At 62.0% G+C, this 105,405-nt stretch carries 101 protein-coding genes, 1 tRNA gene and 1 pseudogene; 55 read left to right on the plus strand and 48 right to left on the minus strand.

The genetic code is table 11. The annotated features are described in order from the left end of the window. From K6M89_RS31225 to tsaD, 5 genes and pseudogenes are all read right to left on the minus strand, one after another. Positions 1 to 168: pseudogene (locus K6M89_RS31225) on the minus strand (methyltransferase); the annotation flags it as partial. Between the two features lie 6 nt (positions 169 to 174). Beyond that, positions 175 to 606: an EVE domain-containing protein gene (locus K6M89_RS26670; RefSeq protein WP_064683804.1), complete on the minus strand. Its 432-nt coding sequence runs from the start codon at positions 604 to 606 to the stop codon at positions 175 to 177. A 3-nt stretch (positions 607 to 609) separates the two neighbouring features. Further along, positions 610 to 903: a YciI-like protein gene (locus K6M89_RS26675; RefSeq protein ID WP_064683805.1), complete on the minus strand. Its 294-nt coding sequence runs from the start codon at positions 901 to 903 to the stop codon at positions 610 to 612. A gap of 10 nt (positions 904 to 913) precedes the next feature. Continuing rightward, positions 914 to 1,897, minus strand: coding sequence for an NAD(P)H-dependent glycerol-3-phosphate dehydrogenase (locus K6M89_RS26680; RefSeq protein WP_222141604.1), 984 nt, complete (start codon positions 1,895 to 1,897; stop codon positions 914 to 916). After that, entirely contained in the window at positions 1,894 to 2,991 is a 1,098-nt protein-coding gene (gene tsaD / locus K6M89_RS26685; protein ID WP_222141605.1) for a tRNA (adenosine(37)-N6)-threonylcarbamoyltransferase complex transferase subunit TsaD, read from the minus strand. The genes K6M89_RS26680 and tsaD overlap by 4 nt, the downstream gene beginning before the upstream one ends. Before the next feature lie 72 nt (positions 2,992 to 3,063). Here tsaD and hemC point away from each other — a divergent pair, with 72 nt between their 5' ends. From hemC to K6M89_RS26715, 6 genes are all read left to right on the plus strand, one after another. Beyond that, a complete protein-coding gene (gene hemC / locus K6M89_RS26690) occupies positions 3,064 to 3,993 on the plus strand; it encodes a hydroxymethylbilane synthase (protein WP_097580591.1) in 930 nt (309 codons plus the stop codon). 7 nt (positions 3,994 to 4,000) lie between these two features. Further along, positions 4,001 to 4,708, plus strand: a complete 708-nt coding sequence (locus tag K6M89_RS26695) for a uroporphyrinogen-III synthase (protein WP_222141606.1) — start codon at positions 4,001 to 4,003, stop codon at positions 4,706 to 4,708. A 68-nt stretch (positions 4,709 to 4,776) separates the two neighbouring features. Further along, complete coding sequence (locus K6M89_RS26700; protein ID WP_222141607.1) at positions 4,777 to 6,075, plus strand: COG4223 family protein; 1,299 nt, start codon at positions 4,777 to 4,779, stop codon at positions 6,073 to 6,075. Between the two features lie 4 nt (positions 6,076 to 6,079). Beyond that, positions 6,080 to 7,687 carry a heme biosynthesis protein HemY gene (locus K6M89_RS26705; RefSeq protein ID WP_222141608.1) on the plus strand — a complete coding sequence of 536 codons (1,608 nt, stop codon included), beginning with the start codon at positions 6,080 to 6,082 and terminating at the stop codon, positions 7,685 to 7,687. Between the two features lie 17 nt (positions 7,688 to 7,704). Beyond that, positions 7,705 to 8,190, plus strand: a complete 486-nt coding sequence (locus K6M89_RS26710; RefSeq protein ID WP_097580587.1) for a tellurite resistance TerB family protein — start codon at positions 7,705 to 7,707, stop codon at positions 8,188 to 8,190. Further along, complete coding sequence (locus K6M89_RS26715; protein ID WP_097580586.1) at positions 8,159 to 8,932, plus strand: glutamine amidotransferase; 774 nt, start codon at positions 8,159 to 8,161, stop codon at positions 8,930 to 8,932. The genes K6M89_RS26710 and K6M89_RS26715 overlap by 32 nt, the downstream gene beginning before the upstream one ends. Positions 8,933 to 8,965: 33 nt before the next feature. Here K6M89_RS26715 and K6M89_RS26720 read toward each other — a convergent pair whose 3' ends face one another. Beyond that, positions 8,966 to 10,198, minus strand: coding sequence for an MFS transporter (locus K6M89_RS26720; RefSeq protein ID WP_097580585.1), 1,233 nt, complete (start codon positions 10,196 to 10,198; stop codon positions 8,966 to 8,968). 139 nt (positions 10,199 to 10,337) lie between these two features. Between K6M89_RS26720 and K6M89_RS26725 the strand changes: the two genes are divergently transcribed. After that, positions 10,338 to 10,628 carry a YggT family protein gene (locus tag K6M89_RS26725; RefSeq protein ID WP_097580584.1) on the plus strand — a complete coding sequence of 97 codons (291 nt, stop codon included), beginning with the start codon at positions 10,338 to 10,340 and terminating at the stop codon, positions 10,626 to 10,628. Then, positions 10,625 to 10,936, plus strand: coding sequence for a DUF167 domain-containing protein (locus K6M89_RS26730; protein WP_097580583.1), 312 nt, complete (start codon positions 10,625 to 10,627; stop codon positions 10,934 to 10,936). The genes K6M89_RS26725 and K6M89_RS26730 overlap by 4 nt, the downstream gene beginning before the upstream one ends. 4 nt (positions 10,937 to 10,940) lie before the next feature. Here the strand turns inward: K6M89_RS26730 and ppa are convergent, their stop codons facing one another. The 4 genes from ppa to K6M89_RS26750 form a co-directional block, all read right to left on the minus strand. Then, positions 10,941 to 11,477 (minus strand): inorganic diphosphatase, encoded by a 537-nt coding sequence (gene ppa, locus K6M89_RS26735; RefSeq protein WP_064683816.1) that lies wholly within the window; start codon positions 11,475 to 11,477, stop codon positions 10,941 to 10,943. A 150-nt stretch (positions 11,478 to 11,627) separates the two neighbouring features. After that, a complete protein-coding gene (locus tag K6M89_RS26740; RefSeq protein WP_010027368.1) occupies positions 11,628 to 12,134 on the minus strand; it encodes a GNAT family N-acetyltransferase in 507 nt (168 codons plus the stop codon). 256 nt (positions 12,135 to 12,390) lie between these two features. Next, complete coding sequence (gene typA / locus K6M89_RS26745) at positions 12,391 to 14,211, minus strand: translational GTPase TypA (RefSeq protein WP_012485506.1); 1,821 nt, start codon at positions 14,209 to 14,211, stop codon at positions 12,391 to 12,393. Positions 14,212 to 14,368: 157 nt separating this feature from the next. Then, entirely contained in the window at positions 14,369 to 16,456 is a 2,088-nt protein-coding gene (locus K6M89_RS26750; RefSeq protein ID WP_222141609.1) for a M3 family metallopeptidase, read from the minus strand. A 225-nt stretch (positions 16,457 to 16,681) separates the two neighbouring features. Here K6M89_RS26750 and K6M89_RS26755 point away from each other — a divergent pair, with 225 nt between their 5' ends. Next, entirely contained in the window at positions 16,682 to 17,113 is a 432-nt protein-coding gene (locus tag K6M89_RS26755) for a hypothetical protein (RefSeq protein WP_097580581.1), read from the plus strand. A 1-nt stretch (position 17,114) separates the two neighbouring features. Here the strand turns inward: K6M89_RS26755 and K6M89_RS26760 are convergent, their stop codons facing one another. Then, positions 17,115 to 17,756, minus strand: coding sequence for a LysE family translocator (locus K6M89_RS26760; RefSeq protein ID WP_222141610.1), 642 nt, complete (start codon positions 17,754 to 17,756; stop codon positions 17,115 to 17,117). A gap of 128 nt (positions 17,757 to 17,884) precedes the next feature. Beyond that, positions 17,885 to 18,553 (minus strand): NUDIX hydrolase, encoded by a 669-nt coding sequence (locus K6M89_RS26765; RefSeq protein WP_097580579.1) that lies wholly within the window; start codon positions 18,551 to 18,553, stop codon positions 17,885 to 17,887. Between the two features lie 169 nt (positions 18,554 to 18,722). Between K6M89_RS26765 and K6M89_RS26770 the strand changes: the two genes are divergently transcribed. Beyond that, positions 18,723 to 19,625 (plus strand): hypothetical protein, encoded by a 903-nt coding sequence (locus tag K6M89_RS26770; protein ID WP_222141611.1) that lies wholly within the window; start codon positions 18,723 to 18,725, stop codon positions 19,623 to 19,625. A gap of 58 nt (positions 19,626 to 19,683) precedes the next feature. Next, positions 19,684 to 20,895 carry an adenylosuccinate synthetase gene (locus K6M89_RS26775; RefSeq protein WP_222141612.1) on the plus strand — a complete coding sequence of 404 codons (1,212 nt, stop codon included), beginning with the start codon at positions 19,684 to 19,686 and terminating at the stop codon, positions 20,893 to 20,895. A gap of 56 nt (positions 20,896 to 20,951) precedes the next feature. Here K6M89_RS26775 and K6M89_RS26780 read toward each other — a convergent pair whose 3' ends face one another. Beyond that, positions 20,952 to 22,250, minus strand: a complete 1,299-nt coding sequence (locus K6M89_RS26780; protein ID WP_222141613.1) for a mechanosensitive ion channel family protein — start codon at positions 22,248 to 22,250, stop codon at positions 20,952 to 20,954. Between the two features lie 335 nt (positions 22,251 to 22,585). Here K6M89_RS26780 and K6M89_RS31230 point away from each other — a divergent pair, with 335 nt between their 5' ends. Next, positions 22,586 to 23,656 carry a hypothetical protein gene (locus K6M89_RS31230; protein ID WP_246642705.1) on the plus strand — a complete coding sequence of 357 codons (1,071 nt, stop codon included), beginning with the start codon at positions 22,586 to 22,588 and terminating at the stop codon, positions 23,654 to 23,656. Between the two features lie 14 nt (positions 23,657 to 23,670). After that, positions 23,671 to 24,081: a hypothetical protein gene (locus K6M89_RS26790; RefSeq protein WP_222141662.1), complete on the plus strand. Its 411-nt coding sequence runs from the start codon at positions 23,671 to 23,673 to the stop codon at positions 24,079 to 24,081. A gap of 142 nt (positions 24,082 to 24,223) precedes the next feature. Here the strand turns inward: K6M89_RS26790 and K6M89_RS26795 are convergent, their stop codons facing one another. Continuing rightward, a complete protein-coding gene (locus K6M89_RS26795; protein ID WP_097580576.1) occupies positions 24,224 to 25,447 on the minus strand; it encodes an argininosuccinate synthase in 1,224 nt (407 codons plus the stop codon). Positions 25,448 to 25,623: 176 nt separating this feature from the next. On the opposite strand from K6M89_RS26795, the gene K6M89_RS26800 reads away from it, so the two are divergent. After that, complete coding sequence (locus K6M89_RS26800) at positions 25,624 to 26,475, plus strand: SDR family NAD(P)-dependent oxidoreductase (protein WP_222141614.1); 852 nt, start codon at positions 25,624 to 25,626, stop codon at positions 26,473 to 26,475. Between the two features lie 84 nt (positions 26,476 to 26,559). After that, entirely contained in the window at positions 26,560 to 27,201 is a 642-nt protein-coding gene (locus K6M89_RS26805) for a LysE family translocator (protein ID WP_222141615.1), read from the plus strand. Between the two features lie 8 nt (positions 27,202 to 27,209). On the opposite strand, the gene K6M89_RS26810 is transcribed toward K6M89_RS26805, so the two are convergent. The 5 genes from K6M89_RS26810 to K6M89_RS26830 all read right to left on the minus strand — a co-directional run bounded on the left by K6M89_RS26810 (position 27,210) and on the right by K6M89_RS26830 (position 32,310). Then, positions 27,210 to 28,004 (minus strand): ABC transporter ATP-binding protein, encoded by a 795-nt coding sequence (locus K6M89_RS26810; RefSeq protein ID WP_222141616.1) that lies wholly within the window; start codon positions 28,002 to 28,004, stop codon positions 27,210 to 27,212. Beyond that, positions 28,001 to 28,879, minus strand: coding sequence for an ABC transporter permease (locus K6M89_RS26815; RefSeq protein ID WP_222141617.1), 879 nt, complete (start codon positions 28,877 to 28,879; stop codon positions 28,001 to 28,003). The genes K6M89_RS26810 and K6M89_RS26815 overlap by 4 nt, the downstream gene beginning before the upstream one ends. 121 nt (positions 28,880 to 29,000) lie before the next feature. Continuing rightward, positions 29,001 to 29,954 carry an ABC transporter substrate-binding protein gene (locus K6M89_RS26820; protein WP_222141618.1) on the minus strand — a complete coding sequence of 318 codons (954 nt, stop codon included), beginning with the start codon at positions 29,952 to 29,954 and terminating at the stop codon, positions 29,001 to 29,003. Positions 29,955 to 30,047: 93 nt separating this feature from the next. Then, the gene (gene rlmN, locus K6M89_RS26825; protein ID WP_183917379.1) at positions 30,048 to 31,277 is read right to left on the minus strand and encodes a dual-specificity RNA methyltransferase RlmN; all 1,230 of its coding nucleotides are present in this window, start codon (positions 31,275 to 31,277) and stop codon (positions 30,048 to 30,050) included. A gap of 523 nt (positions 31,278 to 31,800) precedes the next feature. Then, entirely contained in the window at positions 31,801 to 32,310 is a 510-nt protein-coding gene (locus K6M89_RS26830; protein ID WP_222141619.1) for an invasion associated locus B family protein, read from the minus strand. A gap of 335 nt (positions 32,311 to 32,645) precedes the next feature. Here K6M89_RS26830 and K6M89_RS26835 point away from each other — a divergent pair, with 335 nt between their 5' ends. Then, positions 32,646 to 33,206 carry a sigma-70 family RNA polymerase sigma factor gene (locus tag K6M89_RS26835; protein WP_222141620.1) on the plus strand — a complete coding sequence of 187 codons (561 nt, stop codon included), beginning with the start codon at positions 32,646 to 32,648 and terminating at the stop codon, positions 33,204 to 33,206. A gap of 13 nt (positions 33,207 to 33,219) precedes the next feature. On the opposite strand, the gene K6M89_RS26840 is transcribed toward K6M89_RS26835, so the two are convergent. Further along, positions 33,220 to 33,612, minus strand: a complete 393-nt coding sequence (locus K6M89_RS26840; protein WP_064683829.1) for a YkvA family protein — start codon at positions 33,610 to 33,612, stop codon at positions 33,220 to 33,222. 94 nt (positions 33,613 to 33,706) lie between these two features. Next, positions 33,707 to 34,012 carry a 4a-hydroxytetrahydrobiopterin dehydratase gene (locus K6M89_RS26845; protein WP_222141621.1) on the minus strand — a complete coding sequence of 102 codons (306 nt, stop codon included), beginning with the start codon at positions 34,010 to 34,012 and terminating at the stop codon, positions 33,707 to 33,709. A gap of 35 nt (positions 34,013 to 34,047) precedes the next feature. Here K6M89_RS26845 and K6M89_RS26850 point away from each other — a divergent pair, with 35 nt between their 5' ends. Then, positions 34,048 to 34,548 carry a low molecular weight protein-tyrosine-phosphatase gene (locus K6M89_RS26850; protein WP_222141622.1) on the plus strand — a complete coding sequence of 167 codons (501 nt, stop codon included), beginning with the start codon at positions 34,048 to 34,050 and terminating at the stop codon, positions 34,546 to 34,548. On the opposite strand, the gene thpR is transcribed toward K6M89_RS26850, so the two are convergent. Continuing rightward, on the minus strand, positions 34,455 to 35,048 hold the full coding sequence (gene thpR / locus K6M89_RS26855) for an RNA 2',3'-cyclic phosphodiesterase (protein ID WP_222141623.1): 594 nt from the start codon (positions 35,046 to 35,048) through the stop codon (positions 34,455 to 34,457). The two genes, K6M89_RS26850 and thpR, sit on opposite strands and share 94 nt — an antisense overlap. 68 nt (positions 35,049 to 35,116) lie before the next feature. After that, on the minus strand, positions 35,117 to 35,761 hold the full coding sequence (locus K6M89_RS26860) for an arylesterase (protein ID WP_097605921.1): 645 nt from the start codon (positions 35,759 to 35,761) through the stop codon (positions 35,117 to 35,119). Between the two features lie 72 nt (positions 35,762 to 35,833). On the opposite strand from K6M89_RS26860, the gene K6M89_RS26865 reads away from it, so the two are divergent. From K6M89_RS26865 to K6M89_RS26880, 4 genes are all read left to right on the plus strand, one after another. Next, the gene (locus K6M89_RS26865; protein WP_064683834.1) at positions 35,834 to 36,541 is read left to right on the plus strand and encodes an ABC transporter ATP-binding protein; all 708 of its coding nucleotides are present in this window, start codon (positions 35,834 to 35,836) and stop codon (positions 36,539 to 36,541) included. Then, positions 36,538 to 39,081: an ABC transporter permease gene (locus K6M89_RS26870; protein WP_222141624.1), complete on the plus strand. Its 2,544-nt coding sequence runs from the start codon at positions 36,538 to 36,540 to the stop codon at positions 39,079 to 39,081. Before K6M89_RS26865 ends, K6M89_RS26870 begins: the two co-directional genes overlap by 4 nt. Positions 39,082 to 39,261: 180 nt before the next feature. Beyond that, positions 39,262 to 39,990: a Bax inhibitor-1/YccA family protein gene (locus tag K6M89_RS26875; RefSeq protein ID WP_097580562.1), complete on the plus strand. Its 729-nt coding sequence runs from the start codon at positions 39,262 to 39,264 to the stop codon at positions 39,988 to 39,990. A 106-nt stretch (positions 39,991 to 40,096) separates the two neighbouring features. After that, the gene (locus tag K6M89_RS26880; protein WP_222141625.1) at positions 40,097 to 40,654 is read left to right on the plus strand and encodes a GNAT family N-acetyltransferase; all 558 of its coding nucleotides are present in this window, start codon (positions 40,097 to 40,099) and stop codon (positions 40,652 to 40,654) included. Between the two features lie 6 nt (positions 40,655 to 40,660). Here the strand turns inward: K6M89_RS26880 and K6M89_RS26885 are convergent, their stop codons facing one another. The 3 genes from K6M89_RS26885 to acnA form a co-directional block, all read right to left on the minus strand. After that, the gene (locus K6M89_RS26885; protein ID WP_010026852.1) at positions 40,661 to 41,062 is read right to left on the minus strand and encodes a DUF2794 domain-containing protein; all 402 of its coding nucleotides are present in this window, start codon (positions 41,060 to 41,062) and stop codon (positions 40,661 to 40,663) included. 280 nt (positions 41,063 to 41,342) lie between these two features. Then, a complete protein-coding gene (locus tag K6M89_RS26890; protein ID WP_222141626.1) occupies positions 41,343 to 42,083 on the minus strand; it encodes a DUF1223 domain-containing protein in 741 nt (246 codons plus the stop codon). Between the two features lie 231 nt (positions 42,084 to 42,314). After that, positions 42,315 to 45,005, minus strand: a complete 2,691-nt coding sequence (gene acnA / locus K6M89_RS26895) for an aconitate hydratase AcnA (RefSeq protein ID WP_222141627.1) — start codon at positions 45,003 to 45,005, stop codon at positions 42,315 to 42,317. A gap of 262 nt (positions 45,006 to 45,267) precedes the next feature. Here acnA and ccmA point away from each other — a divergent pair, with 262 nt between their 5' ends. The 5 genes from ccmA to K6M89_RS26920 are packed head-to-tail and all read left to right on the plus strand — an operon-like array spanning position 45,268 to position 48,157. Beyond that, on the plus strand, positions 45,268 to 45,915 hold the full coding sequence (ccmA, locus tag K6M89_RS26900; protein WP_222141628.1) for a heme ABC exporter ATP-binding protein CcmA: 648 nt from the start codon (positions 45,268 to 45,270) through the stop codon (positions 45,913 to 45,915). Next, a complete protein-coding gene (gene ccmB, locus K6M89_RS26905) occupies positions 45,912 to 46,571 on the plus strand; it encodes a heme exporter protein CcmB (RefSeq protein WP_183597785.1) in 660 nt (219 codons plus the stop codon). Before ccmA ends, ccmB begins: the two co-directional genes overlap by 4 nt. A 47-nt stretch (positions 46,572 to 46,618) precedes the next feature. After that, a complete protein-coding gene (locus K6M89_RS26910; RefSeq protein ID WP_096762051.1) occupies positions 46,619 to 47,380 on the plus strand; it encodes a heme ABC transporter permease in 762 nt (253 codons plus the stop codon). Between the two features lie 4 nt (positions 47,381 to 47,384). Then, a complete protein-coding gene (ccmD, locus tag K6M89_RS26915; protein WP_222141629.1) occupies positions 47,385 to 47,552 on the plus strand; it encodes a heme exporter protein CcmD in 168 nt (55 codons plus the stop codon). Next, on the plus strand, positions 47,549 to 48,157 hold the full coding sequence (locus K6M89_RS26920; protein ID WP_222141630.1) for a DsbE family thiol:disulfide interchange protein: 609 nt from the start codon (positions 47,549 to 47,551) through the stop codon (positions 48,155 to 48,157). Before ccmD ends, K6M89_RS26920 begins: the two co-directional genes overlap by 4 nt. Positions 48,158 to 48,199: 42 nt before the next feature. Here the strand turns inward: K6M89_RS26920 and K6M89_RS26925 are convergent, their stop codons facing one another. The 6 genes from K6M89_RS26925 to K6M89_RS26950 all read right to left on the minus strand — a co-directional run bounded on the left by K6M89_RS26925 (position 48,200) and on the right by K6M89_RS26950 (position 53,608). Beyond that, positions 48,200 to 48,787, minus strand: a complete 588-nt coding sequence (locus K6M89_RS26925; protein WP_222141631.1) for a DUF2585 domain-containing protein — start codon at positions 48,785 to 48,787, stop codon at positions 48,200 to 48,202. After that, positions 48,784 to 49,428, minus strand: a complete 645-nt coding sequence (locus K6M89_RS26930) for a septation protein A (protein WP_222141632.1) — start codon at positions 49,426 to 49,428, stop codon at positions 48,784 to 48,786. The genes K6M89_RS26925 and K6M89_RS26930 overlap by 4 nt, the downstream gene beginning before the upstream one ends. 78 nt (positions 49,429 to 49,506) lie before the next feature. Beyond that, positions 49,507 to 51,081: a signal recognition particle-docking protein FtsY gene (gene ftsY, locus K6M89_RS26935; protein ID WP_222141633.1), complete on the minus strand. Its 1,575-nt coding sequence runs from the start codon at positions 51,079 to 51,081 to the stop codon at positions 49,507 to 49,509. Between the two features lie 16 nt (positions 51,082 to 51,097). After that, positions 51,098 to 52,369, minus strand: coding sequence for a tRNA (N(6)-L-threonylcarbamoyladenosine(37)-C(2))-methylthiotransferase MtaB (gene mtaB, locus K6M89_RS26940; protein ID WP_097580551.1), 1,272 nt, complete (start codon positions 52,367 to 52,369; stop codon positions 51,098 to 51,100). Beyond that, positions 52,366 to 53,271, minus strand: coding sequence for a diaminopimelate epimerase (dapF, locus tag K6M89_RS26945; RefSeq protein ID WP_222141634.1), 906 nt, complete (start codon positions 53,269 to 53,271; stop codon positions 52,366 to 52,368). The genes mtaB and dapF overlap by 4 nt, the downstream gene beginning before the upstream one ends. A gap of 112 nt (positions 53,272 to 53,383) precedes the next feature. Beyond that, positions 53,384 to 53,608 (minus strand): hypothetical protein, encoded by a 225-nt coding sequence (locus K6M89_RS26950; RefSeq protein WP_097580549.1) that lies wholly within the window; start codon positions 53,606 to 53,608, stop codon positions 53,384 to 53,386. 400 nt (positions 53,609 to 54,008) lie between these two features. On the opposite strand from K6M89_RS26950, the gene ffh reads away from it, so the two are divergent. From ffh to leuC, 9 genes are all read left to right on the plus strand, one after another. Then, positions 54,009 to 55,592, plus strand: coding sequence for a signal recognition particle protein (ffh, locus tag K6M89_RS26955; RefSeq protein ID WP_222141635.1), 1,584 nt, complete (start codon positions 54,009 to 54,011; stop codon positions 55,590 to 55,592). Between the two features lie 16 nt (positions 55,593 to 55,608). Beyond that, positions 55,609 to 55,929 (plus strand): chorismate mutase, encoded by a 321-nt coding sequence (locus K6M89_RS26960; protein ID WP_011427149.1) that lies wholly within the window; start codon positions 55,609 to 55,611, stop codon positions 55,927 to 55,929. Between the two features lie 48 nt (positions 55,930 to 55,977). Then, positions 55,978 to 56,349, plus strand: coding sequence for a 30S ribosomal protein S16 (rpsP, locus tag K6M89_RS26965; protein WP_037116834.1), 372 nt, complete (start codon positions 55,978 to 55,980; stop codon positions 56,347 to 56,349). A 116-nt stretch (positions 56,350 to 56,465) separates the two neighbouring features. Further along, entirely contained in the window at positions 56,466 to 57,035 is a 570-nt protein-coding gene (gene rimM / locus K6M89_RS26970) for a ribosome maturation factor RimM (RefSeq protein WP_097580690.1), read from the plus strand. Continuing rightward, on the plus strand, positions 57,035 to 57,736 hold the full coding sequence (gene trmD, locus K6M89_RS26975) for a tRNA (guanosine(37)-N1)-methyltransferase TrmD (RefSeq protein WP_222141636.1): 702 nt from the start codon (positions 57,035 to 57,037) through the stop codon (positions 57,734 to 57,736). The genes rimM and trmD overlap by 1 nt, the downstream gene beginning before the upstream one ends. A gap of 212 nt (positions 57,737 to 57,948) precedes the next feature. Continuing rightward, on the plus strand, positions 57,949 to 58,491 hold the full coding sequence (gene rplS / locus K6M89_RS26980; RefSeq protein WP_064683853.1) for a 50S ribosomal protein L19: 543 nt from the start codon (positions 57,949 to 57,951) through the stop codon (positions 58,489 to 58,491). A 179-nt stretch (positions 58,492 to 58,670) separates the two neighbouring features. Then, positions 58,671 to 59,468, plus strand: a complete 798-nt coding sequence (locus tag K6M89_RS26985) for a transporter substrate-binding domain-containing protein (protein WP_222141637.1) — start codon at positions 58,671 to 58,673, stop codon at positions 59,466 to 59,468. 16 nt (positions 59,469 to 59,484) lie between these two features. Continuing rightward, positions 59,485 to 60,300, plus strand: a complete 816-nt coding sequence (locus K6M89_RS26990; RefSeq protein WP_222141638.1) for an amino acid ABC transporter permease — start codon at positions 59,485 to 59,487, stop codon at positions 60,298 to 60,300. 243 nt (positions 60,301 to 60,543) lie between these two features. Continuing rightward, positions 60,544 to 61,953, plus strand: coding sequence for a 3-isopropylmalate dehydratase large subunit (leuC, locus tag K6M89_RS26995; protein ID WP_097580544.1), 1,410 nt, complete (start codon positions 60,544 to 60,546; stop codon positions 61,951 to 61,953). 264 nt (positions 61,954 to 62,217) lie between these two features. Here the strand turns inward: leuC and K6M89_RS27000 are convergent, their stop codons facing one another. Further along, positions 62,218 to 63,048: an aldo/keto reductase gene (locus tag K6M89_RS27000; RefSeq protein WP_222141639.1), complete on the minus strand. Its 831-nt coding sequence runs from the start codon at positions 63,046 to 63,048 to the stop codon at positions 62,218 to 62,220. 129 nt (positions 63,049 to 63,177) lie between these two features. After that, positions 63,178 to 63,699: a L,D-transpeptidase family protein gene (locus K6M89_RS27005; RefSeq protein WP_222141640.1), complete on the minus strand. Its 522-nt coding sequence runs from the start codon at positions 63,697 to 63,699 to the stop codon at positions 63,178 to 63,180. A 167-nt stretch (positions 63,700 to 63,866) separates the two neighbouring features. On the opposite strand from K6M89_RS27005, the gene K6M89_RS27010 reads away from it, so the two are divergent. Next, positions 63,867 to 64,550 (plus strand): response regulator transcription factor, encoded by a 684-nt coding sequence (locus K6M89_RS27010; RefSeq protein WP_011427159.1) that lies wholly within the window; start codon positions 63,867 to 63,869, stop codon positions 64,548 to 64,550. Between the two features lie 112 nt (positions 64,551 to 64,662). Further along, a complete protein-coding gene (locus K6M89_RS27015) occupies positions 64,663 to 65,118 on the plus strand; it encodes a cyclic nucleotide-binding domain-containing protein (RefSeq protein ID WP_064683858.1) in 456 nt (151 codons plus the stop codon). A 6-nt stretch (positions 65,119 to 65,124) separates the two neighbouring features. Here the strand turns inward: K6M89_RS27015 and K6M89_RS27020 are convergent, their stop codons facing one another. The 6 genes from K6M89_RS27020 to tesB form a co-directional block, all read right to left on the minus strand. Continuing rightward, positions 65,125 to 65,928: an exodeoxyribonuclease III gene (locus K6M89_RS27020; RefSeq protein ID WP_077992233.1), complete on the minus strand. Its 804-nt coding sequence runs from the start codon at positions 65,926 to 65,928 to the stop codon at positions 65,125 to 65,127. A 102-nt stretch (positions 65,929 to 66,030) separates the two neighbouring features. Then, complete coding sequence (locus K6M89_RS27025) at positions 66,031 to 66,699, minus strand: outer membrane lipoprotein carrier protein LolA (RefSeq protein WP_097580541.1); 669 nt, start codon at positions 66,697 to 66,699, stop codon at positions 66,031 to 66,033. 139 nt (positions 66,700 to 66,838) lie between these two features. Beyond that, on the minus strand, positions 66,839 to 69,526 hold the full coding sequence (locus K6M89_RS27030) for an FtsK/SpoIIIE family DNA translocase (RefSeq protein WP_222141641.1): 2,688 nt from the start codon (positions 69,524 to 69,526) through the stop codon (positions 66,839 to 66,841). A 250-nt stretch (positions 69,527 to 69,776) separates the two neighbouring features. Next, on the minus strand, positions 69,777 to 71,204 hold the full coding sequence (locus K6M89_RS27035; protein ID WP_097580539.1) for an ammonium transporter: 1,428 nt from the start codon (positions 71,202 to 71,204) through the stop codon (positions 69,777 to 69,779). Between the two features lie 28 nt (positions 71,205 to 71,232). Continuing rightward, entirely contained in the window at positions 71,233 to 71,583 is a 351-nt protein-coding gene (locus K6M89_RS27040) for a P-II family nitrogen regulator (protein ID WP_003543684.1), read from the minus strand. 210 nt (positions 71,584 to 71,793) lie between these two features. After that, positions 71,794 to 72,678 (minus strand): acyl-CoA thioesterase II, encoded by an 885-nt coding sequence (gene tesB, locus K6M89_RS27045; RefSeq protein ID WP_097580538.1) that lies wholly within the window; start codon positions 72,676 to 72,678, stop codon positions 71,794 to 71,796. 85 nt (positions 72,679 to 72,763) lie between these two features. On the opposite strand from tesB, the gene K6M89_RS27050 reads away from it, so the two are divergent. Continuing rightward, on the plus strand, positions 72,764 to 73,978 hold the full coding sequence (locus tag K6M89_RS27050; RefSeq protein ID WP_222141642.1) for a ubiquinone biosynthesis hydroxylase: 1,215 nt from the start codon (positions 72,764 to 72,766) through the stop codon (positions 73,976 to 73,978). An 18-nt stretch (positions 73,979 to 73,996) separates the two neighbouring features. On the opposite strand, the gene K6M89_RS27055 is transcribed toward K6M89_RS27050, so the two are convergent. From K6M89_RS27055 to K6M89_RS27070, 4 genes are all read right to left on the minus strand, one after another. Beyond that, positions 73,997 to 74,185, minus strand: coding sequence for a Trm112 family protein (locus tag K6M89_RS27055; protein ID WP_010034724.1), 189 nt, complete (start codon positions 74,183 to 74,185; stop codon positions 73,997 to 73,999). Between the two features lie 9 nt (positions 74,186 to 74,194). Continuing rightward, positions 74,195 to 74,881 (minus strand): LON peptidase substrate-binding domain-containing protein, encoded by a 687-nt coding sequence (locus tag K6M89_RS27060; protein WP_222141643.1) that lies wholly within the window; start codon positions 74,879 to 74,881, stop codon positions 74,195 to 74,197. A gap of 76 nt (positions 74,882 to 74,957) precedes the next feature. Further along, positions 74,958 to 75,929 carry a thioredoxin gene (trxA, locus tag K6M89_RS27065; RefSeq protein WP_097605890.1) on the minus strand — a complete coding sequence of 324 codons (972 nt, stop codon included), beginning with the start codon at positions 75,927 to 75,929 and terminating at the stop codon, positions 74,958 to 74,960. 56 nt (positions 75,930 to 75,985) lie between these two features. Continuing rightward, positions 75,986 to 76,495, minus strand: a complete 510-nt coding sequence (locus tag K6M89_RS27070; protein WP_222141644.1) for a prolyl-tRNA synthetase associated domain-containing protein — start codon at positions 76,493 to 76,495, stop codon at positions 75,986 to 75,988. Between the two features lie 253 nt (positions 76,496 to 76,748). Here K6M89_RS27070 and K6M89_RS27075 point away from each other — a divergent pair. Beyond that, positions 76,749 to 76,823, plus strand: a tRNA-Gly gene (locus K6M89_RS27075). Positions 76,824 to 76,995: 172 nt separating this feature from the next. Here K6M89_RS27075 and K6M89_RS27080 read toward each other — a convergent pair. Continuing rightward, positions 76,996 to 78,426, minus strand: coding sequence for a DUF6880 family protein (locus K6M89_RS27080; protein WP_097580534.1), 1,431 nt, complete (start codon positions 78,424 to 78,426; stop codon positions 76,996 to 76,998). 239 nt (positions 78,427 to 78,665) lie between these two features. Between K6M89_RS27080 and K6M89_RS27085 the strand changes: the two genes are divergently transcribed. Beyond that, positions 78,666 to 78,908 carry a DUF2934 domain-containing protein gene (locus K6M89_RS27085; protein WP_222141645.1) on the plus strand — a complete coding sequence of 81 codons (243 nt, stop codon included), beginning with the start codon at positions 78,666 to 78,668 and terminating at the stop codon, positions 78,906 to 78,908. 103 nt (positions 78,909 to 79,011) lie between these two features. Here the strand turns inward: K6M89_RS27085 and K6M89_RS27090 are convergent, their stop codons facing one another. After that, positions 79,012 to 79,656 (minus strand): ThuA domain-containing protein, encoded by a 645-nt coding sequence (locus K6M89_RS27090; RefSeq protein WP_222141646.1) that lies wholly within the window; start codon positions 79,654 to 79,656, stop codon positions 79,012 to 79,014. A 234-nt stretch (positions 79,657 to 79,890) separates the two neighbouring features. On the opposite strand from K6M89_RS27090, the gene galE reads away from it, so the two are divergent. Continuing rightward, positions 79,891 to 80,874: a UDP-glucose 4-epimerase GalE gene (gene galE, locus K6M89_RS27095; RefSeq protein ID WP_222141647.1), complete on the plus strand. Its 984-nt coding sequence runs from the start codon at positions 79,891 to 79,893 to the stop codon at positions 80,872 to 80,874. Beyond that, a complete protein-coding gene (locus K6M89_RS27100) occupies positions 80,852 to 82,426 on the plus strand; it encodes an alkaline phosphatase family protein (protein WP_222141648.1) in 1,575 nt (524 codons plus the stop codon). The genes galE and K6M89_RS27100 overlap by 23 nt, the downstream gene beginning before the upstream one ends. Positions 82,427 to 82,432: 6 nt before the next feature. Here the strand turns inward: K6M89_RS27100 and K6M89_RS27105 are convergent, their stop codons facing one another. Then, positions 82,433 to 82,930: a DUF1993 domain-containing protein gene (locus K6M89_RS27105; protein WP_222141649.1), complete on the minus strand. Its 498-nt coding sequence runs from the start codon at positions 82,928 to 82,930 to the stop codon at positions 82,433 to 82,435. Positions 82,931 to 83,299: 369 nt separating this feature from the next. Here K6M89_RS27105 and K6M89_RS27110 point away from each other — a divergent pair, with 369 nt between their 5' ends. The 13 genes from K6M89_RS27110 to K6M89_RS27170 all read left to right on the plus strand — a co-directional run bounded on the left by K6M89_RS27110 (position 83,300) and on the right by K6M89_RS27170 (position 104,634). Next, complete coding sequence (locus tag K6M89_RS27110; protein ID WP_222141650.1) at positions 83,300 to 84,229, plus strand: sugar ABC transporter substrate-binding protein; 930 nt, start codon at positions 83,300 to 83,302, stop codon at positions 84,227 to 84,229. A 68-nt stretch (positions 84,230 to 84,297) separates the two neighbouring features. Next, entirely contained in the window at positions 84,298 to 85,839 is a 1,542-nt protein-coding gene (locus K6M89_RS27115; protein ID WP_222141651.1) for a sugar ABC transporter ATP-binding protein, read from the plus strand. Positions 85,840 to 85,873: 34 nt separating this feature from the next. Then, positions 85,874 to 86,899 (plus strand): ABC transporter permease, encoded by a 1,026-nt coding sequence (locus K6M89_RS27120; RefSeq protein WP_222141652.1) that lies wholly within the window; start codon positions 85,874 to 85,876, stop codon positions 86,897 to 86,899. A 156-nt stretch (positions 86,900 to 87,055) separates the two neighbouring features. Next, positions 87,056 to 88,114 (plus strand): dipeptidase, encoded by a 1,059-nt coding sequence (locus tag K6M89_RS27125; protein WP_222141653.1) that lies wholly within the window; start codon positions 87,056 to 87,058, stop codon positions 88,112 to 88,114. Between the two features lie 100 nt (positions 88,115 to 88,214). After that, on the plus strand, positions 88,215 to 89,855 hold the full coding sequence (locus K6M89_RS27130) for an ABC transporter substrate-binding protein (protein ID WP_222141654.1): 1,641 nt from the start codon (positions 88,215 to 88,217) through the stop codon (positions 89,853 to 89,855). 18 nt (positions 89,856 to 89,873) lie between these two features. Further along, positions 89,874 to 90,944, plus strand: a complete 1,071-nt coding sequence (locus K6M89_RS27135) for an ABC transporter permease (protein WP_222141655.1) — start codon at positions 89,874 to 89,876, stop codon at positions 90,942 to 90,944. Next, on the plus strand, positions 90,941 to 91,876 hold the full coding sequence (locus K6M89_RS27140) for an ABC transporter permease (RefSeq protein ID WP_222141656.1): 936 nt from the start codon (positions 90,941 to 90,943) through the stop codon (positions 91,874 to 91,876). The genes K6M89_RS27135 and K6M89_RS27140 overlap by 4 nt, the downstream gene beginning before the upstream one ends. Next, positions 91,873 to 92,706 (plus strand): ABC transporter ATP-binding protein, encoded by an 834-nt coding sequence (locus K6M89_RS27145; RefSeq protein WP_222141657.1) that lies wholly within the window; start codon positions 91,873 to 91,875, stop codon positions 92,704 to 92,706. Before K6M89_RS27140 ends, K6M89_RS27145 begins: the two co-directional genes overlap by 4 nt. Continuing rightward, positions 92,703 to 93,452 (plus strand): ABC transporter ATP-binding protein, encoded by a 750-nt coding sequence (locus K6M89_RS27150; RefSeq protein ID WP_097580522.1) that lies wholly within the window; start codon positions 92,703 to 92,705, stop codon positions 93,450 to 93,452. The genes K6M89_RS27145 and K6M89_RS27150 overlap by 4 nt, the downstream gene beginning before the upstream one ends. A gap of 162 nt (positions 93,453 to 93,614) precedes the next feature. Continuing rightward, positions 93,615 to 93,800, plus strand: coding sequence for a hypothetical protein (locus tag K6M89_RS27155; RefSeq protein WP_097580521.1), 186 nt, complete (start codon positions 93,615 to 93,617; stop codon positions 93,798 to 93,800). A gap of 124 nt (positions 93,801 to 93,924) precedes the next feature. After that, positions 93,925 to 94,089, plus strand: a complete 165-nt coding sequence (locus tag K6M89_RS27160) for a hypothetical protein (RefSeq protein WP_012485575.1) — start codon at positions 93,925 to 93,927, stop codon at positions 94,087 to 94,089. Positions 94,090 to 94,774: 685 nt separating this feature from the next. Next, positions 94,775 to 103,294, plus strand: a complete 8,520-nt coding sequence (locus tag K6M89_RS27165) for a glycoside hydrolase family 94 protein (protein WP_222141658.1) — start codon at positions 94,775 to 94,777, stop codon at positions 103,292 to 103,294. Positions 103,295 to 103,395: 101 nt separating this feature from the next. Beyond that, positions 103,396 to 104,634 (plus strand): OpgC family protein, encoded by a 1,239-nt coding sequence (locus K6M89_RS27170; protein WP_222141659.1) that lies wholly within the window; start codon positions 103,396 to 103,398, stop codon positions 104,632 to 104,634. A 50-nt stretch (positions 104,635 to 104,684) separates the two neighbouring features. Here K6M89_RS27170 and K6M89_RS27175 read toward each other — a convergent pair whose 3' ends face one another. Next, a complete protein-coding gene (locus tag K6M89_RS27175) occupies positions 104,685 to 105,038 on the minus strand; it encodes a VOC family protein (RefSeq protein WP_222141660.1) in 354 nt (117 codons plus the stop codon). Positions 105,039 to 105,405: the final 367 nt, after the last annotated feature.

Raw genomic sequence — 105,405 nt, forward strand, 5'->3', positions numbered from 1 at the left:
AGCAAAAGCCCAGAAGGGCGGCGGCAGGCCGATGGCTTCCAGCTCCTCCTCGGTCTTCAGCCAGAGTTCATGCGCCTCGCTGGCCAGGTGGAGCGAAATCTCCGGCACATGCGGTGGCGCCATCAGACTGGTATTGGCGCGGATGAAGGCTTCCGGATCGGTTTTCAAAGGTCGTCAGCGCGGCGGATTGTCGAGCCCGCCCATGCGGCAGACTTCGGCCCACTCGTCGTCGGTTACCGGCTGCACGGAAAGGCGCATGGAGGTGACGAGCGACATCTTGGCAAGCTTCTCGCTCGCTTTGACGTCCTTCAGCGTCACCGGCTTCGGCATGTCCATGACGGCGCGGATGTCGACGCAATCCCACTTCGGATCTCCCTTGGCGGTAGAATCGGGATGCGACAGGGCACAGACTTCGACGATGCCGACGATCTCCAGCCCGTCATTGGAGTGATAGAAGAACCCCTTGTCGCCGATCTGCATCGCTCGCATATTGTTGCGCGCCAGATAATTGCGCACGCCCGTCCATTCCGTGCCTTTTTCACCGGCGGCCTTCTGCTGCTCCCAGGACCAGGAGGCAGGTTCGGACTTATACAGCCAATGCGCCATGCTTTAAGCCTCCGGCTTGTTGAAGACCCAGTTGAAGGGCTTGATCTCAACGCTTTCGAACAGCCCGGCCTGGGCGTAGGGGTCGGCATCGGCGAGCGCCTTTGCCTCCTGCGCCGTCTCCGCCTTGACAAGCACCAGACTGCCGCAGGCCTTGCCTTCGTCGTCGAGGAAGGGACCGGCCATCGAGAGCTTGCCTTCGGCATTGAGCTTGTCGAGATAAGCAAGATGCGTCGGCCGCGTCTCCATGCGGACGTTCAGATGTCCCGGCTTGTCCTTGCAGAGCAGGGCGAAAAGCATGTCTGTTCTCCTATTCGGTGGTGATGGGACGCGTCATCAACTGCTCTATGGCGTCCGATATATCGAGCCTGCCGTCGATGATGGCGGAAACGGCGTCGGTGATCGGCATGCTGATCGAAAGCTCCGCGGCAAGCCGCGAGGCGACCGAGGCGGCGAGCGCCCCTTCCACCAACGCGCCCTGCAGCGGGTCGGCCTTTTCGCCGCGCCCGAGCGCGATGCCGAAGCGCAGGTTGCGCGATTGATGGCTGGTCGCCGTCAGCACCAGGTCGCCGAGGCCGGAGAGCCCGCGCACCGTATCCGCCTGGCCGCCTTTGGCGACGACGAAGCGCGACATTTCCGCGAGGCCACGGGCAATCAACGCCGCACGGGCGGATTCGCCGATGCCACGGCCCTCGACGATGCCGCAGGCGATCGCCAGCACATTCTTCAGCGCACCGCCGAGCTGCACGCCGATGCGGTCGCTGGAAGCGTAGAGCCGGAAGGTGCGGCCCGATATCGCCTGGGCGAGCCGCTCGGCGGTCTCCATATCCGCCGCCGCGATCGCCATCGCCGTCGGCAGGCCTTTGGCGATGTCGGCGGCAAAACCGGGGCCGGAGAGCACCGCCACCGGATGGTCCGGCAGCTCCCGCTCCAGCATGTCGGTCAACAGATTGCCCGTCGCCCGCTCGATGCCCTTGGCGCAGGTGACGACGACGGCATCTTTCGACAGATAGGGGCCATATTGCCGCGCCGCATCGGCCTGCGTCTGCGACGGCATCGCAAAAAGCACGATGGAGGCGCCGGCGATCGCCTCCGCCTCGGCGGAAAATTCGAGCGATTCCGGCAGGGCAATGCCCGGCAGCACGGCATCATGCAGACGCTCGGCCTTGAGATCGGCTATCAGTGACGGATTGCGTCCGACAAGTATCACCGCGCTGCGGCCGGCAAGGGCGATGACGGCGGCAAGCGCCGTTCCGAAAGCGCCAGATCCGATGACGGCGATTTTTTCGCTCATGCCTTGGCTCCTCTCTTTCCAAAGCCGATCAGCCTTTCGGCATTGGCATCGAGCGGCCAGCGCGAACGCGGCTGCACGTCGAGCGGATCGGGCGCAATACCTATGGCCATCCGCTCCAGGCCCGCCCAGGCGATCATCACCGCATTGTCGGTGCAGAGGCTCAGCGGCGGCGCGATGAAGCGGAAGCCGTTCTTGTCGCAAAGCCCCTGCAGCGTCGCCCGCAGTTCGAGATTGGCGGCGACACCGCCGGCAACGACGAGCGCCGGCGTCCCTCCGGTCGCCGGCAACTCCGCCTTGAAACGCTGCAGACCGCGGCCGATGCGGTCCTTCAGCGTGCGCGAAATCGCCCGCTGGAACGAAGCGCAGATATCCGCCACGTCCTGATCGCTGAGCGGCGCGATCTCCTGCGCCGCCTGCCGCACGGCCGTCTTCAGGCCGGAGAAGGAGAAGTCGAGCCTTGTCTCGCCGACCAACGGCCGCGGAAAATCGAAGCGGCCGGCATTGCCGTCCCGCGCCATGCGTTCCACCGCCGGGCCGCCGGGATAGGGCAGGCCGAGCAGTTTCGCCGTCTTGTCGAAGGCTTCACCGAGCGCATCGTCGATCGTCGTGCCCCAGCGCTCGTAATCTCCGACGCCGCGCACCAGGATGAGCTGGGTATGACCGCCGGAGACGAGCAGCATCAGATAGGGAAAGGAAAGCCCGTCGGTCAGCCGCGCCGTCAGCGCATGGCCTTCGAGATGGTTGACCGCATAGAGCGGCTTGCCGGCGGCCTTGGCAATCGCCTTGCCGGTCATCAATCCCACCAGCAGCCCGCCGATCAGCCCCGGCCCCGACGTCGCGGCGATGGCGTCGACATCGGCCAGCGACACATTGGCGCGCTTCAGCGCCGCCTCGATCAGCTCGTCCAGCGCCTCGACATGGGCGCGCGCGGCGATCTCCGGCACCACGCCGCCATAGGCGCTGTGCTCATCGAGCTGGGAAAGCACCACGTCGGAGAGTATTCTGGAATGCCCCTCCGCATCGCGCTCGACGACCGCCGCGGCGGTCTCGTCGCAACTCGTCTCGATGCCAAGGATGCGCAGAAAGGGAACCATAAGGCCTGTTCGTTCATTGCGATGGGGCCGAAACCCGGTTACGAGAACTCCGGTAACAACGGAACAGAGCGGATGCAAATAAAACCTTTCCGGATCGGCACGCGGGGCAGCCCGCTGGCGCTCGCCCAGGCGCATGAGGCCCGCGACAGGCTGATGGCAGCGCATGGCCTGCCCGAAGAGATGTTCGAGATCGTCGTGCTGTCGACCAAGGGCGATCGCATCACCGACCGGCCGCTGGCCGAGATCGGCGGCAAAGGCCTCTTCACCGAGGAGCTCGAACAGAAGCTTGTCTCGGGCGAGCTGGATTTCGCCGTGCACTCCACCAAGGACATGTCGACGCACCTGCCGGACGGTCTTCATCTCTCCGCCTATCTGCCGCGCGAGGATATCCGCGACGCCGTCGTCGGCCGCACCGCGCCCAAGCTGATCGACCTGCCGCATGGCGCCACCGTCGGCTCCTCGTCGCTGCGCCGCCAGGCGCTGATCCGCCGCATGCGGCCCGACATCAACGTTATAACCTTCCGCGGGTCGGTCGAAACCCGGCTGCGCAAACTCGAAGAGGGTCAGGTAGATGCAACCCTGCTGGCGCTTGCAGGCCTCAAACGTCTCGGCAAGGTCGAGCTGCTGACCGATATCCTCGATCCCGACACCTTCCCGCCGGCGCCGGCCCAGGGAGCGATCTGCATCGAAAGCCGCGTCGGCGATACGAGGATCGACGACCTGGTGGCGGCGGTCAATGACGCCGCCACCTTCGACACCGTCTCCTGCGAACGCGCTTTCCTCGCCGCCCTCGACGGTTCCTGCCGCACGCCGATCGGCGGCTATGCTGTCTGTGAGGGCGACCTCATCCGCTTCTCCGGCCTGATCATCACACCCGACGGCCGCAGCCAGCATGCCGTGACGACCGACGGACATCGCCGCGATGCGGCCGCCCTCGGCACCCGCGCCGGCCAGGACGTGCGCGCAAGGGCCGGCAGCGCCTTCTTCGACGACTGGCACTGAAGCGGCCATGCGCGTGCTCGTCACCCGCCCCGCGCATTCGGCCGAGACAACCGCACAACGTCTGCGCGACATGGGCCACGAGCCGCTGCTGCTGCCCCTGCGTCGACCACAACATGACAGTGCCGCAGCCGCCGGCGCGCTTGCCGCCACCAGCGGCGCGATCGCGGTGACGAGCGCCGAAGCCATGAGGGTGCTGTCGGCTCTCGGCGAGACACTTGGTCCGCACCTTGACCGTCCGATTTTTGCGGTCGGCCAGATGACGGCGCAAGCGGCGCGGCGCCTTGGCTTCCGGTCCGTCACCGCCTCTTCGGGCAACGGCCGCGATCTCGCCGATCTCGTCGCCGCGCAAAAAACGGGGACGTTGCTCTATCTCGCCGGCATGCCGCGCGCCGAAACCTTCGAAGGCAGACTGCGTGAACTCGGCATCCGCTTTTCCGTCGCCGAATGTTATCGCATGCAGCCGGTCGCTCCCGGCCCGGCCGACATCGGGGCGATTTTTTCGGGCCATCGCCCGGATGCCGTTCTGTTCTATTCCCGGCAGACAGCCGAAGATTTCTTTCAGGTGGCAGAGCTGCGATCAGTTCTCTCCGAACAGGGCGGAATCCGCCTCCTCTGCCTCAGCGAGGCGGTGGCGCAGGCCATTCCGACTTTCCTGAAGGGAAGCGTGACGATTTCGCCGATGCCGGATGAGATAAGCCTTTTGTCGCTGCTTTGAATGCCCTGGCCGCCCAAATTTGATCTAACCTCTTCCCTTAATTGGCATCACTGTCTAGTTTCGTTGCAATGCAGGATAAAGAGGACCTCATGGTATCGGGAAACCCGCCACGCCATTCGAAGAGCGCCGACGAGCCGGTCACGATCGACCTAGAAGCACAGGATTTCGCCTCTGCAGCCGATACCGAAAAGCCGGTAGAAAATGATGTCGGCGATACCGACAACAGCCCCGCCGAGGCCGGCGTGACGCCCGAAACCGAAGCGGCGTCGCAGCCCGAGCATGAACGCGCCGAACAGGAACAGCCGGAATTCGAAGGCCAGCCCGGAACGGATGCGCGAGAAGAGGAGCCGGCAGCTCCGGAACCTTCCTTCACGCCCGCTCCAGAACAGCAGGCGCCGCGGGGCGCCGGCACTTCCGGTCTGATAGCCGCCGGCATCTTCGGCGGTCTCGTGGCGCTGCTTGGCGCAGGCGCCATTGAATATGCCGGATACCTTCCGGGTACCTCGGCGCCGCAGACGGCATCGCCTGACATCGCCGATCTTTCCGGTGAGATCGACGGCCTGAAACAGACCGTCGCCAATCTGGCCGCCAATCCCGTAGGCACCGGCGACGGCGCGCTTGAGACACGCCTCGCGGCGCTGGAAGCGGCTGCGAAAAACCCCGCAGTGGCGACGCCGGCCGATTCGGCAAATGTCGAGGCGCTCAACCAGAAGATTGCCGAGCTCAGCGGCCAGGTCGATCAGTTGCGCGCCACACTTGCCCAGTCCTCCGAGCAGCAGACGAGCAATGGCGCCGATATCGCCAAGCGCCTCGAGGAAGCCGAAAAGAAGCTGAACGAACCGCGCCAGGATGTCGCCGTCGCCCGAGCGATCGCGGCAGCCGCCCTCAAGGCGGCGATCGATCGCGGCGGCCCGTTCCTCGCTGAACTCGAGACCTTCGCCGGCGTCGCGCCCGACGATCCTGCCGTCGCCGACCTGCGTAGCTTTGCCGAGACCGGCATTCCCTCGCGCACCGAGCTCGTGCGTCAGGTTCCCGACGTTGCGACCGCGATCATCGAAGCCGTTAACCAGCCGGATCCGAACCAGAGCTGGTCGGACCGGCTGATGGCGAGCGCAAAATCGCTGGTGACCGTCCGTCCCGTTGGCAATATCGAGGGCGAAAGCGTCGAAGCGATCGCCGCCCGCATGGAGGATAAGGTGAAGAACGGCGACCTGCCCGGTGCTTCCGCCGAATGGAATGCTCTGCCGGCTCCCGGAAAGCAGGCGTCCGCCGCCTTCAAGCAGTCGCTGGAGGCGCGCATTCGGGTCGAGGAACTGGTCGGCGGGGCGCTGTCGAAAGCGGTCAGCGGCGCCGGCAAGGAGGGCTGAGAACATGATCAGACTCGTTGTCTTCGCCCTGCTCGTATTGCTTCTCGCCTATGGCTTCTCCTGGTTCGCCGATCGTCCCGGCGATCTCTCGCTGATCTGGGAAGGCCAGCTCTACCAGACGAAGCTGATCGTCGCAGTGAGCGCGATCATCGCTCTGATCGCCGCCGTGATGATCGTCTGGTGGTTCGTTCGCCTGATCTGGACCTCGCCGCATTCGGTGACGCGTTATTTCCGCGCCCGCAAGCGCGACCGCGGCTACCAGGCGCTGTCGACCGGCCTGATCGCGGCCGGCGCCGGCAATGCGCTCCTTGCCCGCAAGATGGCGGCCCGCTCGCGCGGTCTCATCCGCGCCGATCAGGAGCCGCTGATCAACCTGCTCGAAGCCCAGGCCGCCCTGATCGAAGGCCGCCACGACGAGGCGCGCGCCAAGTTCGAGGCCATGGCCAACGACCCGGAAACGCGCGAGCTCGGCCTGCGCGGCCTCTATCTCGAAGCCCGCCGTCTCGGCGCCAACGATGCCGCCCGCCAATATGCCGAGAAGGCTGCCGACAACGCGCCTTATCTGCCCTGGGCCGCCCAGGCGACGCTCGAATATCGCAGCCAGGCCGGCCGCTGGGACGATGCGATCCGGCTGCTCGAACAGCAGAAGGCCGCCCGGGTCGTCGAAAAGACCGAAGCCAACCGCCTACACGCGGTGCTGTTGACGGCGCGCGCCACCGAGAAGCTGGAAGGCAACCCGGCCGGCGCACGCGACGACGCGCTGCAGGCGCTGAAGCTCGCCGCTGACTTTGTCCCGGCCGCCCTCATCGCCGCCAAGGCCTTGTTCCGCGAAGGCGGCCTGCGCAAGGCCGCTTCGATCCTCGAACAGGCATGGAAATCGGCGCCGCATCCCGAGATCGGCCAGACCTATGTCAGAGCCCGCAGCGGTGATTCCACGCTCGACCGGCTGAAGCGCGCCGAGCGGCTGGAGGCGCTGCGCCCGAACAATGTCGAATCCCTCCTCGTCGTCGCCCAGGCCGCGCTCGACGCGCAGGAATTCGCCAAGGCCCGCGCCAAGGCGGAAGCGGCGGCGCGCATCGAGCCGCGTGAAGCCGCCTTCCTGCTGCTTGCCGACATCGAGGAGGCCGAGACCGGCGACCAGGGCCGCGTGCGCCACTGGCTGGCCCAGGCGCTGAAGGCTCCGCGTGATCCGGCCTGGGTGGCGGACGGCTTCGTCTCCGACAAATGGCTGCCGGTGTCGCCCGTCACCGGCCGTCTCGATGCCTTCGAATGGAAGGCGCCTTTCGGCCAGATCGAGGGTCCGCTCGAAGACGGTTCGGCGCCCGCCGCGATCGAAACTGCCCTGAAGACCCTGCCGCCGCTGCGCGACGTCAGGCCGGAAAGCCCGGTCAACGATCACCGCATCATCGAGCTGGAACGCGCCGCGACGATCGCCGAGGCCGTGCGCCCCGCGCCAGCGCCGGCAAAGCCGAAACCCGTCGAACCGGTCGCCGGCGATAAAGCGCCGGTGCCGAACGAAGCAAAGCCCTTCTTTGGCGGGCTGCCGGATGATCCCGGCGTTCGCGATTCCAGGGCGGAACCGGAACCCAAGACACGGCTTCGCCTTTTCTGAAATGGAACGAAAACCGCATGTTCGAACGCTTTCAGGCATTCTTTCAGAAGCTGACCGCCGACCACCCCAGGAAGGGTTTCGCCCCGGATGATCCGCGCATCGCGGTGGCGGCGCTGTGCATGCAGGTCATGGAGGCCGACGGGCAGATCAAGGCCAGCGAGAAGAAGCGACTGCGCAAGCTCCTGAAGGAACAATATGCGCTCGACGGCAAACAGCTCGACGCCCTGATGGCCGCCGGTCTCGAGGCCGAAAGCACCGCGGTCGACTATTATCGCTTCACTTCCGACCTGAAGCGCCACCTGAACACCGAGCAACGGCTGGAGCTGATCGGCATCCTCTGGGACATCGTCTATGCCGATGGCGAACGTAGCGAGATGGAAGATCATGTGATCTGGCGTATCGCCGATCTGCTGGGCGTTTCCGCGCGCGAGCGGATCCAGAAACGGCAGGAGGCCGCCGCCAGGGTGACGGATGTCCGGGTTTTGCAAGATGATTCCGACTGAGCGAATTCAGCACCGCGACGAGCGTCCGATCCTCATCGTCCTGCATCAGGAGCGATCGAGCCCCGGCCGTGTCGGTCAGCTGCTCGTCGAAAAGGGCTACCGCCTCGACATCCGCCGACCGGTGCTCGGCGAGCCGCTTCCGGCAACGCTCGAAGATCATGCCGGCGCCGTCGTCTTCGGCGGGCCGATGAGCGCCAATGATCCTGACGACTTCATCAAGAAGGAGATCGACTGGATCAAAATTCCGCTGCGGGAAAAACGTCCCTTTCTCGGCATCTGCCTCGGTGCGCAGATGCTGGTGCATCATCTCGGCGGCAAGGTGCAGGCGAATACCGACGGCTCGACCGAGATCGGCTGGTATCCGCTGCGCCCGACCGAGAGAGGCCGGCTGCTGATGCACTGGCCGAAGATGGTATATCATTTCCACCGCGAGGGTTTCGAGCTGCCGCACGGCGCCGATCTCCTGGCCGAAGGCGATGCCTATCCGAACCAGGCCTTCCGCTACGACGGCAACGCCTGGGGCCTGCAATTCCATGCCGAACTCACCCGGGTGATGATGCATCGCTGGGTCGTGCACGGCGCCCATCGCTTCATCCTGCCGAACGCCCAGCAGGGCCGCGAACATCTCGAAGGCCGCATGCTGTTCGACGCGCCGCTGAGAGCCTGGCTGACCGAATTCCTCGATCTCGTCTTCGAGGGAAAGACCGCAAAAGCGGCGCACCCGATCACGCTTCCTGCATAGGAGCGCACCTCCGCAGGATGCGACCTTCTTACGCTATGCAGGCGCGTCGAGCGTGTCGATCCTGCGCAGTTTCGGGAAGCTCGACGCCCAGATCGCTGCCACGACCAGGGTTCCGATGCCGCCGATGACGACCGCCGGCACCGCGCCGAAGATCGAGGCCATCGTGCCCGCCCTGAATTCCCCGAGCTCGTTCGAGGCGCCGACGAAGACCATGTTGACCGCATTGACGCGGCCGCGCAGCTGATCCGGGGTCCACAGTGCAATCAGGCTCTCGCGCACATAGACCGACACCATGTCCGCCGCCCCCATCAGCGCCAGTGCGGCGATCGAGACTTCGGTGTTGGTCGAGACCCCGAAGACGATGGTTCCGAGGCCGAACAGGGCGACGCCGATGAACATGTAGATGCCGGCACGGTGCTTCAGCGGGTAGGCGGCCAGAAAAATCGCCATGACGATGGCGCCAAGCCCCGGTGCTGCGCGCAACAGTCCGAGGCCCCAGGGGCCAAGCGTCAGGATATCCCGGGCGAAGATCGGCATCAGCGCGGTGGCGCCGCCGAGCAGTACGGCAAAGAGATCGAGCGAAATCGCGCCGAGCACGACCTTTTCGGCGCGGATGAAACTGAAGCCGCCGAGGATCATCGCCCAGTTCTTGGCCTCACCCACCGTCTTCTGCACCGGCTTCGGGATCATGAAGAGAAGGCCCGCGCCGAGAATGGAAAAGATCACCGCCACCGTATAGGCGGTCGTCGCGCTGACACCATAAAGCAGGCCGCCCATCACCGGTCCGGTGATCGCCGCAAGCTGCCAGGACGATGAATTCCAGGCGATCGCGTTCGAAAGTGCATGCTCCGGCACGAGATTGGGCGCGAGGGACTGCACCGCCGGCAACATGAAGGCGCGTTCGATGCCGAAGATCAGCAGCACCGCAAAGACCGGCCAGGGCGCGAAGGTTTCGGTCGCCGTCATGATGAGCAGCGCCAGCGTGCAGAGCGCGCTCACCAGCGAGCACAACGCTGCGATGGCTCGGCGGTTGTGCCGGTCGGCCACCGAACCGGTGACGAGGATGAGCAGCAGCGACGGCAGGAACTGCACGAGGCCGATCAGGCCGAGATAGATCGCCTTGCCCGTCTGGTCGTACATCTGCCAGCCGACGGCGACACTGACGATCTGCTGCGAGAAGGAGAGCAGAAAGCGGGCGAAGAAGAAGCGGGTGTAAGACGAATGCCGGAACGCGGCAAAACGGTCTCCGGTGGGCGAAAACGACATGAGCCTTGTCCGAGGAAGCGGGCGCCGGAATGGTTGCGAGGCCGCCCGTTAAACATGATTTGCCCTGCGTTCCCACACGGCACTTGCTCGTTTAGTTGCCAATGTCTACATGTCTGTCAACAACCAATTGGAGACGACGATGTTTGCCTTGTTTCAAACCATTGATTTGGTTTTGAATATTTATACGTGGATCCTGATCGCCAGCGCCGTTTTCTCCTGGCTCTATGCGTTCAACGTCATCAATTCCAGCAACCAGTTCGTCAACTCGGTCGGCATGTTCCTCTATAATGTCACCGAGCCGGTGCTGAAGCCGATCCGTCGTCGGCTGCCGAACCTCGGCGGCATCGACATTTCGCCGATCATCCTGTTGGTGATCATCTTCTTCCTGCGCACCTTCCTTTGGACGACAGTCTATCCGCTGGTCGCTTGAGCCCTCCCTGGAGGCTCTTCGCTGATCATCTGCGCTTGACTGTTCGGCTGACGCCGAATGGCGGGCGCAACGCGTTCGACGGCATTGAGACGGACAGCGAAGGCGAGGCTTATCTGAAGGCGCGCGTCACCGCCGTTCCGGAAAAGGGAAAGGCCAATAAGGCCCTGATCGCGCTCGTTTCCAAATCGGTCGGCGTTGCCAAATCCAGCGTCAGCGTCGTTTCCGGCGAAACTGCGCGCAAAAAAATCCTCCGGATCGAGGGTGACCCGGAGGATTTGGCAAAAAAGCTCGAAACACTTTCAGGCTGAACGATCAGCCTTTCGTCTTCTTGGCACGCTCGATGGCCTCGAGGATAAGGGCGCCGGCTTCGCCGGAATCGCCCCAGCCGAAGATCTTCACCCACTTGCCCGGCTCCAGATCCTTGTAATGCTCGAAGAAGTGCTCGATCTGCTTCAGCGTGATCTCGGGAAGATCGGTATAATCCTTCACCTTCTCATAGCGCAGCGTCAGCTTCGGCGACGGCACGGCAATGATCTTCTCGTCCTTGCCCGAGTTGTCTTCCATCTTCAGGACGCCGATCGGGCGCACGTTGATGACGCAGCCGGGAACGAGCGGGCGGGTGCTGGCGATCAGCACGTCGATCGGGTCGCCGTCCTCAGACAGCGTGTGCGGCACGAAACCGTAATTGCCCGGATAGGTCATCGGCGTATAGAGGAAGCGATCGACGACCAGCGTGCCGGCGTCCTTGTCCATTTCATACTTGATCGGATGACCGCCGACCGGAACCTCGACAATAACGTTGACGTCTTCAGGGGGATTATTACCGATGGAAACGGCGTCGATGCGCATACGAAACTCCTGCGAGGTTGAATTGCTCGCAGCCAGATAATCAGTTTCATGCGGCAACGCAACATTGGAGATCACCAATGCGTGATGGCGGCGGCAACCCAACCACATCAAAATTCTAGCAGGAGATGAGCGAACTGCAGGCTGGATGGCTCAGTTCCAGATGAAGCCGATTTTCTTCAACTGCTTGTGGTCGAAATTTTCCATGCCTTCGCAGAAATCAATCCCGCCGTGATGGCGGTAGAAGCGGCTGGCGGTCTCGTTTTCCTCGAGGCACCAGACGACCAGCCCATTGCAGCCGAGTGACTTCAACAGCCGGCGCGCCTCGCCGAACAGCATACGGCCGAGACCGATGCCCTGATATTCGGGACGAAGGTAGAGCTCGTAGATCTCGCCTTCCTGCGGCAGAGCGCGGGCGCGGTTGAGCCCGAGCGTCGCATAACCGGCGACCGTTCCGGCGACATCGAGAACCAGCAATGTCGCAGGTCCGCGCGTTGCCTTGCGCCACCAGTTTTCGCCGCGTCGCTCGATCATCTGTGTCAGGGCGCGATGCGGAATGATGCCTGCGTAAGTGTGCTGCCAGGCGAGCCTATGGGTTTCCGATATGGCTCGGGCATCGTGCGGTTCGGCCCGCCGGACATCGATCGACAACGTCTTCATAACGTTTACTCTGGTCCTGCCGGGGGCAATTAACCATACGCGATGACGCATTCGGCTCGATTGCCCACAGACTTGATATGTGGACGACGAATAAATTTTAACGCTTTTTTAACGATTGTCACAAGTCGGAATCAGCGCAGCGCACAATAAAAAACCCCGGCTCGAAGGCCGGGGTTTTCAGAGAGTGTCTCTCTTTGTTTATGCATGTCGTTATCCCGGAACCGCTGCACACTTCCGGGCGACATGCATTGCGCTCTCAGAGAGCCGCTTTCGACTTTTCGAAACGCTTGCGATCGTTTGCGTCGAGATACATCTTGCGCAGACGAATATTCTTCGGCGTCACTTCCATCAGCTCGTCGTCCTGGATCCAGGAGAGCGCGCGATCAAGCGTCATGCGGATCGGCGGCGTCAGCTTCACCGCTTCATCCTTGCCGGCCGCGCGGATGTTGGTGAGCTGCTTGCCCTTCAGGACGTTGACTTCAAGGTCGTTGTCGCGCGAATGGATGCCGATGATCATGCCGGCATAGACCTTTTCGCCCGGCTCGATGATCATTGGGCCGCGATCTTCCAGGTTGAACATCGCATAGGCGACGGCTTCGCCGGCTGCGTTGGCGAGCAGCACGCCATTGACGCGACCGCCGATCGCACCCTTATAGGGCTGGTAGTCGTGGAACAGCCGGTTCATGATCGCCGTGCCGCGCGTATCCGTCAGCAGCTCCGACTGGTAGCCGATCAGGCCGCGGGTCGGTGCGTAGAAACGCAGGCGAAGACGATTGCCGCCCGACGGACGCAGCTCGACCATTTCGGCCTTGCGCTCCGACATCTTCTGCACGACGACACCGGAATGTTCTTCGTCGACGTCGACGACGACTTCCTCGATCGGCTCCAGCAGCTGGCCGCTTTCATCCTTGTGCATGACAACGCGCGGACGCGACACGGCAAGCTCGAAGCCTTCGCGACGCATGGTTTCGATGAGAACGGCGAGCTGAAGTTCGCCGCGGCCGGAGACGTAGAACGAATCCTTGCCTTCGGCTTCTTCGATCTTCAGGGCGACGTTGCCTTCCGCTTCCTTGAAGAGACGGTCGCGGATGACGCGTGAAGTCACCTTGTCGCCCTCGGTGCCCGCCAGCGGGCTGTCGTTGACGATGAAGGACATGGTCACCGTCGGCGGGTCGATCGGCTGCGCCTTCATGGCTTCCGAGACGGCCGGATCGCAGAAGGTGTCTGCGACCGTACCCTTGGAGAGGCCGGCGATCGCGACGATGTCGCCCGCATGAGCTTCATCGATTGCCGTGCGCTCGATGCCGCGGAAGGCGAGAATTTTGGAGATTCGGCCGGTTTCGATCAGCTTGCCGTCCTGGCCGAGAACCTTGACGGCCTGGTTCGGCTTGATCGAGCCCGATGCGATGCGGCCGGTGATGATGCGGCCGAGGAAGGGGTTGGCTTCGAGGATCGTGCCGATCATCCGGAACGGGCCTTCTTCGACGGTCGGCTCCGGAACATGCTTGAGCACCAGGTCGAGAAGCGGCGCAAGACCCTGATCCTTCGGTCCCTCAGGATTGACGTTCATCCAGCCGTCGCGGCCCGAACCGTAGAGGATCGGGAAGTCGAGCTGCTCGTCGGTCGCGTCGAGATTGGCGAAGAGGTCGAAGACTTCGTTGATGACTTCTTCGTGGCGGCCGTCCGGGCGGTCGATCTTGTTGATTGCGACGATCGGACGAAGGCCGACCTTCAGCGCCTTGCCGACGACGAACTTCGTCTGCGGCATCGGGCCTTCGGAGGCATCGACGAGAACGATCGCACCGTCCACCATCGAGAGAATGCGCTCGACTTCACCGCCGAAGTCGGCGTGGCCGGGAGTATCGACGATGTTGATGCGGACACCCTTCCACTCGACCGAGGTCGCCTTGGCGAGAATGGTGATGCCGCGTTCTTTTTCGAGATCGTTCGAGTCCATCACGCGTTCGGCTACGCGCTGATTTTCGCGGAACGAGCCGGACTGCTTGAGAAGCTCATCCACCAGGGTCGTCTTGCCATGGTCAACGTGCGCGATGATCGCGATATTGCGAAGTGCCATATGTGAAATCTCTGAGGCTGGGGCGCACGCTCATGAGGACGCGCCTATTAGTTTGGGGCGTCCATACAGTTTTTTTTGCGCTTGCGAAAGGGGGAAACGCGCAAAAGCTGCGGCAAGGCCGTCGCCCCGCCGCATCACAGATTGTCATCAAATTGTCTTAGGCATCGCTGCCTGTCAATTCCTCGAAGGTCGAAAGTCCCTTTTTGACCAGCATCGCATCCGGGCTCGGCAGCTTGCCGCGGAAGGCCTTGTAGGCATCTTCCGGATCGACCGAGCCGCCGACGGAATAGATGTTTTCCTTGAGCTTGCGCGCCATCTCGCCGTTGAAGGCGTCGCCCGTCTCCTCGAAGGCGGCAAAGGCGTCGGCATCGAGCACCTCGGACCACATGTAGGAGTAATAGCCGGCTGAATAACCGCCGGAAAAGATGTGCTGGAAGTGCGGTGTGGCGTGGCGCATGACAATCGATTTCGGCATGCCGATCTCGGCCAGCACCTCCGCCTGCACCGCCATCGGGTCGTCGACCGCCTCGCGCGTATGGAAGGCCATATCGACCAGCGCCGACGAGGTGAACTCGACGGTGTTGAAGCCGGCATTGAAGGTGCGGGCCGCCAGCACCTTGTCGAGCAGCGCCTGCGGCATCGGTTCGCCGGTTTCGAAATGCACGGCATAGCGCTTCAGGATATCGGGCACGGTCAGCCAGTGCTCGTAGAGCTGCGACGGCAGTTCGACGAAATCGCGCGAGACGCCGGTGCCGGAAACCGAGGGATAGGTGACATTCGAAAGCATGCCATGCAGCGCATGGCCGAATTCGTGGAACAGCGTGCGCGCATCGTCGAGCGACAGCAGCGCCGGCTTGCCTTCGGCCGGCTTGGCGAAATTGCAGACATTGTAGATGATCGGCAATTCGCCATGGCGGCCGTTCTTTAGTTCGAGCTTGTGCTGCGACTGCAGCGAGCTCATCCAGGCGCCGGATCGTTTCGAACCACGGGCGAAATAGTCGCCGAGGAACAGGGCGACCAGCCTGTCGTCGCGGTCCCTGATTTCGAACACTCTGACGTCAGGGTGATAGGCGGCAACGCCCTTCTTCTCGACCGCACGGATGCCGAACAGCCGGCCGGCGACGTCGAAGCAGGCCTCGATGATCTTCTCGAGTTGCAGATAGGGCTTGAGCTCGGCCTCGGAGAAATCGAACTTCCGGGCCCGGATCTTTTCGGAATAGTGGCGCCAGTCCCAGGGCATCACCTCGTGGTTCCGGCCCTCTTCGGCGATCAGCGCCGCGATGTCGATCTCCTCCTCGCCGGCGCGCTTCACCGCCCGCGCCCAGACCGCTTTCAGCAGGCCGTTCACCGCTTCCGCCGTCTTCGCCATGGTGTTGTCGAGCTTCAGCTCCGCGAAATTGCCGTAGCCGAGCAAGCTCGCTACCTGATGGCGCAGCGCCAGCATTTCCCGAATGACGGTGCGATTGTCCGTCTCTCCGCCGTTTTCGCCGCGCGTCACCCAGGCCTTGAAGGCCTGCTCGCGCAAATCCCGGCTCTCCGAGAAGGTGAGGAACGGCTCGATGATCGAACGTGACAGTGTCACCGCAAATCTGCCCTCCTCGCCGCGCTCGCGCGCCGCCGCAGCCATCGCGTCGCGCAGGAATTCCGGCAACCCGTCGAGCTCGGGCCCATCGGAAAGCACCAAGGCCCAGGCCTTTTCGTCGGCCAGCACGTTCTGGCCGAATTGCGTCCCGAGGCCGGCAAGCCTTTCGTTGATTTCGGCAAGCCTCTCCTGCTCGGCCTTCTCGAGCTTGGCGCCCGATTTGACGAAGCCCTTCCAATGGCGTTCCAGCACCCGCGTCTGTTCCAGCGTCAGGCCGAGGCTCTCGCGCTTCTCCCAGAGCGTGTCGATGCGGGCAAAAAGCGCGGCATTCATGCCGATCTTCGAATAGTGGCGCGACATCTTCGGCGAGATTTCCCGCTCCAGCGCCTGGATCACATCATTGGTATGCGCACCCGCCTTGTTCCAGAAGAGCGCCGAAACGCGCGACAGCGCATCGCCGGCAATCTCCAGCGCCGTGACCGTGTTGTCGAAGGTCGGCGCATCGCTGTTCCCGGCGATCTCGTCGATTTCTTGTTCATGCGCGGCCAGCGCCGCATCGAAGGCGGCAGCAAAATCGCCGTCATCGATGGCGTCGAAACGCGGCAGGCCGTGCAGGCCGTCCCAGTGGGTGAGCGCCGGATTGAAATCATGGGGAGAGGGCATGGGAGAATTCCTTTTGTATGCGAATGGAGGATCAATATAGGAGGGCCGCCATGGATTGGTATGTTTCGGCAGCCAGGCTTTTGTCTCGCGCTAGCGAACTGATGCACGTCAGCCAAATTGGTGGACAAGCTTTGTCACGTGCGAATTAACCATTTGTTAACGATTGACGCGAATCACGCGCAAGCGCTAGTTTCCGGGTGATCTTCCTGCCAGGGGACATGCGCCATGGAAATTTTTTCCCTGCGGTCTTCTCAGAGTTTGCTATTTAAAAACAACCCTAATAACGCAAAAAATTCGAAGACTGCCGATATTCACATCGAGATCAAGGCTCCGGCCCCCGTCTCGTTCCAGATCGAAGATAATCCCGGCGAGGGGCCTGATTTTACTGCCGTCAGCCCCGGAGAGCTGCGCACTTACGCGCGCCAAAGCTTCGACAGCGGCGTGATCGATCAGAACACCTACGCCGCGATCTCCGAGCCTCTGCCGATGCACGCAATCGATCCGCTCGGCAACATCATCGACCTCTCCGGCGTCACCGACGGCACGAGCTTCAATTTCCTCGATTATTACAAGAACCAGCTCCAAGTCGCCATGTCGATCGGCGATCCCAACGACGTTCAGACGCTGAAATCGGTGGTCAATTTCCTGGACGGCTGAATCAGGTCTTGCGCCAGCCGATGAGGCCGGGCGTCGCGTGCCATAGCGCCTGGGCGGCAAAGCCCATGAAGAGGACGCCGGAGCAGCGCACGATCAGCCGTTCATGGGCGCGATAGAAGCGCCGCACCGCGCCTGCGCCGATAATGCCGATCAGGATGATGTCGGCCGTCACGAATCCCAGGAAGGACACGCCGAGAAGCACCGGAAGCGCCTCGAAATCGAGCGCGCCGGCAGAGCCGGCGACCAGGGCGGTGAAGGTGGCGAGCGCCACCGGATAACCCTTCGGATTGGTGACGCCGAAGATCAGGCCGCGGCGAAACGGCCGCTCGACCATGACAAGCGGCTGCCCTTCCGCTTTCGGCTTGGCATTGACGGCGCTCCAGCCGATCCAGGCAAGGTAGAAACCGCAGGCGAGGCCGAGCAGATCGAAGACGAAGGTCCCGATCGTCTTCGCACCGACGATCGCGATCAGCGCCAGCGACGACCAGATCAGATCCCCCACCAGGTGCCCCATCATGAAGAAGGCACCCGCCTTGCGCCCCTGCCCGGCGCCGATGCCGAGCAGCTGCAGGAAAGCGGGTCCGGGGATGAGCACGTAGAAGAGCGCCGCCAGGAAGGCGCCGAACAGCAGGGACTGCGTCATGGAAATGCTCCGAGGGTGTTTGGGGCAGACTATGCGATCGTGGCAACCCGTCAAGGGAAGCGTCTCGCCCGCGCTCGACATTTTCATCATGCTCGTTCCCACGATCCGATGGGTGGCGACTGATGCACTCAAATTCTTCGGTCGAACACGGCGACCGGCGTCTTCAGCCGATAGAGCGTCGTCGGTCGTCGGGCCCGCTCGGTCTGGCGTTTTTCGCCCTCGACCACCTCGAGCAGATCCAGATCGTTGATCTTGCGGCGAAAGGCACTTTGATCCAGCCGTTCGCCCATCACCGTTTCATAGATTGCTTGCAGTTCCGACATCGTAAAGACGGCAGGAAGCAGCCTCGCCGGAATGGTCGAATAGGCGCCTTTGCCGCGCAGCCGCTCCAACGCGGCATCCACGATTTCATTATGGTCGAAGGGCAGCTTGCCTGCGGCCTCGACTGGCCGCAACTCCAGCAGACTGGCGCCACCTGCTAAAGCTCCCCGTGGGACCAGCGCAAAATACGCGATCGACACCGACCAGTCGCGAGGATCTCGTCGTGCCGATGCGAAGGTCCGGAGCTGCTCGAAGAATATGCCCTCGACCCCTGCCTTGGAACGAAGGATGCGCCGGACCGCCGCCTCCGCGTCGGCGTCCTCATCCGTGTGCACATAGCCGCCGATCAGCGCCGGATCGCCGACAAACGGCTCGGCGGGACGCTCAAGCAACGCCACGCAGAGCCGTCCTTCGTGTAGCGTCAGTAAGACGATGTCGACCGTCACGATCGGTCGTGCGAATTCAGCCTCTGCCATCAGAATGTTCCTGCCGCCCTTCGTAGCCTCATAGCGGCCAGTCCGGGAAAAGACAATTTGCAAATAGCAACTTGCAAAGTGCAATTTGCAAGTCTATATATTTGTCTGTGACGACGGCGGCGGGGTGCCCGAGCCGGATCTCCAAGACAGCCACCAAAGGAGTTATGCCATGGGTATGGGACGTTTCAGCACCGCAGAATGGGCGGCCTACAATGCACGCCATGTGGACGGCCGCAGCCGGTCGGAAATATTCGGCGCCACCGGCATCGATCCGCGGTTCGATCCGGCGCGCTTTTCCACTCGCGAGAGCCGCGACAGCGCCTACAATCCGCAATCGACTCCGATCATTCTAGCTTCGGATGTGACTGGTTCGATGGGCATGATCGCCCACGAGCTTATGCGCGGGGGGCTCATCACCCTGACATCGGAGATCTACGACCGCCGTCCGGTATCCGATCCGCACATCATGGTGGCGGCGGTCGGAGACGCGTTCACCGATGCCGCACCCCTGCAGGCCACCCAATTCGAGGCCGATATCTCGCTTGCCAGCCAGATCCGCGCCTTGTGGCTGGAAGGCAATGGCGGTGGCAATAACGGCGAGAGCTACAGCGCCGCCCACCTTCTGGCAGCCCTCAAAACCTCGACCGATGCCTTCGAAAGACGCGGCCGCAAGGGGTATCTCTTCACCATCGGTGACGAGCCGGTTCACAACGGCCTGTCCGCCGACCAGATCGCCCGCATCTTCGGCATCGAACCGCCGCGCGGTCTGAGCGCCCGGGAATGCCTCGCGATGGCGCAGAGATCCTACGAGGTCTTCCACATCGTCATCCGCGAGGGCTATGCGGCCAAGGGACTTGACCGGGTGCTGCGGAGCTGGCAGCCGCTGCTGCCCGGCCGCACCTTCGTGCTCGATGACTACAGGCGCATTGCCGAATTGGTGGTTTCGATCATCGAAATCACCGAGGGCCGGGATGCCGGCGAGGTGGCTGCCAGCTGGCCGGATGCGGCGGCGGCAGTCGTGGCCAAGGCAATTGGTGAACGCCAGAACCGGCGCCTGCTCCCGCTCTTCTAAGTGAGATATTTGAAAGGCCCCGGCGCGATCGCTCCGGGCGCCGTCGAGGAGCAGAATGATGAGTATCCAAGCAAAGGCCGTGATCGGTGCGCTTTACGGCGACGAAGGCAAGGGACTGATGGTCGATCGCCTTGCCGCAGTCACGCCGGGAGCGGTGGTGGTTCGCAGCAATGGCGGCGCTCAAGCCGGCCATACCGTGGTCGATCCCGCCGGCATCCGCCACGTCTTCCACCATGTCGGCTCGGGCAGCTTTGCCGGAGCTGCCACCCACTTCAGTCGCTTCTTCGTCGCTCACCCGATGCTGTTTCTCGACGAGTTGGCCGCCCTCAATGAGCGGGGTGCGAAGCCTCAGACCAGCAGCGACCCGCGCGCCCTGATCACCACACCTTTCGACGTCCTGATCAACCAGGCCGTGGAATTGGCCCGGGGCACTGCCCGCCACGGAAGCTGCGGCCTCGGCTTCGGCGAGACTATCGAGCGCAACCTGCACCCCGAACTCGCCCTTTCGACAAAGGACCTGTTTCGCCCTGATCTGCACGCCCTCCTTGTTTCGATCCGAGACGGCTGGGTGCCTGGACGGCTCGCCGCGCTCGGCATCACCGCCTTACCCGAAGAACTGGCTGCCGTACTGGCTGACGACATCACCATCGCCGGCTTCGAGGCGGATTGCGCCGCATATCTCGACCACGTCACGCTCTGGCCCGACCGACGGCTGTGCGAACGCGGCACTGTCATCTTCGAGGCGGCACAAGGCCTATGCCTCGATCAGAACCGTGGCGCATTTCCTCACGTCACCCGTTCGAATACCGGGCTAGCAAATATACGCGCCATCGCCGCCGAGGCCGGTGTCACAGAGTTGGACGCGGTATATGCGACGCGCTGCTACACCACCCGCCACGGCGCGGGACCCCTCAAGGGGGAGGTTCCCACGCTCCGTGGCGTCAATGTCGTCGACCCCACCAACGCACCGAACGAATGGCAAGGTAGCCTAAGGCTCGCCCCGCTCGATCTCTTTATGCTCCGCAAGGCCATCGCAGATGATCTGACCTCGGATCGCGGCGGCATTGCGGTCAAAGCCGGGCTGGCGGTAACCTGTCTCGATCAGACGGAAGACGGCTTTGCCGTCACCGATCAAGAGGAAGTAATCCGGCTTGATCCTGTCAAGGCCGCGCCTGATATAGCCGATTTCGTCGGCCTGCCGCTCTGGGCCGAGAGCTGGGGACCGCGTCGTCGTGACGTCAGGCTCTATGTCGAAGCAGCCGTCGCCTAATTCAACGCAGCAATAAAAGCCCGCTCAGCATTTGCCGGCGGGTCCAATATCGTCGCTTAGTCCTTGCGCGACTGCTTGATCTCGACGGGCGTCCTCATGATGATTTCCCGGTGCGGGAACGGGATCGACACGCCGGCCTCCTTGAACGCGTCCCAAAGCGCCATCAACACCTGGCCCCTGACATTCGTCAGACCATTTGCGGGATCGGAGATCCAGAAGCGGAGCCGGAAATCAAGCGATGAAGCGCCAAAGCAGGTAAGCCAGCATACCGGCGCCCTGTAATTGTTGGCAACGCGATCCACCGTAGAGGCAGTCGCGATTGCGATTCTGGCGACTTCATGTGGATCGCTGTCATAAGCCGTACCGAAGTCGACATCGATCCTGACATAGTCACTGGAGAACGACCAGTTGACGACCTGTTGGGAAATGAAGTCCTCGTTGGGGATCAGGTATTCTTTGCCGTCACGCGTGATGACCGAGACGAACCGCGAGCGCAAATCGCGGATCGAACCGAAGGTATCTCCGAGCGTGATCGTGTCGCCTGGCTTGATGGATTTATCGAGCAGGATGATGATGCCCGAGATGAAGTTCGATACGACTTTCTGAAGGCCGAAGCCTATTCCGACGCCAACTGCGCCGGAAAAAACGGTCAATGCCGTAAGGTCGATGCCGGTCGCTGACAAGGCAATTGCGCCGGCGATCATGATCAAGCCGATTTTTATGAACTTGCTGATCAGGACCTTGATCGATGGCGAAAGATCGCTCGACCTCTGCACCCAACGGGACAGGACATTGCCGACGAGAACCGCCATCCAGATGAGCGCGACAGCCAAGACGACCGCTTTCAGCACAAGAAGGAGTGAAAGCCGCACGGCCCCCAGATTGACAGCCAGGCCATCGAGCGCGGAAAGCACCGGACCGTCAAGCCGGAGCGCGTACAACGCGACGTAGCTCCAACTGACGATTGCGACCGTACGCGACAGGGTGGGATTATGGATAATCTTGGTCAGTACGGAGATGATGAACCAAGCCGCCGTCAGCGTCAGGGCAGTCGAGACAAGCCACCGTTGCGACGGCCAGGTGTTTTGGGTGAGGGCGACGTTTGCAAGCCACAGCCATACCGCAAGAAAGAGCCACTTCAAGCGCCGCATGAAGGCGATTATCACGCGCAAGAGGTCCGGATTACCTTTGATGCGCCTGGCTTTCGCTTCCAACGCGGCTTCAGTGCGTGATGCCAGGAACGATGCTGCGACATAACCGACGGCGATAATTCCGAATTGATAGAGCGTCCATTCGCTGAAGACAAACGTTCGGAACCACTGCTCGAACGCGTCGATTGTCTGCCTGACATCCATGGTTCCGGCCTTTGTAGCCCTTCAAGGCAGATAAAGGCGTCGACACCATTTTTGTTCAATTCACCGCACGATCACCGGTGATCCCATTCACGCTTTTTGACATCGTTGCCGCCAATTTCGTGGAGCGCGACCACGACAGGCGTCGACGTGCCGGACCGACCCTTTCCTTTTTGCACCGCCTTCATATCTAAGTCGGCGGAAACGGCGCGCAGGAGAGAAATTCTTGAACATCATCGGGGCGACAAGTGGAGTGATCGATAGAAAGACTGTCGTTCCTCTGAGAGCCTGCCTCCGCCGACGTGCCGCGCTGTCCCCGGCTCGATGAGGATAATATCATGTCGCGTCCGTCATTTGCCGGTGTCGCAGCGCTATCGCTTGTGATGGCTGGCTCGTTGCCCTCTTCCGTGCGGGCGCAATCTCACTCCGCCCCAGCGGGTATCGAAAACCCGTCACCGGCATCCTTGCCGAAGATCGCCGCCAGCCGTGCCGGTTTTGACGTGAAGATGCTCGAACCGGTCAACGGCATCGACTACCGGACCTACGGCCACATCACTTATGCGATGTTCCTCGATCCGGACGGTGATCACGAGGCGATCTTTAAGAAGTTCGGGACGGACAGGGCTGGTTATGAGGCCGCTGGCGCCACCTTTAGCGAGCGCATGAAACAGGATCAGACCTTCGCGATGGTCGAGATGTTCGGCGCTTATTTTGCCGAGGAGGCGCAAGGCACCTATGCGGCGCTCGGCCGCGATGTCGCCCAGTCGGTGCTGAACCAGGCGCCGCTTCGGGAGACCGAGCCGATGCCGGAGGAAAAATTCCGGGAGATACAGGTCTATTACGGCCGCAAGGTTTCGGTCGCCGGCACGACACTCGCGCAGCAGGATGAGATCCTCAAGCCGTATCACATCACCTTCAACGACTTTAACATCGTCGGCGCCTGGTTCTCGCGCCGGCTGGCGTTGCAGACGGCTGATCTCTCGACCCAGGAAAGCCCGCCGGCGCGCGCCGAAGGCACGCCGACGAAGCGACCGGAATGGGGAGGCCTCTGGCGCTTCACCTGGAAGACCCTTCAGCATACCGATACGGAAATGAAAGTGGTGGACGCCAGCCGTGACATCTGCGTCAAGAACGACATGACTGCGGATAACCTGCCGCTGATGCCCAAACCCTCGGGCGTCAAATGCGTGCTGATCGACAGGATCCACTTCTACGACAGCGGCGTCCAGATGAGCGCGCAATGCGACCACGGCGGCATCGGGACGTCATGGGGGCTCTATCTCCAACCGGAAAATGGCGGCGAAAGCTTTAGCGGCCAGATCTCCTATAACGAGGTCTACGAGGGCGATTCCGACATGCCGCAGCCGGTCACGGATGTTCAGGTCAAGCGGATTGGCGAGTGCCAATGAGGAGAGCGAAAACCATGCTGCGCTGTGTTCTTGCCGCCGCATTCGTGCTGAGCCCGGCCGCCGCCTTCGCTGAGGAGAGCGGCCTTCCCACGGGACTCTGGCAGGTGAGGGTCTTTACCCCGGTTCCCACGCCAGAGCTGAAGAACGATGAGCAGGTCTTCCAGATTTGCTACGACAAGACGGCCGTAAAAAGCCACATGAACCCGGTTTTGCCGAAAGCGCAGGCCGCCAAATGCAAGCTGGATTTCACCGACATGGGTGACTTGGCCTATGACGCGAGTTGCAAGGACGGCGATCACCGGCTGCGCATTTCGGAGGCTGCAGACGGCTTGTGGCGCGGGACCTACCGTTTCGTCGGAAAGAAGAACGACGTCACTCTGGAGCCTGCAGTCGAACTGAAGAAGATCGCTGATACCTGCGGCTAGATTTTGCGACTACCCCTCACGCGGAATGTCGGGCATCCGATCATTTTAAACGTTCTGAGATTAGGGACGCTTGCTACCGCTTCCACGAAAACGCCCGCGCGGCAAAGCCGGCGGGCGCACATCCTTCGAAAGCGAAGCGTGATTACTTCGCGAGGTTGCGCTTGCCGAGCGTGCGCAGGCGCAGCGCGTTGAGCTTGATGAAGCCGGCTGCGTCCTTCTGGTCGTAGGCGCCCTGGTCGTCCTCGAAAGTGACGAGCTTGTCGGAATAGAGCGACTTTTCGCTTTCACGACCGATGACCATGACGTTGCCCTTGTAGAGCTTCAGCGTCACTTCGCCTTCGACATGCTCCTGGCTCTTGTCGATCAGCGCCTGCAGCATCTCACGCTCCGGCGAGAACCAGAAGCCGTAATAGATCAGCTCGGCGTAACGCGGCATGATCTCGTCCTTGAGATGAGCTGCCCCGCGGTCGAGCGTGATCGATTCGATGGCGCGGTGCGCCGTAAGCAGGATCGTGCCGCCGGGCGTTTCGTAGACGCCGCGCGACTTCATGCCGACGAAGCGGTTCTCGACGAGGTCGAGCCGGCCGATGCCGTTGTCGCGGCCATAAGTGTTGAGCGTTGCGAGCAGTGTCGCCGGCGACATCTCGACGCCGTTGATCGAGACGGCGTCGCCCTTGCGGAAGCCGACCTTGATCACCGTCGCCTTGTCGGGCGCGGCCTCGGGCGAAATCGTGCGCATATGCACATATTCCGGCGCCTCCTGGGCGGGGTCCTCGAGAACCTTGCCCTCGGAGGAGGAGTGCAGCAGGTTGGCGTCGACGGAGAACGGCGCTTCGCCCTTCTTGTCCTTGGCGACCGGGATCTGATGCTGTTCGGCGAAGGCCAGCAGATCCGTGCGGCTCTTGAACGCCCAGTCGCGCCACGGCGCGATGATCTTGATGTCGGGATTCAAAGCATAGGCGGAGAGCTCGAAACGAACCTGGTCGTTGCCCTTGCCGGTCGCGCCGTGGGCGATCGCATCAGCGCCGGTCTTGCGGGCGATATCGATCAGGTGCTTGGAAATCAGCGGACGGGCGATCGAGGTGCCTAGCAGATAGACGCCTTCGTAAACGGCATTGGCACGGAACATCGGGAAGACGAAATCGCGCACGAATTCCTCGCGCACATCCTCGATGTAAATCTCCTTGATGCCGAGCATCTCGGCCTTCTTGCGCGCCGGCTCCAGTTCTTCGCCCTGGCCGAGATCGGCGGTGAAGGTGACGACTTCGGCGCCGAGCTCGGTCTGCAGCCACTTCAGGATGATCGAGGTGTCGAGGCCGCCGGAATAGGCGAGAACGACTTTCTTCACGTCTTTGTATGATGCCATGATGATGAGGTCCGTTGCATAAAAGGCCGGCGAAAACCCGGTGTCGCGGCACTTTTAGCGAGATTGGCGCGTGAAGCAAGGGCAAGTGCGGCGCCACCGGCGCGATAGCGTTTGACAGCGCGAAAGCGGAGCCCATATTCGCCATCGTCCGAACAATGCTCGAGGAGAGGCTGCCCGTGACGAATATTCAAGACATTTTCAAGAAATCCAATGTTGCGGTCGTCACCGGCGGCGCGTCCGGCATCGGCCTGGCGGCGGCGAAATATTTCGCCGGCCAAGGCATGAGCGTCGTCATCGCCGATCTCGGCGGCGACCGCCTGGCAACAGCCGCCGACGAACTCAAGGCCATTGCCGGCGAAGAGGATGTCATGGCGGTCGAGACCGACGTCGCCAGCCGGGACTCCCTGGAGGCGCTCGAACGCGCCGTGCTCCAGCGTTTCGGTCGCGTGCACGTGCTGATGAACAATGCCGGAATCGGCCCGGAGACCTCGATCTTCAGCGCGCAGCCGAACTGGGATCATATCTTCGCCGTCAATCTGATGGGCGTCGTCAACGGCACGCGCGTCTTCGGCCCGAAGATGCTGTCGCACGGCGAGCCCGGCCTGATCATCAACACCGGCTCCAAGCAGGGCATCACCACGCCGCCCGGCAACCCGGCCTACAACATCTCCAAGGCTGGCGTGAAAGTCTTTACCGAAGCGCTTGAGCACGAGCTTCGCAACACCGCGGCAGCGAAGATCTCCGCGCACCTGCTGATCCCCGGCTTCGTCTTTACCGGCCTCACCAAGGGCGACCGCGCGGAAAAGCCCGCCGGCGCCTGGACGCCGGAGCAGACGGTCGATTTCATGGTCGAAAGCCTCGCACGCGGCGATTTCTATATCCTCTGCCCCGACAACGACGTGAGCCGCGCGGTCGACGAGCGACGCATGGCCTGGGCGATGGGCGACATCATCGAGAACCGGCCGCCGCTGTCGCGCTGGCACAAGGACCATGCCGACAAGTTCAAGGCCTTCTTGGAACAGAAGTAATGAAGGCCATCAGAAGGTTTGATTGGTAATTTTCCGAAAGCCGGTTAAGAGATCGTCAGGTCTTTCCGGCTTTCGGAGTGTGCCATGGATCTCCTGCCCAGCCTGCCGACGCTGCTCGGCTTTGCCGCCGCCACGTTGCTGCTCGCGGCAACCCCCGGTCCCGACATGACGCTGTCGATCAGCCGCGCGCTGGCCCAGGGCAAGAACTCCGCTCTCTTCGTCGTCGTCGGCACCAGCCTCGGGATCGTCGTTCACACCATGCTGGTCGCCTTCGGCATTTCGGCGCTGATCACCGCCTCGCCGACCGCCTTCCTGATCCTGAAGACCGGCGGCGCCGCTTATCTGCTCTGGCTGGCGGTGCAGGCGATCCGCTTCGGCTCGAAGCTCACCGTCGCCAAGGTCGAGGCGCAGAAGGGCACCACCCTTTCGAACATCTCGTCGGGCTTCTGGGTCAATCTTCTGAACCCGAAGGTCATCATCTTCTTCATGACCTTCCTGCCGCAATTCGTCAGCGCCGGCGATCCCGCCGTGACGCAGAAGCTGCTGTTCCTTGGGTTTTGCTTTATCCTGATCGGCATGCCCGTCAATGCCGGCGTCATCCTTGCCGCCGACTGGCTGGCTTCCTGGCTGCAGAACAACAGGAAGGTGCTGCGCGGCATCGACTATACCTTCGCCGGCGTCTTCTCGATCTTCGCCGCAAAGATCCTGCTCACCCCGGCGAAATAGCGGCCGGTTCAGCCAATCAGCAAAGCATCGTCGTCGAGCGTCTGGCCGCGCATCTTGCGGAACATTGCGATCAGGTCCTCGACCTGCAGGTTCTTCCGGTTGTCGCCCGCAACGTCGAGAACGATCTCGCCGCCATGCAGCATGATCGTGCGGTGGCCGTAGTCCAACGCCTGGCGCATGGAATGGGTCACCATCATCGTCGTCAGCTTGCGCTCGGCCACGATCTTCTGCGTGAGGTTCATCACGAACTCGGCCATCCCAGGATCGAGCGCTGCCGTATGTTCGTCGAGCAGCAGTACCTCGGACCCGGCAAGTGTCGCCATGACGAGCGAAACGGCCTGCCGCTGCCCGCCGGAAAGCAGATCCATGCGGTCCTTCAGCCGGTTTTCCAGCCCAAGATTGAGCTCGGCGATCCGCTCCTTGAAATAATCGCGCCTCTTGCCGGCGAGCGCCGGCGCAAGCCCGCGCCTTTCGCCGCGGCGGGCGGCGAGAGCGAGATTCTCCTCGATCGACAAAGAGCCGCAGCTTCCTGTCAGCGGATCCTGGAAGACGCGCGCCACCAGGCCGGCGCGCGCCGCCGTCGACTTGCGCGTCACCTCATTCTTGCCGATCAGCACCTGTCCCTCGCTCGGCAGGACATCGCCGGCGAGCACGCCGAGCAGTGTCGATTTGCCGGCGCCGTTGGAGCCGATGACGGTGACGAAGGAGCCCTGCTCGATGGTCAGGCTGACGCCGTTCAGCGCCTGCTTCTGCAGCGGCGTGCCACGCCCGAAAACGACCTTGATATCCTTGACGCTGATCACGATGCGGCACCTCTGCGAAGGCGGGGAAGAATGAGTGCCACGGTCACCAGCACCGCCGTCACGAAATTGAGGTCGGAGGCCTGCAGACCGATGACGTCGCTCGACAGCGCCAGCTGGATGGCGATGCGATAGAGGATCGAACCGAGCACGCAGCCGACGAGCGCGATCAATAGGCCGCGCCGCCCGAGCAAGGTCTCGCCGATGATGACGGCGGCAAGGCCGACGACGATGGTGCCGACGCCGGAGGTGACGTCGGCAAAACCGTTGGTCTGGGCAAACAGCGCGCCGCCGAAAGCGACCAACGCATTCGAGATCGCCATGCCGAGATAGATCTGCCGGCTGGTGTCGACGCCCTGGGCCCGCGCCATCCTGCCATTGGCGCCGGTCGCGCGCATGGCAAGCCCGGCGTCGCTTTCCAGGAAGCGCCAGACCAGGATGAGCGCGACGATGACGAGAACGCCGACGAAGAGCGGCCGCACATAGAAATCGCGCAGGCCATGACCGAAGAACGGGCTGATCATCGTATCGGCATTGATGAGGGCGACATTGGGTTTCCCCATCACCCTCAAATTGACGGAAAACAGCGCGATCATCGTCAGAATCGAGGCGAGTAGGTTGAGAATCTTGAAACGCACGTTGAGCAGCGCCGTCACCATGCCCGCGCCCGCGCCCGCCGCCATGGCGATCAGCGCCGCAAGCCAGGCATTGACGCCGGCAATGATCAAGACCGCCGTCACCGCCGCGCCGAGCGGAAAGGAACCGTCGACCGTCAGGTCGGGAAAATCGAGGACGCGGAAGGCGAGATAGACGCCGAGAGCGACGAAGGAATAGACCAGGCCGAGCTCGACGGCCCCCCAGAATGCGATTTGGCTCAAGGCATTCAGCCCCTTTTTGTTTCCGTTCCGCCCGTCGCGAAACCGCAGCCTTGTAATACTTCAGCCGCCCCCGTGCAAACGGGAGCGGCTGAATGTTAATGGTCGATGGACCTACGGCCGATTAGTCGATGACTTTGTTGGCCCGCGAAAGCACGCTCTCGGGCAGGGTGACACCCATCTTGGCCGCCGCCGACTTGTTGACGACGAGATCGCTGCCGGCGGCGGTCTTGACCGCGATATCACCGGGGTTTTCGCCTTTCAGCACACGCACGACGATTTCGCCCGTCTGCTTGCCGACGTCGTAATAATTGAAGCCGAGAGCGGCGATCGATCCGCGCGATACCGAATCCGTATCGGCGGTGAAGAGCGGCAGCTTGCTTTCTTCGGCAACCGCGACGCCGCCTTCGAGCGCCGAGATGATCGTGTTGTCGGTCGGAATGTAGATCGCATCGGCGCGGCCGACGAGGGCGCGGGCAGCGCCCTGAACCTCGGCCGACTTGGTGGCGGCCGATTCGACCACCTTCAGCCCGGCCTTTTCGGCTTCTGCCTTCAGCACGGCGAGCAGCGAAACCGAATTCGCCTCACCTGAGTTGTAGAGATAGCCGATGGTTTTCACATCAGGCAGGATTTCCTTGATCAACGCCAGGTGCTCGCCGACCGGGGACATGTCGGAAAGGCCGGTGACATTGCCGCCCGGCTTGTCCATATTCTTGACCAGCTGGGCGCCGAGCGGATCGGAGACGGCCGTGAAAACGACAGGAATGTCACGCGTCGAGGAAACCACGGCCTGGGCTGACGGCGTCGAGATCGGCACGATGACATTGGGTTCGTCGCCGGCGAACTGGCGGGCGATCTGGGCTGCCGTCGCCGGATTGCCCTGCGCCGATTCGAACACGAATTTCAGGTTCTCGCCTTCCTTGTAGCCGGCCGCCGTCAGCACGTCGAGAACACCCTTGCGGGCCGCATCCAGCGCCGGATGCTCGACGATCGCCGTCACAGCGACGGTCACGTCATCGGCCTTGGCGGGAAGGGAAAGGACCAAACTGGCGGCAAGAGCGAGCAAAATCGGGCGCATGGGTATCCTCCTATATGATTTTGGCGGCACTTTTAAGAAAAGCGCCCCCTGAAATCAATCGCGGAGAATTGTTGCGAGGTTCAAACTTGCTGATCAGTCGTCGGCGCCGTGATTGGCGATCATCATCGCCTCGAAGGCCAGGCGCTCGGTCTTGCGCATGCGTTCGGATTCCGATTTCAGCTGGCCGCAGGCGGCAAGAATGTCGCGGCCGCGCGGCGTGCGGATCGGCGAAGCGTAACCCGCCGAATTGATGAAATCGGCGAACTTCTCGATCTGCTCCCAGTCCGAACACTGGTAGTTGGTGCCGGGCCAGGGATTGAACGGAATGAGGTTGATCTTCGCCGGCACGCCTTTCAGGAGCTTGATCAGCCCCTTGGCGTCTTCCAGGCTGTCATTGACGTCCTTCAGCATTACATATTCGAAGGTGATGCGCCGCGCATTGGAAAGGCCGGGATAGGCCTTGCAGGCGTCGATCAGTTCCTTCAGCGGATACTTCTTGTTGATCGGCACCAGAATATCGCGCAGGTCGTCGCGCACCGCATGCAGCGAGATCGCCAGCATGACGCCGATCTCCTCGCCGGTGCGGAAGATTTCCGGCACGACACCGGAGGTGGAAAGCGTCACGCGACGTTTGGACAGCGACAGGCCGTCGCCATCCGTAGCGATCAGCAGCGCTTGTTTGACGGCATCGAAATTATAGAGCGGCTCGCCCATGCCCATCATAACGATATTGCTGACCTTGCGGCCTTCGGCCGGCATGATCGTGCCCTGCGGCGCTTCGCGATCCGGGAAGTCGCCGAGCCGGTCGCGGGCGAGCAGCAGCTGCGACAGGATTTCCTCCGCGGTCAGGTTGCGCACCAGCCGCTGCGTGCCGGTGTGACAGAAGGAACAGGTCAGCGTGCAGCCGACCTGGCTGGAAATGCACAGCGTGCCGCGCCCCTCTTCCGGAATGTAGACGGCTTCGATCTCGACCGGGCGGCCTGCGCCCCGCGCGGGAAAGCGCAGCAGCCATTTGCGGGTGCCGTCGTTGGAGACCTGCTCCTCGACGATTTCGGGACGCGCGATGGTGAAATGCTGCTTCAGCATTTCACGCATGTCCTTGGCGACATTCGTCATATGGTCGAAATCGGAGACGCCGCGCACATAGATCCAGTTCCAGAGCTGCGCGACGCGCATCTTGATCTGCTTCTCGGCCACGCCTTTTTCCCTGAGCACCGCCGCCATTTCCTCGCGCGACAGCCCGATCAGGGAAGGCTTTTCGGCGCCGGAAGAGGCGTTCGGCGCCCGTGGCTTGGTGACATCAATCGCATCCATGACGGACATGGTCTTTAGATCCCGAATTCGAACACGTAACCGCCCCCGCAAGCCCCGCAGACTTCAGGAGCAAGCCGGAAGAGGTGAGGCGCATGACGGCACATTGGCAGAAATTGAATGGCGGAACGGCGACTGATATCGCGATCTGTCCGCTGTTGGCCTGGCCTTTAGCATCATTTTGTCGGCGCGTCACTATAGAGCCTTTCCTGGTTAGATTGAAGCATTCTGCCGGAGCAGGTTTTCGTCAGGGCAGAGGCGATTGGCGACGGGCATACCCCCAGGTACGTCCGAGCCGATCGCCTCTGATCCTGGCGGAAAGATGCCCGGCCCTTCGGGTTGGCTAAAACGGGCCGGCTGATCGACCGGCCGGCTTGGCCGTAGAGCTGGGCTACGACGCGCGCCGGCCGGTCGACCATCCGACTCCGTTTGAGCCAACAGAATGCTTCAATCTAACCAGGAAAGGCTCTAGAGATGGAAAACAGCAAGGGCCGGCGCAAGGCCGGCCCTTGAGATTCCGTTGGCCAAAAGGCGCCTACTTGCAGCTTTCGATCTGCTTCAGCGCTGCCGAGATGCCCGAAAGCGAATAGCTGTAGGACGTGCCCGTGCCCTTGCGCGAGACCGCATTGACCGTCATCGAATGACCGGTCTTCATCGCCGCGACGAGGGCCGGCTCCTGAGCCGCGTTCTCGACCCAGCCGGCCTTGTCCTTGGTGAACATCACGAAGGTCTTGTTGTCGATGACGACGTTGATCTTCGAATTTTCCTTCACCGTGTAGCCCATCATTGCCTGCGGCTCGTAGGAGATGTTCTGGCCGGGGCGCTGCGAGACGATGAAGAAATTGTCGCCGTGGTCGACGCTTGCCGGCTGCTTTGCCGTCGGCACGGACAGCACGTAGCAGACGGTGCTGGCGCCCGACTTGTAGGAATAGGCGCCCCATGCCTGGAACTGCTGAATGCGGGTCGGCGCGGCCTGCTGCGCTGTCGCAACTCCGGCCATACCAAGGATGAGTGCGAGGGCGGATACGATACTTTTTACAAACATGGATTCCTGCCGGTTCTTGCGATTCAAGGCCCGAAGCGATCATAGCGGGCGCGCATAATCACGATCTGCTTTATTTTGACTTAATTCAGGTTACCAAATGGTCAACAATAGCTGCGATTTGTATGTGCCTGTGTCATTTCAGCTCGACCATGACTTTTGCCCCTTGCTGAAATCGGCTGCGATGCCGGTGCGCCGATGGCACCGGCCGGCCGTTCGGGTGAATCTAAGACACAAAGATTCAGGCAAGAGTTTGACCTTTCAAAAATCCGTTGTACCTCATTAAGACTTTGGAAATCCGGGACGAAATTTTCGCCGCAGGGGGCTCGTGAGACGACATGGATGCCGAGGAAAGACGGCGTTTCGCTGCCCTCGCAAAGGCTGTCGCAGACGATCGCGACCAGCAGGCTTTCTCCATCCTGTTCGACTATTTCGCCCCGCGTCTGAAGACCTGGCTGATGCGCCGGAAAATGACCTCCGGCGAGGCCGAGGAGCTGGTTCAGGAGATCATGATCGTGCTCTGGCACAAGGCCTATCTCTACGATGCCACGCGGTCTTCACTCTCGACCTGGCTCTTTCGCATTGCCCGCAACCGCCGCATCGACCTGCAGCGCCGCGCCGACGCCCGCACCTTTGACGAGACGGACCCGACCCTGCAGCCGCCGGCCGACATCGGTGCCGAAGAAATCATTGTTAATGACGATCGCGACGCCAAAATCCGTGCCGCAGTCGGCCAACTGCCGCAGGAACAGCGCGAGATGCTGCGTGCCGCCTTTTTTCTCGGCCAATCGCACGCCGAGATCGCTGAAGCGACCGGGCTGCCGCTCGGCACGGTGAAATCACGGATCCGGCTTGCCTTCGGCAAACTCCGCAAGGTGCTGGATCAGGAGCTCGGCTGAACCGGCGCGGCCTTCAAATCGTTTTCATCGTATCCGCTGGCGGGTCGGCAAGGACGCGGTCCGCCGCGTCGTAATGGCCCGGCCGGATATGGCTGCGTACCATGGCGAAGGCGGCCGAAAGCACGGCGACATCGTCAGAAAAGCCGACGACGGCGAAAATATCCGGGATCATGTCGACCGGCATGACGAAATAGGCGAGTGCTGCGAGCAGCACACCGCGCACCTTGGTCGGTGTTTGCGGATCGAGCGCGCAGTAGAAGCCGGCGACGACGTCGCGTGAGAACGGGATCTGCCGCACGGCGCGGCGAAAAGTCGGCCAGAACTTCTGCCGCACCGTCTTCTCCCGCCGGCTCTGGGTGTCCTCGTCGCCCGGCAGCAGGATTTCCCCGAATTTGACCTCGTCCATCCCTGACATCCTTTCGTCCCTGCGCACATATGGTGATGGCGCCCAGGCTTTCAATCGGCCCCTTTCAATCGGCCCCGTTCGATCGGCAAGACCTTCAGCCGAGACGTCGTGCCGCCGCCTTCTCCATCGCCTTGGCGAGCTTGAAATCCAGCTCCGTCAGTCCGCCGGCATCATGCGTGTTCAGCGTCACATCCACGCGGGAATAGACGTTGAACCATTCGGGATGATGGTTGAGCTTTTCGGCGGTGATCGCTGCCTCCGTCATGAAGCCGAAAGCCTCGATGAAATTCGAAAACTTGAATGTCTTCGAGATCGAGGAAGCCGCGTCATTGAGCGCCCAGCCGGCAAGCCCCGCCAGTTGCGCCTCGACTGCCGCCCGTTCCAGTTTTTCCCATTTCATGCCATGTTCCTCTTGTTCTTCCGACAGGTCTACCGATGACGCCTATCAGTATCCTCTTCGTTTGCATGGGCAATATATGCCGTTCTCCGCTTGCCGAGGGAATTTTTCGTCATCTCGTCAGCGAGGCTGGTCTCACCGGCCGTTTCACCGTCGATTCAGCCGGCACCGGCGGCTGGCATGAGGGCGAGCCACCCGACCGGCGTTCGATCGCCACCGCGCAACGCCATGGCATCGACATAGCGGCGCAGCGCGCCCGCCGCATCCGGCCAACTGATTTCAGCAATTTCGAGCTGATCCTTGCCATGGACCGCGACAATCTGGCGACGCTTGGCAAGATCGCGCCGCCCAAGGTGAATATCCGCCTGTTTGGCGATGCGGCTCTAGGAACGGGAGAGGACATTCCCGATCCCTATTATGGCGGCCCCGATGGCTTTGAGCTGGTCTATATCAGGCTCTTGACCGGCTGCAGCACGCTGCTCGAAACGCTGGGCGTCGAGCGGGCCTCGTGCAGCGGAAACACTTCCTCGGTGAGGTAAGGCCCGCCGCCCACCGATTCGCGCGATGAAAGCAGCACGAAGCGCGGCGCCGTGAACGTTGCGGTGTGGAAGTTGCCGCGCCCGGCCAGATATTGCACGACATCGTCGAGCCGCGACGATTTGAGCCGTGCCAGCGTCACATGCGGCATGAATTTGCGGGGATCCGGCGGCAGGCCGATGCGCTGGCAGATGCGCTCGATCTCACCCTGCAGGGCGTACATCTCAGGCGATTGCGAGACGCCGGCCCAGACCGAATGCGGTTTCTTCGAGCCGAAGGAACCGATGCCTTCGAGGCGGAACTGGAATTCCGGCCGGTCGATCCGGTCGAGGCGTTCGACGATTTCATCGGCGGTGCGGCCGTCGACATCACCGATGAAGCGCAGGGTGATGTGATAATTCTCCACATCGATCCATCGTGCTCCGGGGAGGCCGCCGCGCAGCAATGAAAGGCTCATCGCCGCATTGCGCGGAATTTCGAGGGCGGTAAACAGTCTCGGCATAACGAGCACTCCCCGAATCTTTTGCAGGTGCTTACACGGAATCACGCAATCAATGAGCGCGCAAGCCCCTATTTCTTCACAGTAGAAATCGTCCCGACGAAATTTGTGACATCGGCTTCCATCTTCTGAACCATGACATCCACGCCCTTCGCATTCGGATGCATGCCGTCGCTGAGTTTGAGCCCTGCATCGAGCACCACGCCGTCAAGGAAGAAGGCATAAAGCCGAACTCCGTGTTTCTCCGAAAGTTTCCGATAAATCGGATTGAAGCGTTCGGCATAATCCGCGCCCATATTGGGTGGCGCCATCATGCCGACGAGGAGCACGGCAATGCCGCGTTCCTTCAGCCGCGTTATCATCTGGTCGAGATTCTTTTCGCTCTCTTCGGGCGGAATGCCGCGCAGCGCATCGTTGGCGCCGAGCTCCAGGATGACGCCATCGGTGCCGTCAGGCACTGACCAGTCGATGCGGGCCAGCCCCCCTGTCGTCGTATCGCCCGAAACGCCGGCATTGGCGATGGCGACGTCGAGTCCCTTCGCCTTCAAGGCCGCCTGCAGCTTTTCGGGAAAGCCGTCGCCGGGCGGCAGCTGATAGCCTGCCATCAGGCTGTCCCCGAATCCGACGAGATTGATTGTCCGCGCATTTGCGCCGGCGGCAAAGATCAGTGAGAGGGCAATGACGGTGAATTGAAGGACGGCAACTTTAAATCTCATCCTGCTTTCCCTAGATTGGCGGGGTGCCGTTATGCGGCAATTTGATTACGGGCTTATATAGGGCGATTTCCGTTGGCAAAAACCATCATCGAGTTGAAGAGCGCCGATCTGACCCTTGGCAGCGCCGCGGCCTCCGTCCATGTGCTGAAGGGTATCGATCTCGATATATCAGCCGGCGAATCCGTCGGCATCGTCGGCCCTTCCGGTTCCGGCAAGTCCACCCTGCTGATGGTGCTTGCCGGATTGGAGAAGCTCGACAGCGGCGAAATCAACATCAACGACACGCCGCTCCACGCGCTGAGCGAGGATGAGGTCGCCGATTTCCGCGGCCGTAACATCGGCATCGTCTTCCAATCCTTCCACCTGATCGCCAACATGACGGCGCTGGAAAACGTCGCCGTGCCGCTGGAGCTCGCCAATGTCCGCAACGCCTTCGAGATCGCCCACCGCGAGCTTAATTCGGTCGGTCTCGGCGAAAGGTTGAACCACTATCCCGGCCAGCTTTCCGGCGGCGAACAGCAGCGCGTGGCGATCGCCAGAGCGCTCGCCCCCTCGCCCGCTTTGCTGATCGCCGACGAGCCCACGGGCAATCTCGATACCGAGACTGGCCGCCAGATCGCCGACCTATTGTTTTCCAAACAGGCCGAACGCGGCATGACCCTGCTTCTCGTCACCCACGACGTCTCGCTTGCGAGCCGCTGCTCGCGCCAGATCCGCGTCCGCTCCGGCCGGATCGAAGACGACAGCGCTGCGCGCCGCAGCGAGGCGGCATTCGCATGAGAATGATCACGCCGCGCACCGCACTTGCTTTTCGCCTGGCACTGCGTGAGCTGCGCGGCGGCATTCGCGGCTTCTACATCTTTCTTGCCTGTATCGCGCTCGGCACAGGCGCGATTGCCGCCGTCAACTCGGTTTCGCAGTCGATCACCGACACGATCGCCTCGCAGGGACAGGAACTTTTGGCCGGCGACGTCCGCTTCGAGCTCAACAACCGCGAGGCCACACCTGAGGAAATGGCTTTCCTCGAAAGTCTCGGCACCGTCTCGGTGTCGACCGGTCTGCGCTCGATGGCCCGCAAGCCTGATGGTTCCGACCAGGCGCTGGTCGAGGTCAAGGCGGTCGACGACGCCTACCCGCTCTACGGCAGCTTCGCAGCCGAGCCGGATTATCCGCTTGCAGCCCTGCTTTCGGCCCAAAGCGGCACCTATGGCGCGGTCGCAGCTCCGCTGCTGCTCGACCGGCTTGGCCTTGCGGTCGGCGACGAATTGCTGCTCGGCAATGTCAAACTCAGCATCACCGGCACCGTCAAGACCGAGCCGGACGCCCTCTCCGAAGGTTTCGGCTTTGCGCCGCGCCTGCTCGTCAGCCGCCGGGCGCTCGAATCGTCGGGGCTGATCCAGACCGGAAGCCTGGTTGAACATGCCTACAAGATCCGGCTGGAGGACAAGCGCGCGATATCGGGCATCCAGGCGCGCGCCTCCGGGGAATTCCCGTCCGCCGGCTGGGCGATCCGCACCAGCGACCGAGCCGCACCCTCGCTTACTGAAAACATCACCCGCTTCTCGCAGTTCCTGACACTGGTCGGCTTGACCGCGCTGATCGTCGGCGGCGTCGGCGTCGCCAATGCGGTGCGTGCCTTCCTCGATTCCAAGCGCACCACCATCGCCAGCTTCAAATGCCTCGGTGCGCCGGCCGTCGTCGTCGTGCTGATCTATCTCTTCCAGATTACCATCATTGCGTTTGGCGGCATCATGATCGGCCTCGTCATCGGCGCCCTGTCGCCGATCTTCGCCGCGCAGTTCCTGGCGCAGTTCCTGCCGGTGTCCACAACCCCGACCCTCTATCCCGGCGCCCTGCTGCTTGCGGCGTTCTTCGGCATCCTGACGACACTCGCCTTCGCAATCCTGCCGCTCGGCCATGCCCGCGAAGTGCCGGCGACGGCGCTCTTCCGCGAGCAGGGTTTCGAGGCCCGCCGCCTGCCCTCTTGGCCCTATATCCTGCTTGCGACGCTATTCATGGCGGCCTTGGCCGGTCTTGCCATTCTCACCGCCTATGACCGCTACATCGCCGTCGTCTTCGTCGGCGCCATCATCTTCGCCTTCGCCGTCCTGCGGCTCGTCGCCGCGCTGATCGCCTGGCTCGCCCGCCGCAGCCCGCGCGTTCACTCGCCGGCGCTCAGGCTCGCGATCGGCAATATCCACCGACCCGGCGCCCTGACGCCCTCGGTGGTGCTGTCGCTCGGCCTCGGCCTGGCGTTGCTAGTGACGCTGACCTTGATCGACGGAAACCTGCGCCAGCAGCTGACCGGCCGCATGAACGAGGGCGCGCCGAACTTCTTCTTCGTCGATATCCAGAGCGCCGAGGTCGACGCATTCCGCAACCTCGTCCAGGCGCAGGCGCCGAAGGGCAAGCTCATGGAGGTGCCGATGCTGCGCGGCCGCATCGTCGCCTTCAACGGCGAGGACGTCGCCAAGATGAACGTGCCGGCCGCCGGCCGCTGGGTGCTGAACGGCGATCGCGGCATCACCTACTCCGACACCGTGCCGGAAAACGCTGCGCTGACCGAAGGCAGCTGGTGGGACAAGGATTACAGCGGCGAGCCGCTGGTCTCCTTCTCCTCGGAAGAGGCGCATGAACTCGGCCTGAAGATCGGCAACACCGTGACCGTCAACGTACTCGGCCGCAACATCACCGCCAAGATCGCCAATCTGCGCCGCGTCCAGTGGGAATCGCTGTCGATCAATTTCGTCATGGTCTTCTCGCCGAACACCTTCCGCGGCGCCCCGCACGCCTGGCTGGCGACACTGACCGATCCCGCCTCGACGCCGGCCGAAGATGCGGCGATCCTGAAATCCGTCACCAACACCTATCCGACGATCACCAGCGTGCGCGTCAAGGACGCGATCGATATCGTCAACCAGCTGGTGGCCCAGCTGGCGACTGCGATCCGCGCCGCAGCCTCGGTGGCCCTCATCGCCTCGATCCTCGTCCTTGCCGGGGCGCTTGCCGCCGGCAACCGGGCGCGCACCCACGATGCGGTGGTGCTGAAGACGCTCGGCGCCACCCGGGCCATGCTGATCCGCGCCTTCAGTTACGAATATCTGATCCTGGGGCTTGCGACCGCGATCTTCGCGCTAATCGCCGGCGCCGCCGCCGCCTGGTTCATCGTCGCCCGCATCATGCGGCTGCCCTCGGCCTTTCTGCCCGATGTGGCGGGGCTGACGCTGGTGACGGCGCTCGTCCTGACCGTCGGCATCGGCCTCATGGGCACCTGGCGCATCCTCGGACAGAAGGCGGCGCCCGTCCTGCGCGAGCTTTGACCGGCGAACGACGCCCAAACCCTTCACCTTACTGCGATTTAACCGGCCAGGCCCTTGCAAGCCTCTTGTTTGCGAGGGGCGAAGGCCTCATATTGTCTGCAGGCATGCTGGAGCTCCGCAGCGGCGCCCGGGTCGAAAACCCCGACACCGTAACTCCATCGGAGCTTGTAAGAGGAAACTATGGCTGATCTTCGTAACTATCAAAGCCGCGCTCAAACCGGCGAGATGATTGATCAGGGCCTGCGCACTTATATGCTCAAGGTCTACAACCTGATGGCGCTGGGTCTGGCGATCACCGGTGTGGCCGCATATCTGTCGTTCCAATTCGCTTTCGCCAATGGCGAGATTACCGCTTTCGGTCAGGCGATCTATCTGAGCCCGCTGAAGTGGGTGGTCATTCTGGCGCCGCTGGCTCTGGTGTTCTTCCTGAGCTTCCGGATCCATAGCATGACGGTGAGCGCCGCCCAGACGACCTTCGCGATCTATGCCGCGCTGGTCGGCCTGTCACTCTCGTCGATCTTCCTGATCTATACCGGCCAGAGTGTCGTTCAGACGTTCTTCGTCACCGCCGCCTCCTTCGGCGCGCTGTCGCTTTACGGCTACACGACGAAGCGTGACCTGTCGGCAATTGGCTCGTTCCTGATCATGGGTCTCTTCGGCCTGATCATCGCCTCGCTCGTCAACGTCTTCCTGGCCTCGTCCGCGATGCAGTTCGCCATCTCGGTGATCGGCGTGCTGATCTTCGCAGGCCTGACCGCCTACGACACGCAGCGGATCAAGGAGCTCTACTACGAAGCTGATGACGTTGCTGTTGCCGGCCGCAAGGCGATCATGGGCGCGCTGACGCTCTATCTCGACTTCATCAACCTCTTCATGTTCCTGCTGCAGTTCATGGGCAACCGTAAATAAGCAGGTCCATCGAGATCGAAAAGGCGGCTTCGGCCGCCTTTTTTGTTGCGCCGTTTTCGGAGGGATGGTTTTAGAGGAGCTCCATCCGCCGCTGGACCACTGCCCGATGTCCTTCCTTCTGCGCGACGCCTCTGAGGCCGATATTCCCGCCATCACCGATATCTACCGCGACTCCGTCCTGAACGGCGTTGCAAGCTACGAGATTGCGCCGCCCTCCGAGGCCGAGATGGCGCAGCGTTTTGCGGCGATCATCGGCCAGCAATATCCCTATATCGCCGCAGCCGATGACGACGGAAACTTCCTCGGCTACGCCTATGCCTCGGCCTTCCGCACCCGCCCGGCCTATCGCTGGATGGTGGAGGATTCGATCTACCTGCCGCCCGAAGCGCGCGGCCGCGGCATCGGTAAGGCACTGATGACCGAGTTGATCGACCGCTGTACCGTCCTCGGTTTTCGTCAGATGGTGGCCGTCATCGGCGGCGCAAGCCCCGCCTCGATCGCGCTTCATCTCAAGGCGGGCTTCGTGGAGGTCGGCCTGATGCAGGGCACGGGCTACAAGCATGGCCGCTGGCTCGACACGATACTCATGCAGCGCAGCCTCGGCGAGGGCATGACGACCGATCCGGATCCATCCGCCTATCCCGGCACGCTGTTCGCCGGCTGATCAGGCTTACTTATCGACCAGCTTCAAAGCCTTGTCGAACACCTTGAGGACGTGGTTCAGCTCGTGTCCGCGCTTCAGGATCATGCCGTTGACGTTGATGACGGAGTAGGCGCCTTGTTTGGCGGCGAGCTTCGGGTTCTTTTCGATTCGGAAGAACGGCATTTCGCCGGAGCGCTTGAAGACGGAAAACACCGCCCTGTCTTTCAGGTGATCGATGGCGTAATCGCGCCATTCACCCTCGCCGACCATGCGGCCGTAGATCCACAGGATCGCGTCGAGTTCGCGCCTATGGAAGGTCACCGGGAGCGGGTCTTTGCTTTGTTTGTATTCCCTGAGATCGACGACGACTGAAGAACTATTGTCGACGGAGCGGCTTTCGCCGTGTCGCAAATCCGGCTGATCTGTCATCAGTCTCCCGAGGCCTCCGCTTGTGACAGGAGAATGACAGTTTGCCCGAGCCGCTACAAATTGCAAGAGTGCGGCCCGTCACATTCGGCCGCAGTGGAAGAGTCGACGCTTTCTCGGCAGCGCCGCATTTCAGTCAAAACAGCGCCTCATTTGCAGGAGAATTATGCATCCCGGTTTGGCGCCAGCGCGCCAAAGGGCCCGGCGGAGCGTATCGACCTTAACCCCAGCCCCGAATACGCTCGGCCGGGCCGCCCGGATCTTCATCCGTATCAGGATGAAATCAGATATTTTTGCCCGCCATCACCACCGTCGCGCCAAGGATCGCGGCCGGATCGCCGTCCGCGGTCGCCGACTGCAGCAGGATAGCGCAACCCTCGAGCTGCGGCCGCTGCAGGACGCTTGCCGGCAGCGTCAGATTGGTCGCCTTGCCATCCCACATGCCGACGGTTTCGACATTGGTAACGCTGTGCAGATAGGAGAGCTTCTTGCCGCTGTTCTCACCCTTTTCGACGGCGATCGTCTTTTCCTTGTCGAAATAGACCATGACGACATTGGCTTTACCCTGCCCTGCGCCGATCCTGATCTCCAACTCGTCGCCGCGCATCGATGCGCTGATGGGAACGGTCAATCCGTTGCCTTCGCTGCTGTAGCTGTCGATCCGGCTATTGATGCCCGTGAGATCAGAACCGGCGAGATGGCCGCGCCCGTTGACGATGGCTTGCGGCGTGTAGACGTTGCTGCGGCCCATCGTCCTGGCATAGCCGTATTGCCGCTCGGTGTTTTCCTTCGAGCTCAGCGTATCGGCCCAGCCGAGATAATTCCAGTAATCGACGTGATAGGCGAGCGCGATGACATCGCCCTGGTTCACCAGCTTGCGGAAAGCCGCATCAGCGGGGGGACAGGAGGAGCAGCCCTGCGCCGTGAAGAGCTCGACGACGCCTTTCGGCGTGCCGTCTTCGGCATGCAGCGGGCCTGCGAGAACAACACCGGCCAATAGCGGAATCAAGAAACGGGGGGACATTCATGCACCTCTTTTTCAGCGCCGACGGCGTATTGGAACCGGAGGCGCTGAGATATGAACGTACGAATAATCCTTCCGGGTCCAAACGAAAAGTCACGAACGGGTGAGACGCAGCACGACCGGAAGCCGCGGAAAACAAATCATCGTGAGTTCGCTCGATGACTGTCGCAGCATAAGAAGGCCGCCGGAAATTGCTTTCCGGCGGCCGTGATCATGTCAGGCTCTTAACGATCAGGCAGCGAGATCGCGCAGGACCGTCTGCAGGATGCCGCCATTGTTGAGGTAGATCACCTCGTCGAGCGTATCGACACGCGACAGCAGCGGAACGTCCTTCACGGTGCCGTCGCTATAGGTGATTTTGGCGATCTTCCGCTCGCGCGGGTTGATCTTGTCCAGGCCCTCGATGGTGACGAGTTCGTCGCCCTTGAGGCCGAGGCTCTGCCAGGTCGTGCCCTCTTCGAAGACGAAGGGGATGACGCCCATGCCGACGAGGTTCGAGCGATGGATACGCTCGAAAGACTGGGCGACCACCGCCTTGACGCCGAGCAGGTTGGTGCCCTTGGCCGCCCAGTCGCGCGAGGAGCCGTTGCCGTATTCGACACCGGCGAAGATGACGAGCGGCACACCTTCGGCCTTGTACTGCATCGCCGCGTCGTAGATCGACGTCTCTTCCTTCGACGGGTAGTGGATGGTGTAGCCACCTTCCTTGCCGTTCGGGCCGAGCATGTGGTTGCGGATGCGGATATTGGCAAACGTGCCGCGCATCATCACTTCATGGTTGCCGCGCCGCGTGCCGTACTGGTTGAAGTCGGCAACGGAAACGTCATGACCGATCAGATAGGCGCCGGCCGGCGATGCTGCCTTGATCGAACCGGCCGGAGAGATGTGGTCGGTGGTGATCTTGTCACCGAACAGACCGAGGACGCGCGCGCTCTTGATGTCGGCGACGCCGGTGCCCTTCTTGCCCATGCCGACGAAGTAAGGCGGGTTCTGGACATAGGTCGAATCGTCGTCCCAGGCATAGGTCTGGCCCGGCGGGACCTGGACGGCCTGCCAGTTGACGTCGCCCTTGAAGACGTCGGCATACTTGCTTTCGTAGAGCTCGCGGGTCACGTATTTCAGGATGAATTCCTGGACTTCCTTCGAAGTCGGCCAGATGTCCTTGAGGTAGACGGGGTTGCCATTCTGGTCTTCGCCGATCGGCTCCTTCGTCAGGTCCTTCTGAACCGTGCCGGCAAGCGCGTAGGCGACGACGAGCGGCGGCGAAGCGAGGTAGTTCGCCTGGACGTCAGGCGAGATACGGCCTTCGAAGTTACGGTTGCCGGAAAGCACGCCGGATACGATCAGGCCCTTGTCGTTGATCGTCTTCGAGATCGGCGCCGGCAGCGGGCCGGAATTGCCAATGCAGGTAGTGCAGCCGAAGCCGACGAGGTTGAAGCCGAGCTTGTCGAGGTCGGCCTGCAGGCCCGACTTGGCGAGATATTCGCCGACGACCTGCGATCCCGGAGCGAGCGAGGTCTTGACCCACGGCTTGGTCTTCAGGCCCTTGGCAACGGCGTTGCGGGCAAGAAGGCCGGCAGCGATCAGCACCGACGGGTTGGAGGTGTTGGTGCAGGAGGTGATGGCGGCAATCGCCACGTCGCCATGGCCGAGATCGAAATCCGTGCCTTCGACCGCATAGCGGTTGGCAAGCTGGCCGGGCTTCTTGTAGTCGGCTTCCATCGAGCCTGCGAAACCGGAAGCGATGTTTTCGAGCGCGATGCGGCCTTCCGGACGCTTCGGGCCGGCCATCGACGGGACGACGTCGCCGAGGTCGAGTTCCAGCGTGTCGGTGAAGACGAGATCGGAACCATCGCCTTCGCGCCACATGCCCTGAGCCTTCGAATAGGCTTCGACCAGCGCGATCCGGTCATGCGTGCGGCCGGACATGGTGAGGTAGTTGATGGTTTCGCCGTCAACAGGGAAGAAGCCGCAGGTGGCACCATATTCCGGGCCCATATTGCCGATCGTCGCACGGTCGGCGAGCGGCATGTTGTCCATGCCGGGGCCGAAAAATTCGACAAACTTCGAAACGACGCCCTTCTTGCGCAGCATCTGCACGACGGTGAGAACGAGGTCGGTCGCGGTGACGCCTTCCTTGAGCTTGCCGGTCAGCTTGAAGCCGATGACTTCGGGCAGCAGCATCGAAACCGGCTGGCCGAGCATCGCGGCTTCCGCTTCGATACCGCCCACGCCCCAGCCGAGAACGCCGAGACCGTTGATCATCGTCGTGTGGCTGTCTGTGCCGACGCAGGTATCGGGATAGGCGATCGTCTCGCCGTCCTCTTCCTTGGTCCAGACGGTCTGGCCGAGATATTCGAGATTGACCTGATGACAGATGCCGGTGCCGGGAGGCACGACGCGGAAATTCTTGAAGGCCTGCTGGCCCCACTTCAGGAAGCGGTAGCGCTCGCCGTTGCGCTGGTATTCCAGCTCGACGTTACGGGCGAAAGCCTGCGGCGTGCCGAATTCGTCGACGATGACGGAGTGATCGATGACGAGATCGACCGGAACGAGCGGGTTGATCTTCTCGGGATCGCCGCCGAGCGACACCATCGCGTCGCGCATCGCGGCAAGGTCGACGACGGCGGGAACGCCGGTGAAGTCCTGCATCAGCACGCGCGCCGGGCGATAGGCGATTTCGTTTTCGACCGCACCCTTGTTGTTGAGCCACTCGGCAACGGCCAGGATGTGCTCCTTGGTGACCGATTGGCCGTCTTCGAAGCGCAGCAGGTTTTCGAGCAGCACCTTCATCGAATAGGGAAGCTTCGACACGCCGGCCAGACCGTTTGCCTCAGCCTTGGGCAGGCTGTAATAGACATAGTCCTTCCCGTTCACCGAAAGCGTGGAACGACAATTGAAACTGTCAAGAGATTTAGACACGAGAGACCCCGTTTCTGATAGCCAACACAGTCGTGCGAACGCCTATGCACTTAATGCACATCAGGATGCGGGTACGGCCATTTCCGCTGTCCGCACGTGGAACAGATGCTCCAAGTTCGGCGCAAGGATGAAATTCACGCCGACCGCTGGCGTGGTTGCAGGTCTTATAGATAATTTCCTAAAAACTTGCCATACCCGGAAACGGTCAAAATCGGACATTTTTTGACCCCTCCGAAAGCCGAAACGAAGAAAGAGCCAATGCATGCATCTCACCGCCGAAAATCTGGCCGCAAGGCGCGGTGACGATCTCATTTTCGTTAACATTTCCTTTTACTTGGCAGCCGGCGAGGCACTCGTTCTCACTGGCAGAAATGGATCGGGAAAGTCCACTTTGCTACGCGTTGTCGCCGGCCTCCTGAGGCCGGAAAAGGGCACTGTCATCTTTCATGGCGACGGCAGCCGGGGAGGCCGGCATCCCGGCGAGGTCTGCCACTACCTCGGCCATCGAAATGCGATGAAGAATGAACTTACGGTTGCAGAGAACCTTGATTTCTGGAGCGCCTTCCTCGGCGAAACGGATGCACCCGCCGGCCTACCCCTCGAAGCGGCAGCCGAAGCCGTCGGCCTTTCGGGAATAACCCATCTTCCCTTCGGCTATCTCTCCGCCGGCCAGCAGCGCCGATTCGCCTTCGCCAAGCTGCTCGTTTCCCACCGGCCCGTCTGGATCCTCGACGAGCCCACAGCGGCCCTCGATGCCAGCGCCGATCGGCTGTTTGCCGGATTGATCGAAGCGCATCTGGCGAAAGGCGGCATCGTGCTGGCGGCGACACATCAGCCGCTGGGGCTGAAGAATGTGCAGGAATTGAAGATGACGGGCTTTGCCGGCGTGGATCAGGGGGTGTGGGGATGACCGCCCTCTTCCTCCGCGACCTCAAGCTCTCTATCCGCGCCGGGGGCGGTGCGTTGATCGGAGTACTATTCTTCCTGACCGTCGTCGCCGTCATTCCCTTCGGCGTCGGCCCGGATCTCAAGCTTCTTTCCCGTATCGGCCCCGCCATCGTCTGGATCGGCGCCCTGCTTGCAGCCCTTCTTGGCCTCGACCGCCTGTTCCAGGCCGAGCGCGACGATGGATCGCTCGACCTGATGCTGACGCGGGAAACACCGCTTGTCCTCACCGTACTGGTCAAATGCTGTGCCCACTGGACGGCCACCAGCCTGCCTTTGGTCATCGCCTCGCCGCTGCTCGGCCTCTTCATGAATATGGACGAGACGGCGATCGGCGCGACCGCGCTGACGCTGCTCGTCGGTTCGCCGGCCATCACCTTCATCGGCGCCGTCGGCGCCGCCGTTGCCGTCGCCCTGCCCCGTGGTGGCCTGCTGGTCTCGATCCTGGTCCTGCCGCTGACCATCCCGGTTCTGATCTTCGGCGTCAGCGCCACCTATGCCGCCGTCGAGGATCCCGTCCCGTTCCTGCCACCCTTCCTCATCCTGACCGCACTGACGCTGTTCTTCGCGGTGATCGGCCCGGCCGCCGCTGCGCTTGCGCTGCGAAACGCGTCGGATTGAATGCCATTCGATTGCGGGAAAAGCCGGATCAAGGTAAGGAAGCAGCCATGAACGACACAAGCCTTGCCATCCGCAAATTCAGCGATCTCGCCAACCCGACGCTGTTTCTGGCGCTGGCGGCCCGCGTCATCCCCTGGTTGGCCGGCATCACCGCGCTCTGTTTCGCGGCCGGCCTCTATCTCAGCTTCTCCACCGAAGGCGATTACCAGCAGGGCGAGACCGTCCGTATCATGTATATCCACGTCCCGGCCGCCTGGCTCTCGATGATGTGCTACACGATCATGAGTGTCTCGGCGATCGGCACACTGGTCTGGCGCCATCCGCTGGCCGACGTCTCCGCCAAGGCCGCAGCCCCGCTCGGCGCCGCCTTCACTCTGCTGGCGCTCGTCACCGGCTCGCTCTGGGGCAAACCGATGTGGGGCACCTGGTGGGTCTGGGACGCCCGCCTGACCTCCGTTTTCGTCCTCTTTCTGATGTATCTCGGCCTGATTGCGCTGAGCCGCGCCATCGACGATCCGTCGAGGGCCGCGCGGGTCTGCGCCGTGCTTATTCTCGTCGGCTTCGTCAACATTCCGATCATCAAGTTCTCCGTCGAATGGTGGAACACGCTGCACCAGTCGGCGAGCGTGCTCAGGATCGGCGGTCCGGCGATCGACCCGGAATTCCTGCGCCCGCTCCTCGTCATGGCGATCGCCTTCACGCTCCTCTTCTTCACCTTGCACATCATGGCGATGAGGAACGAAATCTGGCGCCGCCGCATCGCCGCACAGCGCCGTCTCGCCGCCCGGATGGCGAGCCGGGAGGAATAGACCCATGACGCATGCTTTCTACGTCTACGCCTCTTACGGCTTTGCAGCCCTCGTGACGGTCGCGGTCGCCGTCTGGACCTGGGCCGACGGGCGGGCGCGCCGCCGTGAACTCGCAGCCCTCGAAGCCGCAGGCATTCGCCGCCGCTCGGCGCGCGCGGGGGACGGCGAATGAACGAGGCGCCCGAAACCAAAACCATAAGGCCGCGCGGACTTGGTCGCTACGCTCTGGCGCTTCTGCCGCTGATGGTCTTCGGCGCCATTGCCGCGACGGCCGCCAAGATGCTCTACGACCAGGATTTCCATGGCAAGAACATCGCCGAAATCCCATCGGCCCTGATCGGCACCAAGGCGCCGGCGCTGAACCTTCCGCCGCTCGACGGGGCAAACCTGCCGGCGCTCACCGATGCGGCGATCAAGGGCAAGCTGACCCTCGTCAACGTTTTCGCCTCCTGGTGCATCCCCTGCAGGGACGAACATCCGATCTTGAAGGAACTGGCGAAAGACGGTCGGCTCAACATCGTCGCCATCAATTACAAGGACAAGAACGACAACGCCCTGCGTTTCCTCGGCGAACTCGGAAATCCCTATCGGGCGATCGGCATCGATCCAAACGGCAAGGCGGCGATCGACTGGGGTGTCTACGGTATCCCGGAAAGCTATCTGGTCGGCGCCGACGGCACGATCCTCTACAAGCGCGTCGGCCCCTTCGACGATATCAGCCTGAAGGAAGGGCTGTTTCCAGCGATGGAAAAGGCGCTGGCGAAGCCGGCTTCGTAAGTCAAGAAAGACCCCTCCCCACAAGGGGGTTGCCGAGGCAGGTTAAGCTCCACCCTGCCAGACCTTGATCGCCTCCACCGGCCAGACCAGCATCAGCACGTTCAGCGTCAGATTATCGCGGATGACATAGCCGGTGAAAATCTCGAAGAAGATGGCGATCGCCACCGTGACCGCCACCGGCGCCCGTGAGGCGAAAAAGAAACCGACGCACATGAAGGCGGTGTCCATTGCCGAATTCAGGATGCTGTCGCCGTAATAATCGAGCGCGATCGTCGCCGTGCGGTAGCGGTCGATGATTAGCGGCGAATTTTCGAGCAGTTCCCAGCCGGATTCGATCACCAGTGCCAGGAGCAGCCGCGCCGCCAGCGGCTTGCGGCGCAGGACCAGGTGGCCGAGCCCGTAGAACAGGAAGCCGTGGATGATGTGCGACGGCGTGTACCAGTCGGACAGATGCTGCGAATTGCCGCTGGTATTGACCCCGTCTTCCCACAGCTTGACATAACCGCAGGCGCAGATCGGCACCCGGCCCATCAGATATTCGGCGACGACCTGGGAGGCCAGCACCGCAAGACAGGCGACCAGCCAGAAGCTCTGGTGTCTGACTCGATATTCGGCGTCCGCTGTGCTCACGTCTCACCGTCCGTTTCCAGGTTGACGCTATGTTTCAGCACCAGCGGCATTTGCGCTAGCGTGAAGATGATGGTGATCGGCATCGTGCCCCAGACTTTGAAGGCGACCCAGGCATCGTCCGAAAAATTGCGCCAGACGACTTCGTTCAGCACGGCTAGGAATAGGAAGAAGACGCCCCAGCGGATGGTAAGCTTGCGCCAACCCTCTGCATCGAGCTGGAAGGCAGCGTTGAAGACATAACCGAGCAGCGAGCGGCCGAAGGCAAGCCCGCCGAGCAGCGCGACTCCGAAGAGCGCATTGACGATGGTCGGCTTCATTTTGATGAAGGTCTCGTTCTGCAGCCAGATCGACAGAGAGCCGAAGATAACGACGACGATGCCGGAGACAAAGGGCATGATCGGCAAATGGCCGAGCACGATCTTCGACACGATCAGCGAAGTGACTGTCGCTGCCATAAAAAGCGCGGTCGCGACAAACAGAGGACCGCCCAGTTCCGAAAGGGCAGGAAATATTTCCACCAGCCATTGACCGCGCAGATTGGCAAAAAAGAAGACCATCAGCGGCCCGAGTTCCAGCGCCAGTTTCAGCATCGGATGATGGCGGTCGGCGGCGCTCGGGGTGATATCGCTTTCGGTGGTCATGCGTTCTTCGAACCTGCTACTTCTAAAAATTCGTTTCCCGACCGTCCCTTGCAGGCCTTCGGCGGCTTATCTGTGGCATCATTGGGGAAGCCCGGCAATGGCGTGGGCGAAATCCTCGGCCTCGAACGGCTCCAGATCGTCGACACCCTCGCCGACGCCGATGAAATAGACCGGCAGCTTGTGCTTGGCGGAGATCGCGACGAGAATGCCGCCGCGCGCCGTGCCGTCGAGCTTGGTCATGATTAGCCCGTTGACGCCGGCGACATTGCGGAAGATCTCGACCTGGCTCAGCGCATTCTGCCCCGTCGTGGCGTCGAGTGTCTGCAGCACCGTATGCGGCGCATCGGGATCGAGCTTGCCGAGCACCCGCACGATCTTCTCGAGCTCGGCCATCAGCTCGGCCTTGTTCTGCAGGCGGCCGGCGGTATCGACGATCAGCACGTCGCATTTCTTCGCTTTCGCCTGTTCGAAGGCGTCATAGGCAAGGCCGGCGGCATCGGCGCCGAGCTTGGTGCCGACGAATTCGGATTTGGTCCGCTCGGCCCAGATCTTCAACTGCTCGATCGCCGCCGCGCGGAACGTATCGCCGGCCGCCAGCATCACCTTCAGCCCGGCGCCCGAAAGCTTTGCCGCCAGCTTGCCGATCGTCGTGGTCTTGCCTGTGCCGTTGACGCCGACGACAAGGATGACGTGCGGCTTGTGCGAGAGATCGAGCTGCAGCGGCTTGGCGACCGGCTTCAGGACCTTGGCGATTTCGGACGCCATGATGCGGCTGACATCCTCGCCGGTGACGTCCTTGCCGTAACGTTCGGACGCAAGCGTATCGGTGACGCGCAGCGCCGTCTCGACACCGAGATCGGCCTGGATCAGCAGGTCTTCGAGATCCTGCAGCGTCTCGTCGTCGAGCTTGCGCTTGGTGAAGAGCGCGGTGATCTGATTGGTGAGCTGCGAGGAGGTGCGCGCAAGCCCGTTGCGCAGCCGCTGGAACCAGCTGAGTTTCGCCTGTGGAGCGACAGGCTGCGGTTCGACGATCGCGGGGCCGGTGGCGAAGCCTTTGGGGAGGATGGGCTCAACCGCTGGCGCTAGCTCCATCTCCAATGGCGGCAAGGGCGTTTCGGTGGAAAGCTCGCGATCGACGGCTTCCCCCCCTACCCTGCCGGGCATCCCCCCCACAGGTGGGGGGAAACTCGCGGCGATGTGTTCCGCCACATTGACGGCATCAGCCGAAGCAGCCGGCTCACTCTCCGCATGTGCAGACTCGCTTTCCACATCCATGGACTGGCGAGCGGCATCCGACTGCTCAGTCCCCCCACCTGTGGGGGGGACGCCCGGCAGGGTAGGGGGGGTATCTTGCTCGGCTTCCGCCTCGGCCTCCAGTAGCGACAACGGCACGACGCCCATGTCGCCCAGATGATCGGCCGGCGGCAGCACTTCCGTTTCAGCCGCGACAGGTTCCGGCTCTCCTGACGCTTCATCGACATCCGCCGCCGGTCCACCACCCGCATCCATCTCCTCGGGAAGAACGGGATCGTCGGCGACCGGCAGATCTTCGTCGCGCGAGCGCGGCTCGAGTTCCCTTTCCACGGCATCGGGCACGGGCTCTTCAGCCGGCTTGCCGAAGGTGAAGACCTTTTTGATGAAACTGAGAGCCATGAGAATTCCGTGAAAGTCAGGCCGCGACGGCCGTCAATTGCATGTCGAGATGCTTGCCATTGTGGCCGGTGATCGTGGCCGGCACAAGTTCGCCGGGGCGAAGGCCGGCGGCTGCGACCAGGGTGAAGTTCTCCGTATGCGCCAGGCCGTTGTTTTCGACAAGCAGCCACTGCCGGGTTCCGACCATGCCATCGAGATGGGATTGATGGAGCTTATGTCCAGTGGCGCGCAGCCGTGCGGCGCGTTCCTTGACCAGCGTCCGGTCGAGTTGCGGCATGCGGGCGGCCGGCGTGCCGGGACGTGGGCTGTAGGGGAAGACATGCAGATGCGCGATGCCGGCCTCTTCGGCCAGCCGCACGGCATTGCCGAACATTTCCTCGGTTTCCGTCGGGAAGCCGGCGATCATATCGGCGCCGAAGCTCATCTCGGGGCGCAGACGGCGCGCATCCTCGATGAAGCGCAGCGCATCGGCGCGCGAATGCCGGCGCTTCATCCGCTTCAGGATCATGTCGTCGCCATGCTGCAGCGACAGATGCAGATGCGGCATGAAACGAGGCTCGTCGGCGATGAGGTCCATCAGATGGGCATCGGCCTCGATGCTGTCGATCGAGGAAAGTCTGAGACGGCGGATATCCGGGAGCTGCTTCAAGAGCGCCTTCGCCAGAAGCCCGAGCGTCGGGGCGCCCGGCAGGTCGCCGCCATAGCTGGTGGCATCGACGCCGGTCAGGACGATCTCGCGATAGCCGCTGTCGGCGAGCTTACGGGCCTGATCGACCACGGCGCCCATCGGCACCGAGCGGGAATTGCCGCGGCCATAGGGGATGATGCAGAAGGTGCAGCGATGGTCGCAGCCGTTCTGCACCTGGATGAAGGCGCGCACATGGCCGTCGATGTGCCTGACCATCTGCGGCGCCGTTGCCTTGACGCTCATGATATCGTTGACGCGCAGCTTCTCTTCGGCCGAAACGCCGAAATCCGGCAGGCTGCTATAGGAAGCGCTCGAAAGCTTCTCCTCATTGCCGAGCACGGCATCGACCTCCGGCATGGCGGCGAAGGTCTCTTTTTCCGTCTGCGCGGCGCAGCCGGTGACGATGATGCGGGCATGCGGATTGTCGCGGCGCGCCCGGCGGATCGCCTGGCGGGCCTGGCGCACGGCCTCGCCGGTCACCGCACAGGTATTGACCAGGACGGCATTGTTGAGCCCGGCCTTCTCGGCCTGCGCCTTCATCACTTCGGATTCATATGTGTTGAGGCGGCAGCCGAAGGTAATGACCTCGATGCCGCTCACTGCGCCTCCGCCCCTCGGGTATCATCGCGCGACCAGAGGCCGGTCGAAGGATCGAGCCTGCCCGACCACTCCCATTCGGCCGGGCCGGTCATGATCACATGATCGTCGCGCTCGCGCCATTCGATCGAAAGTGTCGCCGGCGGCTTGGCGCTTGCGACATTGATCGTCACCGTGCGGCCGGTGCGGCCGGTGCGCGCGGCGCTGACGGCGGCAGAACAGGCGGCCGAACCGCAGGCAAGCGTCAGTCCCGCGCCGCGCTCCCAGGTGCGCGTCGTCATCGATGTCGGCGAGGTCACCTGCGCGAGCGTGATATTGGCGCGCTCGGGAAACATCGGATGGTTTTCCAGCAGCGGCCCGAAGCGGGCGAGATCATAGGACATCACGTCCCTGTCCACCCAGAAGATCGCATGTGGGTTGCCCATCGACATGGCCGACGGCGAATGCAGCACCGGATTGTCGATCGGGCCGATCTGTAGTTCGATGCGGCTGGTATCGTGGAATTCTTCCGCCAGCGGGATCCTGTCCCAATCGAAGACGGGCTTGCCCATATCGACGGAGATCGTCCCGTCCTCGTGCTCGACGGCGTTGAGAATGCCGGCGACCGTCTGGAAGGTGAAGGCCTTCCGACCAGTCTCGGCGGCAAGCGCCTGCACGACGCAGCGTGTGCCGTTACCGCAGGCCTGCGCCTTCGAACCATCGGAATTCAGGATATCGATGAAGGCATCGGTGCCGTCGGCCTTCGGATCATGGATCGCCATGATCTGATCGAACTCGGTCTCAGGATCGACATTGAGCGCGACAGCCGCCGCTGCCGTTACCTTATCCGGCCGGCCACGCATGTCGACGACCAGGATCTTGTTACCAAGCCCGTTCATCCTCGCGAATTCGACCGTTGCGCTCATAGTATCATTCCGTCCGTGTTTCCGCTGTATATGGCGGAAATACGAAGGAATTACCAGTGGGTGAGTGCCGGGCAGCCATGGCCGCCGGCCGTTCTTGCGAGGCAGTCCGGTTTTAACGATCAGCACCGTTGGAATTGAAAGACGCCGCATGCGCTTCGACGATGGCGGCGGTGATGACCTTTCTCAGCTCGTAAACCAGGGAGCGGGAGCGCTTGCGATCCAGATCCTGTGCCGCCTTTGCAAGACTGAGGCCTTCGTTCAGAACAATATGATGAGCCCGCGCCAGTGCCCAGCTCTCAATATCAGCATTGATCATTCGATATCTCCGCCGGATCATCCGGCATCAAGGATATTCACGAATCATTTTACAGGATGCACTTAAGGAGAAAGTAGAATCACAAGTGGAATATTTTGCAACTGGGCTCTATCGCGAATTGGGGCCGCCAGCCGGAATTTTTACTGTGACATATACCCGAAAGAGCATCCGAAACCTCCGCCAGGCGGTCATCCCTCGCATTCGCCTTGACTTTCGCGCGGCTTTCCTGTTTATCGCGCCCAATCCGCGACGAGCCGCATGACTCCGAGCCGCCGACCGGGACCTGAGATCCCGGAGGTCAACACCCGACAGCGCGATGCGCCCTCGGGTGCTTTTTGGCTTTGCGTCTTGTTTTCGTCACGGAAAAGCACGACGTTTCCGGGCAGATCGAACCCGCCCGAAACGTATCAAGGAAGAGCCGATGTTTGAAAACCTCCAGGACCGTCTTGGATCCATTCTGAATGGACTGACAGGCCGTGGCGCGCTTTCGGAAGCCGATGTTTCCGCAGCGCTGCGCGAGGTTCGCCGTGCGCTGCTGGAGGCCGACGTCGCGCTCGACGTCGTGCGTTCCTTCACCGACCGCGTGCGTGAAAAGGCCGTCGGTGCCGAGATCCTGAAGTCGATCAAGCCCGGCCAGATGGTGGTCAAGATCGTCCATGACGAACTGATCGAGATGCTGGGCGGCGAAGGCGTCGGCATCGACCTGCATGCGCCCGCCCCCGTCGTCGTCATGATGGTCGGCCTGCAGGGCTCGGGCAAGACGACGACGTCAGCCAAGATCGCCCATCGCCTGTCGACGCGCGAGAAGAAGAAAGTGCTGATGGCGTCGCTCGACACGCGCCGTCCGGCAGCCCAGGAGCAGCTTCGCCAGCTCGGCGCCCAGGCCAATATCGACACGCTGCCTGTTATATCAGGCCAGTCGCCGACGGATATCGCTGCCCGTGCGGTGCAGGCGGCCAAGCTCGGCGGCCACGACGTCGTCATCCTCGACACCGCCGGCCGCACCCATATCGACGAACCCTTGATGGTCGAGATGGCCGACATCAAGAAGCGTTCGAACCCGCATGAAATCCTGCTGGTCGCCGACAGCTTGACCGGTCAGGACGCCGTCAACCTCGCCCGCAATTTCGACGAACGCGTCGGCATCACCGGCCTCGTGCTGACCCGCATGGACGGCGACGGCCGCGGCGGCGCCGCGCTGTCGATGCGCGCCGTCACCGGCAAGCCGATCAAGCTGATCGGCGTCGGCGAGAAGATGAACGAGCTCGAGGAATTCCATCCCCGCCGCATCGCCGACCGCATTCTCGGCATGGGCGACATCGTCTCGCTCGTCGAGCGCGCGGCGGAAAATATCGACGCCGAGAAGGCGGCCGCCATGGCCGCCAAGATGGCCAAGGGCAAGTTCGATCTCGACGATCTCGCCGACCAGCTGCGCCAGATGCAGAAGATGGGCGGCATGGGCGGTATCATGGGCATGATGCCCGGCATGGCAGGCATGAAGGACAAGATGGCCGCCGCCGGCCTCGACGACAAGCTTTTCGGCCGCCAGATCGCCATCATCCAGTCGATGACCAGGGCCGAGCGCGCCAATCCCGACCTGCTCAAGCATTCGCGCAAGAAGCGCATCGCCGCCGGCTCCGGCACCGATGCCGCCGCCATCAACAAGCTTCTGAAGATGCACCGCCAGATGGCCGACATGATGAAGATGATGGGCGGCAAGGGCAAAGGCGGCATGATGAAGCAGATGATGGGCGGCCTTGCCGGCAAGATGGGGCTTGGCGGCTTAGGCGGCATGGGCGGCGGCATGCCCGATCTCTCGAATATCGACCCGAAGCATCTCGAAGCCCTGCAGAAGCAGGCCGAAGCGGCGGGGCTTGGAAAGCCGGGTGGGGGTATGCCCGGTCTCGGCGGTCTGCCGGGTGGTTTGCCAGGCCTCGGCGGCGCCAAGCTGCCGGGCCTCGGCGGTGGTTTCCCGGGATTGCCCGGTTTGCCGAAAAAGAAGTGAAAGGATCGTTTGCCCCATGATTGATCCAGACGTCAAAGCCCAGCTCGCGAGCTATCGTCAGTCGATCGACAACATCGATGCCGCTCTCGTGCACATGCTGGCCGAACGCTTCCGCTGCACCAAAGAGGTCGGCGTGCTGAAGGCCAAATACAATCTGCCGCCGGCCGATCCGGCGCGCGAGGAATACCAGATCGAACGCCTTCGCCAGCTGGCGAAAGCCGCCAATCTGGACCCGGATTTCGCCGAGAAGTTCCTGAACTTCGTCATCAAGGAAGTCATCCGGCATCATGAGCAGATCGCTGCGGATCACGCTGAACAGAGCGCCGCAGCCCGATAACCCTACCGCCTCACGAAGCGGTCAAGAAAAGCCTAAGGAGTAAAGAACATGGCACTGAAAATTCGTCTCGCCCGCGGTGGCTCCAAGAAGCGTCCGTACTACCACGTCGTTCTCGCCGATGCGCGCAGCCCGCGTGACGGCCGCTTCCTCGAAAACCTCGGTTCTTGGAACCCGATGCTCGCCAAGGACGACGAGAAGCGCGTTCAGCTGAACGCCGAGCGCATCAAGCACTGGCTCGACAACGGCGCCCAGCCGACCGACCGCGTGCTGCGCTTCCTCGATGAAGCCGGCGTTGCCAAGCGCGAAGCCAAGAACAACCCGGTCAAGGCAAAGCCCGGCAAGCGCGCCCAGGAACGCGCCGCTGAAAAGGCTCAGAAGGCCGCTGACGCCGCCGCTGCTGCTGCCGACGCCGCGGAATAATCGGGACCTTCCCCAATCGAACGGGCGGCATGGCGACATGCCGCCCGTTTTCGTTTCCAATTACCCGCACTTCGTTTATGAGAAGCCTGTCTTTCCGGCTTCACATGAAGGAACCCATGACAAAGCTTGAAAACCCCGTTCTGATGGCGACGATCGGCGGCGCGCAGGGCCTGCGCGGTGAAGTGCGCGCCAAGGCCTACACCGCCGATCCGACGGCGCTCGGCGATTACGGCCATCTGCACAGCATGGACGGACGCAGCTTCGAAATCCTTGAAATCCGCGAGATGAAGAATGTCGTCGTCGTTCGTTTCCGCGGCATCAACGACCGCAACGCCGCCGAGGCGCTGAACGGCCTGGAACTCTACATCGAGCGTGACAATCTGCCCGACGAGGAGCTGGAGGACGACGAGTTCTACTATGCCGATCTCGAAGGACTCGAGGCGCAGGACGATCAGGGCGTCAGCTATGGCACGGTCACCGGCGTCTTCGATTTCGGCGCCGGCGATCTTCTGGAACTCAAAGGTCCGGGCAAGCGCCCGGTGCTGATCCCCTTCTCGGAAGCCTCGGTGTTGGAGATCGACCTCGAAGCCGGCACATTGCTGATCGATCCGCTGGCGGCCGGTTTGATCGACGATCCCGAAGAACTTTCGAAATTCACCCTGGACAAGCCGAAAAAGAAGAAGTGATGGCTTTCCGGGCGAGCGTTCTGACACTCTATCCGGAGATGTTTCCGGGACATCTGGGCTTTTCGCTCGCCGGCAAGGCGATGCAGCGCGGGCAATGGTCGCTGGACGCCGTGCAGATTCGCGATTTCGCCACCGACAAACATCGCACCGTCGACGACACCCCGGCCGGCGGCGGCGCCGGCATGGTGCTGAAACCCGATGTGCTCGCCCGCGCCATCGACACTACCTGTCAAAACGATATCCGCCCGCGCTTGCTGATGAGCCCGCGTGGGCGGCCGCTGACGCAGCAGCGCGTGCGCGAACTGGCGGCGGGCGACGGCGTCGTCATCGTCTGCGGCCGCTTCGAGGGCGTCGACCAGCGGGTGATCGAAGCGCGGGGGCTGGAAGAGGTCTCGGTCGGCGACTACGTGCTGTCGGGCGGCGAGCCGGCGGCGCTGATCGTGCTCGATGCGATCATCCGCATCCTGCCCGGCGTCATGGGCAACGATCTTTCCGGCCTGCACGAAAGCTTCGAAGGCGGGCTGCTGGAACATCCGCATTATACGAGGCCGCAGGAGTGGGAAGGCCGGGAAATCCCCTCCATCTTGACGTCGGGCAACCACGGCGCCATCGAAAAATGGCGCCACGAGGAGGCGGTGCGGCTGACGCGGGAGCGGCGGCCGGATCTCTTCGAAAGGGCTGAACCTAAGAAAAACGGCTGATTCCACCCTCCCCTTCACAAAAATGTCGTGCGAGGGATGACAAGCTCCGGCCTTTCGTGTATTGGCGCACGCGGAAATGGGGTTAGCCCCGTCTGCCAGCAAACAAAGAATGGCGAATCCGCTCCCGCCCCGAAGGGGCAAAATCCTGAGGCTCGCCCAAGGGATCAGTGCCGAGCGCTCTGGCTGTTTCAGAAGAACCAAAGGTTAAGACGATGAACATCATTCAGCAGCTTGAGGCCGAACAGGCCGCCAAGATCGAAGCCAAGCGCACCCTCCCCGAATTCTCCCCGGGCGATACCGTCCGCGTCAACGTGAAGGTTACGGAAGGCAACCGTACCCGCGTTCAGGCCTATGAAGGCGTCTGCATCGCCCGCTCAGGCGGCGGCCTTCAGGAAAACTTCACGGTTCGCAAGATCTCCTACGGCGAAGGCGTCGAGCGCGTATTCCCGGTCTATTCGCCACTGATCGAAAGCGTCGACGTCGTCCGCCGCGGTAAGGTTCGTCGCGCCAAGCTCTATTACCTGCGCGACCGTCGCGGCAAGTCCGCCCGTATCGTTGAAGACACCGGCGTCCGCGCCCGCAAGCTCAACGACGCCGAGCGCGCCGCCGTTGCCGAGGAAAAGGCACGCATCGAAGCTGAAAAGGTTGCAGCCGCTCAGGCGCTCGCCGCCGAGAAGGCAGCAGCAGAAGCCGCCGAAGCCAAGGCCGCTGCTGAAGCAGCAGCAGCCGCCGCAGCGGAACCGGCAGCAGAATAAGATCTGCGCCACGCAATTCTTCGCTTGGAGCAAAATTCTTCGCTTGGAGCAAAGTTCTTTCGCTTGGAAAGGCGGCCTTCGGGTCGCCTTTTCTCTTTTTTGCGTCGGCGGGCCGCCGGCGGCCTTGCCTTCGGCAGGTCTTCCGTGACAATTTTCGCGTTCAATCCGGGAGCCATTCCATGCTGTTTCGTCGTACCGTTCTTGCGGGCTTTACCGCCCTTGCGCTCGCTCCTTTGACCGTGTCGGCTGCCGAACTGCCCGATCTCGGCGGCAAGAGCGTCGTCGTCGTCACCGAAAATGCCTATCCGCCGCTGCAGTTCATCGATCCGAAATCCGGCAAGGCGATCGGCTGGGAATATGATGCGATGAACGAGATCGCCAAGCGGCTGAACTTCAAGGCCGAATATCAGAACACCAGCTGGGACGCGATGATCCAGGCGGTCTCCGACGGCCAGTACAACATCGGCATGACCGGCATCACCATCAAGGACGACCGCAAGCAGAAGGTCGATTTCTCCGATCCCTATATGCGCTCGCAACAGTTCATGCTGGTGCGCGGCGACGAGAAGCGCTTCACCGACGCCAAGAGCTTTGCCGCCTTCAACGACGGCCTGATTGGCGCCCAACCCGGCACCTCGCCTTTCTACACCGCCGTCTATGAAATCCTCGATGGCAACGAACAGAACCCGCGCATCAAGCTTTTCGAAACCTTCGGCGCGACCGTGCAGGCGCTGAAGACCGGCGACGTCGACCTCGTGCTGACCGACAGCGTCGCGGCCAAGGGCTATGTCGATTCCTCGAACGGCGCCCTGAAGGTGGTCGGCGAAGCGCTCGGGACCGAGGATTTCGGCTTCATCTTCCCGAAGGGGTCCGATCTCGTCGCTCCGGTCAATGCCGCTATCGCCGCGCTGAAGGCGGACGGCACCTTTGACGCGCTGAACAAGAAGTGGTTCCTCGACTACAAGATGGGCGAATAACCCCGAGCGATCGCAGATGGCGCCACAACCATCCCTGCGACATGAGAAGGACGACCGTCCCTGGTGGCTGGCCGTCCTTGTTCTGATCGGTCTCGTTCTCGCCGTCGTTATCATCACCAACGACATTTACACTCAGGTCTTCCGGACCGTGGTGAATGGCGCCGGCATCACCGTGTTCGTGACGCTCGTCGCCTTCATGCTGGCGACAGTGCTTGGTCTCGGCATCGCGCTGCTCGGCCTGGCCGACAGCATCGTGCTGCGCCAGATCGCCCGCTTCTATATCGAGATCATCCGCGGCATCCCGATCCTGGTGCTGCTCTTCTACATCGCTTTCGTCGGCGCGCCGGGTCTTGTCGCGGCCTATAACTTCATCATCACGCCCCTGGTGAAGAGCGGCATCGCCGAACCGATTCTCGTGCGCGACCTTTCGCTGATGTGGCGCGCCATCATCGCGCTGATGATCGGCTATTCCTCCTTCATTGCCGAGATCTTCCGCGCCGGCTTCCAGTCGGTCGATATCGGCCAGATCGAAGCGGCCAAATCCCTCGGCCTGTCGCGCTACCGCCGCTTCCGGCTCGTCGTCTTCCCGCAGGCGGTCAGGGTCATCTTCCCGCCGCTCTCCAATGACTTCGTCTCGATGGTGAAGGATTCGTCTCTTGTCTCGGTTCTCGGCGTGGCCGACATTACCCAGATGGGCAAGGTCTACGCCTCCGGCTCCTTCCGCTTCTTCGAGACCTATTCGATCGTCACCTATATCTACTTGATCCTGACGATCGGCCTGTCGCTGGCGCTGCGGCGCATTGAAAAGAAGATGAAGCAGAAGCCGCGCTGAGCCACAGCACGATTCGAATTGCCGTTTCGTTCAAAAATCGCTATATGCCGGTCATGGAATCCAAGTTCAGATGCACTGGCGCGCATATTTTCGTGCTGCAGGACCATTATCGCCTGCCGGCGCGGTTCTTTGCATGCGTATCCGGTGCGCTCAACAGCCGACTTCGTTGATCGAATGACGGCCGGCGGAGCCTGATCCGCCTTTTCCGATTTTCCAAAAGCATCCAAAAACGGACTTACCGCCATGAGCGCACCGCGTACCCTCTACGACAAGATCTGGGACGACCATCTGGTCGACGAACAGGCCGACGGCACCTGTCTTCTCTACATCGACCGCCACCTGGTCCACGAGGTCACCTCGCCGCAGGCCTTCGAAGGCCTGCGCATGAGCGGCCGCAAGGTCCGCGCGCCGGAAAAGACGCTCGCGGTCGTCGACCACAACGTTCCGACATCGGCCGACCGCCATCTCGGCATCAAGAACGAAGAAAGCCGCATTCAGGTCGAGCAGCTTGCCAAGAATGCCGCCGAGTTCAACGTCGAATATTATTCCGAGAACGACAAGCGCCAGGGCATCGTCCACATCATCGGGCCGGAACAGGGCTTCACTTTGCCGGGCATGACGATCGTCTGCGGCGACAGCCATACCTCGACCCACGGCGCCTTCGGCTCGCTCGCTCATGGCATCGGCACATCTGAGGTCGAGCACGTTCTCGCCACCCAGACGCTGATCCAGAAGAAGGCCAAGAACATGCTGGTGCAGGTCGACGGCCAGCTGCCGGCAGGCGTCACCGCCAAGGATATCGTTCTTGCCATCATCGGTGAGATCGGCACGGCGGGCGGCACCGGCTACGTCATCGAATATGCCGGCGAAGCGATCCGTGCGCTGTCGATGGAAGGCCGCATGACGATCTGCAACATGTCGATCGAAGGCGGCGCCCGCGCCGGCCTGATCGCCCCCGACGAAATCACCTTCGAATATATCAAGGGCAAGCCCCGCGCGCCGAAAGGCGAAGCGCTGGAACAGGCGATCGCCTACTGGAAGACGCTGCAGTCAGACGAAGGCGCTCATTTCGACCGCGTCGTCAAGCTGAACGCCGCCGAACTGCCGCCGATCGTCTCCTGGGGTTCTTCGCCTGAGGACGTCGTCTCGGTCCAGGGCATCGTGCCGAATCCCGATGAAATCCAGGACGAGACGAAGCGTGCCTCCAAGTGGCGCGCGCTCGAGTACATGGGCCTCAAGCCGGGCACGCCGATGACCGACATCAGCATTGACCGGGTTTTCATCGGCTCCTGCACCAACGGCCGCATCGAAGATCTGCGCGCCGTCGCCAAGGTCGTCGAGGGCAAGACCGTTGCTTCGACCGTCAACGCCATGATCGTTCCGGGCTCCGGTCTTGTGAAGGAACAGGCGGAAGCCGAAGGCCTCGACAAGATCTTCAAGGCTGCCGGCTTCGACTGGCGCGAGCCGGGCTGCTCCATGTGCCTCGCCATGAACGACGACCGCCTGAAGCCGGGCGAACGTTGCGCCTCGACCTCGAACCGCAACTTCGAAGGCCGCCAGGGCTTCAAGGGCCGTACGCACCTCGTCTCGCCGGCAATGGCCGCCGCCGCCGCGATCGCCGGTCACTTCGTTGATATCCGCGAGTGGAATTGATCCGTCATCCGACGGAAGGACAATGAAAGCCGCCCGATGCGCTCTGCCTGCATCGGGCGGCTTTCATATTTTCATGGCGGCCGCGCCTCATTTTCCGGGAGGTGTGGATCATGCCCCAGCGCATGAGCAATACCTGCGACCACGGCTTTGCCCCGACCAACGGATCGTCGAGCTGCAATTATTGACACAACGGCTGCATGTCTCGTCATAGGCGGCCGCCGGCGCGAGGATCTTCCTCGGAGCGGCCGCTGATCGGGAGGGCAATCAGAAGGCCGCCGTCATCGGGTCCGGTCCCATGCGGGCGCCGGCGCTGTCGAGCTTGGCGATCGCCGCCATGTCATCGGCATCGAGCTTGAAGTCGAACACCTGGAAATTCTCCTCGATGCGCGACGGCGTCACCGATTTCGGGATGACGACGAGGCCGGTGTCGATGTGCCAGCGGATAATGGCTTGCGCCGGCGTCTTTCGATGTTTCCTGGCGATCTCGCCGATGACAGGGTTCGAGATGAACTGCCCCTGGCCGAGCGGGCTCCAGGATTCGGTGGCGATGTTGAGTTTCTTGTGAACCTCTTGCGCCGCCTTCTGCTGGAAGTCGGGATGCAGCTCGATCTGGTTGATGACAGGAACGACGCCGGTTTCGCCGATGATCCGCTCCAGATGCTCGGGATAAAAATTCGACACACCGATCGAGCGGGCGCGCCCCTCTTCCCTTATGCGCACGAACGCCTTCCAGGTTTCGGTGTAGAGGCCGCGATGCGGCGACGGCCAGTGAACGAGGTAGAGGTCGACATAGTCGGAGCCGAGCTTCTTCAGGCTGCCGTCGAAGGCACGCAGCGTATTGTCGTAGCCTTGGTCGGTGTTCCTGAGCTTGGTGGTGACGAAGATGTCCTTGCGGTCGAGGCCGGAAGAGCGGATGCCTTCGCCGACACCCTCCTCGTTGTCGTAACCGGACGCCGTATCGATATGGCGATAGCCGGCGGCAATGGCAGTGCGCACCGTCGGGGCGGCAATCTCCTGCGGCGTCTGCCAGACGCCGAGCCCGACCTGCGGAATGGAATGTCCGTCATGGAAAGTGATGATGGGTTGAGCGGTCACAATATATCTCCGGGAGTTTGAAGAATTGGACGAGGCATGATTTGCGCCCGCACTCGGGGCGTCCCGGAACGCATCTCAGCCTGAGCGTTCGGTCACCGGAAAATATAGGCAGCCGCATCCGGAAGACAATCAGACCACCCGGACAATCGTCCCCTTGCGAAGATGCGGCAGGAGGCGGCGCATGTCGCCGAGACTCACCGCCACGCAGCCGGCCGTCGGCTCGTAGCCCGGCCGGATGAGGTGGAAGAAAATCGCCGAGCCGCGGTTGCGCGCCCGGCAGGAGATGTTCCAGTCCATCACCAGGCAGATATCGTAGAGCCCGTCGCTGCGCCGCATCTCCTCGTGGCCGGGGCCGAATGGCGCCCTGACGAGGCGGTTGTAGTTGGCATTGCCGGACTGATCGCACCAGAACATATCGGCGCGGATCCGGCGGATGGGAAGCGACGTGACAAGCCGGCCGTTCCGCTCGCCGCGCCGGAAGCCTGATAGCAGCTTCATCGATGTGATCGGCGTGGCGCCGTCGCCCTCGCGTTTCGTCACGGTGCGGCCGGAGCGGCCGATGGCAGCCGGAACAGTGATTGTGCCAATGCGCACGATCGCCCGGCTCTTCTTTCCCGGCGCCGGGCGCACCACGACCGTGGACGGCTTCATCCCCCGGCTCCGCCTTGCTTTTTCCATTTTTCTCGCATGTCTTGCATTGCTTGAGGCTTTAATTGAAATCATATGAAAACCTGCCCGGCAACAGCACCGCCGGCCGATCCTTGCCAAACCCGCAATTTGGCGTAGGACTAGGGGACCTAACATGAGGACGCAACGGCATGACCGCACGCACCATTCTTCTGGTGGATGACGACGAGGACCTTCGGCAGACGCTGACAGAGCAATTGTCGCTTTACGAGGAATTCACGGTTCTGCAGGAAGCCAACGCCGGCAAGGGTGTTGCAACCGCCCGTTCGACGCCGGTCGACCTCTTGATCATGGATGTTGGCCTGCCCGATATGGACGGGCGCGAAGCGGTGAAGCTCCTGCGCAAGGGCGGCTTCAAGGCCCCAATCATCATGCTGACCGGCCACGATACCGATTCCGATACGATCCTCGGCCTCGAAGCCGGCGCCAACGACTATGTCACCAAGCCCTTCCGCTTCGCCGTGCTGCTTGCGCGCATCCGCGTGCAGCTGCGCCAGCACGAGCAGAGCGAGGACGCGACCTTCACCGTCGGCCCGTACCTCTTCAAGCCGAGCCAGAAGCTGCTCACCACCGACAACGGCCAGAAGATCCGCCTGACGGAAAAGGAAGCGGCGATCATCCGCTACCTCTACCGCGCCGAACAGAAGGTCGTCACCCGCGACGTGCTTCTCGAAGAGGTCTGGGGCTATAATTCCGGCGTGACCACGCATACGCTGGAAACCCATGTCTACCGGTTGCGTCAGAAGATCGAGCGCGATCCCTCCAATGCCGAAATCCTGGTCACGGAAAACGGCGGCTACAAGATCATACCCTAGAGCATCTCGGTTTCTCCGAATCACGGAAATGCTCTATCTCTTTGTTTTCACGCAGTTCCGCACGCAAACGGCTACGCAGTTTGTTGGAATTGCTCTAAGGCGAAAAGCCCGCATGGCGCTGACGGACGACATTCATCTGCTCTCGCAGCTTCCGCTGTTCAAGGACATGAGCGAGGACCAGCTGCGACTGATCGCCTTCGGCGCCGACCGGCGCATGATCGCCGCCGGCCAGATGCTGTTTCGCCAGGGCGCGCCGGCCGAGAGCGCCTATGTCGTCTTGAGCGGCAGCCTGGAACTCCGCACGACGAGCAGCGACGGCATGCAGCGGGCTGATGCCGTTGCCGGCCCCGGCACGCTGATTTCTGAGCTGGCGCTGGTGACGCTGGTCGAGCGCAAGTTCACCGCGATCGCGCGCGAAGACACGAGCATCATCCGCATCACCCGCGCCCTCTTCCATCGACTGATCGAGGAATATCCTGATGCGGCCCGTCTGATCGAAAATCGCATCCGCGACAATCTCGCCGAACTTGCGGCCAAGGCCGCAAGCCAGTTCCATCGGTTCAGCTGATCGCCGTCACAAGTCGAAATGCGCGGTCACCGGCACATGGTCAGAGGGCCGGTCCCAGCCGCGCGCTTCCTTCAGGATTTCGATCCGCTTCAGGTGCGGCCCAAGATCCGATGAGGACCAGATGTGGTCGAGCCGGCGGCCGCGGTCGGCCGCTTCCCAGTCCTTGGCGCGGTAGCTCCACCAGGTATAGAGCTTCTCGCTGGCCGGTACGTGCTGGCGCATGAGATCGAGCCAGGCGCCGCGCTTCATCACCTCGAGCAACCCGTCGGTTTCGACCGGCGTGTGGCTGACGATCTTCAGCAGCTGCTTGTGCGACCAGACGTCGTGTTCGAGCGGCGCGATGTTGAGGTCACCCACCAGGATGGCCGAGGTATTGGCCTCGCCATTGGCCTTCAGCAGCTTCATCTCCTCGATGAAATCGAGCTTATGGCCGAATTTCGGATTGATCGTCCGGTCCGGCTCATCGCCGCCGGCCGGGACGTAGAAATTATGCAGCCGGATGCGGCGATTGCCGCGTTCGAAGATCGCCGATATGTGGCGGGCGTCGCCGACGCCGCAATAATCCTGCCGGTGATCTTCGGTCAGCGGAATGCGCGAGGCGATCGCCACGCCGTGATAGCCCTTCTGACCGTGGATGATGATGTGATCATAGCCCATGGCCCGCAAGGGCGCGGCGGGAAAGAGCTCGTTCGGCACCTTGGTTTCCTGCAGGCAGAGAATATCGGGCCTGTGCTTGAGAACGAGCTGCTCGACGATCGGCATGCGCAGCCGTACCGAATTGATATTCCAGGTGGTAATCGAAAAGCCCATGCGGCAAGCCCTTTCACGCTTTCATGAAAGGGCTTTAGAACAAAGGCGGACCGGAGGGAACCGGGCCGCGTGCAAAAGCGTCAGGAGATCAACCGAAAAGGCTCAGTCGCGCGATTGCGGCGTGCCGGGAATGCTCTCATAGGGAACCCGGAAGACGCGATCGTCGAACTGCATGCCTGTTTTGACGTTGAAGATCATCACCGAGGTGTCCTTGCCCTGATTGTCGGTGATCGTCCACTGACGCAGGTCATAGGTTTTCGGGTCGAACATCATGGTGATGGTCGAGTTTCCGAACACCGTATTGTTGCCGAGCGCGATCGTCGTCAGGTCCGATTCTTCCTTGACGCCCTTCACCATGCCGGCCGACAGGTCGATACGCTGCGCCAGCAGCAGGCTGAGCGGCGTCTTGGAGAGCGGATAGAGATCCCAGGTCTTGAGTTTGGTATTGCCGATGGCGACATTCTTGCCGTCGGCGATCACCCGCATCGGCGATGGGTCGTCATAGTTGAAACGCAGCTTGCCGGGGCGCTGGATGAAAAATTTGCCGCCGGTCTGCTCGCCGCGCGGGCCGAACTGCACGAATTCGCCCTGCATCGTCGTGACGCCGGAGAAATGGTCGGCAATCGCCTGCGCCGTGCCGGAGGCAGGCGCCGCCGCCTGCGCGCGAGCACCGAAGGGAATGGCGCTTGCCATCGCAGCCACGGCGAAAGCGCCGAGAAGATCGCGCCGCGTCATCGTCAGGCCGGAGAGGAAGGAATCGGAGTTACGCATCTAAATCTCCTTTATGCGATCTGCATGCTGCCGAAAGGCGGCGTCTTCAAGGCATTGCGATCGGCCCGCGAGAGGTAACGGCTTTGCTGCGATCGGGTTTCCGCAAAAGCGGCCATATCTGAAATATATGGCTGTTATGTCAGCGGTCGAGGATGTCGTCTTCTGTGGGAACGAGGATTTCGCGTTTGCCGGCATGGTTGGCCGGCCCGATGATGCCCTCCTTCTCCATGCGCTCGATCAGCGAGGCGGCGCGGTTGTAGCCGATGCCGAGCCGGCGCTGCACGTAGGAGGTCGAGGCCTTGCCGTCACGCAGCACAACGGCGACGGCCTGATCATAGGGATCTTCCGAATCCGAAAGGTTCGACGTGCCGGCCGGGCCGCCGCCACCGCCGCCATAATCGCCATCCTCGTCGTCATCGGCGGTGATCGCATCGAGATATTGCGGCGAGCCCTGCGTCTTCAGGTAGGAGACGATCTCTTCGACCTCGACATCCGAGACGAACGGACCGTGCACGCGCTGGATACGCCCGCCGCCCGCCATGTAGAGCATGTCGCCCATGCCGAGCAGCTGTTCGGCGCCTTGTTCGCCGAGGATGGTGCGGCTGTCGATCTTCGACGTGACCTGGAAGGAGATGCGGGTCGGGAAGTTCGCCTTGATCGTGCCGGTGATGACGTCGACCGACGGGCGCTGCGTCGCCATGATCACATGGATGCCGGCCGCACGCGCCATCTGCGCCAGGCGCTGGACGGCGCCTTCGATATCCTTGCCGGCGACCATCATTAGGTCGGCCATTTCGTCGATGATGACGACGATATAGGGCATCGGCCTGAGGTCGAACTCCTCGGTCTCGTACATTGCTTCGCCGGTATGGCGGTCGAAGCCGGTCTGCACCGTGCGCGAGATCGCCTCGCCCTTCGACAAGGCCTGCTCGACGCGGGTGTTGAAGCCGTCGATATTGCGCACCCCGATCTTCGACATCTTCTTGTAGCGCTCTTCCATCTCGCGCACGGTCCATTTCAGCGCGACGACGGCCTTCTTCGGATCGGTGACGACAGGCGAAAGCAGATGCGGAATGCCGTCATAGACGGAGAGTTCCAGCATCTTCGGGTCGATCATGATCAGCCGGCACTGTTCCGGCGTCATGCGGTAGAGCAGCGACAGGATCATCGTATTGATGGCGACCGATTTGCCCGAGCCGGTGGTTCCGGCGACGAGCAGGTGCGGCATCTTGGCGAGGTCGGCGATGACGGCTTCGCCGCCGATCGTCTTGCCGAGCGCCATGGCAAGCTTGGCCTTGCTGCCGTCGAAATCGCGGGAGGCGATCAATTCGCGCAGAAAGACGGTCTCGCGCGTCTGGTTCGGCAGTTCGATGCCGATCGCGTTGCGGCCCGGCACGACGGCGACGCGGGCGGCAATGGCGCTCATCGAGCGGGCGATGTCGTCGGCAAGACCGATGACGCGCGACGATTTGATGCCGGGCGCCGGCTCCAGCTCGTAGAGGGTGACGACGGGACCGGGACGGACATGGATGATCTCACCCTTGACGCCGAAATCTTCGAGCACGCCCTCGAGCATGCGGGCATTCTGCTCCAGCGCATCGGCCGACAGCGTCGAATCGCGCACCACATTCTTCGGTTCGGCAAGCAGATGCATCGACGGAAGCTGGAAACCCTCGGGACGAATGAACGAACCCTGCGCCTCGCGCTCGACACGGGCGCCGGGTTTCGGCCGTGCGACCGCGGGCACGACGCGCGGCTCCGGCTTGCCGGCGGCCTTTGCCGGCGCGCGGATCATCCAGTCGTCGTCATCGTCGTCGGGCAGGATGTCGGCCGGGCGAGGCGGCATGTCGGTATCGAAAGGCGGATCGTCGTCCTCATCCTCGTCGTCGATGGAAAGCGACGGTGCGGCGACGACGCGCCGCGGCGAAGCCGCCCTTGCCCCCATTGATGGCTCCATCGACGGTTCCATGCGCTCGCCGCGCACGGCCGGCGCCTTGGCGCGGACCGGTTCGTTCAGCGTGCCGAACTCATCATCGTTGAAATCATAGGGCGATTCGAAATCGCCCTGGCGCCGCTTGCGCGGTCCCATGCCGAAGAGCCGGCGCAGCCGCCCCTGGCTCATGTACCAGGCATGTGTCATCGCGCCGCTGAAAGCGACCCAGCGCGACTCGTCCTCCTCGTCCTCGTCGCCGACGACCCGCGCCCTGCTTGGCGTCTCGACGTAATCGTCCTCGATTTCGTCATCCGCTTCGCTTCGGCCGACGAGGCCCGACGCAAACAGCATCATCCAGGCGGTCGGCACGGCAAAGATGCAGCCGACGACCATGGCGAAGGTGCCGGTAGGATAGGCGCCGACGAAGAGCGCGGGAAAACGCAGGATCATATCGCCGACGACGCCGCCGATGCCATTCGGGATCGGCCAGGTGAGCGGCGGCGGAAAACAGCCGATGACGGCGGAGGACAAAACCGAACCAGCAAGCCAGGCGCCGATGCGGGCGGGAATGCGGTTGAAGGGGCGGCCCGAAATCATCGTCAGCGCCCAGGCGACGATCGGCAGCATCGTCACGACGCTGGCAAGCCCGAGGAATTGCATGACGATATCGGCAAAGGCCGCGCCGCTGTAGCCGAGGATATTCGTCGGCAGGTTGGCGGTGGCATAGGAATAGCTCGGATCCGCGACGTTCCATGTCGCCAGCGCCGCGACGCAGAACGCCAGCAGCAGAAAGATCGCAAAGCCGATGAGCGCCTGGATCTGCCGCAGCATGAATGCCGAGAGGGAGAACCGATCCGGACGGCCATCCATCGCCGGCGACGTGCTTCTTGCCATGTGTCTAACCCGTCCAATGCCTGAGGGCAGGCGAATCACCGAAGCTTCGCCATGCCAAAATGCGTCCGCTCTACCTAATCAGAGCCGGGTTAAAGCGATGTTAACCATGCATGGCTGGACGTGCATTCCGGGCAGGGAAATCAAAAAAGGCCCGAACCTGGAAAGGCTCGGGCCAAAAGCGGTCTATGGTTAGATAGGCCGCGACGGGCCGTGAAGCGGCGCCCTTTTGCCGGGCGCCGCTTCCCTGTGATCAAGAAGAGTGGTAGGCGGCTTCGCCGTGGGTCGAAAGGTCGAGACCTTCGCGCTCGGCTTCGACGCTGACGCGCAGGCCGACGACGACGTCGACGATCTTGTAGAGGATCGCCGAACCGATGCCCGACCACAGCAGCGTCGTCAGGACGCCCTTTGCCTGGTTCAGGACCTGGGTTGCGGTGCCGGCATAGGTGGCGGCGAAATCGGCCGTCGAATAATCGACGATGCCTGCACCACCCAGCGCCGGGTTGACGAGGATACCGGTGCCGAGAGCGCCGATGATGCCGCCGATGCAATGCACGCCGAAGACGTCGAGGCTGTCGTCGTAGTTGAACTTGTTCTTCACCACGTCGACGAAGAAGTAGCAGACCGGCGAGACGATCAGGCCGAGAACGATCGAGCCCATCGGACCGGCAAAGCCTGCCGCAGGCGTGATGGCGACGAGACCGGCGACGGCACCGGAAGCGCCGCCGAGCATCGAAGCCTTGCCGCGGGCGAGGCTTTCGACGATGCACCAGGAGACGGCGGCAGCTGCCGTCGCAACGAAGGTGTTGATAAAGGCAAGCGAAGCATAGCCATTGGCTTCGAGGTTGGAGCCGGCGTTGAAGCCGAACCAGCCGACCCAGAGCAACGAGGCGCCGACCATGGTCAGCGTCATCGAGTGCGGAGCCATGATTTCCTTCTTATAGCCCGTGCGCTTGCCGAGCATGATGGCGCCGACGAGGCCGGCGATACCGGCATTGATGTGAACGACCGTGCCGCCGGCGAAGTCGATTGCACCGTAGGAGAAGATCAGGCCGGCCGGCGAGGTGTAGGAGCTCGGGCCACCCCAGAACCAGACCATATGCGCCATCGGGAAGTAGATGAAGGTGACCCACAGCACGACGAAGAGCATGACGGCCGAGAACTTGATGCGCTCGGCGAAGGCGCCGACGATCAGGCCGGGCGTGATGCAGGCGAAGGTCATCTGGAAGACGATGAAGGTGTATTCCGGAATGGCGACGCCCTTCGAGAAGGTCTCGACCAGCGACGAGGTGTTGACGCCGGCCAGGAACGCCTTGGAGAAGCCGCCGATGAAGCTGTTCAGCGAGCCGCCATCGGTGAAGGCGAGCGAATAGCCGTAGGTTACCCAGAGCAGCGCCACGACGGCCGTGATCATGAAGACCTGCATCAGCACGGAGAGCATGTTCTTGGCGCGGACGAGACCGCCGTAGAAAAGCGCGAGGCCCGGGATGGTCATCAGCAGGACGAGCGCCGAGGAGACGAGCATCCAGGTGTTGTCACCCTTGTCCATCGTCAGAGCAGGAGCGGCGGCGGCGGCAGCGGCAGGCGCAGCCTCCTGAGCAAAAGCGACGGCCGGCGCCAGAAGCGCAGCCGTTGCTGCGCAAACCCGCGCAAAGGTGGAGGAAAACTTCGAGATTGACATTGAAAAAAGCTCCTTGGTCTGCCGTTCTTTACAGCGCTTCTGAATCGGTTTCGCCCGTACGGATGCGCACGGCATGGTCGATCGAATAGACAAAAATCTTGCCGTCACCGATCTGGCCGGTCTTGGCCGACGCCGCGATGGCTTCGACGGCCCGGTCGACGAGTTCGGATGCAACGGCGATTTCGATCTTGAGCTTCGGCAGGAAGCTGACCGCATATTCGGTGCCGCGGTAGATTTCGGTATGCCCCTTCTGGCGCCCGTAGCCCTTCACTTCGGTCACGGTCAGGCCCTGAATGCCGATCGCCGTAAGCGCTTCGCGGACCTCATCGAGCTTGAACGGCTTGATAATAGCCATCACAATTTTCATCTGGTTTCCCATCCTTCGTTATCCTCGGCGCGGAGCCGACTCTCCTTGCCGCTGACGTTCCTGAACAGCGACCGGCGATATACATTCAAAGGACGTGCCAGATTCGCGGATCGAGATAAGCTATTGAAAAATAAAGATTAAATTAGATGGCGCCAATAAACAGGCAGATAATTGACCAATAAGCGCACAAATAATGCCCAAATTTCGAAATATGCATATTATTTATTCATTTGCCTTTTTACGAATCAAACCTTCCTGGGCGACCGAGGCGACGAGCAGTCCCGACCGAGTAAACAGGCTCCCGCGTGTCAGCCCCCTGGCGCCGGAAGCCGACGGGCTATCCTGCGTATAGAGCAGCCAGTCGTCGAGCTTACAGGGCCGATGGAACCACATGGAGTGATCTAGGCTCGCCACCTGCAGGCTCTGATCGAAGATCGACGTGCCATGCGCATAAAGCGACGTATCGAGCAGCGTCATGTCGGAAAGATAGGCAAGCACCGCCGCTTGATAGAGCCGGTCGTCAGGGACCGGACCGGTGGCGCGTACCCAGACGTCCTGCTTCGGATCGAGCTTCTTATCGGAAAAATAATGCGTCAGCGAAACGGGACGGATCTCGATCGGCCGCTCGCGCTGCCAGTATTTCCGGATCGCTTCCGGCGCATGCGCGAGATATTGCTCCTTGATCTGCTGCTCGCCGAGCAGCATCTCCGGCATCGCCACCTCGGGCATGACGATCTGGTGCTCGAAGCCCGGCTCCTCTCCCTGGAAGGAAGCCGACAGCGCAAAGATCGCCTTGCCGTGCTGGATCGCCACGACACGCCGGGTGTTGAAGCTCGATCCGTCGCGGATGCGCTCGACCTGATAGATGATCGGCACCGATGGATCGCCGGGGCGCATGAAATAGGCATGCAGCGAATGGACGAAACGCTCAGCCTCGATGGTGCGCTGCGCCGCCATCAGCGCCTGACCGATCACCTGACCGCCGAAGACCCGCTGCCAGCCGGCCTGAGGGCTGCGGCCGCGGAAGATGTCGACCTCGATCGGCTCCAGGTCGAGCGTCGCAAGCAGCCTCTCCATTGCCGAAGGCCCCGATGTTTCGCGCGTCATTTTTGTATGCCTCCCGGCGGTAGGAAGTGAAGTGGCGATGATCTATATAGATCACATCTGAGGCACAAGGTACGGGAGCGTCGTGATGCTTGATATGCTGGTTGTGGGCGGGGGCTATGTCGGCCTTTCCGCTGCCGTTGCGGTCAAGCAGGCAGCACCGCATCTGAAAGTCTCGGTGGTCGAGGCCGCACCCGAGCATGCGTGGAAGAACGACGCGCGCGCTTCCGCCGTCATCGCCGCTGCGGTGAAGATGCTCGAAATCTTCGGCATCTGGAACGAGATCGAGCCGGAAGCTCAGCCGATCACCAAGATGATCGTCACCGATTCGAGAACCTCCGACCCGGTGCGCCCGGTTTTCCTGACCTTCGACGGCGAAGTGGCCGAAGGTCGGCCCTTCGCACACATGGTCCCGAACGTCGCCATGGTCGCAGCACTGCGCGGCGCCTGCGAACGGCTCGGCATCGACATCCGCCACGGGCTTGGCGCGACGGAGCTCAAAACCGAGGACAGCCATGCCGCCGTCATGCTTTCGGACGGCAGCACTCTGGAAACCCGTCTGGTGGTTGCGTGCGACGGCGTGCGCTCGAAGCTGCGCGATCTCGCCGGCATCAGGACCGTCACCTGGGACTACGGCCAGTCCGGCATCGTCGCGACCGTCGAACATGAGCGGCCGCATGAGGGCTGCGCCGAGGAGCATTTCCTGCCGGCCGGCCCCTTCGCCATCCTGCCGCTCAGGAACAACCGCTCCTCGCTGGTCTGGACCGAGCGCACGCATGATGCCGACCGGCTGGTCGCCGCCGACGAGTTGGTCTTCGAAGAAGAGCTGGAACGCCGTTTCGGCCACAAGCTCGGGGCGCTGAAGGTCATCAGCGACAAGCGCGCCTTTCCGCTCGGCCTGACGCTAGCCCGCGCCTTCGTCGCCCCGCGTTTCGCGCTGGCCGGCGACGCCGCCCACGGCATCCATCCGATTTCAGGACAAGGTTTGAACCTCGGCTTCAAGGATGTGGCGGCGCTGGCCGAAACCGTCGTGGAAGCCGATCGTCTCGGCCTCGATATCGGTTCGATCAACATTCTCGAGCGCTACCAGACCTGGCGGCGCTTCGACACCTTCCGCATGGGTGTGACGACCGACGTGCTGAACCGGCTCTTCTCCAACGACGCAATGCCGATCCGCGTCGCCCGCGATGTCGGTCTCGGCATTGTCGACCGGCTGCCGCGCCTCAAATCCTTCTTCATCGGCCAGGCGGCCGGAACGACGGCGAAGGACAACCCCCGCCTGCTGACCGGCCAGACGATCTAAAAACAATGATGAAAAGCGCTACTCGTCGAGGCGCCGCGCCTCGGACACCAGCATGATCGGGATGCCGTCGCGGATCGGATAGGCAAGGCGCGCCTTTTCCGAAACGAGCTCATTATGCTCGCGGTCATAGGAAAGCCGGCCCTTGGAGAGCGGGCAGACCAGGAGCTCCAGCAGTTTCGGATCGACGCGGCTCAGTTTTTCGTCCATTGCCGAAGTTTACTGCAGAACCGTGTCGGAGTCACCGAAGACCCGCGCCAGCACGATTTCGGTAATGGCGATCAGCGTCTCGGCCCGCGTCTTCAGATCGGGCGCCTCCAGCAGGGCCTGTTTTTCAGCCGGTCCGAACGGCGACATCATGGCGAGCGAATTGACCAGCGTCAGATTGCTCGCCCGCTCGACGCTCTCCCAGTCGGCGTCCAGCTTGTTGGCATCGAGATAGGCTTTGAAGGCGGTGAGCAGGGCTGTGCGATCGACCGCCTCCTCCTCGTTCTCCGCCGCGAGGTCGGCGATGAAGGGCGCGATCCGGAAGGTGCGGAACGGATCGCTAGTCCCCTTCTCCTCCAGCAGCCGGAAGCGGCAGACGCCGGTCAGCGACACGATATAGCGCCCGTCGCCGGTCTCGGCGAAGGAGGTGATTCGCCCGAGGCAGCCGACGGTGGCGAGGCTGGGCTCGTGCCCCTTGTCCTCATGTTCGCCGAGCGCCGGCTGCACCATGCCGATCAGCCGGTTTCCGGCAAGCGCTGCATCCAGCATCGCCAGATAGCGCGGCTCGAAGATGTTGAGAGGAAGCTGTCCGGCCGGCAGGAGGAGGGCCCCGGGCAACGGGAAGACGGCGATGGCATCGGGCAGATCGCCCGGCTTCAGGTATCTGGCATTACCGACTTGCATGAAACCGTCCCGCATTCTTGTAAACGGGCATGCCCGTTCTGACGAGAATGTGGTGCCCCCGCTTAAAAACGCAAGGGCCGATATTCTAATCTTAGGAGAACAGCATCGCCGAAAGCTTGCGGCGGGCGGCAACCGTCGCCGGATCCTTGAAACCCCAGACCTCGAAGAACTGCAGCAACTGGCGGCGCGCGCCGTCATCGTCGAAGCCGCGGTCCTTACGCATGATCTGAAGCAGATGTTCGGCCGCCTCGTCGCGCCGGCCTTCGACATTGAGGATCTTGGCGAGCTTCAGCCGCGCTTCGTGATTGTCGGGATTGGCGGCCAGGTCACGCTCGAGCGCAACGGGATCGCCGAGCTTGCGCGCCTCCTCGATCTGGTCGAGCTTCTTCAAGACCGCCTGGATGCCGGCATCTTTAGCGAGCTCCTCCGGCAGATCCGTCAGTGTTTCGCGCGCCCGCTCATGCTGGTTTGCGGCGATCATGCATTCGGCCATTCCGGCAAGCGCCTTGGCATTCTCGGGATCGGCCTGCATGACAGCGCCGTAAAGCTGCGCGGCCTCGTTGAGGTTGCCGGCGGCAAGCAGCTCCGCCGCTTCCGTCAGGACGGCCTCGATTTCGGCCGCCTCATCGGCGCCGGCCGGTCCGGCGATCCGGTCGATGAACTGGGTGATCTGGCTTTCCGGCACCGCGCCCATGAAACCGTCGGCCGGGCGGCCGTTAACGAAGGCGATGACGGCGGGGATAGACTGGATGCCGAGCTGGCCGGCAATCGAGGGATGGTCGTCAATGTTCATCTTGACCAGCCTGACGCGGCCCTTGGCCTCGTTGACAACCTTCTCCAGAACCGGTGTCAGCTGCTTGCACGGACCGCACCAAGGCGCCCAGAAATCGACCAGCACCGGCTGTTTGCGCGATTCCTCGATGACGTCCTTGCCGAAATTCGCCGTCGTCGTGTCGGTGATATAGCTGCCTGCCGCCGCCGGTGCCCCCTGAGCGCCGAAGCTTGCCGTTGCCGACATCTGATTTCCGAAGGAACCGTTATAGGGGTTGTTGCTGCCGCTCATAGGTATCTCCCGCCGCGCCGATCCTGCCGGCATCATTGTAGCGCTAAAATCGTATGTCAGGACGTCACTTTCAAGACAAGCGGCTTATGTCCGGTCGCCTCCATGAAACGGACGAGGTCGCCGCTTGCAATCGATGTGGTCGCATCATTGGCGAGCGGATGGCAGTTGACGGTCTCCTCAGCCATCAGATCGGCATCGAGCACGAAGGTGACATTTCCTGCCGTATCGTTGATCGCGCCGAAGGCGGTGACCGCGCCGGGAATGACGCCGAGGTACTCCATGAGCCTCTCGGCCCGGCCGAAGGAGACCCGGCCGGAGCCGCCGATGATAGTGTGCACCTGCTTGAGGTCGACCTCGGCATTCTCCTCCACGGTCAGGAGAAAATACCTGTCCTTCTTGTCCTTGATGAAGAGATTCTTGGTGTGGCCGCCGGGAATCTCCTCGCGCAGCGCAACCGATTCGGCCACGGTGAAAACAGGCGGGTGATCGACCGTCTTATGGGCAATGCCGAGCCCGTCGAGGAAGGTAAACAGATCGTCTTTCGTCTTGGGCGTGTTTTCGGGCATCGGGCAATCCGTTGGTGGCGAGGAAAAGCGAGGCGTCCTGATTAAGTCCGTCCACATCATTTGGCAATCTTCGCCACCGACGCTCTACCCCCACATTTGCGGCCTTCCCGCCAGCCTCATGCGACCGCACGAATTTTTCTTCGTCTCTTCGTCATTTCCCTGTTGCATTTGAAAATCCGTTAGGCCATATAGCGCCCGTCGCCACGAGGCGGCGCCCACGGTCCAACGACTACCCCGGACCGATGCGGATTGAGCGGGTGTAGCTCAGGGGTAGAGCACAACCTTGCCAAGGTTGGGGTCGAGGGTTCGAATCCCTTCGCCCGCTCCAGTTTTCCCAACTTCATACCGAAGACATAGTAACAAACTGTCCTTGTGACATGGAAGACAACCTCGTTCCGAACGGGTCTTATGCCGAACGCTTGGTGCTGCCTGCTCTCGGCATAGGTGGCGTCAATCACCTGATGGCGATGTCCTTCCGTTCGTGAAATCGGCTATCCGGCCTAACGCATCAAGCTCCAGAAGCCATGCTTGTTTCCATGTTGGCGCTTCAGCTCGGCGACATAGGCGTCATGAGGCCGGGCGCTGCCGAAATCGTCGATATGAGGCGCGAGCGACGCGCATTCCGCCAGATGGCGCGCGGCATGCCTGTAACGGCTGGACCGGCCGTAATCGAGAGCGAAGCCGATCATTGACCGCAGCAGCATCGTTGCAGCGAGCGGGTGTTTCTCCTGCAGCATTTCGGCGGCCGGCGTCATTAGTTCATAGAGGTTGCCGTCCAGTTCCGCCTGGCGCCTGGAGATAAGTTTTGCGGCCTCAGCGTGTGCGGGCCAGGCAAGGAAAAAGGCTAGGGCTCGATGAACATCGGGAAAGCCGTGCGCGAAGGCGAGTGCTTTCTCTTCGGCCTCGATGTCGTCGAAGTCGGCGAGCTTTCGCAGGAAAGCGCGAAGGTGCTCCCCGTTCAGCGACTGCTCGAAGCATTGCCATCGATAGGCCTGCGCTTGCTCCCCCCGTCCGAGCGCGTCGAGCGTTTCGGCGCGGGCGTCCTGCCATTCAAAAGGCATTTCGAACCGGTGATCGACGCCGTCCAAAATCCTCAATGCTTCCTCGGCGCGTCCGGCCAAGAGCAAGCGGCCGGAAATCGCGGTCGCGACCATCGGCGCCCTTAAAGTCTCTTCCGGCTGCTGGGCGATGAAGGCATCGACATCATCCTGGGCATCGGCAATGTCCTGCAGAGCGATGCGCGCCGTTAGACGCCGATGCTTGGCATGGATCTCGTCCTGGTAGATCGGTCCGCTGCCGCCCCAGCCGAGAATTTCCCGGTCGGCGTCGGCGGGCCTCTCCTCCACTTCATTCGACCATTGCACCAGCAGGCCCTTCAAACGTTCCAGGCCGTCCTTGCCCAGCGCCGGAACCATCTCGGCGATCAGCGGGTCATATTGGCCGTAGTCATTATCCTGCAACGCTGTGAAGACCTTGTCGGCAAGGACATCGATACCGATACCCGCGCACCTGGCGATGACACCGGCATCGACGCACGCCTGGTGGAACGTCTCGATGAAGGCTGTGTCGCTGCTGTTGGATCGGTGGAAAATCGAATCGGCAACGGCAAGGAATTGCCAGATGAGATCGAACGCTTCCTTCGGATCGTCGGCGGCCACAACGGTGACGATCGCGGATCGCTGCGTTTCGAGGTCCGCATTGACGGTTTTTACCTTATGCCATTCGATGACGCTCTGCGCCCGTGCGATACTGCCGAGGCGCTTGCGGATCTCACGCGCGACCTCGGTGCTGCCCTGATTGCCGGCCAGTTCCATGCGAAGCCGCCGTTTATGGGCAGCGCTGCCGGTGCTGATTTCGATCAGCAGTTCGGCGAGGCGTTGTGCACCGAGAGCTTCCAGGTTCTTCGCGTTGAGAGTCGTCTTTGCTGCCATGGGCCCCCGCTATCGTTTCGCGCCGATCCTAACCCGGTATTCAAATCAGTCCAAGGTGCCGAGAGCGGAGGCGCAAGTATATCGTATCGCGAATTCGTATGACTTTATCGGCAGTTAGTCTCGCCGAATCATGGTCGTTAGCCAAAAAATAACGCTGCCTCGTAACGACTCCTAAAGCCCGCTTTGGCACCTTGTTGCCTATCGATATTTGCTTCCAAATTTTGCGGCTGGGGTTGGTTATGAGTCACACTAAGGACGCCTGGGTGAGCCAGCGCGCTTATTCGCTGTGGGAATCGGAAGGCCGGCCGGATGGGCGCGGGGAAAGCCATTGGGCGCAGGCGCTCAAGGAATTCGAGCAGCTGGAGCTGACGAAGGCTTCGCCCGACGGAAACGATCTCATCGAGAAGCTGAAGGCAGCCGGTCGGCTGATGCGGGTTGCGCCCCCTGCCGAGAACGACCTGCAGCTGAAAGCGGCGCGTTAGGCGATTGCCAAATCTCCGTGCGCCAAAATAGTCAGCGGCAATCCAGGCGCATGATCGGCCTTGCCGGCAGTCGTCTTGCGATTCGACGAAACCCTTCCCAAATCTACCGGCGGGCCGCCCAACTGAGGCCGCGCCGCAGGATCAGCGGCATGTAGGGATGGTCGAATTCGGCCGCGACATGACCAAGAGCGGAATAAAAGATGCGGCCGGCGCCGAAATGGCGCTTGAAGACGACCGGCATCACGACATTGCGGGCCGCCGGATCGTATACGCCGGTGAAGGTGGTGGTCGCCAGGATTTCGACCGTGGGATCGTAATGCAGATAATACTGCTCCGAACGGTAGTCGAAATCGGGAATGCCCTCCATAACAGGATCGTCCTGCCGGGTGACCGCGACCCGGAAGTCGATGATGTTGCCGGGATGGGCGACCCAGGTAACGCCGCAGACATAGCGGAAAGGCGCGCTTTCCTTGAAGGAGGTGGCAAGCGCGCCGTGATGGCCGGCAAGCCCGAGCCCGTCGCGCACCGCTTCGACCAGGGCCGCTGCATGCGGCTTTTCCAGCGTTTCGCCGGTGATGATCGGCACCAGCAGATCGGCTTTCGCCAGCGTCGGCGATCCGAATATGCCGAGATCGCCGGTCACCTCGACCGCAAAGCCGTCCTCGCGCAAGAGATCGGCGACGATATGGGCGCATCGCTCCGGCTCATGCCCCTGCCAGCCTCCCCAGATGACCAATGCCTTCCTCATTCACGCGCTCCCTGGCTGATTGCTGCGGACCGTTGCACATGAGCCCTTAAAACGGGCGGTTATGCAAATCACGCGAATAATTCACGAATCGCCGATCCGGCACAAATCGTGCGGGGCGCCGGGCGGTTCGGCATTTGAGCGATTGCCGTTCACGCCTGTCGTCAGTTCCTTCTTTTTATTGCCGTGTATCTCGTCTAGGTTTCTCCCGTCTTTTAAGAACAACAAGGGTGGTGCATGGCAGGTGAAACGGTTCTTGTGGTCGGCGGCGCCGGTTATATCGGCTCGCATACGTGCCTCGACCTGGCGAACAAGGGCTACAAGCCGGTCGTCTTCGATAATTTTTCCAACGGCCATCGCGAGTTCGTCAAATGGGGGCCGGCCGAGGAAGGCGATATTCGCGATCGCGCTCGGCTGGACAAGGTGCTGGCCAAGCACAAGCCGGCGGCGATCCTGCATTTCGCGGCGCTGATCGAAGTCGGCGAATCGGTCAAGGATCCGGTTTCCTTCTATGAGAACAATGTGATCGGCACCTTGACGCTGCTTTCGGCGGCACAGGCCGCCGGCATCAATGCCTTCGTCTTCTCCTCCACCTGTGCGACCTACGGCCTGCCGCAGAGCGTGCCGCTCGACGAGACGCACCGACAGGTGCCGATCAACCCCTATGGGCGGACGAAATATATCGTCGAGCAGGCGCTTGCCGATTACGACCAGTATAAGAGCCTGCGCTCGGTGGTGCTGCGCTATTTCAATGCCGCCGGCGCCGATTTCGAAGGCCGGATCGGCGAATGGCACCAGCCGGAGACGCATGCGATCCCGCTGGCGATCGATGCCGCGCTCGGCCGCCGCCAGGGCTTCAAGGTGTTCGGCAGCGATTACGAGACGCGCGACGGCACCTGCGTGCGCGACTATATCCACGTGCTGGATCTTGCCGATGCGCATGTGCGCGCCGTCGAATATCTCCTGAAGGGCGGAGAGTCCGTCGCGCTCAACCTCGGCACCGGTACCGGCACGACGGTCAAGGAATTGCTCGGCGCGATCGAGGACGTGTCGAACCGGCCGTTCCCGGTCGAATATATCGGCCGTCGCGAGGGCGATTCGCATACGCTGGTCGCCAATAACGACAAGGCGCGCGACGTGCTCGGCTGGGTGCCGCAATATGATCTGTCCGAGATCATCCGCTCCGCCTGGAACTGGCATGCAAGATCCAACCAGCATTGAGCCAACCGGAATTGAGCCAGCCGGAAACGAGAGCGACCGCCGGCCGAACATTCTGCTGATCACGGCGGACCAATGGCGCGGCGACTGCCTGTCTTCTGTCGGTCATGCTTGCGTGAAAACGCCAAATGTCGACGCCTTGGCCGGGGAGGGCACGCTTTTCCGGCAGCATTATGCCGGGGCGGCACCCTGCTCGCCGGCGCGGGCGACGCTCTATACCGGCCTTTACCAGATGAACCATCGTGTCTGCCGCAACGGTTCGCCGCTCGATGCCCGCTTCGACAATCTGGCGCTGGCGGCGCGACGGGCGGGATATGATCCGACGCTGTTCGGCTATACCGACACGGCGCCCGATCCGCGCGGCATGGATGCCGGCGATCCGCATCTGACGACCTATGAAGGCGTATTGCCGGGTTTTACCGCACGCCAGCTTCTGCCCGAGCATGAAAGACAATGGCTCTCCTGGCTGAGGTCGCGTGGCCACGCGCATGCCGTCAGCCGCGACATCCATATTCCCGTCGGTGCGCAGGCCGGCGAAATTACCGATGCGGCGCCTGCCTATTCCCGCGACGAGACCCAGACCGCATTCCTGGCCGGCGAATTCATCCGCTGGATGAGCGAGCAGGACGTGCCGTGGTTTGCGCATGTCTCTTTTTTGCGTCCGCATCCGCCTTTTTCCGTGCCGGAGCCGTTCAACCGGATGTTCGGGCCGAGTGACGGACCGGCTTTTGCGCGCGCGACAAACGCCCAAGCGGAAGAGGCGAGTCATCCCTATCTCGCCTATGCCATGCCGCGCACCGGCAAGGGCAATTTCATTCACGGCGCCACCGGGCCGCTCAGCGGCTGGAATGGCGAGGATTTCTCGGCGATCCGGGCAATCTATTACGGCATGATAGCTGAGGTCGACGGGCAACTCGGCCGTATCTGGCAGGCGCTGAAGAGTGCGGGTGCCTGGGAGAATACGCTTATCGTCTTCACTTCCGATCACGCCGAGATGGCGGGCGATCACTGGACACTCGGCAAGGGCGGTTTCTTCGACGGCAGCTATCATGTTCCGCTTGTCATCCGCGATCCCGCAAGCGGTGCCGCAGGCGGGATCGTTGACGATTTCACCAGCGCCGCGGATATTTTTCCGACATTGTGCGAAAAGCTCGGTATCGAGGCGAAAAACGGACTCGACGGCCGGTCGCTCATGCCGTTCGTCAACAGCGGGAGCGAGCCGGGATGGCGGGATGCGGCATTCTGGGAATTCGATTTCCGTGATATCGCCGCCGGCGAGGCGGAACGGCATTTCGGGCTAAGGTCCAACCAATGCAATCTCGCAGTGATCCGCGATGCGCGGTTCAAATATGTGCATTTTACCGCACTGCCGCCGCTGCTCTTCAATCTTCGCGACGATCCGATGGAGCTCGACAATGTCGCGGCTGATCCGGCCTATGCGGCCACCCGGCTTGAATATGCCGAAAAGCTGCTGTCGCTGAGGGCGCGGCATCTGGATCAGACGCTTGCCTATACCGAGTTGACGGAAAAAGGGCCGGTGACGCGCCGGCCCTGATCTCATTTACCCGAGATAATCACGCTTGCCGATCGGCGCACCCTGATTGCGCAGGATGGCGTGGGCGGTCGCGACGTGGAAATAGAAGTTCGGCAACGCGAAGGTGGTGACATATTCGTCGCCCGGAAGCACGATGCCGCTGCTGCCCGGCAGGGTGATCTGGCGGCCTTCCACGCCTTCCAGCGCTTGCGCCGAAAATGTGGCGAGATAGGCTTCGGTCTTTGCCAGGCGCTCGCGCAACTCGTCGAACGTCTTTTCATTGTCTTCGAACTTCGGGGCGTCGGTGCCGGTCAGCCGAGCCAGAGTGAATTTGGCGCTGTCGCTGGCGCGCTGATACTGGCCGGAAAGCGACAGCATGTCCGGCGCAAGGCGCGCAGCGACCAATATGGCGGGATCGACATTCTTTTCCCTCGCAAAGGCTTCGGCCTTGTCGAGATAGGTTTTCAGGCTGGCGAGGCCCCGGTGAAACATCGGAACAGTGAGGCGATAGATCGAAATGGACATCTGTCTTGTCTCCAAAATCTTCAAATAATCAGGCCGCAGCGAGAGATCGAAGGCGCCTGCGGCGGTCCACCTGTCTTCGACCCGCCATAGATGGAGGCTTCCTTCGCCTTCCGCAATGCGGCGAATGCAGGCGCCGGTCATGAAGACCATGGCATGCGCGTCCGATCGACATCTCGTTGCCGCTAAAGAGGCTTGACGCCGTTCCCAGAAAATGGAATGAATATTCCGCAGAACAAATTTTACGGTTTGTTTGTTCCGTTTTAGGGACGCCGCGGGAGAGGCGGCGTAGCGAATTGCGGCTTCCGGGCAGATGCCCGGGGTTCCGGCGTGAGGAGGGTGCAGCCGGGCACCGTTTGTGGAGGAAATAAAATGAAAAAGTTTATCCTGGGCACTGCGATGGCGCTCGTCATGTCGGCGGCCGCTCACGCGGAAACCGTCGGCGTCTCGATGGCGAAGTTCGACGACAACTTTCTGACCGTTCTGCGCAATGGCATGACCGATTACGCCAAGACGCTGAGCGGCGTCACCCTGCAGGTCGAAGACGCGCAGAACGACGTGTCCAAGCAGCAGAGCCAGATCCAGAATTTCATCGCCTCCAAGGTCGATGCAATCATCGTCAACCCTGTCGACACCGACGCCACGACGGCGATGTCGAAGCTCGCCGCCGATGCCGGCATTCCGCTGGTCTATGTCAACCGTCAGCCGGTCAACGTCGACACGCTGCCGGACAAGCAGGCTTTCGTGGCCTCCAACGAGCAGGAATCCGGCACGCTGGAAACCAAGGAAATCTGCCGCATTCTCGGTGGCAAGGGCAAAGCCGTCGTTATCATGGGCGAGCTTTCCAACCAGGCCGCGCGCATGCGCACCCAGGATATCCATGACGTCATCAAGACCGATGAGTGCAAAGGCATCGAGATCGTCGAAGAGCAGACGGCCAACTGGGATCGCACTCAGGGCGCCGACCTTATGACCAACTGGCTCTCCAGCGGCATCGAGTTCGACGCTGTCATCTCCAACAACGACGAAATGGCGATCGGCGCTATCCAGGCACTCAAGGCAGCCGGCAAGGATATGAGCAAGGTCGTCATCGGCGGCGTCGACGCCACGCAGGACGCGCTTGCCGCCATGCAGGCGGGCGACCTCGACGTTACGGTATTCCAGGATGCCGCCGGCCAGGGCAAGGGCGCGCTCGATACGGCGCTCAAACTTGCCAAGGGCGAAAAAGTCGAGAAGAAGGTCTACATCCCCTTCCAACTCGTCACCCCTGAAAACGTCAAGGACTTCGTCGCCAAGAACTGAGGCGAACGCCTAACGGGATGCGGGCAAAGCCCGCATCCTTTTTCCTGCCCTTATCCGGAGGAGATGATATGGCCGTCAGCCCGACAACCATGGCCGCCGTGCGCGCTAGCGGCGCAGTTCCGAATGCGGAATATCTGTTGAGCGCCGAAGGCGTTCGCAAGGAATTTCCCGGGGTCGTCGCACTCGACGACGTGCAGTTCCGGCTGAAGCGCGCCTCCGTGCATGCGCTGATGGGCGAAAACGGCGCCGGCAAATCGACATTGATGAAGATCCTGGCCGGCATCTACACGCCCGATAAAGGCGATATCCGCCTGAAAGGGATCGAAATCCAGCTGAAATCTCCGCTCGACGCGCTGGAGAACGGCATTGCCATGATCCATCAGGAACTGAACCTGATGCCGTTCATGACGGTCGCGGAAAATATCTGGATCCGCCGCGAACCGAAGAACCGCTTCGGCTTCGTCGATCACGGCGTGATGCATCGCATGACCGAAGAGCTGTTTGACCGGCTCAATATATCAATCGATCCCGATATCGAGGTCCGGTATCTGTCCGTCGCCAACCGCCAGATGGTCGAGATCGCCAAGGCGGTTTCCTATAATTCCGACGTGCTGATCATGGACGAGCCGACTTCGGCACTGACGGAGCGCGAGGTCGAGCACCTTTTCCGCATTATCCGCGACCTCAGGGCGCAGGGCATCGGCATCGTCTACATCACCCACAAGATGAACGAGCTTTTCGAGATCGCCGACGAGTTTTCGGTGTTCCGCGACGGCCGTTATATCGGCACCCATGCATCGACCGACGTCACCCGCGACGACATCATCCGCATGATGGTCGGGCGCGAGATCACCCAGATGTTCCCCAAGGAAGAGGTGCCGATCGGCGAGGTCGTGCTCTCCGTCAAGGATCTCTGCCTCAACGGCGTCTTCAAGAACGTCTCCTTCGAGGTAAGGGCCGGTGAGATCCTCGGGGTGGCCGGTCTGGTCGGTTCCGGGCGGTCCAATGTCGCCGAAACGCTCTTCGGCGTGACGCCGGCAAGCTCCGGCTCGATCGAGCTCTACGGCAAGCCGGTGACGATTTCTTCACCGACCGAGGCCATCCGCAACCGGATGGCGTTCCTGACCGAGGACCGCAAGGATACCGGCTGTCTGCTGATCCTCGATATTCTCGAGAACATGCAGATCGCCGTTCTGCAGGACAGATATGTCAAGGGCGGCTTCGTGCAGCAGGGCGCGATCGAGGCGACCTGCGAAGACATGGCAAAGAAGCTGCGGGTGAAGACGCCCAATCTCTACGAGCGGGTGGAAAATCTTTCAGGCGGCAATCAACAGAAGGTGCTGATCGGCCGCTGGCTGCTCACCAATCCGCGAATCCTGATCCTCGACGAGCCGACACGCGGCATCGATGTCGGGGCCAAGGCGGAAATTCACCGGCTGGTCACCGAAATGGCACGAAACGGCGTGGCAGTCATCATGATCTCATCCGAGATGCCCGAGGTTCTCGGGATGAGCGACCGCATCATGGTCATGCACGAGGGACGCGTGACCGGTTTCCTCAATCGCGATGAAGCAACGCAGATCAAGGTGATGGAGCTGGCTGCGCAGTGATGCGCCGTCTGCAATCGCCCAAGGGAGGTTTGACATGAGTACCAAGGCAGCAGAGGGCGCGGCTCCGCTCGCAACCCGGCAACGGCGGCGGCGCTTACCGACCGAGCTCAGCATTTTCCTCGTGCTCGTCGGCATCGCACTCATCTATGAAGCGCTCGGCTGGATGTTCATCGGCCAAAGCTTCCTGATGAATTCGCAGCGTCTGACGATCATGATCCTGCAGGTCTCCGTCATCGGCATCATCGCCGTCGGCGTCACGCAGGTCATCATCACAGGCGGCATCGATCTTTCATCTGGCTCCGTCGTCGGCATGACGGCGATGATCGCGACAAGCTTCGCCCAGTCCTCCACCTGGGGACGGGCAGTCTTCCCCTCGCTGACCGACCTGCCGGCTCTCGTGCCGATCATGGTCGGCCTGCTGATCGGGGCGGCTGCGGGTCTGGCGAATGGCGCACTCATCGCCTACACGAAAATCCCGCCCTTCATCGCAACGCTCGGCATGTTCGTGTCGGCCAGAGGCGTCGCGAAGTGGTACACCAAGGGACAGCCGGTTTCCGGGATCACCGAGCAGTTTCACTTCATCGGCACCAAGGCCTGGCCGGTCGTGGTCTTCCTGGTCGTCGCGCTGATCTTCCATATTGCGCTGCGCTACACACGCTACGGAAAGTTCACCTATGCGATAGGCGCCAACCCGCAGGCAGCGCGCGTCTCCGGCATCAACATCGAGGCGCATCTCGTCAAGGTCTATGTGATCGCTGGATTGCTCGCCGGCCTTGCCGGCATCGTCACGGCGGCACGCGCTGAAACCGCGCAGGCCAGCATGGGCGTCGGATATGAGCTCGATGCGATTGCCGCGACCGTCATCGGCGGCACCTCGCTGACCGGCGGCGTCGGCCGCATCACCGGCACCGTCATCGGCACCATCATCCTCGGCGTCATGACATCTGGCTTCACCTTCCTGAGGATCGATGCCTATTACCAGGAGATCGTCAAAGGCCTCATCATCGTCGCCGCTGTCGTGATCGACGTCTACAGACAGAAGAAGCGTCGCAAACACTGATCTCTGCCTGCATCATTCGCGATTTTACGGGGGCTTCGGCCCCCGTTTGCGTTTTCGCGGCGACGGCCGATTTTCAAAAAAAGAGATGGCGAATTCCGTCAGCTTTTCTATTCTGGCCACTTCATTCGCCCGCCTCGGGGCAGCGCAGGAAGACAGATGCAATTCGTATTTGACGGTCACAACGACGTTCTCCTTCGACTCTGGACACATTCAAAAGACGGCAGCGACCCTATCGCGGAATTTTCGGACGGCACGACGATCGGCCATATCGATGCGCGCCGGGCGAAAGCGGGCGGTTTGTCCGGTGGTCTCTGCGCCATCTACATTCCCTCGGGCGATCTCGTCTTCGCCGATCCGGATGCCGACGGCCGTTACGTCACGCCGATGGCTGCCCCGCTTGATCCGCTTCCGTCCCTTGCGATCGCCACCGAAATGGCGGCGATCGCGCTGCGGCTCGACAAGGCCGGTGCCTGGCGTCTCTGCCGCACGGTCAAGGACATCCGCGGCGCCATGGCGGAGGAGGTTTTCGCCGCCGTCATGCATATGGAAGGCTGTGAGGCGATCGGCGCCGACCTGTCGGCGCTCGAGGTATTCTATGCGGCAGGCCTGCGCTCGCTCGGGCCGGTCTGGAGCCGGCACAACGTCTTCGGCCACGGTGTTCCCTTCGCCTTCCCGATGTCGCCGGACACCGGGCCGGGTCTCACCGATGCCGGTTTTGCGCTGGTACGGGAATGCAATCGCCTCGGCATCCTGATCGACCTTGCTCATATCACCGAGAAGGGCTTCTGGGACGTGGCGAAGACGACCGACCAGCCGCTGGTCGCCAGCCACTCCAATGCCCATGCGCTGACGCCGGTCGCGCGCAACCTGACGGACAGGCAGCTCGATGCGATCCGCGAAAGCCGCGGTCTCGTCGGCATCAATTATGCCACCGCCATGCTGCGCGCCGACGGCCGCTCGGACAGCGATACGCCGATTGCCGACATGATCCGCCACATCGACCATCTCGTGAACCGCATCGGCATCGATTGCGTGGCGCTCGGATCGGACTTCGACGGTGCCACGATCCCTGAGGAAATCGGCGATGCATCAGGCAATCAGAAGTTGATTGCTGCTCTCAGGGAGGTTGGCTATGGTGAGGCGGATCTCACGAAACTTGCCCGTGAAAATTGGCTTCGCATTCTCGCACAAGCCTGGCGGGAGGACTACGCCTAAAGCGCGGCGCGCCCCTGGACGCGCCGAGAACGGACAATATTTTTAATGAGGCATGACCGACAAAACGCTTCGTAATCAAACAAGAACAGGGGAACAGACCATGATGATCACCAAGCTCAGCCACAATTTCCGCCTGCTTTCCGCGGGAGCCGCTCTTTCGGTACTGATGATGACGGCATCCGCCTTTGCCGAAACACCTAAAGACACGCTGGTCGAGGGTTTTGCCTTCGACGACATCATTACGATGGATCCTGGTGAGGCTTTCGAGCTTTCGACCGCCGAAATCACCAGCAACAGCTACAACCTGCTCGTCCGTCTCGATCTCGCCGACACATCCAAGGTGAAGGGCGATCTCGCCGAGAGCTGGAGCGTTTCGGATGACGGTCTTACCTATACGTTCAAGCTCAAATCCGGCCTCAAATTCGCATCCGGAAATCCTGTTACCGCCGAAGACGTTGCATGGTCGTTCGAGCGCGCCGTCAAGCTCGACAAGAGCCCGGCCTTCATCCTGACCCAGTTCGGTCTGACCGGCGACAATGTTACCGAAAAAGCCAAGGCGACCGATGCCAATACGTTCGTCTTCACGGTCGACAAGGCCTATGCTCCGAGCTTCGTGCTCAACTGCCTGACGGCGACGGTCGCCTCCGTCGTCGACAAGAAGCTCGTGCTGGAGCATGTGAAGGCGATAACGCCGGATGCCGAGCACAAATACGACAATGATTTCGGCAATGAGTGGCTGAAGACCGGCTATGCCGGCTCCGGCGCCTTCAAGCTGCGCGAATGGCGGGCCAACGAAGTCGTCGTGCTGGAGCGCAACGACAATTATTACGGCGACAAGCCGAAGCTCAACCGCGTCATCTATCGCTATATGAAGGAAAGCTCGGCCCAGCGGCTGGCGCTCGAAGCCGGCGATATCGACATCGCCCGCAACCTCGAGCCCGGCGACATCGACGCCGTATCCAAGAACGCCGATCTGGCGACGACAAGTGCGCCGAAGGGCACGATCTATTACGTCAGCCTGAACAACAAGAACGAGAACCTGAAGAAGCCGGAAGTCCAGGAAGCCTTCAAATATCTGGTCGACTACGATGCGATCGGCGCGACCCTGATCAAGGGCATCGGCGAGATCCACCAGACTTTCCTGCCGGAGGGCCAGCTCGGGGCGCTTGATGAAAACCCCTACAAGCTCGACGTTGCCAAGGCGAAGGAACTGCTGGCCAAGGCCGGCGTCCCGGACGGATTCTCGGTGACGATGGACGTGCGCAACACGCAGCCGGTGACCGGCATTGCTGAATCGATGCAGCAGACGCTGGCGCAGGCCGGTGTCAAACTAGAGATCATTCCCGGCGACGGCAAACAGACGCTGACCAAATATCGTGCCCGCACCCACGATATCTATATCGGTCAGTGGGGTTCGGACTATTTCGACCCGAACTCGAATGCCGATACGTTCACCAGCAATCCCGACAATTCCGATGCCGGCACGGTGAAGACGCTTGCATGGCGCAACACCTGGGAGGCGCCGGAGCTCGACAAGCAAGCCAAGGCGGCGCTGCTGGAACGTGACGGTGAAAAACGTGCGGCCATGTACGAGGACATTCAGAAGAAGTTCCTCGCCAACAGCCCCTTCGTCATCATCTTCCAGCAGACCGAAGTGGCCGGCTATCGCAAGAATTTGAAGGACTTCAAGCTGGGTCCGAGCTTCGATACCAATTTCGTCGGCCCGATCGCCAAGGAATGATCCGGCAGGATTGGTCGCTTGAGCACCATTGAAACAACACAGGTGGCGGCACGGCCCCGAAAGGGCGGTGCCAGCACCCTCGCCAAGGCGATCGGGCGGTTCCTGTTCGCCGCCGTCACGACCTATCTCGGCCTTCTGGCCGTCACCTTCTTCATCGGCCGCGTCGTGCCGATCGATCCCGTGCTCGCCATCCTCGGCGACCGCGCGCCCACCCATGTTGTCGAGCGTGTGCGCCAGGAAATGGGCTTCAATCTGCCGCTCTATGAGCAGTTCTACATCTATGTCAAAGGCGTGCTGTCCGGCGATTTCGGCAATTCGGTGCTGACGACCAACCCTGTGATGGTCGATATTCGCCGCGTCATGCCGGCGACGATCGAGCTTGCCACGCTCGGAACGCTGATCGGCGCCTGCGTCGGCGTGCCGCTCGGTGTTCTCGCCGCCGTGCGCCGCGGCAGCATCGCCGACCAGGTGGTGCGCGTCATCGGCCTGATCGGTTATTCCGTGCCGATCTTCTGGCTGGCGCTGATCTCGCTCGTCATCTTCTATGCGCAACTGCGCTGGGTGGCCTTTCCCGGCCGCATCGATATCGTCTTCGAATATACGTTCACGCCAATCACCGGCTTCTATCTGCTGGACAGCGCCTGGCAGGGGCAGTGGGATGTCTTCTATGATGTGTTCCGCCACATCATCCTGCCCGCCTCGCTGCTCGGCTATTTCTCGCTCGCCTATATCAGCCGCATGACCCGCAGCTTCATGCTGAACGAGCTGTCGCAGGAATATATCGTTGCCGCGCGCGCCAAGGGGCTTTCGGAAACGCGGGTGATCTGGGGCCATGCGCTGCGCAACGCCGCCGTGCCGCTCGTCACCGTCATCGCGCTTTCCTATGCCGGCCTGCTCGAAGGATCGGTGCTGACCGAGACCGTCTTCTCCTGGCCGGGCATCGGGCTCTACATCACCAACTCGCTGCAGAATGCCGATATGAACGCCGTGCTCGGCGGCACGATCGTCATCGGCACGGTTTTCATCGGCATCAATCTTCTGTCCGATCTTCTCTACCGGACGCTCGACCCGAGGACGCGCAACCGATGACGGCTCCCGCCAGCCCATCTCCGACGATGAGCCGCCGCGACTGGCTGCTGTCCGACCAGCCGCAATCGCGCATGCAGGCGCGTCTCGGCCGCGCCTATGCCACCTGGCGGCAGTTCACCGCAAACCGGCTTGCCGTCGTCGGCCTGCTGATCATCGTGGCACTGCTTTTCATCGCCGCCTTCGCCGATATCATCGCCACACACAATCCCGTCGTCGGCGATCTGCGCAATGCCCGGCTGCTGCCGCCGGGAACGGGTGAATTCCTGCTCGGCACCGACGACCAGGGCCGCGATATCTTTTCGCGGCTGATCTACGGATCGCGTTTGACGCTGCTGGTCGTCGCGCTCGTCGCCGTCATCTCGGCGCCGATCGGCCTGATCGTCGGCACCGTCTCCGGTTATGCTGGCGGCTGGGTGGATGCGACGCTGATGCGCATCACCGATATTTTCCTCGCCTTTCCGAAGCTGGTGCTGGCGCTCGCTTTCGTCGCCGCGCTCGGCCCCGGCATTCAGAACGCGATCATCGCCATCGCCATCACCTCCTGGCCGCCCTATGCCCGCATCGCGCGTGCCGAAACGCTGACAGTCCGACGGTCCGACTATATCTCGGCGGTGAGGCTGATGGGCGCCTCGCCGCTGCGCATCATCGTTCGCCATGTCATGCCGCTCTGCATTTCCTCGCTGATCGTGCGCGTGACGCTCGATATGGCCGGCATCATCCTGACGGCCGCCGGCCTCGGCTTCCTCGGCTTGGGCGCGCAGCCGCCGCTGCCGGAATGGGGCGCGATGATCGCTTCGGGCCGACGCTTCATCCTCGATCAATGGTGGGTGGCGGCGATGCCCGGCATCGCCATCCTCATCGTCAGCCTCGGCTTCAATCTGCTCGGCGACGGCCTGCGCGACGCGCTCGATCCGAAGGAGAGCGGCCAGTGACGACGCTTCTGACGGTCGACAAGCTCAAGGTCAGCTACCCCACGCGCACCGGCATGATCGAGGCCGTGCGCGGCGTCTCCTTCACGCTCGGCAAGGAAAGGCTCGGCATCGTCGGCGAATCCGGCTCCGGCAAGTCGCAGACCGGCCGGGCCATCATGGGCCTGACGCCGAAACACGGCATCGTCACGGCCGACAGGATGGATTTCAGCGGTATCGATCTCCTCAAGGCCTCGGCCGGGCAACGGCGCAGGCTGCGCGGCAAGCGCATCGCCATGATCCTGCAGGATCCGAAATATTCGCTCGATCCTGTTATGACGATCGGCCGGCAGATCTGCGAAACGCTGCGCACCCATGAAAAGGTCGGCAGGGCGGAGGCGCGCGAGCGCGCGCTCGCCATGCTGGAGGCCGTGCAGATCCGCGATCCGAAACGCGTGTTCGACCTGCATCCGCACGAAGTTTCGGGCGGCATGGGGCAGCGTGCGATGATCGCCATGATGCTGATCGCCGGGCCGGAGCTGCTGATTGCCGACGAGCCGACCTCGGCGCTCGACGTGACGGTGCAGCTCGATGTGCTCAGAATCATGGACAGGCTGGTGTCGGAGCGCGGCATGGGATTGATCTTCATCTCCCATGATTTGAGACTGGTCTCCTCTTTCTGCGATCGCGTCATCGTCATGTATGCCGGAAAGCTCGTCGAGGAGCTTGCGGCCGCCGATCTCAAACATGCGCAGCATCCCTATACGCAAGGACTGCTGAACTGCATGCCCGAGATCGGCGCGAACCGCCATCCGCTGCCGGTGCTCGACCGCAGGCCGGAGTGGGCGGCATGAGCGCAGCACTCCACGTCGACAATCTCAGCGTCGTCTACGATGAATTTCACGCGCTGAAGGATGTCAGCATCGATGTCGAACGCGGTGAATCCTTCGGTCTCGTCGGCGAGTCCGGCTCGGGCAAATCCACCTTGCTGCGCGCCGTGGCCGGACTTGCGCCGATCAGCAGCGGCGCAATCCACGTCGACGGCGAAGCATTGAAAGGCGCAAAGCGCAGCAAGGCCTTCTATCGGCGCGTGCAGATGGTCTTCCAGGATCCTTATGGCTCGCTGCATCCGCGCCAGACGATCGACCGGCTGCTGCTCGAACCGCTTGCGATCCACGGCATCGGGGACAACGACAGGCGCATCGCGCGGGCGCTCGACGAGGTCGGCCTCGGCAATGGCTTCCGTTTCCGCTACCCGCACCAGCTCTCCGGCGGCCAGCGGCAGCGTGTGGCAATCGCCAGGGCGCTGATCGTCGAACCGTCGATCCTGCTGCTCGACGAGCCGACATCGGCGCTCGACGCCTCGGTGCAGGCGGAAGTGCTGAACCTGCTCGAGCAGATCCGCCGCGACCGAAAACTCACCTTCATTATGGTAAGCCACGATCTCGGCGTGATCACCCATATGTGCGACCGGCTCGCCGTGATGCGCAATGGCGCCGTTGTCGAACGATTGAGCTCGCAAGCGCTGGCGGCGGGCGCGGTCCAACAGGACTACACGAAAAATTTGATGATCGCGAGCAAAGGGTTTGTCAAAGCCTGAAAGGCAATCATTTCAAGCCATTGAAAAGAAACAAGCGGCGCGGGTGTTAAGGATAATATTTCGCTAAAAGACGACCATTCAGCTAGACTATTGACAGCTGCCCCGCTTCTGTCATGATCCTGTTAACGATTGTTAGCTTTCGTGATCGATGGAGGTCAAGGCATGTTCTTTCTCGGTGGGATGACCATGGGCTACCTCGATCCTCCCGTCAAAGCCGAACGCAAGGAACAGATGACGGTCGCCATGCCTGGGGAAAAGGACCGGCGCCTGATCGAGACCTCCAACCCGCCGCAGAACGAGAACGCCGTCGAGCGCTCGTTGATCTGGGCATGGCGCACGCTCTGCTAAGAGCAGGTTGAATTTTCTCTTCCGCTCCCTCTGGACGGAAATTTATCTCTACCTACCTGATAGAGAATAAGAAATATAACAGCGAGCCGCACAACCGGCCGCACGAAAACGACGGAGGCGACATATGGCAGAACTGGGTATTTCGCATACTCACGTGAACCACTATGGTTCCGTACCGACCAAGAAGCCGCACGCCACGCGTCACAGGCTTCAGGCGGTGCTCCATGGGACAATCTTCACCGCGGCATTCCTGTTTGTGGTAGCCATGGTCTTCGGCCTCGTCGGATAGTCGGCAGATAACAAGCCTCGGCAGGCGCCGAGGCTGCGGCGAGTTTGCCGCCTATATTGAATGCCGGACACTGTCTCGGTGTTTCAAGCCCCTTGATCATCCCTCTCCCCTTATCACGCGCTCGAAAAGGGCGCCGCGGCGCATTTTTGCTTCCGGTATGCATGTCGCCCGGAAATGTGCAGCGGTTCCGGGACAACGACATGCATAAAAACAAAGAGCTAAAGCGCGTTGCGTGAATCAAATTTGATGCGACGCGCTTAAGGTCTGGCGGAGTTCAAGTCGGCGCACGCCCCGGTCGGACACCGTGACCAGGCGAACAAGCCGCTCAAAGGACAGCCGAAGATCCGGAAAATCCTCCCTCGGCGCCTGCCTCGCCGCAACCAGGCGCCGGCATGCTCGCCATCCCCCGCCGCGCAAGCGCATCGGTCAGGCGGCGCAAGCCTCTTGACTTGAATTATTCCGATGGTGTCCAACTTTTCGACATGGTTTTGCGGAGAGTGCATTGATCGCCCTCGGGTCGTCCTGGACCAGGGCCGCGCCCGGTTGCATCGCTTGCCAGACGTCATTCACCCCGGCTTCATCGATCTTCGACGAATTGGGGCCCGTTCATGTAGCAGTCATGATAAGCAGTGCAAAAGGCTGAGCAAAACCAGCCATAACTTTGTTTGGATCCAGAACCGAACCCATGTCTATTGCCATTCTTTCTCCGAGCCTTCCCCGCGAACCCGAGATGAAGCAGATCGATCACAATGATTCGATCCGCTCGACCTATCTCTCCATCGAGGACATCAAGGCGATGGGCGATGCAGTCGCCCGTAACGGCGTCGACAAGCTGCCGGCTTTCGCCCCTTTCGATTTCTTCGCACGCCACAAGGAAAATCAGAAGGAAATCCTGCGCGTCTATCGCACGACGGCGACGGATGTCGAGGCCGGCGAGACGATCACGCCGGCGGCGGAATGGCTGCTGGACAACCATTATATCGTCGAAGAGGCAATTCAGGAGGTGCGGCGTGACTTCCCCCGCCGCTTCTACCGCGAATTGCCGACCATGTCTGTCGGCGGTGTCGAGATTCCGCGCACTCTGGTGCTTGCTTGGCTCTACGTCGCCCATACCCACAGCACGATCTCGCAGGAAAGTCTGACGGCGCTGGTCGACGGCTTCCAGGCCAACGAGACACTGAGGATCGGTGAATTGTGGGCGCTGCCCTCGCTGGTGCGCTACGTGCTCGTCGAAAACCTTCGCCGTATTTCGAGCCGTGTCGAAGCCAGCCGCCGGCTGCGCCGCCGCGCCAACGAGGCCGCCGACGAGCTGGTGCGCCTGACCGATCCGGCCAGGGCGGCCGCCTATCTGAAGACGCTGGAACCGCTGGCCGAGGACAACACCTTCTCGACGCAGTTCCTCTATCGCCTGCGTGACGGCTCGCAGACCTCGAGCCTGGCGATCACCTGGCTCGACGAGCGGCTGGAAGAGCTTGGCCGCAACACCGAAGAGGCGACGACGGCCGAACACAGCCGTCTCTCCTCCGGCAACGTGACGATGGGCAACATCATCCGCAGCCTGCGCGAGATCGACGACACCGAATGGTCGGTCTGGGTCGAGCAGGTCAGCCATGTCGACAAGCTGCTCTGGGAACATTCGGATTACGGCATCCTCGATTCCGGCTCGCGGAACAAATATCGCAAGCAGATTGAGAAGCTCGCCAAGCGTTCGCCGCTGACCGAGATGGAAATCGCCCAGCTGGCGCTCGATATGACGGATGCTGCCAAGGCCTCCGGCGAGCCGCAGCCGCATGAACCGAATGTCGGCGGCTTCCTGTCCGGCGCGCAGCGGCCGAAGCTCGAGGCGCGGGCGAATTACCGCCCGACGGTCACCCAGCATTTCGTGCGCGCCGTGCGCCAGTTCAACTGGCTGGCAATTGCCGTTCCCGTCATGCTGCTGACTGTCATCGCCATGGCTGTTGTCGGCAACTTCATGGCGAATGCCGGCATGGGTCCGATCGAAATCGCCGTGCTGCTGATTATGTTCTCGCTGCCGGCATCGGAGGGAGCGACAGGTCTCTTCAACACGCTGCTTTCCTTCTTCGTGACGCCGGCGCGTCTCGTCGGCTACGAGTTCAAGGAAGGCATTCCGGAGGATGCGCGCACGCTGCTCGTCGTGCCCTGCCTGATCTCGAACCGCGACAGCGTTGACGATCACGTGCGCAATCTCGAGGTCCACTATCTCGCCAATCCGCGCGGCGAAATCTATTTCGCGCTGCTCAGCGACTGGCCGGACAGCGATGTCGAGGAGACACCCGCCGATCTCGAGGTTCTCGACTATGCAAGGCGCGAGATCGCCAATCTCTCCGCCCGTTATGCCTATGACGGCAAGACGCGGTTCTACCTGTTGCATCGCCGCCGTCTCTACAACGCCTCGGAAGGCGTCTGGATGGGCTGGGAGCGCAAACGCGGCAAGCTGCACGAGCTCAACATGCTGCTGCGCGGCGACCGCGACACCACCTATCTGCCGGGCGCCAATGCCGTGCCGGCCAACGTGCAATATGTCATGACGCTCGACGCCGACACCCGCCTGATGCGTGACGCCGTCACCAAGCTCGTCGGCAAGCTCTATCATCCGATTAACCGCCCGGTCATCAATCCGAAAACCGGCCGTGTCGAAAGCGGCTACGGCGTGCTGCAGCCGCGTGTCACGCCGTCGTTGACGACCGGCAAGGACGCCTCGGTCTTCCAGCGCGTCTTTTCGATCAACCGCGGCCTCGATCCTTATGTCTTCACCGTTTCCGACGTCTATCAGGATCTCGCCGGCGAGGGCACCTTCACCGGCAAGGGCCTCTACCATGTCGATGCCTTCGAAGCCTCGCTGAAGGGCCGGATCGACGAGAATTCCGTACTCAGCCACGATCTTCTCGAAGGTTCGATGGCGCGCTGCGCCCTCGTCACCGATCTCGAGCTGGTCGAGGATTTCCCCGTCCGCTACGAGGTGGAGACTTCGCGCCAGCATCGCTGGGCGCGCGGCGACTGGCAGCTCCTGCCTTACATGTTCAATCCGAAATACGGCGTCACGGCACTCGGCCGCTGGAAGATGTTCGACAATCTGCGCCGTTCGCTGACGCCGATCGCCTGGTTCTTCGCCTCGGTGCTCGGCTGGTATTTCATGGGCCCGCTCGGCGCGCTGGTCTGGCAGATTCTGCTGATCTTTTGCCTCTTCGTGGCGCCGACGCTGTCGCTCATCAACGGCATCATCCCGCGCACCAGCGATATCGTCGCCCGCGCCCATCTTTATACGGTCTGGTCGGATATCACGGCCGCCAATGCGCAGGTTGCATTGCGGATCGTCTTCATTGCCGATTCGGCCGCCATGATGGCGGATGCGATCGGCCGTTCGCTCTACCGCCTGTTCGTCAGCCGCAAGCTGATGCTGCAGTGGCGGACCGCCGCCAGCGTTCAGGCCGGCGGGCAAGGCACCCTCGCCTCTTATTACAAGCAGATGTGGCATGCGCCTGTGCTGGCGCTGCTGGCGCTAGGTTTCGCAGCCCTTCCCGGCGACAACGCCTTCCTGGTCGGCATCCCCTTCGCGCTGCTGTGGATCCTCTCGCCTGTCGTCGCCTGGTATGTCAGCCAGTCGGCCGAGACCGAGGACCGGCTCGAAGTCGCCGATTCCGTTTCGAGCGAGTTGCGCAAGATCGCCCGGCGCACCTGGCGCTATTTCGAAACCTTCACCACGGCCGAGCAGAATTATCTGCCGCCGGACAATATTCAGGAAACGCCCCATGTCATCGTCGCGGCCCGCACCTCGCCGACCAATATCGGCGTCTATCTGCTTTCCGTCGTGTCCGGCCGGCATTTCGGCTGGTTCTCCTTCGAGGAGACGCTCGAGCGGTTGGAGCAGACGATTGCCACGATCGACAAAATGGAGAAATTCCGCGGCCATCTGTACAACTGGTATCACTCCGATACGCTGCAGACGCTCGGGCCGCGTTACGTCTCGGCGGTCGACAGCGGCAATCTCGCCGGCCACCTGATCGCCGTTTCTTCGGCCTGCCGCAACTGGGCCGAGGCGCCGTCGGCCCATATGCAGGGCAATCTCGACGGTGTCGGCGATACGGCAGGCATTTTGGGCGAAGTGCTGGCGGATCTGCCGGATGACCGCAAGACCGTGCGGCCGCTGCGCCGGCGCCTGGAAGAGCGCATTGTCGGCTTCCAGAACGCGCTTGCCGCCGTCAAGCGCGAGCACGAATTCGCCTCGATCCGCATCATCAACCTCGCCGTTCTCGCCCGCGACATCGAAAAGCTCGCCGCCAATCTCGACCACGAGGTCAAGTCGAAGCAGAGCGAAGAGGTCACCCAATGGGCGGCATCCCTCGTCAAGGTCTGCGAGGCGCATATCTCCGACAGCACCTTCGATCTTTCCAAGGTCGATGCGCTCCGGCCGCGGCTGGTGGCGTTGCGCGACAAGGCCCGCGATCTTGCCTTCTCGATGGATTTCGGTTTCCTGTTCCGGCCGGAACGGCGCCTGCTGTCGATCGGCTACCGTGTCGAAAGCGGCGAGCTCGACCAGGCCTGCTACGATCTGCTGGCTTCCGAATGCCGCCTGACCAGCCTGTTCGGCATCGCCAAGGGCGACCTGCCGACGGAGCACTGGTATCGCCTCGGCCGCCAGGTCGTGCCGGTCGGATCGCGCGGCGCGCTGGTCTCCTGGTCCGGCTCGATGTTCGAATATCTGATGCCACCGCTCGTCATGCAGGAGCGCGGCGGCGGCATCCTCAACCAGACCAATAATCTTGTCGTGGTCGAGCAGATGAACTACGCCCGCAAGCTCGGTATTCCGTGGGGCATTTCGGAAGCGGCCTTCAATGCCCGTGACCATAACCTCAACTATCAGTACACGAATTTCGGCGTGCCGACGCTCGGCCTCAAGCGCGGCCTCGGCCACAATGCCGTTATCGCGCCCTATGCATCGCTGCTCGCCAGCCAGTACGACCCGCCGGGCGCACTCGAAAACCTGCAGCGGCTGCGCAAGGTCGGCGCGCTCGGAAAGTTCGGCTTCCACGACGCCGTCGACTTCACGCCGACGCGGGTGCCGGAAGGCAAGAAATGCGCGGTGGTCTACAATTATTATGCCCACCATCACGGCATGTCGATCGCCGCCGTCGCCAACGTCGCCTTCAACGGCCATCTGCGCGAGCTCTTCCATTCCGACCCGGTCATCGAGGCGGCGGAGCTTCTGTTGCAGGAAAAGGCGCCGCGCGACATTCCCGTCATGAGCGGCAAGCATGAATCCGATACGCCGGCCAGCATCCAGGACGATCTGCTGCGGCCGGAGATCAGGAAGATAAGCGATCCGACTTCGCGCGACCGCGAACTCGTGTTCCTGTCGAACGGCCACTACTCGCTGATGCTGACGGCGACGGGCGCCGGTTATTCCCGCTGGAACGGTCTTTCCGTGTCCCGCTGGAAGGCCGATCCGACCGAAGACCGCTGGGGCACCTTCATCTTCCTGCGCGATACCGCCACCAACGAATGGTGGTCGGCGACAGCAGAGCCGAAGGGGGTCGAGGGCGAAAAGATCAAAGTCGAGTTCGCCGACGAAAAGGCGCAGTTCACCAAGACGATTGGTGATCTGACGAGCGAGGTGGAGTGCATCATCGCGACGGAGCATGATGCCGAGGCCCGCCGTGTCACCCTGCTCAACATGGGCACGGAAGACCGTTTCATCGAAGTCACCTCCTATCTCGAACCTGTCATCACCTCGGATGATACCGACAATGCGCATCCGGCATTCGCCCGCATGTTCGTCAAGACCGAAATCGGCAAGCGCGGCGACGTCATTCGCGCGGAACGCAACAAACGCGATCCGAACGAGCCGAACATCAGCATCGCGCATCTGATCGTCGACAATGCCGGCGACACTCGTCACACCGAATTCGAGACCGACCGGCGCAAGTTCATCGGCCGTGGCCGCAGCCTCGCCGATGCGGCGGCCTTCGATCCGGGCGCCACACTTTCCGGCAGCGACGGCTTCATGCTCGATCCCGTCATGTCGCTGCGCCGCACCGTGCGTGTGCCGGCCGGCAAAAAGGTCAGCGTGTTCTTCTGGACGATCGCCGCGCCAAACCGCGACGAGGTCGACAAAGCGGTCAATCGCTACCGTCATCCCGACGCCTTCAACCATGAGCTCGTCCAGGCCTGGACGCGCACGCAGGTGCAGATGCGCCACGTCGGCGTCACCTCGCAGCAGGCGGCAGCCTTCCAGCATCTCGGGCGCTACCTCGTCTATCCCGACATGCAGCTGCGCAAGGATGAAGCGACCGTCGAGGCCGGCCTGCAATCGCAATCGGCGCTGTGGCCTTTGGCGATCTCCGGCGATTTTCCGATTTTCACGTTGCGCGTCAACGACGACATGGACCTCGACATTGCCCGCGAGGCCCTGCTGGCGCAGGAATATCTGCGCTCGCGCGGCGTCACCGCCGATCTCATCATCATGAACGAACGTGCCTCTTCCTACGCACAGGACATGCAGCACGCGCTCGACGCCATGTGCGAGAACGTGCGCCGCATGGGCCAGGCCGACGGGTTGCGCCAGCATATCTTCGCGGTTCGAAAGGACCTGATGGAGGAAAGCACCTATCGTGCGGTGATCGCGGCCTCCCGCGTCACCCTGCATGCGAAGAACGGCAAGGTGATCGACCAGATCAACCGCGCCGTCGCCCTGTTTGCACCGTCGAAGGATGAGCTGCAGGAGATGGAGCGCGCCGAGCGCAACAAGGCTCCGGTCAAGCGCGTCGCGCCGGTGCCGCCGCCTGTCGTGCCGCCTGTCGTCATCGAGGAGGAAGGCGATCTCGACTTCTGGAACGGCATCGGCGGCTTTGCCCGAGACGGCCGCGAATATGTCGTTCGCCTGCCCGGCGGTCATGCAACGCCCCAGCCCTGGATCAACGTCATTTCCAATGACAGGTTCGGCTTTCACGTGTCGGCCGAAGGTGCAGGCTTCACCTGGAGCGTCAATTCGCGCGACTACCAGCTGACCTCCTGGTCGAACGACGCGGTGGTCAACCGTTCGGGCGAGGCCTTCTATCTCGCCGATCTCGACAGCGGGGCAGTCATGACGCCGTTCGCAGCACTGTCGCGCCGGCCGGACATTCGTTTCGAAGCCCGCCATGGGCTCGGCTATTCGGTCTTCTCGAGCGTCCAGCACGATATCGCACTGGAGCTGACGCAGACGATCGCCCGCGACAAGCCGGTGAAGCTGCAGCGTCTGCGCCTGCGAAATACCGGCTCGACCGGCCGCAGGCTGCGTCTCTATGGTTATGTCGAATGGGTGCTCGGCAGCAATCCCGGACGCACCGCCCCGTTCATCCTGTCGAGCCAAGATGAGGAGACGGGCGCGCTGTTCGCCACCAATCCGTACAGCATCGATTTTTCCAACCGAACCGCCTTCTTCGCGGCGAGCGAGACGCCATCGAGCGTCTGCGCAAGCCGGCGCGAGTTCATCGGCAAGGCGGGAACGATCCAGGCGCCGCAGGCCGTTACGTCAGCGGCTGCTCTTTCGGGTGCGACCGAACTCGACGGCGATCCGGCCGCGGCTCTGGCTATCGACATCGAGCTTAACGCCGGCGAGGAGCGCGACTTCACCTTCTTCCTCGGCGATACGCCGACGGAAGAAGAAGCGCGCGCCGTCATCGCCGATATCCGCAAGGCTTCGTTCGACGAGGCCGTCGAGGCAAACCGCAGCTTCTGGCGGGATTTCACCGGCAGGCTGCAGATCTCGACGCCGGATCGCGGGATGAACAATCTCGTCAACACCTGGCTGCCCTATCAGAGCCTCGGCTGCCGGATCATGGCCCGCACCGCCTTCTACCAGGCAAGCGGCGCCTTCGGTTTCCGCGATCAGCTGCAGGACACGCTGGCCTTCCTGCTGCACGAACCCTCGATCGCCCGCAGGCAGATCCTGAACGCCGCCTCGCGCCAATTCCGCGAGGGCGACGTCCAGCATTGGTGGCTGCCTGGTACGGGTGCCGGCGTCCGCACGATGATCTCGGACGACGTCGTCTGGCTGAGCTATGCGATCCACCACTATTGCAGCGTCACCGGCGACAAGAGCGTGCTCGACGAGGAAATTGCCTTCCTGGAAGGTCCGGCGCTTCTCGAGGGGCAGCATGACTCCTTCTACAAGCCGGAGATTTCCGAGGATAAGGCGAGCGTCTACGAACATGCGGCGCTGGCACTCGATCTCGCTATCGCTCGCAAGGGGGCTAACGGCCTGCCGCTGTTCCTCGGCGGCGACTGGAACGACGGCATGAACCGCGTCGGCATCGCCGGCCGCGGCACCAGCGTCTGGCTCGGCTGGTTCCTGGCAGGCGCGTTGCGCGCCTTCATTCCCTATGCCGAAGAACGCGGCGACACGGCGCGCGCAAAGCGCTGGTCTGCACATCTCAAGGACTTGAAGAAAGCGCTCGAAACCGCGGGATGGGACGGCGGCTACTATCGCCGCGGCACGTTCGACGATGGCGCACTGCTCGGTTCCAAGGAAAGCCCGGAATGCCGGATCGATTCGATCGCGCAGTCCTGGAGCGTTCTGTCCGGCGAGGGCGACCCGGCCCGCGCCGTCAAGGCCATGGATGCCGTGCTCGATCAACTGGTCGACGAGGAAGCCCGCATCATCCGGCTGTTCACACCGCCTTTCATCAATTCCGCCAGGGATCCCGGTTATATCAAGGCTTATCCGCCGGGCGTGCGCGAAAACGGCGGCCAATATACCCATGCCGCGACCTGGGTGGTGATGGCGCTGGCGGAGCTCAAGCGGGGCGACGATGCCTTCCGCTGCTTCCAGATCCTCAACCCGATCACCCATGCGCTCGACAAGGCTTCGGCCGAGCAATACCGGGTCGAACCCTATGTCGTGGCCGCCGACGTCTATGGACATGAGCCTTATACGGCGCGAGGCGGCTGGACCTGGTACACCGGCTCGGCCGGCTGGCTCTACCGGGCTGCCGTCGAGGGCATCCTCGGTATCCGGTTGAAGGACGGCCGGCTTTATGTGCGTCCGTCGCTCCCGTCGGAATGGGACGGTTTTGCGGCAGAGGTGGAGCGGGGCGACGGCAAATACCGCATTTCGGTCTCAAAAGCGTCCAATGCCAGCGGCTACACTCTGTCGATCAACGGCAGCGAAATCGCCGATCCCGAAGAGGGATATCCGCTCGGATAAAAGCGTTTCTCCACGCAGACATCACGGCGATTCGCGAACGGCCAAAAGGGAACCCTTTTGGCCGTCGTCGCGTTTGCAAATCGGATAATAGGAGACACCCCATGGCAAGCACGCTGACCGAGGCCATCGGCGCCGAGCGCAGTTCCCTATCTGTAGCTGCGCCAGGGCGCGATACACGGCTTGACGTGCTGCGTGGCCTCGCCTTGATCATGATCTTCATCAATCATGTTCCCGGGCAGTTCTTCGAATATGCCACGACGAAGAATTTCGGCTTTTCCGATGCCGCCGAGGCCTTCGTGCTGATATCGGGTATTGCCGTCGGCCTTGCCTACGGCTCTCGCTTTCAGCCGGGCACCCGGCTCAGAATGGCGACCAAGGCGGCAAAGCGGGCCTTCACGCTCTACCTCGCCCATATGATCACGACCTTCATGACGCTGGCGCTGTTCATCTGCGGCGCCTGGCTGTTCCACCGGCCCGGACTGCTTGTCGAAATCAATATTCTGGCGGTTCTGATGAACCTCAAGGACGGTATCCCGGCGCTGCTCCTGCTCGGCCACCAGATCGGCTACAACAATATCCTGCCCATGTACGGGGCGCTGCTGCTGATGGTGCCCATCCTCCTTCTCCTGAACGAGCGAAGCCCGCTGCTGGCGCTTGCCGTCTCGGGCACGGTCTGGCTGCTCGCCGGCATTTATCAGGTGGCGCCGCACAACATGCTGATCGAAGGCTATTGGTTCCTCAATCCGCTGTCGTGGCAGTTCCTGTTTTCGATCGGTATCGTCTCGATCCTGCATATCAAGCGCGGCGGCCGGATCCCGCGGCATCCGCTATTGCTTGCGGTCGCCGCCGCTTACGTCGTGCTGTCCTTCGTCTGGGTGACAGGTCATCTCTGGATTTTCGGCAACTCGCTGGCAGCGCTCGGCCTGCCGCCTGTTATCACCGGTTTCGACAAGACCTTCCTGTCGCTGCCGCGGCTGCTGCATGTGCTGGCGCTGACCTATCTGATTATCAGCATCCCCGCATGCTCCCGCATCCTGCGGCGTCCCGCGGACCACCCGCTGACGATCCTCGGCCGCCATTCGCTCAACATCTTTGTCGCCGGCACGATCCTCGCCATGGTCGGCCAGGTGGTGCTCTACATCACCAATAAGGATCCGCTGGTCGGCCCGATCTTCGTCATCGCCGGCATTGCGACGCAATTCACCTATGCCTACTATCTCGAGCACAAGCGTCAGCAGGGCAAGGTCAAGAGTAAGCTCGTCACCGAGGTTGCCGCCGTCCCGGTGCCCGTGCGCATCGGCGGAGCGGCAAACACCTATCGCCGCACCAATCGGAAATAGCAGCCAGCCTTGCCTTTATATAAGTGAGCCGGCGGGCCATGCCCGCCGGCTCAGTTTTTGTGAACGAGGATGTTCACCAGCCTGCCCAGGGGATCGCGTGTATAAAAGCGCCTGACGCCCCATGGCTCGTCCACCGGACCGTATTCGATCGGAAAACCGGCGGCCGACATCGCCGCGAAAGCGGCATCCAGATCGTCGACTTCGATCGAGAGGTCCGGCACCGGCGTGCCGGAGCCGCCTTGGCTGGCGACGCTCACCTGAACGTTCATAGGCCTCGCGGCGCCGAAGGTGGTGATCCAGCCGTGATCCATGATGACCTCGAGACCGAGGATATCCTGATAGAACCGCCGCGCCGGCGTGATGTCGGGTGCCGCAATATTGGCGACGATGCGCAGGACCTTCATGGGCTTTCCTTCCGATGCTTGGACAAGGCGGAAGGTAGAAAGATCGGCAGGGTGGTCAATCGGGGCTTGGCTTGGAATGGCGACGTGGCGGCGTATGGCACCCCTACTGCCCTGCCGAGCATCTCCCCACAGGTGGGGAGATTGGCTGCGCGCACCGACTTCCCCAAACAACAACGAACCTGTGTTCCGCACAGCGACGGAAAGGGACTGCGGGGTCAACCTTTTGCCAATCTCCCCACCTGTGGGGGAGATGCCCGGCAGGGCAGAGCGACTGTCTTGGAAGTCAAGCGTTTTGCCATGCTTTCTGGTCCCGGATGATTGCGTTGAGGATGGTGAGCAGCTTGCGCATGGCAGCCACAGTTGCGAC

The organism is Rhizobium croatiense (assembly GCF_019793465.1).
Classification (GTDB): Bacteria; Pseudomonadota; Alphaproteobacteria; order Rhizobiales; family Rhizobiaceae; genus Rhizobium; species Rhizobium croatiense.

Bases quoted from the DNA above. Each gene is read 5' to 3' on its own strand.
- K6M89_RS26670 (WP_064683804.1), bottom strand. From the start codon at position 606: ATGGCGCATTGGCTGTATAAGTCCGAACCTGCCTCCTGGTCCTGGGAG.
- K6M89_RS26675 (WP_064683805.1), bottom strand. From the start codon at position 903: ATGCTTTTCGCCCTGCTCTGCAAGGACAAGCCGGGACATCTGAACGTC.
- K6M89_RS26680 (WP_222141604.1), bottom strand. From the start codon at position 1,897: ATGAGCGAAAAAATCGCCGTCATCGGATCTGGCGCTTTCGGAACGGCG.
- tsaD (WP_222141605.1), bottom strand. From the start codon at position 2,991: ATGGTTCCCTTTCTGCGCATCCTTGGCATCGAGACGAGTTGCGACGAG.
- hemC (WP_097580591.1), top strand. From the start codon at position 3,064: ATGCAAATAAAACCTTTCCGGATCGGCACGCGGGGCAGCCCGCTGGCG.
- K6M89_RS26695 (WP_222141606.1), top strand. From the start codon at position 4,001: ATGCGCGTGCTCGTCACCCGCCCCGCGCATTCGGCCGAGACAACCGCA.
- K6M89_RS26700 (WP_222141607.1), top strand. From the start codon at position 4,777: ATGCAGGATAAAGAGGACCTCATGGTATCGGGAAACCCGCCACGCCAT.
- K6M89_RS26705 (WP_222141608.1), top strand. From the start codon at position 6,080: ATGATCAGACTCGTTGTCTTCGCCCTGCTCGTATTGCTTCTCGCCTAT.
- K6M89_RS26710 (WP_097580587.1), top strand. From the start codon at position 7,705: ATGTTCGAACGCTTTCAGGCATTCTTTCAGAAGCTGACCGCCGACCAC.
- K6M89_RS26715 (WP_097580586.1), top strand. From the start codon at position 8,159: ATGTCCGGGTTTTGCAAGATGATTCCGACTGAGCGAATTCAGCACCGC.
- K6M89_RS26720 (WP_097580585.1), bottom strand. From the start codon at position 10,198: ATGTCGTTTTCGCCCACCGGAGACCGTTTTGCCGCGTTCCGGCATTCG.
- K6M89_RS26725 (WP_097580584.1), top strand. From the start codon at position 10,338: ATGTTTGCCTTGTTTCAAACCATTGATTTGGTTTTGAATATTTATACG.
- ppa (WP_064683816.1), bottom strand. From the start codon at position 11,477: ATGCGCATCGACGCCGTTTCCATCGGTAATAATCCCCCTGAAGACGTC.
- K6M89_RS26740 (WP_010027368.1), bottom strand. From the start codon at position 12,134: ATGAAGACGTTGTCGATCGATGTCCGGCGGGCCGAACCGCACGATGCC.
- typA (WP_012485506.1), bottom strand. From the start codon at position 14,211: ATGGCACTTCGCAATATCGCGATCATCGCGCACGTTGACCATGGCAAG.
- K6M89_RS26750 (WP_222141609.1), bottom strand. From the start codon at position 16,456: ATGCCCTCTCCCCATGATTTCAATCCGGCGCTCACCCACTGGGACGGC.
- K6M89_RS26755 (WP_097580581.1), top strand. From the start codon at position 16,682: ATGGAAATTTTTTCCCTGCGGTCTTCTCAGAGTTTGCTATTTAAAAAC.
- K6M89_RS26760 (WP_222141610.1), bottom strand. From the start codon at position 17,756: ATGACGCAGTCCCTGCTGTTCGGCGCCTTCCTGGCGGCGCTCTTCTAC.
- K6M89_RS26765 (WP_097580579.1), bottom strand. From the start codon at position 18,553: ATGGCAGAGGCTGAATTCGCACGACCGATCGTGACGGTCGACATCGTC.
- K6M89_RS26770 (WP_222141611.1), top strand. From the start codon at position 18,723: ATGGGTATGGGACGTTTCAGCACCGCAGAATGGGCGGCCTACAATGCA.
- K6M89_RS26775 (WP_222141612.1), top strand. From the start codon at position 19,684: ATGAGTATCCAAGCAAAGGCCGTGATCGGTGCGCTTTACGGCGACGAA.
- K6M89_RS26780 (WP_222141613.1), bottom strand. From the start codon at position 22,250: ATGGATGTCAGGCAGACAATCGACGCGTTCGAGCAGTGGTTCCGAACG.
- K6M89_RS31230 (WP_246642705.1), top strand. From the start codon at position 22,586: ATGTCGCGTCCGTCATTTGCCGGTGTCGCAGCGCTATCGCTTGTGATG.
- K6M89_RS26790 (WP_222141662.1), top strand. From the start codon at position 23,671: ATGCTGCGCTGTGTTCTTGCCGCCGCATTCGTGCTGAGCCCGGCCGCC.
- K6M89_RS26795 (WP_097580576.1), bottom strand. From the start codon at position 25,447: ATGGCATCATACAAAGACGTGAAGAAAGTCGTTCTCGCCTATTCCGGC.
- K6M89_RS26805 (WP_222141615.1), top strand. From the start codon at position 26,560: ATGGATCTCCTGCCCAGCCTGCCGACGCTGCTCGGCTTTGCCGCCGCC.
- K6M89_RS26820 (WP_222141618.1), bottom strand. From the start codon at position 29,954: ATGCGCCCGATTTTGCTCGCTCTTGCCGCCAGTTTGGTCCTTTCCCTT.
- rlmN (WP_183917379.1), bottom strand. From the start codon at position 31,277: ATGTCCGTCATGGATGCGATTGATGTCACCAAGCCACGGGCGCCGAAC.
- K6M89_RS26830 (WP_222141619.1), bottom strand. From the start codon at position 32,310: ATGTTTGTAAAAAGTATCGTATCCGCCCTCGCACTCATCCTTGGTATG.
- K6M89_RS26835 (WP_222141620.1), top strand. From the start codon at position 32,646: ATGGATGCCGAGGAAAGACGGCGTTTCGCTGCCCTCGCAAAGGCTGTC.
- K6M89_RS26840 (WP_064683829.1), bottom strand. From the start codon at position 33,612: ATGGACGAGGTCAAATTCGGGGAAATCCTGCTGCCGGGCGACGAGGAC.
- K6M89_RS26845 (WP_222141621.1), bottom strand. From the start codon at position 34,012: ATGAAATGGGAAAAACTGGAACGGGCGGCAGTCGAGGCGCAACTGGCG.
- K6M89_RS26850 (WP_222141622.1), top strand. From the start codon at position 34,048: ATGACGCCTATCAGTATCCTCTTCGTTTGCATGGGCAATATATGCCGT.
- thpR (WP_222141623.1), bottom strand. From the start codon at position 35,048: ATGCCGAGACTGTTTACCGCCCTCGAAATTCCGCGCAATGCGGCGATG.
- K6M89_RS26860 (WP_097605921.1), bottom strand. From the start codon at position 35,761: ATGAGATTTAAAGTTGCCGTCCTTCAATTCACCGTCATTGCCCTCTCA.
- K6M89_RS26870 (WP_222141624.1), top strand. From the start codon at position 36,538: ATGAGAATGATCACGCCGCGCACCGCACTTGCTTTTCGCCTGGCACTG.
- K6M89_RS26875 (WP_097580562.1), top strand. From the start codon at position 39,262: ATGGCTGATCTTCGTAACTATCAAAGCCGCGCTCAAACCGGCGAGATG.
- K6M89_RS26880 (WP_222141625.1), top strand. From the start codon at position 40,097: ATGTCCTTCCTTCTGCGCGACGCCTCTGAGGCCGATATTCCCGCCATC.
- K6M89_RS26885 (WP_010026852.1), bottom strand. From the start codon at position 41,062: ATGACAGATCAGCCGGATTTGCGACACGGCGAAAGCCGCTCCGTCGAC.
- K6M89_RS26890 (WP_222141626.1), bottom strand. From the start codon at position 42,083: ATGTCCCCCCGTTTCTTGATTCCGCTATTGGCCGGTGTTGTTCTCGCA.
- ccmA (WP_222141628.1), top strand. From the start codon at position 45,268: ATGCATCTCACCGCCGAAAATCTGGCCGCAAGGCGCGGTGACGATCTC.
- ccmB (WP_183597785.1), top strand. From the start codon at position 45,912: ATGACCGCCCTCTTCCTCCGCGACCTCAAGCTCTCTATCCGCGCCGGG.
- K6M89_RS26910 (WP_096762051.1), top strand. From the start codon at position 46,619: ATGAACGACACAAGCCTTGCCATCCGCAAATTCAGCGATCTCGCCAAC.
- ccmD (WP_222141629.1), top strand. From the start codon at position 47,385: ATGACGCATGCTTTCTACGTCTACGCCTCTTACGGCTTTGCAGCCCTC.
- K6M89_RS26920 (WP_222141630.1), top strand. From the start codon at position 47,549: ATGAACGAGGCGCCCGAAACCAAAACCATAAGGCCGCGCGGACTTGGT.
- K6M89_RS26930 (WP_222141632.1), bottom strand. From the start codon at position 49,428: ATGACCACCGAAAGCGATATCACCCCGAGCGCCGCCGACCGCCATCAT.
- ftsY (WP_222141633.1), bottom strand. From the start codon at position 51,081: ATGGCTCTCAGTTTCATCAAAAAGGTCTTCACCTTCGGCAAGCCGGCT.
- dapF (WP_222141634.1), bottom strand. From the start codon at position 53,271: ATGAGCGCAACGGTCGAATTCGCGAGGATGAACGGGCTTGGTAACAAG.
- K6M89_RS26950 (WP_097580549.1), bottom strand. From the start codon at position 53,608: ATGATCCGGCGGAGATATCGAATGATCAATGCTGATATTGAGAGCTGG.
- ffh (WP_222141635.1), top strand. From the start codon at position 54,009: ATGTTTGAAAACCTCCAGGACCGTCTTGGATCCATTCTGAATGGACTG.
- K6M89_RS26960 (WP_011427149.1), top strand. From the start codon at position 55,609: ATGATTGATCCAGACGTCAAAGCCCAGCTCGCGAGCTATCGTCAGTCG.
- rpsP (WP_037116834.1), top strand. From the start codon at position 55,978: ATGGCACTGAAAATTCGTCTCGCCCGCGGTGGCTCCAAGAAGCGTCCG.
- rimM (WP_097580690.1), top strand. From the start codon at position 56,466: ATGACAAAGCTTGAAAACCCCGTTCTGATGGCGACGATCGGCGGCGCG.
- trmD (WP_222141636.1), top strand. From the start codon at position 57,035: ATGGCTTTCCGGGCGAGCGTTCTGACACTCTATCCGGAGATGTTTCCG.
- rplS (WP_064683853.1), top strand. From the start codon at position 57,949: ATGAACATCATTCAGCAGCTTGAGGCCGAACAGGCCGCCAAGATCGAA.
- K6M89_RS26985 (WP_222141637.1), top strand. From the start codon at position 58,671: ATGCTGTTTCGTCGTACCGTTCTTGCGGGCTTTACCGCCCTTGCGCTC.
- K6M89_RS26990 (WP_222141638.1), top strand. From the start codon at position 59,485: ATGGCGCCACAACCATCCCTGCGACATGAGAAGGACGACCGTCCCTGG.
- leuC (WP_097580544.1), top strand. From the start codon at position 60,544: ATGAGCGCACCGCGTACCCTCTACGACAAGATCTGGGACGACCATCTG.
- K6M89_RS27005 (WP_222141640.1), bottom strand. From the start codon at position 63,699: ATGAAGCCGTCCACGGTCGTGGTGCGCCCGGCGCCGGGAAAGAAGAGC.
- K6M89_RS27010 (WP_011427159.1), top strand. From the start codon at position 63,867: ATGACCGCACGCACCATTCTTCTGGTGGATGACGACGAGGACCTTCGG.
- K6M89_RS27015 (WP_064683858.1), top strand. From the start codon at position 64,663: ATGGCGCTGACGGACGACATTCATCTGCTCTCGCAGCTTCCGCTGTTC.
- K6M89_RS27020 (WP_077992233.1), bottom strand. From the start codon at position 65,928: ATGGGCTTTTCGATTACCACCTGGAATATCAATTCGGTACGGCTGCGC.
- K6M89_RS27025 (WP_097580541.1), bottom strand. From the start codon at position 66,699: ATGCGTAACTCCGATTCCTTCCTCTCCGGCCTGACGATGACGCGGCGC.
- K6M89_RS27030 (WP_222141641.1), bottom strand. From the start codon at position 69,526: ATGGCAAGAAGCACGTCGCCGGCGATGGATGGCCGTCCGGATCGGTTC.
- K6M89_RS27035 (WP_097580539.1), bottom strand. From the start codon at position 71,204: ATGTCAATCTCGAAGTTTTCCTCCACCTTTGCGCGGGTTTGCGCAGCA.
- K6M89_RS27040 (WP_003543684.1), bottom strand. From the start codon at position 71,583: ATGGGAAACCAGATGAAAATTGTGATGGCTATTATCAAGCCGTTCAAG.
- tesB (WP_097580538.1), bottom strand. From the start codon at position 72,678: ATGACGCGCGAAACATCGGGGCCTTCGGCAATGGAGAGGCTGCTTGCG.
- K6M89_RS27050 (WP_222141642.1), top strand. From the start codon at position 72,764: ATGCTTGATATGCTGGTTGTGGGCGGGGGCTATGTCGGCCTTTCCGCT.
- K6M89_RS27055 (WP_010034724.1), bottom strand. From the start codon at position 74,185: ATGGACGAAAAACTGAGCCGCGTCGATCCGAAACTGCTGGAGCTCCTG.
- K6M89_RS27060 (WP_222141643.1), bottom strand. From the start codon at position 74,881: ATGCGGGACGGTTTCATGCAAGTCGGTAATGCCAGATACCTGAAGCCG.
- trxA (WP_097605890.1), bottom strand. From the start codon at position 75,929: ATGAGCGGCAGCAACAACCCCTATAACGGTTCCTTCGGAAATCAGATG.
- K6M89_RS27070 (WP_222141644.1), bottom strand. From the start codon at position 76,495: ATGCCCGAAAACACGCCCAAGACGAAAGACGATCTGTTTACCTTCCTC.
- K6M89_RS27080 (WP_097580534.1), bottom strand. From the start codon at position 78,426: ATGGCAGCAAAGACGACTCTCAACGCGAAGAACCTGGAAGCTCTCGGT.
- K6M89_RS27085 (WP_222141645.1), top strand. From the start codon at position 78,666: ATGAGTCACACTAAGGACGCCTGGGTGAGCCAGCGCGCTTATTCGCTG.
- K6M89_RS27090 (WP_222141646.1), bottom strand. From the start codon at position 79,656: ATGAGGAAGGCATTGGTCATCTGGGGAGGCTGGCAGGGGCATGAGCCG.
- galE (WP_222141647.1), top strand. From the start codon at position 79,891: ATGGCAGGTGAAACGGTTCTTGTGGTCGGCGGCGCCGGTTATATCGGC.
- K6M89_RS27100 (WP_222141648.1), top strand. From the start codon at position 80,852: ATGCAAGATCCAACCAGCATTGAGCCAACCGGAATTGAGCCAGCCGGA.
- K6M89_RS27105 (WP_222141649.1), bottom strand. From the start codon at position 82,930: ATGTCCATTTCGATCTATCGCCTCACTGTTCCGATGTTTCACCGGGGC.
- K6M89_RS27110 (WP_222141650.1), top strand. From the start codon at position 83,300: ATGAAAAAGTTTATCCTGGGCACTGCGATGGCGCTCGTCATGTCGGCG.
- K6M89_RS27115 (WP_222141651.1), top strand. From the start codon at position 84,298: ATGGCCGTCAGCCCGACAACCATGGCCGCCGTGCGCGCTAGCGGCGCA.
- K6M89_RS27120 (WP_222141652.1), top strand. From the start codon at position 85,874: ATGAGTACCAAGGCAGCAGAGGGCGCGGCTCCGCTCGCAACCCGGCAA.
- K6M89_RS27125 (WP_222141653.1), top strand. From the start codon at position 87,056: ATGCAATTCGTATTTGACGGTCACAACGACGTTCTCCTTCGACTCTGG.
- K6M89_RS27130 (WP_222141654.1), top strand. From the start codon at position 88,215: ATGATGATCACCAAGCTCAGCCACAATTTCCGCCTGCTTTCCGCGGGA.
- K6M89_RS27140 (WP_222141656.1), top strand. From the start codon at position 90,941: ATGACGGCTCCCGCCAGCCCATCTCCGACGATGAGCCGCCGCGACTGG.
- K6M89_RS27150 (WP_097580522.1), top strand. From the start codon at position 92,703: ATGAGCGCAGCACTCCACGTCGACAATCTCAGCGTCGTCTACGATGAA.
- K6M89_RS27155 (WP_097580521.1), top strand. From the start codon at position 93,615: ATGTTCTTTCTCGGTGGGATGACCATGGGCTACCTCGATCCTCCCGTC.
- K6M89_RS27160 (WP_012485575.1), top strand. From the start codon at position 93,925: ATGGCAGAACTGGGTATTTCGCATACTCACGTGAACCACTATGGTTCC.
- K6M89_RS27165 (WP_222141658.1), top strand. From the start codon at position 94,775: ATGTCTATTGCCATTCTTTCTCCGAGCCTTCCCCGCGAACCCGAGATG.
- K6M89_RS27170 (WP_222141659.1), top strand. From the start codon at position 103,396: ATGGCAAGCACGCTGACCGAGGCCATCGGCGCCGAGCGCAGTTCCCTA.
- K6M89_RS27175 (WP_222141660.1), bottom strand. From the start codon at position 105,038: ATGAAGGTCCTGCGCATCGTCGCCAATATTGCGGCACCCGACATCACG.